The following is a 102490-nucleotide window of genomic DNA, read 5'->3' as shown; positions in this document are numbered from 1 at the left end:
GTTGAGGGTGGGGCTTCGGTGTGGTCCTCGCCGTCATGCGACGCGACGGGGCGTTTTGTGCGCCCCGCCTACCGAACGCCCTTCGGAGTCGGTGAACCCACCGTTCGGGGCCGGGCTACTGCGACCCGCACGGCGCGGGACTTGTGCCAGCACAGCACCAGTCGCCAATACAGCGGGATGTAGATTAACAGTTGCTCAGTATCATGTCAGTTTCCGCTCCGCCCTACTCGCTCGCTTCGGTCGCTCTCTCCTCACGGGTCGCAGGCCCGGGCGCCCGGTCGAGCGGTCGCCGCGACCACAGCCGCCGGTCGTCGGGGGCCGTCGCGATCAGTTTATACCCGCGAGCGAGTAGATCGCACCGTGGTGGCGATGACGAGTCGGTTACCCCCACTGAGCCCCTTGTGATGACGGGTTTCGACCGAGCCACCGTTTCCACACCCGCCAGCGGCGCGGCCGAGCCGCCCCGGAGTGAAAGTGGTCCTGAGCGACGGTGTCAAGGCGCTGTCTGGCGGTTTCGAGGCGAAGAGGCCGGGTCGATCGGCGTCGATCGAACGCGGGGTCGCCGCTCAGTACGACGCGGCGCGCTTGTCGAGGCCGGCGGCCTCGATGTCTTCGCCGTCGACGGAGGTGCGGAGGACGTCCATCCCGTCGTCGCGGTCGATGTCGAAGTTGCGGGCGTACAGATCGTCGAGCCGCTCGTACTCGGCGTCGGAGATCGGCGGCACGTCGGCGGCGGCGCTCCACTCGGCGATGTCGGCGCCGTCGCGAAACGTCGGGGTGACGGAGGCGACCTCGTCGTGCGCGAGCAGCCAGCGGATCGCGGCCTGCGCCATCGTGCGCGCCCCCTCAACACCGTCGGGGTCTTCGAGGAAGCGGATCGCGTCGACCTTCTCCCAGCCGGTCTCGTACCACTCCTTCGGGCGGTGCGAGCGGTGGTCGCCGTCCTCGAGGACGGTGTCGGGCGTCACCTGTTCGTTCAGCAGGCCGGAGGAGTGCGGGACGCGAGCGATGACGGAGGTGTCCGAACCGCTCTCGCGGATCGTGTCCACGAAGTGGCGACCGGGCTCCTGCTCGAACATGTTGAAGACGGTCTGGACCGCGTCGAACTCCTCGTACTCGACGGCGGCGTCGCCCTCGGCGAGCCAGCCGATCGAGGGGCCGAGCGCCCAGCCGAGCGCGCGGACGCGCCCGTCGGCCTTCCACTCGCGGAGGAGGTCGCGCACCTCGGGGGTCACCTCGTCGACGTTCGCGTTGTGGAGCTGGAGCACGTCGACGTAGTCCGTGTCGAGGCGGTCCAGCGAGGCCTCGAACGCCTCGGTGAGGTACTCACGGTTCAGCTCCTTCGGGAGCTCGCCGTGACCGGCCTGCGGGTTGTCGTAGAAGTCGTAGCCGATCTTCGTCGACAGCGTCACCTCGTCGCGGCGGCCGGCGATCGCCGTCCCGATTATCTCCTCGCTGTCGCCGTGGCCGTACACGTCGCCGGTGTCGACGTAGGTGACGCCCGCGTCGAGCGCCTCCTCGACCATCCCGACCGCCTGTTCGTCCGAGCGGTCGCCCCACCAGTCGGTGCCGACGACCCACGCGCCGAAGCCGACCTCCGAGACCTCGACGCCCGAGTTACCGAGTTCGCGGTGTTGCATGCCAACCGGTTGGTGGTCGGGACACTTATCGGGCGCGGTCGGTCTCGGGGCGGTGGAACGGCCGGCGATCGCTGTCGGTCTCGGGGCGGTGGAGCAGGCGGCGATCGCTGTCGGTCTCGGGGCGGTGGAACGGCCGGCGATCGCTGTCGGTCTCGGGGCGGTGGAGCGGGCGGCGATCACGCTCGCTCGTCTCGGCTCGTCCCGCCGCCTATTACTTGATCCCGGCTCGTCGACCGCCCATGGACGACTCCCTCCGTTGGCGGCTCGACGCCGTGATCGTCCTGCTCGGGATCATCGCCGTCGTCGCGGTCACCGCGCTGTTGCTCTCGTTCGGCAGGGCCGCGATCGCCCCGGCGTTCGTGATCGCCTTCACGGGCGTTCTCGTCGGCATATTTGCCGCCGAGGAACTGTACTGATCGGCTGAGGCGCCGCGGTCGCACAACCGAATCCATTTGAGTGATGGCGACGAAGGAGGGCCGATGACAAAGCGACACGTGTCCCTGCCCGACGGCGCCGAGGCCGGGGTCCGAGGGTTCATCGACGAGGTGGACGAGCGGCTCTCCTCGGACGAGGACACCTGCGAGGTCGTCCGTGACGTGCTGATCGACCTCCACGGCGACCGGGAGGCGTGGGAGGCGTGGCAGAGCGGCGAATCGGTGTCGCGCGCCGAGCGCGTGCGCCTCCAGGGGTACGACCCGTGTAACGCGACGCTGGAGTCGGAGTACTACGCCGAGAAGGACGAGGAGCGCTTCCAGCGCTCGAAGCACCTCCAGTGGCTCTGGCGCCAGTTCGACGCCACACCGATGGCCGACAACGTCGAGTTCGCGCTCCGGTTCCGGCAGATGCTCGGCAACCACCTCTTCGCCGAGTGCGGCGACGACTGTCGCTTCTTCAAGGGGATCTCCGTCACCTACGGCCACAACATCGAGGTGGGCGACAACGTCGTGATCCACGACGACGTCCACCTCGACGACCGCGGGAAGCTGACGATCGGCGACCGCGCCTCCATCTCCGACGGCGTCCACCTCTACAGCCACGATCACGACATCGTCGACCAGACCGAGGTCCGGAACTTCCACACGATCGTCGAGGATGACGCCCGCGTCACCTACGACGCGATGGTCCGGGCCGGCTGCCGCGTCGGCGAGAACAGCGTCGTGGGCGCGCGATCCGTGGTCCAAGGCGACGTGCCCGCCCATCACGTGGTCGTCGGATCGCCCGCCCGCAGTGTCCGCGTGAAGCCGGGGTGGGAGGAGGCCGCCGAGGAGATCGAGGACGGCCGGCTCCCCGACAACCAGGACGACCGCGAGATCGAGTACGACCTCCCGGACGACCTCGAGCAGTTCGACGAGTTTCAGCGGGACCTCCAGCCGCCGAGCCCGCCGCGCTGAGGGCGCCGTGCGGCCGACGCGTCGGTGATCGGAGGCGGCTTGTTCATGGTATGATATCTCACGCCAGTATCGTTATTGGCCAGCAGCGCGTACGCAGAGGTGGTGTCGCACACATGACAGGACAACGGATACTGATGATCGTCGGCGACTTCGGGGAGGACTACGAGATAATGGTGCCGTACCAGGCGCTCCAGGCGGTCGGCCACGAGGTCCACGCCGTCTGTCCGGGCAGGGAGGGCGGCGAGACGGTCAAGACCGCGATCCACGACTTCCGCGGCGACCAGACGTACCTGGAGGAGCGCGGGCACAACTTCGAGCTCACGCACGGCTTCGACGAGGTCGAGCCGGCCGACTACGACGCCTTAGTCGTTCCCGGCGGGCGCGCCCCCGAGTACCTCCGCGGCTACGACGAGGTGCTCGACGCGGTGCGGCACTTCTTCGAGGCGGACAAGCCCGTCGCGTCGATCTGTCACGGCCCGCAGATCCTCGCTGCGGCGGGCGTCCTCGACGGCTACGAGATCACGGCGTACCCCGCCGTCAGGCCGGAGGTCGAGGCCGCCGGCTGCTCGTGGGTCGACGGCGTGACGACCGACGGGAACCTCGTCACCGGCCAAGCGTGGCCCGATCACCCCGAGTGGATCGCACAGTTCCTCGACCTGCTCGGGACCGAGATCGACCACGAGGCGACCGCGGCGACGGCGGACTGAGCCCGCGCTTTTTCGATGCCGGACCCTCGCGCCCTCGCGGTCAACGTCGCCGCCAACACGAACGAACCCGGGTTCCGGGGGCCCGTCTACCCCGACGGCTCCTTCGCGTACGTCCCGATCCCCGAGTCGGCGGCGACGCTGCCGCGCGGGCGCGCCCCGGTCGACGAGCCGGTCCCGACCTACGGCGACCTCGACCTCCCGTTCGCCGTCCCGGAGGCCCTGCGCGAGGTGCCCGTCCACGCCGACCCCGAGTTCCCGGGCGTCCACGGCCGCGAGCGCGCGACGTACGGCGACCCGCACGGGGTGAAGGCCGGGCGGATCGCGACCCTCGAACCCGGCGACCGGCTCCTGTTCTACGCGACGCTGTCGCTGCGGCCGCGCGACTGGGCCGGACCGGGCGACGAGCGCCCCGGCGACGCGGGCGCGGACGACCGCGGCGGCGCGTGGCTCCGAGAGCACGGCGTCGCCGTCGACGACGACCTCGCCCCCGACTGGGGCGCGTACCTCTTCGCGGGGATCCGGATCGAGCGCGTACTCTCGCCGGCCGAGGGCGACGGCGTCGTCGACCGCGCCGCCGCCGCCGCGGCGGCGCCGACCAACGCGCACCTGAAGCGGGACCCGTTCGACGCCCGCGTCGTCGCGGTCGGCGACCCGGACGCGTCCGGCCGCTTCGACCGGGTCGTTCCGCTGAGTGCGCCCGACGCAGGGGTGGAGGCGAACCCGATCGTCACCGACCTGTCGAGCGACTCCGGGAAGGGGCCCTGGTGGCGCCGCCCGATGGGCTTCGACGAGGCGGCGACCGCGGAGCTGCTGGCGCAGATCGACCGGGCGTGAGGGGCGACCGACGCGGCGCGAGGGGGCGGCGCGACGGGACGCCGCGTCCGCCGCCACCGCGATTTATGAGGCGCGGCCGCGTTGTGTGCGGTATGAGCGACGACGAAACACCAGACGCGAGCGACGAGGCGACCGGCCGCGGCGCGCCGTCGCGGCTCGGGCGCGTCCTCCTAGGCGCCGGCCTCGCCGCGCAGGCCTCGGAGGACTTCCGCGACATGGACGACACGATCGAGTACGCCGAGTCGGCGGGCGTTCCGATGCCGGACGTGGCCGCGCCGTTCGCCTCCGGCATGATGATCGTCGCCGGCGTCGGCATCGCGCTCTGGCGGCTCCCGCGGGTCGCGACCGGCGCGGCGGTCGCGTTCCTGACCGTCGTCACCGCGACGATGCACGACTTCTGGAACGCCGACGAGGACGACAAGGGCGGCGAGCGGCTCGCCTTCTTCGGCAACCTCGCGATGCTCGGCGGGGCGTTGGTGTTCCTGCGCGAGGCGTACAAGGACTGACCGGAGTCGTGTCGCGCGCTACAGTTCGCCGGCGTCCAGCGGGTCCTCCAGCTGGCCCATCACCGCCTCCATGGCGTCGGTCGCGGTGAGCAGGCCGACGACCTCGCCGTCAGCGACGACCAGAGCGAGCTCCTGCGACTCCGCCTGGAACCGGTCGTAGGCGTCGCTGACGCTCGCGTCAGGGGAGACCGTCAGCGGGGGGGCCGCGACGTCCGCGAACGTCAGGTCGCCGTCGCGGAGCGCGTCGAAGCGGCTCACGATCGAGGGGGCGTACACGATCCCCTCGAAGTCGCCCCGGTCCTCGCCCACGAGCGGGAAGCGCGTGTGCGGGGTGTCCCGGATCCGGTCGAGGTTCTCGTCGACCGACGCCGTCGTGGTCAGCGAGACGATCTCGTCGGGCCGCGTCATCACGTCCGCGACGGTGACCCGATCCACGTCGAGCGCGTTGAGAATCTCCTCGCGCCGTTCCTTCGGTAGCTCGATGTCTTCCATCATCGAGCCGAGGCGGGTGCGGAGCTGCGCGCGCGTCTCCAGCACCTCCCCTTCGGCCTCGGTCCACGACCCGGTCATCTCGACGCCGAAGAGCCCCAGCGTCGCCTTCGCGACCCAGTCGCCGAACTTGATCAGCGGCGAGATGCTCCAGGCGAACCAGTACAGCGGCCGAGCGCCGTAGTTCGCGACCTGCTTCGAGCGCTCGACGCCGAGATACGTCGGCGTCTGCTCGCCGTGAGTCAGGTGGACCATGTTGATGAGGAAAAAACCCAACAGCGAGCCCGCGCCGGCCGACGCGAGCGCGGTGTTCTCGAATATCGGCGCGAAGATCGCCGCAAGCCCCGGCTCGGCGACAATACCGAGCGCGATGCTCGTGCCGGAGATCCACACCTGACAGGTGGTGAGGTAGAACTCCAGGTCGTCCGTCATCTCCCAGGCGCGCCGCAGTCCGGGGGTGTCCATCTCCGACTCCGGGTACTGCCGGAGGCGCGTCAGGCCGAACTCGACCGCCACGAAGTACGCGTTGATCAGGATGAGGAGGACGCCCGCGGCCACGCGGAGCGCGACCTCGGTCGGGGGCATCGTCGTCGCGAGCGGGATCATCGTCTCCCGTTCCCCGTGCGACCCTGAAAAGGGTTCAGGCCGCGACCGACGCGCCTACTCGTAGTCCCCGTACGTCGGGAGCCCCTCCTCGGGCGGGAACTCCTCGACAGGCACCGTCGTCTCGTCGCCGCTTTCCATGTCCTTCACCGTGTACTCGCCGTTCTCTAAGTCGCGCTCGCCGACAACGACCACGGTCTCGGCGTTGATCGAGTCGGCGTAGCCGAGCTGGGCGCCGAACGAGCGGTCGGAGACGTCCTGCTCGACGACCACGTCGTCGCCGAGCGCGCGGAGCTCACCCGCGAGCGCGGCCGCCTCGCTCCGCGTGTCGCCGACCGAGAGGACGTAGTAGTCGGTCGAGAGCTCCTCGTCCGGCCAGACCCCGGCGCGCTGGCAGAGCAGCTTGAGAGTGGCGTGGCCGGGGGCGACCCCGACCGCGGGGGTGGGCTGGCCGCCGAAGCTCTCGATGAGGTCGTCGTAGCGCCCGCCGCCGAAGACGGAGCGGGACACTTCGCCGGTGGAGTCGAAGCACTCGAAGACGACCCCGGTGTAGTAGTCGAGCCCGCGGGCGGTCGTCAGGGACACGTCGCAGAACTCGCCCGCACCGAAGTCGTCGGCGGCGGCGAGGACGTTCCGGAGGTTCTCGACCGCGGCCTCGACCGACTCGTCGCCCGCCTCGGCGACCGCGTCGAGGTCGTCGACGGTCTCCACCCCCGCGATGAGGTCGTCGAAGTCGCGCGCGGTGTCGCGGGCGAGGCCCGCGTCGGAGAGCAGTCCGACGTACTCGGCGTCGTCGACCTTCGCGCGCTTGTCGACCGCGCGGATCGCGGCGGCGGTGTCGACCGCGTCGGGGTCGGCGGCGAGCGACCGGACGAGACCGCCGAGGATGTCGCGGTGCGAGACGCGGAACTCGAAGTCGTCGCCGGTGAGTCCGAGGTCGGTCAGGGCGTCGGCGGCGGTCGCGAGCACCTCGGCGTCGGCCTCGGGCGCCGACGAGCCGAACACGTCGATGTTCGTCTGGTAGAACTCGCGGAACCGGCCCTGCTGGACCTGCTCGTAGCGCCAGAACGGGCGGGTGGAGACCCACTTGATCGGCTTCGACAGCTCCTGGCCCTTCTCGACGACCATCCGCGCGACCGTCGGCGTGAGCTCCGGCGTCATCGAGACGCCGCGGCCGCCCTTGTCGTCGAAGGCGTACAGCTCCTCGACGATCTCCTCGCCGGATTTGTCCACGTACATCTCCGTCCGCTCTAGCGCGGGCGTCGCGATCTCGCGGAAGCCGTGGCGGGCCGCCGCGTCCTCGATCGCGTCGGTCACCTCGCGGCGGGCGGACTGCTCGCCGGGGTAGAAGTCGCGGAAGCCTTTGAGGCCGTCGTACATGGACGCCGGTTCGGCGAGCGCCCGCTTGAAAGCATCCCTTCAGGGCGGGACAGCCGGGATCGGCGCGCGGTTGCGGCCGAGAGGCGGCGGCTCCGCGGGCCGTCTACCCGCGCTGGTACTCCTTCTGGAATCCGCGGAACTCGGTCCGGTGGGCCTCCTCGTCCGAGAGCAGCGTCACGGCGAGGTCCTCGGTCACCGGGTCGTCCGCCGCCTCCGCGGCGTCGATCAGGTCGCGGTACGTCGCGATCGCGTCCTCCTCGGCGTCGAGCACGCCGTTGATGACGGCCAACACGTCCGTCGAGTCCTCGGGCGGCTGGAGCGACTCCTGCCCGGCGGTGAACTCGGCGGAGCCGGGCGGCCGCGCGTCGAGCTGTTTGAGCCGCTGCCCGAGCTGTTCGGCGTGGCCGAGCTCCTCCTGGACGTCCTGTTTGAGGCTCTCTTTGATCTCCTCGGCCCGGACGCCGTCGAGGACGATCGCGTTCGTCTGGTAGTTCATCACGGTCTCGATCTCGTCGGCGTACGCCGTCTTGAGCAGGTCGACGACTCGGTCGGATGACATGCCCGACGCTACGACCGCGGGGTCGAAAGGAGTTCCGGCGCTTCCGGGTCTGCGGGAGTCAGTCGGTCCGGCCGTGGACGTACGTCTGGTCGTGGTCCGGGAACACCTCTCCCACCGTGCCCTCGCCGTACTCGTCGGCGATGAGCGTCCGGAGCTCGTCCTCGTAGTCGGCCTTGGGGACCTCCTCGCTGGGTCCCTGCTGGACGTCGAAGGTCGCCTCGACGAGCTGGTCAACGGCGTGGCGGCCGAACCCGGAGAGCGGGGAGATGTAGTCGATCCCGTTTCGGTCCTCGAGGCTCTGCGCCTGCGCCCGCGACACCGTGGGGACGCGGTCGTCGCGGCGGGTGCCGTCCGCGATGGCGTCGACGTCGAGCGCGGCGATGGTCTCGAGGGCGTGCTCGTGGACGCGCTGGATCCCGTTCCGGGGGTAGCCGTCCGCGACCATCGTCTCGGCGGCGCGCTCGGCCACTTCGCGGTCGAGGTCGGCCCGTTCGAACGGGAACCCGAGTTCGCCGGCCGCCCGCTCGGCGTGCTCCCAGTCGTCCGTGAGCCCGAAGCTCCCGGTGACACAGCGGACGTCGTAGAACCGGTCGAGCAGGTGGGCGGCCAGCGAGGAGTCTTTCCCCCCGCTGTACAGCAGCGCGAGCTCCATCTACCGGCGGCGGATGTCGAAGCTCTTCTGTTCGGGCTGGAGCTCTTTGAGCAGGTCGCGCATCTGGTCCTCGTCGATCTGTCCCTGAATGCGTCCGCTCTGCGCCAGCGCGGCGACCTGTTTCTTCACCTTCTCGCCGAACTGCGGCTTCGACATCTCGACCGCGTTGAGGCGCTGGCGGGCTCCGTCGGTGAGGTACTGTTTCAGCACCGCCTCCTGCTGGGCCTCGGCGCGCTCTTGGGCCTGCTGTTGGGCCTCCGCGGCGTCGCCCTCGCCGCCCTGTCGCTCGCGAAGCTCCTCCATCTTCTGTTCGCGCAGTTCTTCGAGCCGCTCGTCGTCTGGGTTACCGCTCATACGCACCCGTTCTCGGTCCGTGCGAAAAACCATTTCGGAGGTCGCGACCCGCGCGGAACGGCCGGAGCCGCCCGCAGAACCGTCGACGCCAGCGGGGGCGGTCCGCGTCGTTTAAACGGGGCCTCGGCGTAGCCGCGGGTAATGAGCGAGTCGCGGGAGTTCTGTCCGCGCTGCGGCGACCCGGTCCCCGAGCGGCGCGACCCCCTTCCGGGCGAGCCGCGCGGGCGAGACGCGCTGCTCTGCGACGACTGCTACTTCGAGGACTTCGACCTGGTCGACGCCCCCGACCGGATCGAGGTGTTGGTGTGTTCCGGCTGCGGCGCCGTCAGGCGCGGCGAGTCGTGGCGCGACGTCGGCGCGCGCGACTACACCGACGTCGCCGTCGACGAGGTCGCGGAGGCGCTCGGCGTCCACGTCGACGCCGAGGAGGTCGAGTGGGGCGTCGAGCCCGAGCAGGTCGACGAGAACACGGTCCGGATGCACTGCCGCTTCTCGGGCGTCGTCCGCGGGACCCTCCGCTCCGCGGAGGTGACGGTCCCCGTGAAGATATCACGGGGGACCTGCGACCGCTGCGGGCGCATCGCCGGCGGCTACTACGCCGGGATCGTTCAGGTCCGCGCGGACGAGCGCGACCTCACCCCGGCGGAGCGCGCCGAGGCGCTCGACATCGCGGAGTCGTACGTCGCCGACCAGGAGGCCGACGGCGACCGCGAGGCGTTCATCACCGAGGTGAATGAGACCGACGACGGGCCGGACATCAAGCTCTCCTCGAACCGGCTCGCGCAGAACGTGGCGACGCGGATCACCGAGTCGCTCGGCGGGAGCTTCGAGTCGTATCCGACGCTCGTCACCGAGGACGGCGACGGCAACGAGGTGTACCGCGTCACGTTCGCGGTGCGGCTCCCGAAGTACGCGGAGGGCGAGATCGTCGACCCCGAGGACGGCGACGGGCCGGTCCTCGTCACGGGCGTCTCGGGCCGTCTCCAGGGGATCCGGCTCGCGAGCGGCGCGGAGTACACGTCCGCGTTCGCGGACGCGGAGGCCCCCGACGCGACCCGGCTCGGGACCCGCGCGGACGCGACGGAGACCACCGTGGTGACCGTCGAAGACGAGAACGCGATCCAGGTGCTCGACCCCGTCACCTACGAGGCGAAGACCGTCCCGAACCCGGCGTTCGTCGACGGCGACGCCGACGCGGTCCTCGCGTTCGAACACGGCGGTGAGGTCCACCTCGTGCCCGACGACGAGGCGGAACGGACCGCGGAGTCGGCTCGGAGCGGCAACTGAGGGATCGCTGCGAGCCGGACCGAACGCGCTACGAGGACGGCTGGAGGGCCGTAGAACTGATCGTTCGTGAGACGGCGTCGCGAAAACCGTCGACGCGTCGGCATCCCCGACCGCGGGGGACACCGCTCAGTCGGCGCGGGCGGGCTGCTCGCGGCCGAGCGCGGCGGCGCGCTCGGACTCCGTTACCTCGATGCCGCGGCGTTCGAGTTGCTCGATGAATTCGGCCTCGCTGAGCCCTGCCTGTGCGGCCGCCTGCGACAGCGTCAGGGTTCGCGCACCGTACAGCGTCAGCGCACTCGACAGCCCGTTCGTGGCCATACATCCAGTAGTCGCGTGAGGGATTATGAAGGTTACTACTTCATTCAGGCCCCTGATACACCTTATACGATATATATTGACGAACGATCGGCTCGGAGGTGGTAATATGACGCGCGCGCCGTCGTCGCTCGCCCGCAGGAGTTATACGCCTCTGCGGTCGAACGCCGATATGGACAGACAACAGCTCATGGCGTTGTTCTTCGCGTTTCTCATGGTGAGCTCCATGGTCGCGTACGGCGTCTCGCTGCTGTGACGGCCGCGTCTGGATAGCGCCTCGTCAGCCGTCGCCCCACACGTCCGACAGCGGGTGGTTCTGCCGTCGCTCCGCGTCCCGCTCGGAGCGGGTCCGGACCGACTCGTCGTCGGTCGTTCCGCTGTCGGCGGTCGCGTCCCCGTCGCCGACCGAGGAATCGCCGTCGGCAGGCGACGAGCGATCCGAACCCCTCGACCCACCCGAGCGGCGGCGCCGCCGCCGTCCGCTCCGCGCACCGTTCGCCGCCGACGCGTCGATACCCGCCAGCGCCGCGTCGGGGTCGAACGCCGGGAGCGACGGGGTCGTCATCGCGTCGACCTGATCGCGGAACCACGAGGGCGTGTCGGCCGCGGCGCGGTCGAAGAGGTCGAGCAGCGAGTCGTCGGCGAGGTACGTCGCGCCGTAGTCGTCCGGGGCGCGGACGACTCGCCCGCACGCTTGGATGACCGTGCGCAGCGCCGTCCGGTGGTACCACGCCCACTGCCCGTCCGCCAGCCGGCGGGCGACCCGCGAGTCGTTCGTGTTCCGGTACGGCGCCTTACACACCACCTGCCAGCGACAGAGGTCGCCCTTCAGGTCCAGCGCCTCCTCCATCTTCACCGAGACGAACACCTCCGGGTCCGCGCTCGCCTTCCACGCCTCCAGTTCGGCGTCGCGGTTCTGCCTGTCGTGCCGCCTGACCCGCGCGGCGACGCCGAACTCGCCGAGCCGCTCGGTGATCCGCTCGGCGATGTCGTACGAGTGCGCGTGGATCAGCCCCTTCTCGTCGGGGTGTTCCGCCATCAGCCGGACGATGAGCCGGGCGATCTTCGGCACCGTCTCGTCGCGGTTCTCGTACGTCATCGACCCCTGCGTCACGTCGTACAGCGGGCGGTTCGCGAGCGGGAACGTGTGCTCGACGTCAACGAGGGCGACGTCGGCGGGGTCGAGCCCGACGCCGCGGCAGAACGCCTCCTTCGAGAGGATGGTCGCCGACAGCAGCGCGAACCGGTTCCCCCGGTCCCAGACGGTGTGCCGGAGGTACCGGGCGGGGTCGAGCGGTTTGATATCGAGGGGCGACCCCTCGCCGCCCGGCTGGTCGACGACCCACGAGGTCGGGGACTCGATGTCGCGATAGTCCTCGAGGAACCAGCCCAGTTCGCTTATGAGCTCCTGGAGCCGGTCGCGCCGGGCGACCTCCTCGCGGTCGAGCTCGGGGCGGCCGACCAGCTCGTCTTTCGCCCGGATCGCCACGTCGCGGAGCGTCTCGACGAACCGCGCGGTCCGGTCGACCGCGTCCTCCTCGGGGCCGGCGTCGGCCGCGACGTCCGGGACGCCGACGTCGTCCCACACCGGGACGCGGTCGGGCGATATCTCGATCGTCGCGTACATCTCGGCCCACTCGGCGAGCCCGTGCGCCTCGTCTATCACGACGGCGTCGCGCTTCCGGAACACCTCGGAGCCGGCGGTGCGCATGAAGTACGCTAACGTCTGTGCCGCGAAGCGGTTGCCGGACGCGATGGCCCGGTCGGAGAAGTACGGGCAGCGGTGCCGGATCGAGCAGTCGAACCCCTGCTGGCGCGCGCAGGGCGCGCGGTTCACGGGCGTGTCGTGCTCGCCGGGGAGCACGCAGTCGTAGTTCGACTTCCCGCGGATCACCGCGAGGTCGTCGAGGAGGTCGTCGGCCTCCACGTCGTCGATCTGCGACACCTGCGGGGTGGTGTAGTACGCGCCGGTCGCCTCGCTGGGGGCCGCCTCGCCCGCGGTCTCGGCCGCGCCCATGATCGCCCGGGCGAGCAGCGACTTGCCGCTGCCCGTCGGCGCGCGCACCAGCACGACGCGGTTACCGGCGGCGAACGCGTCGCGGATGTCGGCGAGGGCCTGCTCCTGCGCGCCGCGGAAGCTCGGGGCGGGGAACTCGGCGGGGATCCGGCTCGGGTCCACACGACGCCCTCGCGCACTGTCGGAATTAAACCCTCGCTTGGGCGGCGACCACGGCCGCGGGACGCCGACGAGCGACGCCGGCCGCCCCCCGACGACGGGGCGCCAGTCGCGCCCGACCCCACCACCTATTTCCCCGTCGCCCGCGGTGAGGGAAGCGATGAGCGACGACGGGATCCTCGGGTCGCTGTCCGCGGTCGGCCTGTTGAGCCTCTGTTGTATCGGGTTCGGCGGGGTGGCCGGCGGGGCGGCGCTGGTCGGCGGCTCCGCGTCGGTGAGCGCGTTCGCGACGGGCGCGAACAGCGCCCGCGGCGCGCTGATCTCCGGGGTCGTCACGTTCGGGACGGTCCTCGTCGCCGCCGCGGTGATCCGGTGGCGGCTGAACCGGTGAGCGCGGCCGAGCCGTCCGAGGCTACTCCCGGCCGTGCCGCTCGATGTTCTCCCAGACGACGGCCATCAGCTCGCCGGTCTTCGCCACGAGGTCCTCGACCGCGCCCTCGTCGGCCCCGGCCGCCGACGCGCAGCCGAGGTCGCGGATCGCCTTCGTGGCGGACACGTGGTGGACGTGGACGCGGTCGTCGCCGGCGCGTTCGTACACGACCGTGGTACAGGGGAGCATACCGGCGAGCGTCGGGTCGATCCGCAGCGCGTCGGACGCGATCTCGGGGTGACAGACGACGATCAGCGCGGTCCGCTCGGCGTCGTCGTGGCCGAGCATCCCCTCGATCATCTCGTCGAGCCGCGTGACGCGCACGGTCTCGAAGTCGGCGAGTTCGTGTTCGAGCTGGACGAACGGCACCGCGTCCTCGAAGGGGAGGTCGACGGTCGTGTGGAGCGCCTCGTCGGCGGTGGGGGCGGGGCGTGCGGCGTCGCTCATACGCCGTGGCTCGCGCGCCGCCAGCTAAAACCCGGACGCCGTCTCAACACCTGCCGCTACCTCGAACGGTGGCCGATCGGTCCGGCGGAGGCGGAGCGATGCGTCGACCGACGGCGGGCGGTCGAGTACGGCCGGTACTGATCGGGTTCGGTCGCATCGAGAGAGAAATGCTCCGGCTGGGATTTGAACCCAGGTCATCACCGTGAGAGGGTGATATGATTGGCCGGACTACACCACCAGAGCACGTCCTTCGTCGCAATTGACGGTAGGAAAGACGATTGTAAAACAGTTCCGTTTCGACGCCGCCGTGCCCCGGTTTGTCGTGCCGAGCGGACCGACGGCGGCCGGTTCAGACGTCGACGGCGAACGGATTCGTCGCCCCCTCGCGGTCGCCCGCGGCCGCGGCGAGCGCCGCGAGGAGGTCGGCGACGCCGTCGAGGTCGGCGGTGTCGATCACCTCTACCGGCGTGTGCATGTAGCGGTTCGGGATCGAGACGTTGAGCGCGGGGGTCCCGCCGCGCACCGTGTAGAACGCGTCAGCGTCGGTCCCGGTCCGGGTGCCGGCCGCCTGGATCTGGACGTCGACGCCGGCGTCGGCGGCCGCGTCGCGCGCGAGGTCGACGAGGACCGGGTGGTTCGCGCTCCCGCGGCCGATCACCGGGCCGGCGCCGAGTTCGACCGGCCCGCGTCGCTCGCGGTCGACGTCCGGGTTGTCGGTCGCGTGGGTGACGTCGACCGCGACGAACGCGTCGACGTCGTCGAGGTCGACGCCGACCATTCGCGCACCTTGGAGCCCGACCTCCTCCTGAACGGTGGAGACCGCGTACACCGTCGCGTCGACGTCCGCCTCGGCGGCGCGCCGGAGCCCCTCCGCGGCCGCCCACGCGCCGGCCCGGTTGTCGACCCCCCGGGCGGCGATCCGGTCGCCGACGAGGTCGCGGAGCCCGGTCGAGAACGTGACCGGGTCGCCCACCTCGACGTGGTCGCGTGCCGCGTCGGCGTCGGCGGCGCCGATGTCGACGAACTGCCCGGCGATATCCTCGTACTCCTCGTCGCCGTCACGGAGGTGGATCGCGGTCTGGCCGATCACGCCCTGAACGGGTTCGTCGGCGTGGACCGTGACGTGCTGGCCCTTCGAGACCGTGCGGTCGGCGCCGCCGATCCGCCCGATCCGGAGGAAGCCGTCGTCGAGCACGTCCCGGACGATGAACCCGATCTCGTCGGCGTGGCCGGTGACGGCGACCGTCGGCGCGTCCGGGTCGCCCTCGTGGACCGCGACGGCGTTGCCGTACGAGTCGGTGTCGACCCGGTCCGCAAACGCGCGGACGTAGTCGGTCCAGACGCGCTGGGCGGCCGTCTCGAAGCCCGAGGGGCTCGGCGTCGCGAGGAGGTCGTCGAGGAACGCGCGGCGCGTGTCGTCCATGCTCGGTGGCTGTGGGGCGGCCGGGAAGAAAACGTCGGTGTCGGCGTTCGGCGCCGGGACCGCCGGCGAGTCCGCCGGGGCGCGGATCGGTCGACACAAGCGCTTTGAGTCGCCCGCACGTCTGGTCCGTATGGACATCCTCCGAAGCGTCCGGGCCGTCGCCGAGGCCGAGGGACCGGGCGTCGTCGACTGGGATCGGGCCGCGTCGGCCGCGAAGGAGGCCACGGACCCCGGATCGATCGCGATCTCCGACGCGGAGCGCGCGGGGTACGCCGCCGACGTTCGCGACGCCCGCTCGCGGCTCACCGAGGTCGCCGGGATCGAGTTCGACGTGCCCGACACCGTCGAGGTACAGAACCGCCACCACTGGATCGACGCGAGCGTCGGCACGTTCCGGCGCGTGATGGACCCGATCGAGGCGGCCGCGGCGGACCCCGGCGGGCCCGACGGGACGTTCGACGCGACGCCCGCGAAGCGCGGCCCCGCGTTCGCGCAGGACGTCAGCCGAGTCGCCAACACGGGGTCGATGGCGTTCGCCTTGGGCTTCCTCTCGCGGAACGTCCTCGGCCAGTACGACCCCCTCCTCCTCGCCGACGAGCCGGACGCCGACCACGGCCTCTACTTCGTTCACCCGAACATCGTCGCGGTCGCGAGCGCGCTCGACGTGGACTACCCCCGCTTCCGGCGGTGGATCGCGTTCCACGAGGTGACCCACGCCGCCGAGTTCGGCGCGGCCCCGTGGCTCCCGGAGTACCTCGAGTCGCGCGTCGAGCGCGGCGTCGAGGGGATGGTCGGCGGCGAAGGGGGCGTGAGTCGCGGGCTCGACCCCGACGCGTTCGCGGAGCTCCAGGCCGCGATGACGGCGGTCGAGGGGTACGCCGAGGTCCTGATGGACCGCGCGTTCGACGGCGAGTACGCGGACCTCCGGGCGAAGCTGGACGAGCGTCGAGGCGGGGGCGGCCCGGTGCGGCGGCTCGCCCAGCGCCTGCTGGGACTGGGCCTCAAGCGGCGGCAGTACGAGCGCGGGGCCGCGTTCTTCCGGCACGTCGCCGACGAGCGCGGCATCGAGGCCGCGGGCGCGGTGTGGGAGCGCGCCGAGAACCTCCCGACCGGTGACGAGCTGGACGACCCGGACGCGTGGATCGCCCGCGTCGACCCCTGAGCGGGAGTTGCCGCGTCGGGCCGGCCGGCGTCACTCCAGTTCGTACTCGCGTGCTCTGTTCTCGCCGGACCGGTCGGATAACCCGGCGGACGTTCGCTCGAACCGCTCGTCGAGGTCTTCGGTCGCGAGCAGCCGGTCGAGCCGCCGCTCGAACTCCGCCTCGTCGATCTCGCCGTTCGCGTAGCGTTCCCGCAGCGCCGCCACGGGCCGTTCGGCGGAAGGAGACGCCGATCCTGCGTCGGCATCGTCCGCGGCGACGAGCGGGAAGTCCTCGCCGAGCACCACCACCAGCGGGATCAGGATGAAGAAGCCGGTGATGAAAATCGCCGGTCCGAGCGGCGCCACCGGGCTCGGGAGGAGGACGGCGGACAGCGACGTGAGCCCGAACGAGAGGATCGCGATGAGACCGATCAGCCGCTTCTTCTCGAACGTGGGGAGGGCCATGCGCGACTGCTGTCGCCGAGGCGACAAAAACGTACTGCCGGAGTCGGTCGATTCCCTGCGGGCGACCGACGGCTATTCCTCGCGGGCGCACCCACGTGGATCCGTGCTCAGGTACGTGACGACGAACCCGGGGAAGGTCCGCGAGGCGGAGCGGTACCTCCCGGACGGCTCGGTGGAGCGACTCGACTTCGACTACACGGAGGTCCAGGCCGACGACCTCGGCCCGATCGCGGCCCAGGGGGCCCGGGAGGCGTACCGCCACGCCGACGCCCCGGTCCTCGTCGACGACGCGGGGCTGTTCGTCGAGGGGCTCGACGGGTTCCCGGGCCCGTACTCCTCGTACGTTGAGGAGACGCTCGGGATCGAGCGCGTCCACGAGGTCGCGAGCGAACTCGACGACCGCCGCGCCGCCTTCCGGTGTACGCTCGGCTACTGCGACGGCGAGGGGTTCGCCGCGAGCCCCGACCCCGTCGACCAAGGCGACCGCGACGCGGCCGCGGCGGCGGGACCGGACGCGGCGGGCGAGGGCGGGAGCGACGGCGAGGGCGGCGCGGCCGGAGCCGGCGCGGAGCCGCTCCCGGTCAAGCTGTTCGAGGGGTACGTCCCGGGCCGGATCGTCGCGCCGCGGGGCGACGGCGGCTTCGGCTACGACCCGATCTTCGAACACGACGGCGAGACGTTCGCGGAGATGGACACCGACCGGAAGAACGCGGTGTCGCACCGCGGGCGAGCCTTAGAGAAGTTCGCGGAGTGGTACGCGGACCGCTGAGGCTCGGTTTCTCTCCCCGGCGGCTCAGGCCGCGTCCGCGATCGCGTCGGTGAGGAGGTCGCAGCCGAGGTCGATCTCGCGTTCGGTGACGTCGAGCGGCGGGAGGATCCGGAGGACCTTGTGGCCGCACGCGAGCGTGAGGAGCCCGCGCTCGAACGCGTTCTCCACGACCGCGTCTCGGCGCTCCTTCGTGTCGAACTCGACAGCGAGCAGCAGTCCCTTCCCGCGGACGTCCGCGACGGGGTCGAGGTCGGCGTCGCGCAGCGTCTCCTTGAACTGCCGACCGCGGACGACGGCGTTGTCCATGAGGTCCGCCTCCTCGATGGCGTCGAGCGTGAGCGCGCCCTGCGCGGAGGCGATCAGGTCGCCGGCGCCCCACGTCGAGGAGAGGCGGCCGCTCTCCTCGGGGAACACGTCGCTCCGGGAGACGGTCGCGCCCACGCGGAGCCCCTTGGCGCTCGTGATCACGTCGGGGTCGTACGCGTAGTGGTCCGAGCCCCACATCTCACCGGTGCGGCCGACCCCGGACTGGATCTCGTCGGCGATGACCGTGATGTCGTGCTCGTCGGCGAGCGCCGCGATCTCGTCGGTGAACGCGTCCGAGGGGAAGCGGTAGCCGCCCTCGCCCTGGATCGGTTCGAGGATGAGGTAGGCCACGTCGTCCGGGTGGACGTTCCCGCGCTCTGGGTCGAGCTTCCGGCGGAGCCGGGAGACGCCGTCGGCGAAGAAGCCGCACGAGCAGGTCTCGGGCGAGCAGGTCCGGTCGTCGCAGTACGGCACGTCCATCACGCCGCTGACCTCGGGGAAGTCGCGGCGGTACACGGACTTCGAGCGGTTGAGCGAGAGCGCGCCGAGCGTCCGCCCGTGGAACGCCCCGTCGAAGGTGATGGCGTACTTCGCGCCGTCCGAGGCGTCGTACGCGATCTTGATGGCGTTCTCGACCGCCTCGGCGCCGGAGTTCGAGAGGAAGACGGTGTCCATGTCGTAGTGGCTCGTCAGGTCCGTCAGGCGGTCCATGAGCCCGGAAGCCCCGGGGATCCCGTCGCCGGGTGAGGGGCCGCCCGCCGCGTAGAAGTCCTGCCCGGCGATCTTCAGCGGGTCGACAAGGTCGAACTCCGCGAGCCGGTCCATGATCAGCGGGTTGTTGTACCCGAGCGGCGCGGCGGCGACGTGGCTGGTGAAGTCCATGAGGACGTTGCCGTCGACGTCGGTACAGAACGGGCCTTCGGCGGGGGCGGTGCGGTCCCAGACGAACTCGTAGACGTAGGTGCTCGGCGCGGCCGACTCGTGGTGGTAATCGACCCACTCGCGAGCGCGCTCGCCCGGCAGGTCGGCGACGGCAGGCGTGGCGGTGTCGCGATCCATGCCTCCCGGTGGCACGCGGACGGAATAAATTCGTGGCGAACGCGCGAACGTTGGAGAAATCTCTAACTCTTGTTCGCCAGACGGCGCCTGAGACGGCGACCGGATCCGTCGGCGCAGTTGTACGGAGCGCCGCTCGGTGGGACGGGCCGTCGACCGTTGTGTGAGACTCAACACCAAGATGCGTTAGATTTTTATAGAATCGCAACCCTATAATTGGATGAGTTCGAGGTGGTCAGCGATGCCCATGCTCGAGCCAGCAAACACGTGGACACAGGGACTCGACTTCCCGAGCAGACTGTTCGAATCCGGTAGCAACGACTACGAACTGTACGAGGAGGACGGCGAGTTCGTCCTGTCGGTCGAGCTTCCGGGGTTCGACCCGTCGGAGATCACCGCCTCGTGGAACGACGGCGTGCTTAACGTCGCCGGCGAACACGAGGACGAACACCGCGGGACCCGGCGGACGTACCACCGTCGGTTCCGCTTCCCGAAGGCGATTGACGAGGACGGTATCGAGGCCGAATACCGGAACGGCATCCTGACGGTGCGGCTCCCCGTGACCGTCGAGAGCGCCGTCAGCGGCACGGAGATCGAGATCGAGAGCTGACGCCGCCGCGCTCGGCCCGCGACCCTCGGTCTCCGAGCCCCGTAGTCGCGACGGACCGGCATCGCGCCGGGCCCCCTCCCCGCGAGTTCCGTTCCCGCGTTGTTCCGAACGCGCTCCCGTTCGTGCCGGAGCGACCGGTCGTCAAGTCGGTCGCGCCGACCCCGCACGCCTTTTACTGCCGCGCGCGACGGTCGACGCATGAACCGCGACGAGTTCGCCGCCAGCATCGACCACACCGTCCTCGGTCCGGAGACGACCTGGGACGGCGTGCGGACCGTTCTCGACGAGGCCGCCGCGCACGGGATGAACGCGTGTATCCCGCCGTGCTACGTCGCCGAAGCGGCCGAGTATGAGGCAGAGCCCGCGGCGATCGCCACCGTGGTGGGGTTCCCGCACGGGCAACACGACCCGACGGTCAAGCGCGACGAGGCGGTCACGGCGTGGGAGGCGGGCGCGGACGAGGTCGACCTCGTGATCAACGTCGGCCGGCTGAAGGCCGGCGACGGCGGCGCGGTCGCCGACGAGCTCGCGGACGTCGTCGCGGCCGTGCCCGTCCCGGTGAAGATGATCATCGAGACCGCCCTCCTCGACGACGCCGAGAAGCGCCGCGCGTGCGAGGCCGCGGTCGCCGCCGACGCCGACATGGTGAAGACGTCGACCGGGTTCGCCGACGGCGGCGCGACCGTTCCCGACGTGGAGCTGATGAGCGAGTACCTTCCCGTGAAGGCCTCCGGCGGCGTGGGCTCCTACGAGGAGGCGACGGCCATGCTCGACGCCGGCGCGGTGCGGATCGGCGCGTCGTCCGGCGTGGCTATCGTCGAGGGACACCCGGAGAGCGGGGAGTAACGCTCGTTCGTCGGTACGCAGTCAAGATCGCCCTCGCGCTCGTTCGTCAATAGCGAGCCCGAAGCAGGGCTAACGTTCGTCCGACGACGGGGGGCGCCCGTCGCCGTCGGCGGCGAGCCCGTCACCGGACGGCGATCCGTCGGCGTCCCCGACGGTCCCGTTCCCGGCGTCGCGTCGCTCGTCGCCTCCGACCGCGTCGTCGCCCTCGGCCCCGTCGACGCCGTCGGACTCCGCGCCCTCGATTTCCTCGGCGTCGACGTCGACATCGAAGGCGGAGACCGACTCGGAGAGCGACTCGGCCTGTCCCCGGAGCCGGTCGGCGTTCTCCGCGATGGTGGCGACGGTCGCGGTCTGCTCCTCTGCGGCGGCGGACACCTGCTCGGAGCCGGCGGCGACCTCCCCGCTCACCTCGGCGACGTCCTCGACGCCCTCGACCGCGCGCTGCGTCGACCGCGCCTGGTCCTCGGCCGCCTCGCTGATCTCCTGAACGCCGTGGTTCGTCTCCTCGACGGCGTCGACGACCGCTTCGAGCGACGACGAGGCCTCGCGGACGGTGTCCGCCCCCTCGTCGATCCGCTCGTTTGTCTCGCGGATGTCATCGACCGTCGCGTCGGTCTCCTCGCGGACGGTCGCGATCTGCGACTCGATCTCGGCGGCGGCCTCCTGTGTCTCCTCCGCGAGCTCTTTCACCTCGTCGGCGACGACCGCGAAGCCCTCGCCGGCCTCGCCGGCGCGGGCGGCCTCGATCGAGGCGTTCAGCGCGAGGATGTTCGTCTGCTCGGCCACGTCGGTGATGAACTCCACCACCTCGTCGATCTCGTCCATGCGCTCGTCGAGCGCCTCCATCTGCTCGACCGCGGCCGCGGAGCGCGCCTCGATCGCGTCCATCTCGTCGAGCGCCTCCGAGGCGGCCTCGCGGCCGGACTCGCCGCGCTCCGCGGCGGCCTCGGCGGTCTCCGCGACGGACGCGGCGGACGAGGCGACCTCCTCGATGCTCGCGGAGAGGTCGCTCATCTCGTCGCTCACCTCGTCGAGGCGCTCGTCCTGACTGATCGCGCCGTCGGCGATCTCCTGAATCTGCTCGCTGACGGTCCCGCTCGCGGTCTCGACCTCGTCGGCGCCGGCCGCGAGCTCCGCGCTCGCGCCGTCGACCTCGCCGGCGAAGGCGGCGACCCGCGAGGTGGTCCGCTCCAGCTGGGCCACCATGTCGTTGAACTCCTCGGCGATCTCGCGCATCGCCTCGCGGTCCGCGTCCGGGTCCATCCGGCGCGTGAGGTCACCGTCCGCGACCGCGCCCATCACCTCGCTGTAGTCGGCCGCACGCGCCTCCATGTCGCGGGTGACGGCCTCCGCCTCCTCGCGGGCCGCCTCGGCCTCGTCGGCGGCGGTCTCGGCCTCGGCGATCCGGTCCCGGAGCGAGTCCCGCATCTCCCCGAAGCTCCTGAACAGGCGGCCGATCTCGTCGATCCGTCCGGTCGACAGGTCGACGTCGAGGTCCCCCGACTCGATCCGCTCGGCGCGGTTGCGGAGCCGCGAGAGCGGGAGCACCGTTCGAGTTCCGAGGACGGCGCCCACGACGCCCAGCGACGCGAGCGTGAGGAGGATGAGGAGCAGCACGGAGTTCCCCACGTCGTTGCGGACGGCGAACGCGGTCGACTGGTCGACGCTCGTGACGGCCACCCAGTCGGTGTCGGGAACGGAGGCGTACGCGTGGACCTGACCGTCGCCGATCCGCGTCGCGGTCGTGGCGTTGCCCTCCCGGATCGCCTCGACGCCGTCGGCGTGTTCCGCCTCGTCGACCGTGCCGTCGATGTCGAGGACGGTCTGCCCGGCGGCGTTGAGGATCATCGTCTCCTCCCCGGTGTCGCTGTTCTGGATGCGTTCGAGCTGCGGCTGGATGCGGGTGACCACGACGAGGTACCGGCCATCGGCCCGCGGCACCGAGCTGGCGAACGCCATCACCGGGCGATCGTTGAGTACGGGCGACCGGTACGAGCGGTCCGACCGCCAGACCCGGTCGTCCTCGCCGACCCCCTCGGGGACGTCCGCGTCGCTCCACGGCGCGTCGAGGTCGCTCGGCGCGCGCCCCTCTAAGGGGCGTTCGGTGCTGGCGACGACCCGGTCCTGCGCCGCGTCGACGAGGTGGATGCTAACGATGTCTTCGGAGAGCAGTTGGTCTTTCAACAGCACGTACGCCGGCGCGCGCCGGTCGGACCGGAGCGCGTCGGCCGCCGACATCGACCGCGTCTCGGTGCTCATCCGCTCGGTCCACGATCCGATCGCGTCGGCCTGGAGGCCGCCGGTCTCGGCGAGCTGCGTCGTCGCGTCCGACTCCACGGTCTGTTCGGTCTGGAGGTAGGTGAACGCGCCCCCGGCGACGACGACCGCCGCGACCACGAGGAACGCCAGCGCGAACTTCGCGGCGTACCGGCGGCGCACCGCGTTCGGGAGGAGCCGCCCGACCGCGCGTACGAGGCGCTCGAACGAGTCGGGTGCCATCAGTTCACCGCCTCCGGGTCCGTGGGGACCGACAGGTCGCCGGCGACGATCCGCTCGCCGGAGTCGACGATCGCGGCGCGCACGTCGTCGGGGATCACCGGCCCGAGCGTCGTACCGTAGATGAGCGCGACGCCGTCCTCGGCGAGCCCGAGCGCCGTCGTGGAGCCGGTGGCGAGGTCGTCGTCGATCGTCTCCTCGACGGCGTCGTACACCGCGGTGCCGACCCGCTTCACCATCGACGCGAGGATCACGTCGGCGTACCGCGGGTTGCTGCGCGACTGGTCGGAGTCGACGCCGATCGCGTACCGGCCGTACTCCTGGGCCGCCTGAAACACGCCGAGTCCGCTCCCGCCGGCCGCGTGGTACACCACGTCGGCCCCTTGTTCGAACATCTCCGCGGCGGCGGCGTACCCGCCCTCGGGGTCGTCGAACGCGCCGAGGTACGTTGACAGCACCGACACGTCCGCGGTCGCGTGGTCGACGCCGGCGCGGTAGCCGGCCTCGAACTTGCGGACGAGCGGCGAGTCGACGCCGCCGACGTAGCCGACGGTCCGCTCGTCGGGGACGGTCGACCCCGCGCCGACGGACACGTCGCGGTCCGTCACCAGCCCGGCGAGGTGGCCGGCCTGGAACGACCCCTCGTGTTCGCGGAACACGTAGCTCGCCACGTTGTCGCGGTCGACGACCGAGTCGACGATTGCGTACCGCTGGTCGGGGTGCTCGCCCGCGACCGTCGAGAGCGCGTCCGCCTGGAGGAAGCCGATACAGCAGATCAGGTCGTAGGCGGGATCGGTCGACGACGAGAGGGCGTCCTGCGCGGTCTCGAACTCCGGGATCGAGGTCGGCTCCTCGTTCGCGAACGCCACGTCGTGATCGAGGCGCGCGCGCTGGATGCCCCGGTTCGCGGCGTCGTTGAACGACCGGTCGTCTAGCCCGCCGAGCGCGTAGATCATCCCGACCGTCGCGCTGGCGTCCGCCGCGTTCCGGATCGCGTCTCCCCCGTCGGCCTCGTCGTCCGCCGGTTCGTCGTTGCCGGTGTCTATCGACGCCGCACCGGGGGCCTCGTCGCCGAGGCACCCGGCCAGCGCGCCCGCCATAGCCCCCCCGAGACCGGCGGCGAGCCGCCGTCGAGAGAGCGTCGTGGGTCCCGTCTGCGTCATGTCGCACCGGTTTCGACCGGGGGATAAAACGCCTCGGAGCAAATTATCAATGATAATAGTAAACCGCGCTCACAGCCCCGGCGGTCCGGTCACCACCGTTCCCCGAGGCTGAGAATCCAGTCGGACGGATTTATAACCTGAGCGCGTACGAAGGGGTATGAGCCACCAACCGGGATCGCGTGGATTCGACCTCGACGCGGCGTTTAAGGCGTTCGGCGCGGTCGGGATCGCCATCTCCGCCGCGCTCACCGTGGCCGTGCTGGCGCTGACCGACCCGTTCGGCGAGTACGTCACCGCGTCGCCCGCCCTGCTCGGAACGCTGTTGTACGGCGCGCTCGTCGTCGCGGTCGGCTACACGACGTACGCCCTCCGTCGGCGCTGACGGTCGCCGCGCGCTCCCCGCCGGGAGACATAAACCGCTCGCCGGCGGAGCGTGACCCATGACCGACGAGCCGACCGACGCGGCGGTAGAGCGATTTCTCGACCGGGCGACGGCCGCCTTCGACGACTACGACGAGGGGTACGCCGACGCGGACGCGACGCTCGCGATGCTCCGTACCCACGTGGACGAGCTGTCGGCGAGCGTCGAGGATCAGGCGGACGGCGAGGAGTAGGGTGTGAGACGCCGGGCGCGAAGGGGACGGGGCTACGGGTGGGCGCCGATCAGCTCTCGCACGCGGCCGACGTACTCCGCGAACGCGGCGTCGCCGCGGTCGCGCGGGCGCTCGACGTCGACATCGACGACCTCGCGGACGCGGCCGGGCTCGGCGGCCATCACGACGACCCGGTCGGCGAGCGTCACCGCCTCCGCGACGTCGTGCGTGACGAAGAGGACGGTCTTCCCCGTCGACTCCCACACGTCGAGTAGCTCCCGCTGGAGCATCTCGCGGGTCTGAGCGTCCACCGCGCCGAACGGCTCGTCCATCAGCAGCAGGTCCGGGTCGACCGCGAGCGACCGGGCGATGGCGACGCGCTGTTTCATCCCGCCCGACAGCGACTTCGGGTAGGCGCCGCGGAACTCGGTCAGCCCGACGAGGTCGAGCATCTCGTCGACGCGCGCCTCGCGCTCGGCGGCCGATCGGTCGCTCCGTTCGAGCCCGAACCCGACGTTCTCCTCGACCGTGAGCCACGGGAACAGGTGGTACTCCTGGAAGACGACGCCCATGTCCGTCGTCGGCCCCGTGACCTCGGTGCCGTCGAGGAGGACGCGGCCGTCGGTCGCCTCGGTCAGCCCGGCCACGACCCGGAACAGCGTCGTCTTCCCGCAGCCGGACGGGCCGACGAGACAGACGAACTCCCCGTCGGCGACCGAGAAGGACACGTCGTCGAGCGCGCGCACCGAGCCGCCCTCGCCGTCGCCGGGGTACGTCTTCCCGACCCCGTCGAGCGCGACGCTGGCCGCCGCGGTGGGGGGAGTCTCCCCGTCGCGTCCGGCCGCGCCGTCTCCGTTCACGCCCGCCACGCTAACGCCCTCCGTTCGACCGCGCGGAACGCGACGTCGACGAGCAGGTACATCAGGCTCAACACGAGGATGTACGCGATCGCCCGGTCGACGCGCAGGTTGTTGCTGGCGCGGATGATCTCGCGGCCGACCCCGGGGACGCCGAATATCTCCGAGGCGACGACGAGCATCCAACACCGTCCCAGTCCGGTCCGGATCCCGGTCATGATTCCCGGCAGCGACGCCGGCAGGACGATCGACCGGACCGCGTCGAGGTCGCCGCGGACGCCGAGGGTCCGCCCCACGTCGAGGAGGTCCTCGCTCACGCCCTCCACGGCGCCGTACGCCGCGTAGAAGTTGATCCAGAACGCGCCGACCGCGATGATGAACGCCGCGCCCCAGTCGTTGATCCCGAACCAGGCGATAGCGAAGCCGATCAGCGCGAGCGGCGGGACGGGGCGCAGGGTGCGGACGAGCGGCGCCGTCAGGTCGTCCAGCAGGCCGCTCCAAGCGAACGCGACGCCGGCGGCCACGCCGAGGCCCGTTCCGGCGACGGTACCGGGGATCCAGTGGCGGACGCTCTGATACAGCGCCGTCGTCATGTCTCCCGACGCGAGCTCGCCGGCGAACGCCCCGGCGACCGCGACCGGCGAGGGGAGCACGAACGGATCCTGGGTGAGCGAGACGGCGTGCCAGACGAGGAGGAACCCGACGACCCCCGCGGCGCCCCGGAGGAGCCGCCGCCCGTCTCCGAGCCCGACGCCGGCGAACGCGCCGTCCTCGTCGACGCGCGATGCGGTTTCGGTCGCCATCAGAGCGAGTCGTACACCCCGAGGTCGAATATCTGGTCGTTCGACAGCTGTTCGTCGGTCTGGCCGTTATCTGCCGCGAACTCGGCGAACACCTGCGTCGCGTCCGTGATCTCGGCGGGGTCGGTGATGAAGTTCGACAGCGGCGAGTCGAGCGCCTTCCGCGCGCGGTCGACTGGCATCCCGATTCCCTCCTCGACGTGGCCCGCGGTCGCGTCGGGGTTCTCCTCGATGAAGTCGGTCGCGCGGACGTGCTGTTCGAGGAACTGCGCCGCGATCGGGGAGTCCCGGACCTCGTCGCTCATCAGGGTGACCGCGGCGGGCTGGCCGGGGAGGACCTCGGCGGCGGTCCGCAGCATCTCCACCGACGACCCCTCCGCCTGCGCGATGGTCGGCACCGGCTCCATGATCGAGGTGCCGTCGATCTCGTCGTTGGCAATCGCCTGCCAGACGGAGCTCGCCCCGCTGATCTCGATGATCTCCACGCTGTCGTTCGCTGCGAGGTCGACGCCGACATCGCGGAGCCAGAAGCGCAACAGCACGTCGGGGACGCTCCCCTGCGGGAACGTGCCGAAGGTGAACGGTTCGCCCTGCTCCTCCTCCCACGCCGCGAACGCGTCGGCGCCCTGCTGTTCGAACGTCTCGTGGAACGAGGACTCGGCCATGATCCCCATCGGCTCCCGGATGTTCGCGGCGGTCACCCGCGCGGCGATACCGCGGTCGATCGCGATCATCGCGGGCACGATTCCGAACATCGCGATGTCGATGTCGCTGCCGCCGAGCGCCTGAACGATGTCGGGGCCGTTGCCGAACTCCTGGCCGGTGACCTCGGCGTCGACCTCGGAGAAGTATCCCTCGCCCTCCATCACGTACCACTGGAGGTCGGGGTAGATCGGCATGTGCGCGACCGTGATCTCGTCGAGCCCGCCGCTCCCGCCGCCGAGGCAGCCGGCGAGGCCGACCGTCGCAGTTCCGCCCGCGGCCGCGAGGAACGACCGCCGCGACGCTGTCCGCGTTGAGTCGTACATACCTACGGAAGCGGCCCCGCGGGCAACACTCTCGCGTCACCAGCAACGGAAGCGCGTTCCGGTGACGGCGGAAGACGACGGAAGTGGCGTTTCGAGGGTTCAAATCCCCGTATACCGGAGATATTGCGAAAACACTCGTCACCGAACGACGCAAATATTGCTGGCGCGTGCCGCCGAGCGCTCCGGTTCCCGGTGGTCGCTCGCGGCGGCGCTCACGCCCCCTCGGCCGGCTCCTCGTCGAACAGCCCCAAGTCCTCGGCGACGAGGTCGGCGAGCCGGTCTTTGATCGCCGGATCGACCTCCGCGACGGCCTCGCCGCCGTGTTTCTGGTCGTTGTGTTTATCGAGCGCGTCCGCGAGGTCGTCGAGGGGCACGCGGGTCTCCGTCTCGCACTCGTCGCACACGATCGGGACGGACGGCTCGTTGGTGGACATTACGCCGACAATCGCCCGTGGCGGATATATGCCTTCGGGCGGCGGGTCGAGACGGGCCCCCGGAGCCGGCGCCGCGAACCGCCACCGTCTACTGGGGGCGCCGCGCACTGCCCGTCATGGACGTTCTCGTGACGGGGGCCGCGGGCGGGATCGGCGGCGGCGTCGCGCGCTCGCTCGCCGCCGCCGGCCACGACGTGCTTGGCGTCGACCGCGACGCGGACGGGCTCGCCGACCTGCCCGAGGCGGTCGAGACTGCCGTCGTCGACCTCCGCGACGAGGCCGCCGTCCGCGACCTGCTCGCCGACCGTCCCCTGGACACCGTCGTCTCCTGCGTCGGCGGCTACGAGATCGCGGCAGTCGAGGACGCCTCGGCCGAGGCGTTCCGGCGACAGCTAGAGACGAACCTGACCGCGGTCCACGTGACCGTCTCCGCGGCGCTCCCGACGCTCCGCGAGCGCGGCGGACGGGTCGTGGTCGTCGGGTCGATGGTCGGGTCGGTCGCGCTGCCGTACCACGGCGCGTACAGCGCCGCGAAGGCGGGGCTCGACGGCTACGTCGACGCGCTCCGCCGGGAGGTCGCGCCCCGCGGGGTCGACGTGGCGCTCGTCGAGCCCGGTCCCGTCCGGACCGGCTTCAACGAGCGGGCGGCCGCCGCGGTCGAGGCCGCCGACGGCGACGGGCCGTACGCCGCCGCATACCGCGCGTTCGAGGGGTACTCCCCAGCGGCCACGGACGTCGAGACCGTCGTCGAGCGCGTGGTGACGGCGACGACCGCCGACCGACCGCGAACGCGGTATCGGGTGAGCCGCCGAGCGCGGTGGCTACCGCGGCTCAGTCGCGTCCTCCCCGACCGGCTGTACGACCGGCTCGTCCGCGCCGGGCTCCCCGGCGGACTCCTGTGGCGGCTGCTTCACCGGTGAGTCGCGGGGCGTCGCCGCTCACCGCCGACTAGGGAATCAGTCGTCGGCCGCGCCGGACGCCCCCTCCGACTCCTCCGCATCGTCCGCGGTCTCGGCCTCGCCGGGGGCACCCCCGGACTCCGACGGCGCGTCCGCATCGTCCGCCCGCGCGTAGAACTCGTCTGGGGAGGCGTCGATCCGCTCGAACTCGCCGAAGTCGCGCTCGTGGTGGCGGATCATCTGTTCGACGATCCACGCGCTGTACCGCTCCGAGAACGCCCAGTCGGCGTCCGCGTCGTCGACCTCGAACCGGCTGTCTGTGGCGAGCGCGGCGTACAGGTGGTAGAAGCCGAGGACCACGTCGCCGAAGTCCCGCGCCTCGCCGCCGATCTCGCGGCGCTTCTCGGCGAGTTCCTCGCGGCCCGCGTCGGTGAGCGCGAAGTACTTGCGGTCGGGCTCGTCCGCGCGCTCGACGCGCTCGGCGACGCCCTCCTCCTCGAACTTGTAGAGGATCGGGTAGACGGAGCCGTAGGAGGGCTCCCAGTGGCCGCCGCTGATCTCGGTTATCTCGCCGAGCAGCTCGTACCCGTATCGCGGGCGTTCGTCGAGCAGCTCCAAGACGAGGTACGAGATCAGTCCTTTCGGCGGGCCGCTTTTCCGCATCGTCCCGACTTTTCGGGGTCGCGTCGAAAGGGTTTCGGTCACGGCGACGGCGAGCGGCGCGAGTCGCGACGACCGGAGCGGTTCGCGGGCGTCGGTGACCCGAGCGGACGGGGGCGGGTGTGATGCGCTAATAATATGAATCGCGGTGGCGCGTGCCTGCGAGCGGCCCTTGGCCGCGAGGAGCACGCGCGAGGGGGTCGGGCGCGACGAGGGCGACCGGCGGGAGCCCGAAGACGCGCCCGACGAGGCTGGGGAGGTGTGAGGTGCGGTCGCGGGCGGGACTCGAAGGGGCAGTCGGGAGGCGGCCGCAGGCGACGCGAGCACCGCAGGAACGAACGGAGTGAGTGACGAGGAGCGCGGCGAGCGTGCGACCGCCTCCCGACTGGGGCTTCGGGATGTTCGTGCCGATCGACCGGTTATAAGAACTCACGTACTGCCGAGCGGCTGGGGCTTCGAAACCACTGGTGCCGGCTTCGACTCGGGCACGACCGGGGACGAGCCGACGGATTACAGCGCGTCGGGACGACCCGCAAACCCCTAAGTCGCGCGGCCCGAACCCGACGTATGGTCGAGGCTCCACAGACCGCCGAAGGGTGGTTCTCGCTGCACGACTTCCGATCGATCGACTGGGACGCCTGGCGCGAGGCGCCCGAGTCTGAGCGGCAGCGAGCGATCGAGGAGGGCGAGGCCTTCCTGAAACACCGCGAGCTGGTCGCCGACGCCGAGGACGGCGAGTCGGCGCTGTTCTCGGTGCTGGGACACAAGGCGGACCTCCTCTTCCTCCACTTCCGGCCGTCGCTCGACGACCTCTCCGCGATCGAGCGCCGCTTCGAGGACACCGCGCTCGCGAAGTTCACCGAGCGCGAGACCTCCTACGTCTCCGTCACAGAGGTGTCTGGCTACGTCTCGGACGACTACTTCGAGGAGGGCGCCGACGCCGTCGACGAGGGGCTCAAGCGGTACATCGAGGGCAAGCTGAAGCCCGACATCCCCGACGAGGAGTACGTCAGCTTCTATCCGATGAGCAAGCGCCGCGGCGAGGAACACAACTGGTACGACCTCGACTTCGAGGAGCGCGCCGAGCTGATGGCGGGCCACGGCGAGGTCGGCAAGGAGTACGCGGGCAAGATCAAGCAGGTGATCGCCTCCTCGGTCGGCTTCGACGACCACGAGTGGGGCGTCACGCTGTTCGGCGCGGACCCGACCGACATCAAGGACATCGTCTACGAGATGCGGTTCGACCCGGCCTCCTCCCGCTACGGCGAGTTCGGCGACTTCTACGTCGGCCGGCGGTTCCCGCCGCGCGACCTCGACGCCTTCCTCGGCGGCGAGTCGGTCCCGACCGGGCGCGTCCCCGAGCAGGACAGCGCCGGCCACCCGCACGGCGAGGGCGGTCACGGCGAGGGCGGTCACGGCGACGACGCGCACGGCCACGGTCAGGGCCACGACCATTCGGGTGCGGGCGGCGGCTCCGCGCACGGCGACCATCCCCACGGCGAGGGGGAGGCCGGCGGCGAGGGCGACCATCCCCACGGCGAGGACGAGGGCGACGGCGGGGCCTCGGACGAGGATATCCGCGGCGAGCTCGCCGACCTCGACATCTACGCCGGGAAGCCGCACGGCGAGGACGTGTACGCCACCGTGCTGTACAGCGAGGCCGACGTGGACGAGCTGTTCGACGAGGTCGAGGGGCTCCGCGGCAACTTCGACCACTACGGCACCCACGTCAAGACCGCGGTGTACGAGGGGCGCCACACCGACCGCGCCGCCGTCGTCTCGATCTGGGACACCGCGTCGGCGGCGGAGACCGCGGCGGGGTTCCTCTCGGAGCTGCCCGACATCGTCGCCCGCGCCGGCGAGGAGTCCGGCTTCGGCACGATGGGGATGTTCTACACCGTCAAGCCCGACTACCAGACGGAGTTCGTCGACACCTTCGACGACGTGGGCGACCTGCTCGCCGAGATGGACGGCCACGTCGAGACCGACCTGATGGTGAACACCGAAGACGAGAACGACATGTTCATCGCCAGCCAGTGGAACGCGAAGGAGGACGCGATGGGCTTCTTCCGCTCCGACGAGTTCTCCGAGACCGTCCAGTGGGGCCGCGACGTGCTCGCCGATCGCCCGCGCCACGTCTTCCTGGCGTAGCGGCGCCCGACTGGCGAGGATTTTAGACATAGTCGGCGGCGAACCGTCGGCGTGTCCGCCGACCGCGTGCGCTTCCGCCGACCGCCGGGTTTTAGGTGTCGTTGCGGCGAACGGGTGGCCATGTTCGACACCATCGTGGTCGCGACCGACGGCTCCGACAGCGTTCAACGGGCCGTCTCGGTCGCGGTCGACGTGGCGGCGCGGTTCGACGCCGAGGTCCACGCGGTGTACGTCGTCGACGCCGGCGAGGTGGAGTCGTCGCCCGACACGGTCCGGGAGGACCTCCGCGACGCGCTCGACGATCAGGGGAGCGACGCGCTCGACCGCGTCGCGGACGCGGCCCACGACCGCGACGGCGACCTCGACGTGACCATCGAGGTCCGCGAGGGCCGTCCGGCCTCGGAGATCGACGCGTACGCCCGGTCTGCCGACGCGGACCTCGTCGCGATGGGCACCCGCGGCCGCCACGGCGAGAACCGCTTTCTCATCGGCTCCGTCGCCGAGCGCGTCGTCCGGACCTGCCCGGTCCCGGTGCTGACGGTCCGACAGCTGACCGACGAGGACCCTCGGCGGACGACGATCTGAGCGTCGCGAAGGCGACGCGACCGCCGCTCGCCGCGAGAGCGGCGGAGTTTTCCGGCTGCCGCCCGCCTCGACGGTATGGACGACGACCTCATCGAGACGGGGGATGCCCCCCGGTCGCGGTACACGAAGCTGCCGGGGAAGGGCTTCTTTTACCCGGACTCGCTGGACGACGAACGCGCGGAGCGGCGGGCGAGGGAGGCGATCGAGGGCAGCGAGGCGGTCGTGATCGCCGACGGCGACGCCGACGGTCTCGCCTGCGCCGCGATGATCCGCGAGGCGTACGACGCCGCCCTCGACGTCGGACCCTTCGAGGACGCCGTCGCGGCCCGGCTCGAAGGCGAGAGCGGGAGCGACGAGCCGGACGAGCCCGCGGCGGACGACGAGGGGGAGGGCGACGACGACCCCCTCGGCGACGCCCACGCCGAGTCCCCGGTCGGGCTGGTCTCGGCGGGGCCGTACTCGATCGACACCGCGCTCGAACGCGTCGAAAAGTACGCCGACGACGGGATCGACCTGTTCGTCTGTGACCTCTGCCCCGACGACTACGAGTGGATCGCGGAGCCGTTAACGGAGCTGGCTGACTCGACCGACACGATCCGGTGGTTCGACCACCACCAGTGGGACGACGAGACCGCCGACGCGGTCCGCGAGGCCGGCGTCGACCTCGTCGTCGGCGAGTCGGACGAGGAGTGTACCGCCGACGTGACGCTCCGGTCGCTCGACTACGCCTTCGACGACCGCTGGGCCGAGCTCGCCGAGGTCACGCGCGACCACGACCTCTGGCTCAAGGAGGACCCTCGCTCCGACGACCTCGCCGACTACTCCTACTGGGCCGGCGCCGAGGAGTACGCGGCCGTCGTCGGCGCGTACGGCGTCGACCTCCCGGAAGCGGTGCGGTCGTTCGTCGCGGAGCGCCGGGTCGAGAAGGAGGCGCGCATCGACCTCGCGGTCGACCGCGCGGTCACGCATGAGGTCGGCGACTGGCGCGTCGCGGTCACCTACGGCCGCTGCTCGCAGAACGAGGTCGCGGAGCGCCTCCGCAAGGCGGGGGCCGACGCCGCCGTGATCGTCAAGCCCGCCGGCTCCGCCTCGATCCGGGGGTCGGACGACTTCCGGCACGCCCACGAGGTCGCCGGCCGAGTGAACGGCGGCGGGCACCCGCAGGCGGCGGGCTGTAAGCCCGACATCTACGACGACATGCTGGACTACGCCCACCACTGGAGCACCGAGGGACAGGCGTGTAAGCGCGTCATCCTCGCGGCGTTCGAGGCCGTCGCCGAGGAAGTCGAGGCCGAGGCGAGCGGCGCCGACGAGGCCGCGGCGGCCGAGTAGGACAATGGCCGGCATCTTCGTCGCCGGAGAGACGCTCGTCGACTTCGTGCCCGACTCCGGGGAGACGCTGCGGGAGGTCGACAGCTACGCCCACCGGCCCGGCGGCGCGCCCGCCAACGTCGCGGTCGGGCTCGCGCGGCTCGGCTCGCCGCCGGCGTTCTGGACGCGCCTCGGCGACGACGCGTTCGGCGACTTCCTCGCCGAGACGCTCGCCGCGGCGGAGATTCCGGAGACGCACGTCGAGCGCGTCGAGGGGAAGACGACGGTCGCCGTGGTGTCGCCGCCCGGCGAAGGCGGGCCGCGGTTCTCCTTCTACGGCGACCGCGACGCGACGTTCGGGTTCGACCCGGACGCAGTCCCGACCGAGGCGCTGACGGGCGACGACGGCGCGGCGTCGCCGGGGGGCGCGAGCGCACCGCCGTGGGTCCACCTCGGCGGCGTGGCGCTGACGCACTTACGGGGGCGGGCGGCCACCCGCGAGCTCCGCTCGGCGGCAACCGCCGCCGGGTGTCCCGTCTCGTTCGACGTGAACTACCGCTCCGATCTGGTGCCGCCGGAGACGGCGGAGGCGGCGTCGACCGCGGTCCGCGAGACGGTCGCCGAGAGCGGCGTCGTGCTGTGTAGCGACGAGGACGCCGCCGCGGCCGGGCTGTCGACGAGCGAGGGCGGGGAACTGGCCCGCGACCTGCTCGCGCTCGGCCCCCACACCGTCGTCGTCACGCTCGGCCGCGACGGCGCGCTCGCGGTCAGTACCGACGACGCGCCATGGGGGGCCACGACGGTCCGGCACGACGGGTTCCCGGCGGAGGCGGTCGACGCGACCGGCGCCGGCGACGCGTTCACCGCGGGCCTGCTCTCGCGGCTCGCGGGGAGTGCCGAGTCTGAGTCCGGAGCCGACGCGGAGGCGCTCCGCGAGGCGGTCGCGTTCGGCAACGCGACCGCCGCGCTCTCGGTCCGGTCGGTCGGCGGGATGGGGTCGATCCCGTCGCGCGAGGAGGTGGAAGCGCTCCTCGCGGAACGGGAGTGAGAGGGAGAACGGCGGCGTCGAAGGGAAACGGAGGGGGAGCGCCGGAGAGCGCGGCGCTGCCTACGAGGCGGACGGCGACATCTCGATGTTGAGGCTCTTCTGGACGAGCTGGGTGAACGCCATCGAGCAGAGGAAGTACCAGAGGATCCACATTTGGATCGGGCCGACGATCCCCGTGTCCCAGGTGACGGTGCCCGCGAGCGGGACGACGAGCTCCTGGGCGGCGACGGCCGGGTACGCGGCCTCAGACCCGCGGTAGCCGATCACCCAGAACATCCAGAGGAACGCCGGAATGGTGAGGAACATGATCCACACCATCGGGCGGAACTGCTCTTTGAACATGCCGAGCTGGTCGCCCATCGCCTCCATCTGCTCTTCTTGGATCTCGTCGAGCGCCTCGTCGTCGTCGCGCTTCTCGGCCTCCTTCCGGCGCTCCTGGATGTCCTTCATCCGCTCCTGATACGCGCCCATCTTCTCCATGTCCATGAGCCCGGCGCGCAGCAGCGTCGAGTACATCCCCGTGCCGAGCGCGATGACCATGATGACGACGTAGAAGGGGACGACGTTCAGAAGGGGGCCGAGGACGACGTCGATGCCGCCGGCGATCGCGTTCCGGACCGGCGAGACCGCGTAGCCGACGAACGCGCCGAGCGTCGCCAGCCCGGCCAGCTTATCCCACTTCGACCAGGAGGTCGTCTCCGGCGTCTCAACGTCGCCGCCGCCCGAGTCGTCCTCCATCCCGGCCTCGATGTCGTCGCGGTCGGCAAGCGCGAAGCCCTCCTCGCCGTCGACGAGGATCTCCTTCTCGATGAGCCGGCCCCACTGTCCGCTGGTGATCTGGTCGCGGACGTCGACCCAACGCACCTCGCCGCCGCTAGCGTTGTCGAGGACGGTTTCGATGGCGTCCCGCATCTCGCCGTCCTCGCGGACCAGCGAGCGGACTCGCCGTTCGACTTTGCTCATTAGCGGCCGGTTAGCGGTCGACGGTTAAGAACCTTGTAGGATCGTCGCTCGGTCGGCCCCCGGCGCCGGTCGGACTGACACCCGGCCACGCGGCGGATTGGCTCCCGGCCACGCGGCGGATTAGCTCCCGGCCACGCGGCGGATTGGCTCCCGGCCACGCGGCGGATTAGCTCCCGGCCACGCGGCGGATTAGCTCTCGACGACATCGCGGATCCGAGCGAAGACCTCGTCCGGGGTCGCCTCGCCGTCGACCTCGACGAGGACGCCCTCGTCGCGGAAGTGGTCGATCACGGGCTCGGTGTTGTCGTAGAACACGTCGAGCCGCTCGCGGGCGGTCTCCTCGGTGTCGTCCTCGCGCTGGATCAGCTCGCCGCCGCACTCGTCGCAGACGCCCGGCTCCTCGGGCGGCTGGAAGTCGACGTGGTAGTTCGCGCCGCAGTCGTCGCAGACGCGGCGCCCGGTGAGCCGGTCGACGAGCACTTCCTCGTCGACGTCGAGGAGGATGACGGCGTCGAGGTCGGTGATCTCCGAGAGGTACTCCGCCTGATCGAGGTTGCGCGGGTAGCCGTCGAGGACGAACCCGTCGGCGTCGCCGATCGCGGCCTCGACGATCTCGTTGACGACCGGGTCCGGCACCAGCTCGCCCGCCTCCATGAACGAGCGCGGCGTGCCGTACTCCGTCTCCATGTCCTTGTTCGCGCGGAGCGCGTCACCGGTCGTGACGTGCTCGACGCCGTACGCGTCGGCCAGCTTCGCGCTCTGCGTCCCTTTCCCGGCACCCGGCGCCCCCAGCAGCAGAATTCGGTGACTCATATCGGAGCGGTCGCGGGCCGCCCCTAAAGGCTTGAAGATTCCGGCCAACCCTACTCGTCGGCGTCGGACTCGTCGGGGGTCGCGGACGCGTCTCCCTCCGCGGCCGTCTCCCCGTCGGCGCGCAGCCGCAGCCCCATCTCCAGCTCGAAGCTCTCGGCGTCGGAGGTCTCGAAGCCGATCTTCTTGTACAAGGAGACGGCGGCGCGGTTCCACCGCTCCACCGTGAGCCACACCTTCTCGACGCCGTTCGCCTGCCCGTGGCCGAGCAGTCCGCGGATGAGGTGGGTGCCGATCCCGGCACGCTGGTACTCCTGATGGACGAAGATCGCCAGCTCGTAGGCGTCGCCGTCGGGGACGAGCGTCGCGTGGCCGGCGGCCGCGTCGTCGCACCAGGCGATCACGTTGTAGCAGTCGTCGGCGAGGATGGCGTCGAGCCACTCGCGGATGCGCTCCTCGCCGCCGGGCGGGATCCCCTGCGCGCGGTCCGCCGGGTCGAAGGCGTCGTACATCTCGACCAACGACTCCCTGGCCGCCGGGTCGCCCTCGTACGGCCGGACCTCGATCCGGCGGTCCTCGCGGTCGGTGAACGCGGTCGGCGGCGGCGGGAACTCGTCCGCCACCGCGTCCGGGTAGCCTCGGTCGCTCATCTGACCAGCGTGACCGATGTCTTGGCGTTCAACAGGACGAACTCCGCGATCGACCCGATCGTGATCTTCCCCATCGGACTCGTGTGTCCGCCGCCCAAGACGATCTCCTCGAACCCCTCCGTCTCGGCGATGTCCACCAGCCGACTCCCGGGGTCGCCCTCGACGCGTCGCACCTCCGCGTCGATCGCCGCCTCCTCGACCGCCGCCTCGGCGCGCTCGACGACCTCGTCGGGGGACACTGAGGAGTCCTCGTTGTCCACCACCGCGATCGTCAGGTCGTCGCTCGCGACCGCCGCGCGCTCGACCGTCCGGTCGAGCGCGCGGAACGAGTCGTCGCTGCCGCCGATCCCGCAGAGCACCTTCATGCCCAACCCCTCCACGCGACGGTACAAAAGTGGATCTCCGAGCGGACCGCCACCGACAAGGCTTTTGTTCGCCCGCGGAGTGTCGCACGTATGAGCGATCCCTCCGGCTCGACGGCCGACTCGGCCGACGGGACCGGCGACGCCGCCACGGACCGGTCACCCTCCGACGACGACGGCGACCCCGATCCGCACGCCGGCGACGAACCGGACGCGGAGACGACCGCCGGGGCGTCGGGGGCGTCCGGAGACGAGGCGGACGCGACCGACGACGTGCCGCGGGATGTCCGCAAGTACGAGCGGTTCAAGAAGATGGACGGCGCGCGCTACGAGCGCGTCAACGAGTTCCTCCGCGACCGGACGTACATCACCGCCCGCGAGTGGGCGATCGCCCGGCTCTGCGCCGACTTCCGGACGGAGACCGGCGTCGAGATGACGAAGATCGGCGAGAACCTCCCGGAGCTCATCCCCTTCATGACCGACACGTACACGCCGCAGGCGGTGAACCAGGCGCGCTACTCTTTCGAGGAGAAGGTGACGAAGGCGGGGGCGACGTTTCTCTACGGCGCGATGTCCGGGTTCTTCACCGCCGAGGACTTAGACGAGATGATGTACGAGGTGACCGAGGTCGCGAAGTTCCTCCTGGAGGTCGAGGGCGTCGACCTCGCCGTCGCCGACGAGTTGGAGGCCGAAGACAGGATCAGCGAGGTGATGCGCGAGGTGCGAGCCTCCTCGGCCGACCTCCGGGGCGAGGAGGTGCGCTGCCCCGAGTGCGGCCACGTCCACGAGCCGGCAGAAGAGTGACCATGGACCACTTTCCGGAAGCGATCAACGCGACGCCCGACCCGACCCTCATCGTCGACGGCGATGGGGTCGTCCACGCCGGGACGCCGAGCGTTGAGACAGTGTTCGGGATCGATCCGGACGACCTCTCCGGCCGAGCGATCGGCGACGTCTTCGAGGATCCGACCGAACTGGACTGGGGACGCGTCGCGTCGCCGCCCTCCGTCGTCGACCGAGACGACGGCGAAGCGGGCGCAGCCGGAGACGCGGAGGGGGTTGCGCCGGGGGGTGCCGAGGGGAGCGCACCCGGAGACGGCGAGGAGAGTGCCCCCCTTGGCGGCGAGGAGGCGAGAGCCGAACGAGACGGGTCTCGACACGACGTGACGGCGCTGATCGAGACGACGCGCGCCGGCGAGGCGCGGTCGATGGCGGACGGGTTCGAACTGGCCGTGCGCCGCGGGGACGGCGTCCTCGTCCCGGTTCGGGTCAGCGTCGGCCCGTTCGAGATCGGTGGCGACCCGTACGCGGTCGTCACGGCGATCGACGTCACGAACGAGCGAACGCGGCGGCTGGCGCTCCAGCGCCGCACGAAGACGCTCGAATCCCTCCACGAGGCGACCAGAGAGCTGCTGAAGACGACCGACAGGGAGACGGCCGCCGAGGCGGCGGTGTCGTACGTCGACGACGTGCTGGGCCACCCGATCGCCGCGATATGGCTGTACGACGAGCGGGAAAACGCGCTCGAACCGATCGTCTGGACGGACACCGCGGACGACGTCGTCGGCGAGCATCCGACGTTCGCGGCCGACGAGCCGAGCATCACCTGGGAGGTCTTCGAGAGCGGCGAGCCGACGTACGTCGCGGACGTCCACGACGACCCCGACCGCCACAGCGACGACGCCACGATCCGGAGCGAGCTCGTCGTCCCGCTCGGGCGGTACGGCGTGTTGAACGTCGGCGCGACGGCCCCGGAGGCCTTCGACGACTCCGACCTCGCGGTGGCGCGCATCTGGGCGGCGACGGTGACGATGGTGCTGGTCCGCATCGAGCGGGAGCGGCAGCTCCGGCGGCGCGAGGCGGAGATCGCGCGCGAGCGCGACCGGTTAGAGGAGTTCGCCAGCCTCGTGTCGCACGACCTCCGAAGTCCGCTCAACGTCGCCACTGGAAACCTCGAGATCGTCACGGAGCGGCTCGCGGAGGAGTCGGTCGACGTGGAGGAGCTGGGCGCGGTCGAGCGCTCGCTCGACCGGATGGACGTGCTCATCGAGGACCTGCTCGCGCTGGCGCGGCAGGGCGCCAGCATCGACGAGACCGAGCCCGTCGCGCTGCCCGACCTCGTCGCGGAGTGCTGGGAGACCGTCGACACCGAGTCGGCGACGATCGCGGTCGAGACGGACGCCGTCGTCGCCGCGGACCGCAGCCGCCTGCGACAGGCCCTCGAGAACCTCATCGCCAACGCGGTCGCCCACGCCGGACCCGACGTGGCGGTCACGGTCGGGGCGCTCGACGACGGCTTCTACCTCGAAGACGACGGCCCCGGCGTCGACCCCGGAGACCGCGGAGAGGTGTTCGAGGCGGGCGTGACGACGGACCACGACGGGACCGGGTTCGGACTGAAGATCGTCGCCGAGGTCGCGGAGGCGCACGGCTGGGCGGTCGAGCTCGCCGAGAGCGAGGCCGGCGGGGCCCGGTTCGAGTTCCGCGGCGTCGACCTCGACCCGGGCGACGGGTAGGCGGGCGGAGGCGCGGGCCGAGCGCGCCCGTCAGTCGTCGGCGGGCGCCGCGCCGGCCGGGTCGAGCCCGTCGCCGTGACCCGGGACGGTGCCGTCGTCGTTCCAGCCGCGGAGCGCGTAGTACTCGGAGAGCGCCGCGTCGAACCCGTCGATGGCGTCGGCGTACGGGAGCGTGTCGTCGCTCCGGTCGAAGCCGCGGGCGTTGTTGAACGCGCGCTCTAACTCGACGACCCGGGCGCCGAGCGACTGGAGGTCGTCGTAGTCGGCGTCGAGCAGCGCCGCGAGCCGGTCGTCGGTCACGGTTCCCCGCGAGAACTTGCAGACCACCGCCGAGTCGAGGACCGCGTTGCGGTTCTCCTTCGCGACGAGCTTCGGCGGCTTCCCGTCGAGGCCCTGCGGGTCGAACGCCTCGTCGGGGTCGACGAGCGGGTACTCGTAGGGGTAAAACTCCCCGTACATGTGGTCCGCGCCGCGGTTCGCGGTCGCGAACGCGAGTCCCTGCCCGTTGAGCGCGCGGCCGTCGTGGCCGGAGAAGGCCATCCCCTTGACCGTCCAGTCGTCCGCGCCGAACTCCTCGTGTGCGCGGTGGACGCCCTCCGCGAGCTTGTCGCCGACGCCCTCGCGATAGGCGATCTGCTCGACGAGCGAGCGGACGAGGTCCGCGTTGCCGAACTCGTCTTCGCTCTCTAAGAACATGGAGACGACGTCGCCACAGGAGATGGTGTCCATCCCGAGCTCGTCGCACAGCTCGTTGGCGCGCATCACGTCGACCACGTCGTCGACGCCCGCGTTCGAGCCGAACGCCATCACCGTCTCGAACTCCGGCCCCTCCGTCTCGACGCCGGTCGCCTCGTCGCGGGTGGGGAGCTTACAGGCGAACGCGCACTGCGAACAGGTCCCCTTCTCGTACTTCTTCTCCTCGACGCGGTCGCCGGAGATGCCCTCGACGCCCTCGAAGGAGGTCTCCGCGAAGTAGTACGACGGGAGGGCGTCGACCTCGTTCGCCAGCTCCGTCACGCTCGTCGTTCCCTGCCGTTTCATGATCGAGTCGGAGGTGGCCGCCTCGCGGTGGACCTCGGCCGCCTCGTCGGGCCAGTCGACCTCGATTTCGGCGTCCGCGTCGCCGGCGAACGTGAGCGCCTTCACGCCCTTCGCACCGAGGACGGCGCCCAGCCCGCCGCGGCCGAACGCCCGGGTGTCGGAGGTCATGACCGACGCGAAGCGGACCTCGTTCTCGCCCGCGGGCCCGACGCAGGCGACGTGTTCGGGACCGAGGTCGTGCGTCTCGGCGAACCGATCGGAGACCGCCGACACCTCGGCCTGCTCCAGGTCGTCGACCGCCTCGAAGGTCACGTCCGGCTCGCCGTCCGGCCCGACCTCGCGGACGTGGACCGCGAGCAGGTCGTCGCTCACGCCCGTGATCTCGACGGCCGCGTACCCCGCGCCGGTGAAGTTCCGCGAGAGGAATCCCCCAGCGTTCGACGAGCAGAGGCCGTTCGTGAGCGGCGAGACGGCCGTGGCGGCCATCCGGCCGGTGTAGGAGGTCGTCGAGTACTGCATCGGACCCGTCGAGAGGAAGAGGCGGTTCTCCGGGCCGAGCGGGTCGGCGTCGAACGGGATCCGGTCGTACGCGAGCGACGTGTTGAGCCCGCGGCCGCCGACGAACGACGCCAGCCGGTCGTCGATCCGGGTCGTCGACGCGGTCCGCTCCGTCAGGTCGATCGTGAGGAGCGGGCCCTGTGCGTGTCTCATGGACGTACGGAGCGAGCGAGCGGCGATAAAACTCGGGGTGCGAGCGGCGCGTCCGTTACCACGGGGCGTCAGCGGTCGAGGACGTGGTGGGTCACGGCGTCGACGCCGGAGGCCGCCGTGTCGAGCGTCGCCACGCGGAACGCGTCGTCCGCGCCGTCGACCGGGATCGGGAGCCCGCCGGGGTTCACCCGGACGGTCCCGCCGCGCGCCTCGGCGCCGTGCGCGTGGGTGTGCCCGTGGAGCACGTAGTCGTAGTCGCCGCAGTCGACGAGCGCGTCGACGACGAGGTCGCTCGTGCCGTGGGTGACCGCGACGTCGACGGCGTCACCCGCTCCGTCTCCGCCGCCGAACGAGAGCGCGGCAGCCTCGCCGTGGTAGGTGCCGAACTCCTCGACGGTCGACTCGACCGCCCACTCGCCGTCGTTGTTCCCGCGGACCGCGTGGAACGCGAAGTCGGCGTCGAACGGGGTCACTGAGAAGGGCGCGACGAAGTCGCCGCAGTGGACGACCGCGTCGACCCCCTCGCGCTCGAACAGCGAGACGGCCGCCTCGACCGCGGCCGAGTCGTCGTGCGTGTCTGAGACGATGCCGATCAGCATACCGGCTGGTCGGCGGCGCGCCACTTCAACCCCCGCCTACTCGCCAGTCAGCGCCTCGCTCGCGGGCGCGAAGTCGATGGTCTGCCCCCGACCCTTCTCGCTCGCGCGCTCGTACAGCATGTGCGCGGCCGCGACCGTCTCGACGCCGGTGCCGCCGGAGTCGAAGACTGTCACCGCGTCGTCGCTCGCCCGGCCGGGGTGGTCGCCCGCGACGACCGCGCCGAGGTCGGCGGCGATCCCCTCGCCCGCCTCGATCAGGCCGGCCTCGACCGCGGCGAGGTACGAGCCGGCGTCCTGCGTCGCGCGCGCCCTCAGGTCGGGGACGTACGTCGCCCGAGCGACGAGCTCGGGCGGGAGCTCGTTCTTCTCCGGGTGGTACTGGCCCATCGCCGTGACGTGAGTCCCCGGCTCCACGTCGGCGTCGGCGATCACGGGGTCGCTGGCGGTCGTCGCGGTGATGACCACGTCGGCCCCCGCCAGCGCGGCGCTCGCGCTCTCGACCGCGGTCACGTCGGCGGCGAGCCGGTCGCCGAAGTCGGCGGCGAACGCCTGGCGGTTCTCGCGGGTCGGCGAGAAGACGCGGACCGCCTCGAACTCGCGGACCGTGGCGGTCGTCGCGACCTGTCCGCGCGCCTGCGCGCCGCTGCCGATCACGGCGAGCTCGGTCGCGTCGTCGCGGGCGAGCGCGTCGACCGCGACCGCGCCCGCGGCGCCGGTCTTGAACGGGTTCATCGACGCGCCGTCGAGCAGCGCGAGCGGTTCGCCCGACTCGGCGTCGAACAGCGGCGTCATGAACCACGCGTCGCCCGCGCCGAACCCCGCCGAGTAGGTGTACCCGCCCATCGCGCCCGTCTCCGGGAGGAGGGCGGCGTAGGTGGTGAGCATGCCCGGCGGCTCGCGGTTGAGGAGCTTCGTCCGCGGCTCGGCGGGCGCTCCCTCGCCCACCTGTCGGTACGCGTCGCGCACGGCGGCGACGTAGTCGGCCGGGTCCGCGAGGTCGTCGACCTCGGAGCTAGTGAGGAACAGGGTCTCCGTCATAGTCGGCCACTCGTGGCGCGGGGACTAAACGGTACAGGACGCGGCGGCCGGAAACGCGACGCCGCGGCGACCGGGAATCACTCCGCGCCTCAGTCGGCGGTGCCCGCCGAGGAACCGCCGCCCGCGGAGCGCTCGCCGGCGTCGCCGTCGAACGGCCGCCGTTCGGGGGCGCCGTCCGCGACTGGATTTCGGACGAACATCGCGTGAGCCATCACCGTGGCCGCGGCGACGGCACCGACCGGGAGCGCCGACGTCAACGACAGTCCGACCAGCGTGAGCGAGGCGGTCACACCGATCAACGCCACCGGGATGAGCCCAAGCACGTAGTCGTAGTATCCAGTCATGCTTCCATTAGCTAGTAGTCGAAAATCCATATTAAATTTTTCCCGCGGTTCGGGAGCAGTTCGTTCGTGAACACGCGGATGTTACTCATAACTTATGGCTTGGCCCGAGGCTCCGTCGACTCGGGAGGGGTAGTCGGCGAGAGGAGGGACCAGTGGGAAGAGAGTCGGGGAGGAGAACGGCCAGCAAGGAGAGCAACACCACAGTCGGCCGGTCGACCGCGTCAGCGAGAAGCGAGGCACCGCGGTCGGGCGCTCGGCGCGCAGAGAGCGCGGGTGACTATCGGAACCGGAAGTAGAGGGCCCGCCAGCCGCCGAGGGCGACGGATCCCAACACGAGCATGACGGCGGCGAACGTGACTTCGGCCCCGCCGCGGAAGACGAACGCGCGCAGCGCGAGTCCGACGACCGCGGCCGGGATCCACGACCGGATCACGAGCGGGACCGAGGACTTCGCGGTCTCGACCGCGCCGGCGGAGTAGGCGCCCACGAGCGGCGCGACCACGACCCAGCCGATCAGGAAGGGAGCGAACACGCCCGCTAAGTACAGCGGGTTCGCGGTGAGGAACTCGACGGTCTGGTGGTTGAGCGTCCCGACGGTCAGTAACAGGATCAACGCGATCACGTCCCCGACGGCGAACGGCGCGGCGCCGCGGTCGAGGCGGGCGGCGAGAAACGGCGGAGCGTCCATACCGACCCCTGCGAGCCGGCCCCACTTTTACGCACGGATTCGTCCGCGCCGGTGCGGTCTCGCGACAGGGCGATCCCGCATCGGAGCGGTCGGTTACTCGTACAGCGGGTGCGCCTCGCAGAGCTCGACGACGCGCTCACCGACCTCGTAGATGACGTCGTCGCTGTCGACGTCGTCGACGACGCGGTAGATCAGGTCGCCGACCTCCTCGATCGCGTCGGCGTCGAAGCCGCGGGTGGTGAGCCCGGCGGTGCCCGCGCGGATCCCCGAGGGGTCGAACGCCGACCGCGTCTCGCCGGGGACCGTGTTCCCGTTGAGGACGATGTTCGCGGCCGCGAGCGCGTCCTCCGCGTCCCCGCCGGAGAGGTCGGGGTGGGAGTCGCGCAGGTCGGCCAACACGAGGTGGTTGTCGGTCCCGCCGGAGACTAAAGAGAGCCCGTGCTCCTGAAGCGTCTCGGCGAGCACCTCCGCGTTGTCGACGACCTGCTGGGCGTACTCCTCGAACTCGGGCTCTAAGGCCTCCTTGAACCCGACCGCCTTGCCGGCGACGTTGTGCATCAGCGGGCCGCCCTGCCCGCCGGGGAAGACGGCCGAGTCGATGTCGTCCGCGAACTCCGCGTCGCACATCACGATCCCGCCGCGGCCGGCGCGGATCGTCTTGTGGGTCGAGCCCGTGACGAAGTCGGCGACGCCGACCGGCGAGGGGTGGACGCCCGCCGCGACGAGCCCGGTGATGTGGGCGATGTCCGCGAGGTGGTAGGCGTCGACCGCGTTGGCCGCCGCCTGGATTTTCTCCCACTCGACGGCGCGCGGGTACGCGGAGTAGCCCGAGACGACGATGTCGGGGTCGAACTCCTCGGCGACCTCCCGGAGCCCCTCGTAGTCGATGTACCCCGTCTCGGGGTCGACCTCGTACTGCTCGACCTCGTACAGCTGCCCCGTGAAGTTCGCGGGGTGGCCGTGCGAGAGGTGGCCGCCGTCGTTGAGCTTCAGCGACAGGATCTTGTCTCCCGGTTCGAGGACGGAGTAGTACACCGCCTGGTTCGCCTGCGTGCCGGAGTGCGGCTGGACGTTGACGTGGTCGGCGCCCCAAAGCTCCTTCGCGCGCTCGATGGCCAGCTCCTCGACCTCGTCGGCGTACTCGCAGCCGGCGTAGTAGCGCGACCCGGGGTAGCCCTCGGCGTACTTGTTGGTGAGGACACTCCCCTGCGCCTCCAGCACCGCCTCGCTCACGTGGTTCTCGCTCGCGATCATCGCGAGCGTCTGCTCCTGTCTGTCGCGCTCGCCCGCCAGCGCGTCGGCGACCGCCGGATCGACCTCCCGGACGTGCTCGTGGTCCATGTGCGAACCCGGGCGCGACCGCGCATTAATCCTTCCGTCGCCGGCGCGCGTGCGACCCGCGGCGACCGGACGCGAGGCCGCCTCGCGTCGACTGCGCTTGGGTAACCCCGATCTGCCGAATTTACCCGCCTCAAGCACGCTTATCGGGTTATTCGTTCCATGAACCCCGTTAATATTAAATACGCAACCGGCTTTCATACCGAGAGACAAATGGTATCGAATTTACTGGCGGCCGACGTCGAGGCCGCGCTCGAAGCGGCCTTCGACGGGGACGACGACGAGCTGCTCGTCGTGGACCCCGCCGCAGAGACGATCGTATCGCTGGTCGAGACGGCCGTCGGGTGGGACGACCTCCCGAAGCTGTCGATGCTCGCCGACGAACGCACCCTGAAGGACGTGCTCGACGACTTCGTCGTCGCGTCCCGGGCCGCGGACCTCGTCGCCGACGGCGACCTGGACATCCGAGTGCTGGACGGGGAGGTCGACAACGCCCTGTTCGTCTCGCCCTCTCGGGTCGTCGCCCTAGTCACCGCGGGGGAGGGCGTCGCCGCGCTCTCGACCGACGACGCGGAGTTCGTCGAAGAGGTGTACGAGACCCAGCGCGCCGCCTTCGACGACGCAGAGGCGTACGCGCTCCGAACGCCGGCGATCGCCCGGGTCCGCGAGACGCTGGAGTCCGAGATCGGTGAGGAGGCCCGGTCGGACTTCGACGCCGTCCTCGACGCGACCGAGCGCGACGACGGGGTGGACCTCGACGAGGTGACCGTCTCGCTGCTCGTCGCGGCGAAGAACGACGTGCTCCTCTACGACATCTCGAAGTGGGGCGAGGACGTCGGTATCGCCTCGAAGGCGACGTTCTCCCGGACGAAGACGCGCCTCGAAGATCAGGGGATCATCGACACGGAGAAGGTCCCGATCGACGTCGGCCGACCGCGGCTCCGCCTGAAGCTCGGCGACGACCGGCTCCGGGACATCGACGCCGCAGAGCTGGCCGCCGAGGCCGCCGAGATGCTGGCGGCGACGCCCGCCTGAGCGCGCCCGCGAGCGCTCTCGGACTCCCTCCGCGGACGCGCCGAACGAGCCGCCGCGCGCCGCGGACCCGCGGCTTTTTTTCGCCGCCTCGCGTCGACCGGGTATGGACATCGGACTTGTCGGCGACGGCCCCGCGGTCGAGGCCGCTGAAGCCGCGCTCGGCGACGTCGACGTGAACGCGATGCCGGTCGAGGCCGACCTCCTCGACGGATTCGACGCCGCGGTCGTCGTCGACACCGCCGGGTCGGCGACGTTCGGGGCCGCGGACGACATGCTCGATCGGTGGGTCGCGGTCGAGGTGGGTGGGCTCGGCGGCGTCCCCCTCGCCGACCTCGACGCCGCCGTGACCGTCTTCGACGACGCCTGCTACGACTGCCTGCGCGCCCGGGTCGAGAGCGGCGGGGCGGAGCCCGCCGACGCGCCGACCGGCCGCCGGTCCGCCGTGCGCTACGCCGGCGCGGTGGCCGGACGCCGGACGATCCGGCTCCTGGCGGGCGACCCGGTGGCGGACACCGTCGTCGAGGTGCCGGGCGGCGAGCGGACCCTCCTCCCGGTACCGGGGTGCGGCTGCGGCGACGGCCCCGGGGACGCGCTCCCGCGCGACCACGCCGACCGCGGCCTCGACGAGGCGATCGACCGGGCGGAGCGCGCCGTCGACCGCCGGATCGGCGCGCTGGCGGAGGTCGGCGAGCAGGAGTCGTTCCCCGTGCCGTACTACGTCGCGCGGGTCGCGGACACCACCCCGTTCTCCGACGCCGACGCGGCGGACTTCGGCGGTGGCGCGGCCGCCGACTGGGACGCCGCGTTCATGAAGGCGCTCGGCGAGGGGCTAGAGCGGTACGCGGCGGGCGTCTACCGCGAGGCGTCGTTCACGCGCGCGCCGGCCGCGAACGTTCCGAACCCGGTCACCCCGGACGCGTTCGTCCGCCCCGACGGCGCCGAGGCGTACGACCGCGACGACCGGCTCCCGTGGGTCCGCGGCGAACGACTCGGGACGGGCGAACCGGCGAGCCTCCCGGCGGAGTTCGTTCACTTCCCGCCGCCGGAGCGGCGGTACCGGCCGCCGATCACGACCGGGCTCGGCCTCGGTAGCTCGGGTCCGGACGCCGCGCTCTCCGGGCTGTACGAGGCGATCGAGCGCGACGCGACGATGACGAGCTGGTACTCCACGACGGAGCCGCTCGGGCTCGACGTCGACGACCCGGGCTTCGCCGAACTGGAGAAGCGAGCGCGGGCGGAGTCGCTGTCGGTGACGCCGCTGCTCGTCACGACCGACGTGGACGTGCCCGTCGTCGCGGTCGGGGTCAGCCGCGAGGGCGACTGGCCGCGGTTCGCCGCGGGGTCGGGCGCCGACCTCGACCCGGCCGCGGCGGCGCGGAGCGCGCTCGCCGAGGCGCTCCAGAACTGGACCGAGCTCCGCTCGATGGGGCGGGAGGCGGCCGACGAGCAGGGGGCGGCGATCGGCCACCACGCCGACCTGCCCGGGGAGACGGCCGCGTTCTTCGACCCGGACGCGTCCGTCTCGGCCGAGGGGCTCGGGGAGCCGGAGCTGACGGGCGAGGCCGAGCTGTCGGCCGTCGTCGACCGCGTCGAGGCCGTCGGGCTCGACCCGTACGTCGCCCGGGTGACGACCCGCGACCTCGCTGCGGTGGGCTTCGAGGCCGCGCGGGTGCTCGTGCCGGGCGCACAGCCGCTGTTCACCGGCGACCCGTTCTTCGGCGACCGCGCCCGCGAGGTGCCGCGGTCGATGGGGTTCGAGCCCGCGCTCGACCGGCCGTACCACCCGTTCCCGTGACGGCGGCTGGGTCGGAGACGCCGACGGTGCGGTCCGACCCTCCCGGCGCCGACTGCCCGTGCCCGCGGATTTAGGTGGCTCGGGGTCGCGGGGGACCGTATGGACGTCGCACCCGACGCGGACGCGGAGGCGGTCGAGGCGGTCGACGGCGTGTTCCTCACGCAGGGGGCCGTCGGCGACGACGTGAGCATCCAGCGGTTCGAGATCGAACCGGGCGAGACGGTGCCCGAACACGACCACCCGCACGAGCAGGTCGGCGTGATCACGGCCGGGCGGCTGACGTTCGTCGCGGACGGCGAGGAGCGCGTCGTCGGCCCCGACGACACCTACGTGATCCCCGGCGGCGAGCCGCACGCGGCCGAGAACCGGACGGACGAGCCGGTCGTCGGCTTCGACATCTTCTCGCCGCCGCGGGCGAATCCGGACTGGGGGGAGTAGACGGCCGCGGGAGTCGTCGGAGCGGGGGCGGGTCCGAGGAGGTGCCGGGCGGTCCGAGGCGCAAGTCGCCGCGGGGCGGATCCGGGGGGTACCCCGCCGCGGACCGGCCGATATCGCGCGTCTGCGATACCCGCAAGACGTACCGGACCGAAGGTGTGTTAGTGCTCGGGGCCTGATAACAGATAATGGGAGTCCACGAACAGTACCCGTTCGATGTGGAGGCGCTCCGCGCCGATTTCCCGATCCTCGATCGGCAGGTCGGCGGCGACCCGGAGACGGCCGGCGAGGGCGCGGGCGACGACACCCCGCTGGTCTACCTCGACAACGCAGCGACCTCGCACACGCCCGACCCGGTCGTCGACGCCATCTCCGACTACTACCGGAGCTACAACGCGAACGTCCACCGGGGGATCCACCAGCTGAGCCAGGAGGCCTCCGTCGCGTATGAGGAGGCCCACGACGCGGTCGCCGACTTCATCGGCGCGGCGGGCCGCGAGGAGATCGTCTTCACCAAGAACACGACCGAGGCGATGAACCTCGTCGCGTACGCCTGGGGGCTGGAGGAGCTCGGCCCCGGCGACAACGTCGTCCTCTCCGAGATGGAACACCACGCCTCGCTCGTCACCTGGCAGCAGATCGGCAAGCGGACGGGCGCCGACGTGCGCTTCATCGACGTCACCGACGAGGGGCGGCTCGACATGGACCACGCGGCGGAGCTCGTCGACGACGACACCGAGATGGTGTCGGTCGTCCACGTCTCGAACACGCTCGGCACCGTGAACCCGATCGGGGAGCTGGCCGACCTGGCCCACGATCACGGCGCGTACGTCTTCGCCGACGCCGCGCAGTCGGTGCCGACGCGCCCGGTCGACGTCGACGAGCTCGACGTCGACTTCCTCGCCTTCTCCGGCCACAAGATGTGCGGCCCGACCGGGATCGGCGTCCTCTACGGTCGCGAGGAGATCCTCGACGAGATGAGCCCGTACCTCTACGGCGGGGACATGATCCGGCGGGTCTCCTTCGAGGACTCCACGTGGGAGGACCTGCCGTGGAAGTTCGAGGCCGGAACCCCATCCATCGCTCAGGGGATCGGCCTCGCGGCCGCGATCGAGTACGTCGAAGCGATCGGTATGGACCGGATCGAGGCCCACGAGGACCTGCTGGCCGAGTACGCGTACGACGAACTCGACGAACTCGGCGGCGTCGAGATATACGGCCCGCCCGGGGACGACCGCGGCGGCCTCGTCGCGTTCAACGTCGACGGCGTCCACGCCCACGACCTCTCCAGCATCCTCAACGACTACGGCGTCGCGATCCGAGCCGGGGACCACTGTACGCAGCCGCTCCACGACGAGATGGGCGTCGCCGCCTCCGCGCGCGCCTCCTTCTACTTCTACAACACCGTCGAGGAGGTCGACGCCCTGGTCGACGCGGTCCGGGAGGCGCGCGACCTGTTCGCCTGAGGCCTCTCGGCCGGCGGCGTTCGACGCGTAACGGGCCCTTCGGCGACGCTCGATCCCGTCAGCGGGCACTCCGGTGTGAGCCGCGCGCCCACGGCGTCGCGCCGCGTGCGGCCCAGAGAGAGAAATCCTCCGTACGTCCGGGAATTTTCACCTAATACTACCGGATAATCGCGTTTGAGGGGCGTGACAACGGTGATCGCGGAATTATTATACCGTTCCCGCGGCTACTGTTGGTAGAAGGATTACAACCGTCGTAGTAAGTTATTCTTCGACGAGTCGTCGCCAGCGCCACAACCCATGACCGACCAGACACCGCCGTCCGAAACACACGCGGACACGACCGCAGCCACCGACCGAGTCGAAACGACCGTCAGCGAGGAGAACCGCGAAGCGCCGATCGCCGTCCTCCAGATCGAGCCCGACGCCCGCTCCGCGGAGCTCTTCGAGACGTTCGCCGAGCGGATCACGGACCGCGTCCACGTCCGGTCCGTGAAGCGCCTCGCCGACGGGGTCGACGCCATCGAGACCGGCATCGAGGTCGGCGGCGAGCGGGTCGCGGTCGACTGCGTCGTGACCGAACAGCGGCTCCCGGACGGGCACGGCGTCGACCTCACCGAACGGTTGCGCGAGGTCGACCCGGCGCTCCCGGTCGTGTTCCACAGCACGTGTCCGAGCGAGGAGTGCGAGGCGGCGGCGTTCGGCGCCGGCGCGGACGCCTACTTCGAGAAGGGATCCGACCGCGGGCGATACGACGCGATCCTCGACCGGATCCGCGCGCTCGCCGACGCGCAGCGCAGGGAAGAAGGGGGCACGGGAACGGCTGCGACGCCGCGGACCGCCGGTTCGACCGGAGAGACGCTCCGCTCGGAAGAGTGAACACGACGGGCTGGGCGGGAGGAGACGCCGCGCCGGTCGAGCGCCGTTGAGGACGCGTTACCGTTCGAGATCGACGGTGAGGTCGGTCGCGATCCACGCGTCGGTGTTGCCCTGTTCGGCGAAGACGGTCCGCTCCTCCGAGCAGCGGGTCGCGGCGACCGTCGGTCGCTCCTCGGTCGCCGGCTCGGCGTCCGGCTCGATCCGGTCTCCCGTTGTCATTACACCCCGCTCAGGGAGCGGCGGGCATATAGATTTCGGTCGGCCTAAACCAGCGGCGGCGATCCGGGCGGGGGATCGGAGGGCCTTACGTCGCGGCGGTCGTGCGCCGATCCGTGACCGACACGCTGTTCACGCCGCTTTCGCTTCGCGACACCGAGTTCCGGAACCGCATCATGCTGTCGCCGATGTGTCAGTACTCCGCCGACGACGGCCTGGCCACCGACTGGCACCGGGTCCACCTCGGCGCCCGCGCCGCCGGGGGCGCCGGAGTCGTGATGACGGAGGCGACCGCGGTCGAGGCCCGCGGACGGATCACGCCGGACTGCCTCGGGATCTGGTCCGACGAGCACGCCGAGGCGATCGAACCGATCGTCGAGTTCGTCCGGTCGCAGGGTGCGGCGCCGGGGATCCAACTGGCACACGCCGGTCGGAAGGCCTCACACCGGCCGCCGGCCGAGGGGGGCGACCCCATTCCGGGGGACGAGGCGGACGGGTGGGAGACCGTCTCCGCGACCGGCGAGCCCTACCCCCACGCGGAGGTCGGCGAGGACGGACTCGCCGACACCCGCCGGCTGGACGAGGCGGGGATCGACGAGGTGATCGACGCGTTCGCGGCCGCCGCGGAACGCTCGCGCGACGCCGGGTTCGAGGTCGCGGAGGTCCACGCGGCCCACGGCTACCTCCTCCACCAGTTCCTCTCGCCCGTCACCAACGACCGCGACGACGAGTACGGTGGAAGCTTCGAGGACCGCACGCGACTCCTGCGCGAGGTCGTCGCGGCCGTCCGCGACATCTGGCCGGACGGGAAACCCGTCTTCGTCCGCATCTCCGCGACCGACTGGCTCCCCGACCGCGAGTCGTGGGACGTGGACGACTCGGTGCGGCTGGCCCCCCTCCTCGCCGACGCCGGCGCCGACCTGATAGATGTCTCCGGCGGCGGCATCCACCCGGACCAGGAGCTCCCGAGCGCGGGGCCGGGATACCAGGTGCCGTACGCCGAGGCGATCCGCGAGGGGACCGACGTGCCCGTCGCCGCGGTCGGCGGGATCACGGAGCCGACCCACGCCGACGCCCTCGTGCGGAACGAGCGGGCCGACCTCGTGGCGTTGGGCCGCGAGCTGCTCCGCCATCCGCACTGGCCGCTAGAGGCCGCCCACGAACTCGGCGCGGACGTCGAGTGGCCGGTCCAGTACCGCCGCGGCCGGTTCGACTAAGCCGGCCGCGCGACCGGCCGCGGGCGGCGGTGGCGTGAGAACCACACGCAGGCGCCGGGAACACTTATCAGGCTCCCGGGTGCCGACGGCGTATGGGCGACCTCGACTACCGGCCCTTCCCGGAGAAGCGCGACGACGAGTTCAGCGCGTTCATGCGGTACGCCTTCTCTCCCGAGCAGGGGCCGTACGACCCCGAGGCCGACGACGACGACCGCGAGCACCTCGCCGAGTACCGGGGGCTGTTCGACGGCGAGGAGGCGGTCGCGGTGTGCGGCCACCACGACTTCACGCTCCGGATCCGCGGGCGCGATCGCGACGCCGCCGGCCTCTCCGCGGTCGCCTCCCCGCCGGAACACCGGCGCCAGGGCCACATCGAGCGGCTCCTCCGCGAGTCGCTGACGGAGTACCGGGAAGACGAGATTCGGTACTCCGTGCTGTGGCCGTTCGAACACCCCTTCTACCGTCGGTACGGGTGGGGGACGGTGAGTCGATATCGGTGGGTGAAGACGCCGCCGGAACAGTTGGCGTTCGCGGCCGACGCGACTGACGGAGGTGACGAAACGGGGAAATTCCGGCGGCTCGACGAGGGCGACTACGAGGCGGCGGCAGACCTCCTCGCCGCGACCGCGGACCGGTACGACTTCACGATGGCGCGGACGGCGGCGTGGTGGCGCGAGAACACCCTCCGCGGGTGGCAGACCGATCCCTTCGTCTACGGCCTCGGACGGGACGACGACCTCCGCGCGCTGCTGTCGTACACGTTCACCGAGCGCGACGACGGCGACGGGAAGGCGATGGTCGTCTCCGACGCCGCCGTCGCCGACCCGTCCGCGTGGGACGAGGTGTTCCGCTTCTGTCGGGACCACGACTCGCAGGTCGAGCGCGTCCGGCTCCGCCTCCCCGCGGACGTGAGCCTCCTCGACCGCGTCGACGACCCGCGGGCGGTGACCGAGGAGGTTCGCGCCGGACCGATGTTCCGGCTCGTCGATGTCCCTGCGGCGCTGCGAGAGCTGGCCCCCGACCCGGATCTCGACGCCGAGTTCACGCTCGCGGTCGACGACCCGCTCGTCGGCTGGCACGACCGACCGATCCGGGTGACAGTCGCCGGCGGCGAGGTCGACGCCGAGCGGGTCGACGGCGGCGGAGACCCCGGAAGCCCGGACGACGCCGACGTAGCGGCGGGAATCGGCCCGCTCTCGCAGCTGTACGCCGGGTACCGCGGCGTCGACGACCTCCGGGCGCACGCCGCGCTGGACATCGGCGACGACGCTTTCGGCGAGGGGCTCGCCGCCGACCTCGGCGCACTCTTCCCGCCGCGGCCGACGTTCCTGCGCGAGGCCTTCTGACCGGCGGCGGTGCGGCCGGTCTGGGCCGGGCGCGACCGCTGCCGGGCTTTTTATCCGCGCGCGCCGTAGCAGGTGGTATGAGTTCCCGCGACCGACGCGACGACGACCTCGAGGAGCGGCTCGACGAGCTCGAGGACGTGCTGGGCGAGCTCCGGGCCGACCTCCGGGAGAGCGAGCGCGACCGCCGGGGTCCCCCGCGGCCGCCGCGGCTCTCGGAGCTAGTGCGGTTCACCGAGCAGTACACCATCCCGACGGTCATCGCGCTGCTGGAGACGACGATCAAGTCGCTCGAACTGCTCCGGGGGACGCTCCGGCTCGCGGACCCGGGGCGGAGCGTCGCCGAGGGCGCAGAGGGGGCGGGCGACCGCCTCGCGGACGTGCGCGACGGCGCGACTGCCGGGCTCTCGCGCTCCCTCTCGGAGCTCCGGACCGCGCTCTCGGAGGCCGACCTCCCCGAGGACGCCGCCTCGCGCTCGATCATCGCCGACGCGCGCGACCTCACCGCGGAGATCGAGTCCCGCATCGACGAGGGGCGCCGCGAGGCGGACGCGGCGCGCGACCGGCGGCTGGGCGGCGACCCCGACGGCGACCGCAACGCGCGGAGCCGAGGGGACGCCGAGGAGCGGTCCGACCGAGGCGACGGCGCGAACCCCGTCCGGATCGACGTGACCGAACCCGGCGAGAGCGACGACGCGGGCGACGAGGCGCCCGGTGAGGGCGATGCGAGCGGTGACGCCGCCGACGAGCCGCCGGAGGTCGACGTGGAGTCCGAGCTGGAGTCGATCAAACAGCAGGTCGACGGCGACGCGGCCGAGACGAGCGGCGATGCGGCCGACGCGAGCGACGACGCGCCCGGAGCGGACGACGAGGACGCGGCCGGCGGAGCGAACTGAGCCGCGGAGTCAAAAGGACGCGCCGAGGCGGTCGGCGACGCGCTCGGCCGAGTCGAGGAGCAGCGCCGCATCGTCGGTGAACACCTCCAGCGCGACCGTCCCGCCGAAGTCGTCGAGCTCGGACGCGACGAGGTCGTAGTCGACCTCGCCGGCCCCGACCGGGAGGTGGGTGTCGCCGCGGCGGCGCACGTCGTGACAGTGGAGGTGCGAGATCCGGTCGCCGTGGCTGCGGAGGAACCGCCTGATCGCCTTGTTGCCGCCCTCCATGTACGCGTGGCCCACGTCGAAGCAGATCGGCGTGTCGGTCTCGCGGGCGAGGTCGCCGAGGACCGAGAGCTGGAGCCCCGCGTGCTGGTGGCCGACGTTCTCGACGACGACCTCGACGCCCGCCTCGCGGCCGACGTCGGCGACGCGCCGGAGCTGGTCGGCCGCGGTCTCGCGGAACGCCACGTCGTCGCGGTCGGCGGAGGTGGCGTGGAGGACCGCCTTCTCCGCGCCGAGGTCGCCGGCCGCGGTCAGGAGCCGGCGCTGGTAGTCGACGATGGCGTCGTTCACCTCGGGGACGTAGCTGGCCAGTCGCTGGCTGTACGGCAGGTGGACGAGCAGGTCGCGGCCGCCGAGCGCGTCCGTCAGGCGGCCGGGGTCGACCTCGTCCGGCACGAGCGTCGGCTCGCCGACGCCGAGTTCGCAGAAGTCGAACCGCGCCGGCGACGCCGCGAGGCGGTCGAGGTCGTCGCCGACCGTCACCCCGATGTCCATGCCGGACGGTGGGTGCGGCGACTTCTTATAAATAGCGTCGGCGGATCAGTCGTCCGCGAGCGGGTTGTCGAGGTCGATGTCGCCGGCGTCGATCTCCGCTTCGACCTCGCGGACCGCGGTCACCATGTTCTCCGTCTTGCCGTACGCGATGTCGCGCGGGAGGAGCTTCAGCCCGCAGTCGGGCGAGATCGTGAGCTTCTCCGGCGGGACGACGCGGAGGCCCTGCCGGATGTTCGCTTTGATCTCCTCGACCGGCTCGACCTCGGCGGTGTGGGCGTCGACGACGCCGAGCGCGAGGTCGGGCTCGAACTCGGGGTCGGTGAACGTCGGGATCTGCTCGAAGTCGCCGTTACACAGCTCCACGTCGAACTCGTCGATCGGGTAGTCGTTGATCTCGGGGTAGATCCGCGAGTAGTCGCCGTAGCAGACGTGGAGGCCGATCCGGACGTCCTCGTCGATGCCCGAGACGATGCGTTCGAGCGCCTCGCCGACGATGGCGTGGTCCTCCGGCGTCGTCGCCAGCGCGGGCTCGTCGATCTGGATGTAGCGCGCGCCCGCCTCGACCAGCTTCTCAACCTCCTCGTTGACGAGGTCCGCGAGGTCGTACACGAGTTCCTCGGTGGAGGGGTACGCCTCGTTGAACGCCCAGAAGCCGAGCGTGTACGGCCCCGTGATCGGGACCTTCACCGGGCGCTCTGCGACGTTCGAGGTGAACTCGAACTCGTCGACGAGCCACGGCTCGTCGTACGCAACCTCCTCGACCACGCTCGGCTTGTCAAAGTAGTTGTGGCCCCACACCTTCACCGGCCCGTTGAACTCGTAGCCGTCGATGCGGTCGGCGAAGAACTCCACCATCTCGTTGCGGCGCATCTCGCCGTCGACGACCGTGTCGAGCCCGGCGCGCTCGTGTTCGTGCGTGATGAGCCGACAGGCGTCGTCGTGCGCCTCTTCGAGGTCGGACTCGTCGAACTTCGAGTCGGGGTCGTCGACGAGCTCGTCGGCGCGGTTGAGCCACTTCGGCTTCGGGTACGAGCCGACGACGGTCGTGAGCAGGAACGCGTCGTTCGGGTGGTCGTCCGGACGGAACTGGTCGCGGTTGGCGGACGGGTTTCGGACCATTAATCGAGCACCTCCGCGGCGTCGGCGAGGGCGTTCAGCTTCGCGCGGTACTTGTTCGTCGGCAGGTAGAACAGCTCGGTGTTCGGCGTGAGGTACGTCCGGTCGAACCCCTCCAGCGGGATCTGCGACTCGAACCACTCGACGCGCTCCGCGATCGTCTCCGGCTCCTCGACCAGCGTGTTCTGCCCGTCGACGAGCCCGAGCGACAGCGAGTCGGTCGAGCCGAACTCCTGGACGTTGTAGACGGTGTCGTCCCGGTCGCCGGCGACGAGGTCAAGCCCGAGCGCGTCCGCGCCCGCCTCGTCGACGAGGTGCGCGTACAGCTTCTCGCCGAGCGCGCCGTAGAACGTCTGGACGACCACGTCGGCGTCGGTCGCGTCGGCGACCGTCGAGATGGCGTCCGTCGCGCCCGCCTCCTCGCCCTCGGCGGGCGGGTTCGTGACGAGCGACGGTTCGAGGAGGAACAGCGTCTCGTGGTCGGGGAACGCCTCGACCTCGCCCGCGAGGAACTCGGCGATGGCGGCCTGGAAATCGGCCTCGTCGCCGCGGTGTTCGTCGGTCGCGAGGTCGGCGAGCGAGTACGGCCCGGGAAGCGTCGCCGCGAGCGACGCGTCGTCGACCCCGTCGGCGTCGGCGAGCAGGTCGGTCGCCTTCTCCAGTTCGCCCGCCACGTCGCCCGAGAAGTCGAGGTCGTCGACGACCCGCGGGTCCCGGTAGAAGTTGTTGTTGTCGTAGTACCGGACGATGCCGCCGGTCTCGACGGCGTCGCTGACGGTCAGCGGGTGCGCGATCATGTCGTCCCAGCGGCCCTGCCCCTCGGAGATCAGGTCGAGGCCGGCGTCCAGCTGGTCGTCGACGTACTCGGCGCGCACCTCGTCGTACGCCGCCACGATCGCCTCGCTCTCGTCGCCGCTCAGGAGGTCCCCCTTCTGGTGGCCCTTCAGGTCCGAGAGCGTCTCTTTCGCCCGGTCCGGGAGCGGATACAGCCCCGGCGTCGCCGCGACACGTTCGGTCATCACCGATCGTTGGATATACCGTCGTATAATATTTGCTAATGCGCGTTATGTTTTGTAGTAATCAGTTGCCGAGCGACCCCGCTACGCCCGACGCAACGCCAGTACCGTGAGCGTCTCGAAGGGGAACGACTCCTCGACGACGACCTCGTGGTCGAACCCGGCCTCCTCGATGAGTGCGAGCACCTCCTCGTACCCGGTGAGCGAGGAGACGAGCAGGAGGACGACCCCGCCCGGCGCGAGGACGCGCCCCACGTCGGCGAGGAACGGTTCGATGAGTTCCCGGCCGGACTCGCCGCCCGAGAGCGCGTGTTCCATCCAGTCGCTCCACTCGTTTTCGGGGTCGGTCGGGAGGTACGGCGGGTTGAAACACACCGTGTCGAACGCGTCCGCGCGGAACGGCGAGAGCAGGTCGGCGACGACGGCCCCGACGCCGCGGTCGCGCGCCTGTCGCGCGGCGTGCGGATTGAGGTCGCTGCCGACCACGTCGAGGTCGCGCTCGCTCGCCACCCGCGCGGCGACCCAGCCCGACCCCGTTCCGACCTCCAGCACGCGGCCGCGCGCCTCCGCGACCGCCGCCTCCGCGAGCAGGCCGGAGTCCTCGGCCGGCTGGTAGACGACGGCGTCGTCGAGACCCCGGCGCGCCGCGAGGTCGCCCTCGCTCGCGTCGTCGGTCATCGGTCGGCCTCCCCGGCGTCGCCGTCGGTCGCTTCGCCGGCGTCGTCGGCGTCGACATCGGCGCCGTTCGGGTCGGCGGAGCCGGGCCGCGTCGCCGCCCGGCCCTCGACCGCCGCGTCCAACTGCGGCCCGGAGGCGCCCTCGGCGCGAGCGGAGAGCGTCTGCTGCGGGAACGGGATGACGATCCCCTCGTCCTCGAGCGCGCCCTTCATCGCGTTCATCGCGGCGGTCCGGGTCCGCCAGCGCTTCCGCATGCTCGGGTTGCGGATCCAGTAGCGCAGGCCGAGGACGACCGCGGAGTCGTCGAAGCGCTTCGTCACGGCGTTCGGCTCGGGCATCTCGGCGACGTCCTCGACGCCCGCGACCGCCTCCTCGACGACCGCGACCGCGCGCTCGACGTCGGTGTCGTAGTCGACGCCGACCTCGACCTCCACCCGGAGCCGGTTCCGCCGCGATCGGTCGACGATCGACCCCGACCGGACCTCGTCGTTCGGCATCGTGATCACCTCGCCGTCGAACGACCGGAGCCGTGTGCTCATGATCGATATCTCGGTGACGGTCCCCTCGTGGTCGCCGATCTCGACCCAGTCGCCGACCTCGAACGGCCGGGAGAACATCAGCACGAACCCGGCCAGTATCGCCCCGAGCGTCTGGCGGGCCGCCATGCCGACCACGATGCCGAGGAACCCCGCGCCGACGAGGAGGCTGCCGACGTTGTCGGTGAACAGCCCCACCACCGCGAGGACCGCCGACGTGTAGACGGTCAGCTGCGTGATTCGCAGGATCACCTCCTGCTGGTGTTGCGAGATCGACGCGCTCTCCGCACCGATCTCGCGGATGACGCCCCCGAGGAAGTCGGTGAGCGCGTACGCGATAGCCAAGAGGATCACGCTGAGGACGACGTTCGACACCTGATCGGCGCTGAGCGCCGACTGCGCCGTCTCGAAGAGCGCGCCGCTCCGGTCCCACACCGCGATCAGCGTGATCGCCCCCGCGGCGGTGGCGACGCCGACCCCCGCCGACAGCAGGAGCCGCTGGGTGGAGGAGAGGTCTCGGTCGCCGTGGCGCAGCCGTCGCGTGAGGTACCGGACGATCAGCACGGCGGCGACGATACCCGCGGAGGCGGCGAACCGCTCCGCGTTGCCCGTGAGCGCGCGCTGAACCGCCGCCACGAGGCCGATCCACCCGGTCATGTCACGCCCCCGTGGGCGAGCCGCGCTCGCGGGCCAGCTCCGCCAGCGCGGCGAACGCCGCCGGGTCCAGCTTCCCCGGGCGACTGCGCAACAGCTCCTCGTCGGCCGCGTCGACGACGGCCTCCGGCTCGTCGAGCCCGGAGATGTGCGCCGTGTTCCGCACCGCGTTCCGCACCGTCTTGCGCCGCTGGGTGAACAGCGCCTTCACGAACCGGAGGAAGAACGCCTCGTCGCCGACGACGTAGTCGGGGTCCCGCGGCGCACAGCGCACGACGGCGCTCTCGACGGCCGGCTGCGGGTCGAACGCCTCCTTCGGGACGCGCTCGACGATCTCTACGTCGGCGTAGTGCTGCGCCGACACCGAGAGGCGGCCGTACTCGGACTCGCCCGCCGACGCCACCATCCGGTCGGCGAACTCCGCCTGGAACATCAACACGAGCGGCTTCTTCTCGGGGAGCAGGCGGAAGGCGATCTCCGAGGAGACGCCGTACGGGAGGTTGGCGACGCAGGCCGAGAACGGCGGGAGGTCGACGTCGAGCGCGTCGCCCTCGACCACGTCGAGGAGGCCGTCGGCGACGGCGGCGGCGAACTCCTCGCGGAGGAAGTCGGCGAACGCCCCGTCGCGCTCGATCACGGTGACGCGGCCGGAGTCCGCGGTCCCGTCGGCCGTCGCCGCCGCCAGCAGGCGGTCCGTGAGCGCGCCCGCGCCGCCGCCGATCTCGAGGAGGTGACTCCCGTCGGCATCGGCCGGGAGGTAGCCGGGGATCCGGTCGAGGACCCGGTCGTCGACGAGGAAGTGCTGGTCGCGGTCGGGGTCCGCCCGCGCGCCGGCCCGCCGCGCGAGCGCGTCGGGATCGCGGCTCCCGTAGCCGGCGGCTTCACCCGTCGGTGAGTCGGTCATGGCCGGGATACACGCGGTGTTCGGGTAAAAGTCTCGTTTCGGGGGCGTCGCGGCGGCGGATCGCGGCGACTCCCGGTCGTGCCCACGGTCGCGGGGGCACGGGCCGCCCGTCGCTCACTCCTCGCGGCCGACGAACGTCCGGTACTTCAGGTCGTCCTCGCGGATCTCCTCGACGATCCGTTCGAGGATCACCTCTCGGGGACGGTGGAGCCCGGAGATGCGCTCCTCGACGTCGGCGAAGCTCTCGAACGGCCCGCGCTTCCGCTCGTCGAGCAGGTCGTTCCGCAGCTTCTTGCCGATCCCCGGCAGCAGATTCAGCTGGTGGAGCCGGAGGGTGATCGGGCCCGCCTCGTTGTAGAAGTCGACGAACCGCTCCTCGTCGGCCTCGACGATCGCCTCGGCCGCGTACTCGATCTCCGCGGCCGCGTTCCGGGTGAGGCCGTCGAAGGAGACCTCTCGGTAGCGGCCGACGTTGGGCCCGTCCAGCCCGAGCCGGTCGCCGACGGAGACGTCCGCGTCAGCGGCGAGCATCAGCTCGTACAGCGCGAACGAGTCGTCGCCGAGCCCGTACGCCACCGGCGACTTGCGGGACTGCGGGCGGTCGTCGTCGGGACGCCCGTTCGGCAGCACGTCGAGGAGGACGGCGGTCGGTCCGTCCCGGCCGTCGCCGGCGGCGTCTTCGTCCGGCGTCTCCCCGGCGTCCGCAGCGGCGTCGCCGCCCGTTCGGTCGTCCTCCGGCGTCCCGTCGCCGTCGGCGTTGTCCATGTATCGTTTAACGCTCCGAGCGGTGAAAAAACCGCTGCCGGGGCCGCGGCGACGGCGGCCGCCGCCGGGCGGATTCAATAGCGTCGAGTAACACGTGATACCATGGCAGAACCGGAGCCGGCGGCGGTGATGCGACTCGTCGAGGCGTTCCCGGGGGGGACCGCCGGGGCGGGCGGAACGGATCGCGGCGGAGCGAGCGGAGCGGAGGACGCGGCACGGGTCGACGAGCTCCTCGACGGCGCGTACGGCGCGCTGACGCGGGACTGGTACCCCGAGCTCCGCCGCCGAGCCGCGGCGCACGCGGACGGCGACTGCCTCCGCGAGCGCGTGCTCGAACACGTCGAGGCGGTGCCGTCGTTCCGCCTCTCCGACGGGCCGACGCCCCTGACGGAGCGGCGAGAGGCGCTCGCGGAGGCGGCGGCGCTGCGCGACGAGGTCCGCGAGATAGCGGAGTGGTACGGCACGCTCCGGACGCGGCTGGAAGGGGACCGAGCGTCGCTGACGCGCGGCGAGCGGCTGCTCCACGACTTCGGATACGCGCTCGCGCACGTCCTGTTCCTCGGCGCGTCGTCGCCGAGCGCGGTCGTCCGGCGACTCCGGCTGGCGTACCGCTCCGTCGGCGTGCGGATCGACGAGACCGCGTCCGAGGCGGGCATCGAGGAGACGACGTTCACCTGCCCGTACCGGAGCGTCGCCGCCGGGACGTGCGGCGACCGGTGGGTCTGTCACGAGAAGCTGGACCGCGTCGACGACGGGTACGTGTCGTACCTGGCCGAGCGGGGGATCGCCTACCAGCGGCCGCGGGGCTGTACGGACTCGGAGCGGTGTCGCTCGACGGTCGCGCGCGACGGGCCGGCGCGGTGGTGGCCGAAGACCCCGCCGGCGGCCGTCGGCGTCGACTCGTGACCCGGGACCGTGACGGCGACTCCGTGGTGGCCGGCGATCCGGAAACGGATCCGCGTCGACTGCGTCGGATCCGCCGCGGCTACGACGCGTGGGCGCGGGTCTACGACTGGTTCGCGCGAGCTACGGCGTCCGTCGGCGGCGTCCGGGCCGCCTGCGTCCGCGCGCTCGACCTCGCCCCCGGCGACACGGTCGTCGAGTTCGGCTGCGGGCCGGGAGTGAACCTCCCCGCGCTCCGCGACGCGGTGGGGCCGAGCGGGCGCGTCGTCGGCGTCGACGTCTCGCCGCGGATGCTCGACCGCGCGGCCGGGCTCGTCGAGCGGCACGACTGGGGGAACGTCTCGCTCGTCGAGGGCGACGCCGAGCGCCCGCCCGTCGCGGCCGCCGACGGCGTCCTCGCGACGTTCGTCACGTCGCTGTTCGCCGACCCGTACCGGGTCGTGAGCCGCTGGTGCGACCTCGCGGACGCTGTCGTCGTCGCGGCGTTTGTCCCGGAGGGGAACGGAGCGGCGAACGCCGCGCTCCGGGCGTTCGTGGCGGTGAACGGTCGCCTCTTCGACGCGCGGGGCGACGACCCGCTCGGCAGGCTCGCGGAGCGCACCGCCGCCGCGCGTCGCGCGCTCGACGACGGCGCCGCGGTCCGGGAGCGCGATCAGCGGCTCTTCGGGACGATCGCCGTTGAGACCGGCCGGAACCGGTGACGCACGGGGGCCGACGACGCGGGGCGGGGGCGGCCGCGCGTGCTCACTCGGAGACCGGGACGGAGACGACCGTCGCGTCGGCGTTCCGGATGACGCGCTCGGTCGTGCTCCCGAGCAGGTCGCCGGCCGCCGCGTCGAGGCCGCGTTTGCCCATCACGACGGCGTCCGCGTCGACGGCGTCGGCGTACGCCGCGATCTCGTGGGCCGGGACGCCGGACTCGACCGCGGTCTCGCTGTCGATGCCGGCGTCCGCGACGGCCGTCGCGACCCGGTCGACCGCCGCTTCCAGCTCGTCGCGGCGCTCGGGGTCGTCGTCGTCGAACTTCTCCGGCTTGCCGGACCGGTCGTACATCGGGATCTCCTCGACGACGCCGAGGACGTGTACCGTCCCGTCGGCCGCCGTGACGTCGATCGCGTCGTCGACCGCGTCGAGGGCGGCGACGCCCTCGCCGGTCGGAACGAGGGTGGTCTGGTACATGCGCCTCGACATACGGGCGGAAATCTGAAAAAACGTGGCGACGGACCTCCACCGGGCCGGAAGAATCTCGCGGTCAGGCGTACTTCGCGACGACGTCGAGGATCTCGTCGAGCTCCTCGCCGTCGAGCGAGTAGCGCTCTTGGGCGAACACCGAGCGGAGCTCCGTGCGGTCCTCCGGGAGTAGGTCGGTGATTTTCACGGCGGTCGGCACGTCGACCTGGTCGAGGTCGGTCAGCTCCTCGACGAGCTCGCGGGACTCGTCGGCGTCGAGGTCCGCGAAGCGGTTGACGTGTTCGATCGCGCGGGCAAGCTCGTAGCGGAGATCGCGGTCCTCGTCGGCCGCGCGCTCGTCTTCGATCTCCACGAGGATCTCCTTCGCCTCGGAGGTGGTGACGTACTCCTCGTCGAGCTTCTCTTTGAAGATCGTCATCTCAGTTCTGCTGCGCCCGCATGTGAGCGGCGGTGACGATGAGCGTCTTCGTCTTGCCGCCGTCCGGAATCTCGACTTTGAACGCCGACCCCTGCTTGCCGATGACGGTGCCCGTCCGGCCGTCGAAGCGCGGGTGGAAGCGCCCCTTGGGGACGCTCGGGTCGATCTTGAGGTGGACCTGCGACCCCTCCTCGAACTCCTGGATCGCTCGCTGCGGCGGGGAGGTGCCGCGGTTGCGGGGCTTGTTCGAGAGCTTGTCGCGAGTCGCCTTCTGCGGCCCATTGGAACTCGGCATGGTCTTGGAACACCTTCCGCTGCCGCCGTTATAAATCGTGCGTTACGGCCCGCGGGGCGTGGAGGTCTCACACGCGCGGATCGGCGGTGCCCCTCACGTTTCGCGTCGTGCGCGGCCGGGACGCACGCGCGCGACTACCCGACGTACCTCCCCCTTCCGAAAGGGCTAATCCCGAGAGTCACTATCATGTTCGTAATGAGTCATCAGCTGCCGGACGTACAGGCCTCGGCCCCCGACGTCACCGTCGGGCTGTCGCAGGTCGGGGTCACCGGCGTGGAGAAGCTCGTGAAGCTGGCGCGCGGCGACAAGCGACCCATCGTCCTCATGGCGGAGTTCGAGGTGTTCGTCGACCTCCCGAGCGGTCGCAAGGGGATCGACATGTCGCGGAACCTCGCGACGGTCGACGAGATCCTCGAAGACATCACCCGCGAGGAGGCGTACCGCGTCGAGGACGTCTGCGGCGACGCCGCCGAGCGACTCCTCGAGAAACACGACTACACCACCACCGCCGAGGTGTCGATGACGGCGGAGCTCGTCACCCGCGAGAACACGCCCGCCTCCGACATCGAGACGCAGAGTACGGCGACGATCGTCGCCAGCGCCGAGGCGACCGAGGACGGCACGCGCGAGGAGATCGGCGCCGAAGTGACGGGGATGACCGTCTGCCCCTGCTCGCAGGGGATGAGCGAGTCGCGGGCCCGCGACAAGCTCGCCGAACTCGGCATCGACGAGGAGACGACCGAGGAGTTCTTGGACGCCGTCCCGCAGCCGGGCCACTCCCAGCGCGGCCACGCGACCCTGACGATCACGACCGACGGCCACCCCGACGTCGACCTCCGCGACGTGATCGACGTCGCCCGGGACTCGATGAGCGCGCGCATCTACAACATGGCGAAGCGGCCCGACGAGGACCACATGACCTACGAGGCCCACGCCGACGCGAAGTTCGTCGAGGACTGCGTCCGCGCGCTCGCCGAGGGCACCGTCGAGGAGTTCCCGCACCTCTCGGACGACGCCGTGATCCGCATGAAACAGTCGAACGACGAGTCGATCCACCAGCACAACGCCCACGCCGAACGCGAGGTCAGACTAGGCGACCTGCGCGGCGAACTCGGCCGGTAAGCGTCTCGCACCGCGCGCCGCGTCCCGTCTCGGTGTCAGCTCACCCGAACGTCAGCGGCTCCGCCTCCGCCCACCGCGGCTCGAACTGCTCTTTCACGCTCGTCGCGAAGTCGATGTCCTTGACGTCGATCATCGCGAACGGCTCGTCCGCCGACAGGGGGTGTGGCACCTCGATGCACACCTCGATCTCGTCGAACACGTTGAACGTCCCGTCCACGTTCGGCGACGTACGGACCTCGAACCCGTCCATGTCGGCGAGTTCGGAGGTGTACCGGCTGCCAACGCTCCGCGGGAGCTCGTCGACCGTCGCCGGCGACAGCAGCACCCGGATCTCCACGCCGCGTTCGAGCGCGGACTCCAGCTCGGCGGTGACGCGCTCGCCGATCGTACCGAGGTCGAAGCCAGTCGCCGGCGCGCCCGCGACCACGACCACCCTGCGCTCCGCGGCGGCGATCCGCTCCAAGAGGAGGTCCGTCGCCTCCTCGGCGCCGACCGCCGCGGTCCAGAACTGGCCGTCGACCGGCTCGCCGGCGTCGAGCTCGGCGGAGAGGTCGTCGACCACCGACTCGTACTGCTCGGCCTGCGTCCGCAGCTCCTGTTTCTTCTCGTCAAGCAGGCGGTCCAGCGCGGCGTCGGGCTCGACCGCGACGTACTTCTTCGGTCGGCTGGCGGCCTGACTGCGGACGAGGCTGTGCTGCTCTAAGCTGTTGAGCACGTCGTATATCCGCCCCATCGGGACCTCGCTGGCCCGAGAGAGGTCCTTCGCCGTCGTCGGACCGGTCCGGAGGAGCGCGCGGTACGCCCGGGCCTCGTACTCTGAGAGCCCCAGGTCGCGGAGAGATGCCATACCCGGGGATGCCGCGGCACCCGTATAAACGCGTCGCCCGTTTACGATCCGGACCGACCGATCGGGCGTCCTCGCCGCCACCGGCGCGACGCGGCGATTTTTGCCCGGCGTATCGGCGCGACTTACGCTAGGACGTCGCCGACGCGACGCATCAACTCGTCGGGCGTTTCCGCCGGCTCGGAGGTCTCGTCGCCCGCGAGGACGACCGCGGTTCCTTCCGGCACCGTCCGCGGCGCGGGCGCGTCGGCCTCGTGTGCGTTCGGTGCGATCACCTTCTCGTGGTCGGCGACCCGCCACGCGGCGCGGTGGAGGTCGCTCCCGGGCTCGGTCCCGACCGCGATGACGGTCGTGCCGCGCCGGAGCCGGGCGGCGAGGCTCCCGTACGCGGCGACCTGAACGCTCAGGCGCTCGGTCGCGCCGGCGAACGCCTCGGCCGTCTCGCGGGCGACCTCGCGGTAGCGGTCCTCGCCGGTGAGCGCCGCGAGGTCGAGGAGCGCCGTCGCCATCTCGACGTTGGCGTCGAGCGGGCGGAACGACCGGTCGAGCAGTCCCGCCCCCGAGCGCGGCCCGTCGACGAACGACCCCTCGACGTGGAGCCGGTCGATCGCTCGGTCCGCGACCGCGCAGGCCACGTCGGCCCCCTCGCCGCGGACGCCGGCAGCGCGGACGTACGCCCCGACCACGGGGGCGGCGTCCTCCAACAGGTCGGACTCGCCGGCCTCGTCGCTGCCGCGGTAGTGGGTGACCGCGCCGCTGTCGGCGTCGATCAGGTCGCGTTCGAGGCCGTCGAGGATCCGGTCAGCGTACTCGCGGGCCCCCTCGTCGTCGGTGTAGGCGGCCACCGCGAGCAGCGCGTCCGCGGCGAGCGCGTTGCCGCCGGCGAACACGGTCAGGTCGCGGCGGGGGTCGTCGAGGTCCGCGCGGTCCTCGGCGGGGGCGGCGTAGTAGGCGCGGCCGAGCCCGGGACCGAGGCTGCCGCCGACGCCGTAGCCGGTCCAGAGGTCGTCGGTGAGGAAGTCCACGGCGTCGAGCGCTGGGTCGAGGTACGCCTCGTCGCCGGTGTAGAGGAAGGCGTTCGCGAACGCGCGGGTCACGGCGGCGTTCGTGTCGAGCGGCTTCTCGTAGGCGACGTCCCCCCAGTCGGACGTCCCCGCGTAGCGGAAGAATCCGCCGTCGACGTCGTCGGTGAGGTGGTCGCGGACCGCGTCGAGCGTCCGGAGCGCGCGGTTCCGGTCCCGCTTCAGCGCGAACTCGACGGTCCGCGGGAGCGGGAACTTCGCGTCTGTCCCCCAGCCGGCGTTCTCGGCGTCGTACTTCGCCTCTAGCTGCCCGGCGAGGTGGCTCTCTATCCCGTCGGTCACGTCGCCGCGGGGCGGCAGGTCGGCGTCGAGCGCCCGGGGGACGCGCCCCGCGTCGCGGCCCTTGTCGGTCCACATCTGTCGGACCGATTCGAGGACCTGCCGCATCCCGTCGACGTCGAGGTAGCCCGCGCCGGTCAGCAGTCTCCCCTCGGGCGTGAGGAAGGCGGTCGTCGGGAACCCGCCCATGTTGTAGCGCTCGCGCACCCGCGGGTGGCGATCGACGTCGACGCGGAGGGGGACGAACCCCTCGTTGACGTTGGCAGCGATCCGCGGCTCCGCGTAGGTGATCGCGTCCATCTCGTGACAGCCCTCGCACCAGGTGGCCGACAGCGAGAGCAGCACCGGGCGGCCGCGCTCGTCGGCCTCGGCGAACGCCTCGGGGCCCCAGTCGCGCCACTCGACGCGGGTCTCGTCGCTCATACCCGCAGTCGGCCCGGGACGGGGGTAAGCGCTTCGAGAGCGGAACGGCGCGGCCTGAAAGCGCGCGGGGGCGGCCGGGAGGAGGGCCCGGAGATAGGAGAACGGCCCGGAGGAGGGCGGGAGGGCGCAGCGTCGGTGTCCACGCGACGCCTCGGCGGTCGGCGAGCGGTCGAGTCGGCGGCGGCGGTCTCAGCGCTTGTGGTCGTGACCGAGCGCGAGCGCGAGGGCGTTCGCGAACAGCAGGGCGACGAACAGCTGCCCGGTGCCGCCGTCGAGGCCCGCGTACAGGAGGGCGGGGTACGCGGCCGGGATGGCGATGGCCGCCCAGAAGGCGGCGGCTTTCACGGTGCCGGTCATCAGCCCGGCGAGCCGTTCGCCGGAGGCGATCTGCGTGGGAGCGGGGGTTGACATGGACACCTCTCCGTAGGAAGGGGGACCACATATAGCCCGACGAGGGTTCGACGAATTTCACCACGTTTCTCGGTCGGTTTGGACGTTTTAAAACCCGCTCAGAGATATTTTAACTGTTTATCGGCTCCGCTAATCCTTTGTTTCGAGATCTGTGCCGAACCGAGGGTTTCGGAGCGTCTGGGCCCGCGGAGCAGTCCGACCGCCGCGAGCCGCCGGTAGTCGACCCCGGTCGCGGTCCGGCGCGCGCCGAGCCGAGCGCCTGCCGCGGTACCAATCGCTTTGTCCGTCGGGGAGCGAGGACCGGTATGACCGAGACCGATCACCGCGACCGGCGCGGCGACTCGAACGGCCGGCGCGGCGGCACCGGAAGCGACCGAGAGCGACCCGCGGCGCGAACCGACGGCGGTCGCCCGGGCGTGGCGGTGGTGGCCTGCGGCGGCACTATCGCCTCGGAACCGGGCGAGGACGGTGCGGCGCCGGAGAAGACCGGCGACGACCTCGTGGCGGCGGTGCCGGCCGTGAGCGACCACGCGCGGGTGACGGCCAGAGAGGTCTGCTCGCGGCCGGGGTTCGACGTCCGGTGGCGCGACGTGCTCGCGACCGCGGCGGCGGCGCGCGAGGCGGTGGGCGAAGGCCCGGACCGGACGGGCGTGAGCGCGGACGAGGCTGCCGACGGCGTCGTCGTCACCCACGGGACGGACACCCTGGCGGACACCGCGTTCGCGCTGGACCTCCTCACGGACCTCGACGCGCCGGTCGTCGTCACCGGCGCGCAGCGCCGGCTCGACGAGCCCTCCAGCGACGTACCGGCGAACCTCGCGCTCGCGGTTCGGGCGGCCGCGGACAGCCGGTTCTCGCGCGGCGTCCACGTCGCGTTCGACGACGAACTCCACGCCGCCCGCGACGTCGTGAAGGGCCACAGCAACGCGCTGTCGACGATGACCTCGCCGGGCGCGGGTCCGGTCGCGACGTTCACCCGCGCCGCCTCGCGCGTCGTCCGCACCCCCGAGCGCGGCGTCTCGGTCGATCCCCTCGCAGACGCCGTCGAGGGTGCTGAGGGCGTGCCTGAGGTCCCGGTGATCCACTCGGGCACCGGCGTCGGTGCGGGCGCGCTCGAACACGCGCTCGACGCGGGGGTCGGCGGGATCGTCGTCGAGGGGACCGGTCTCGGGAACGTCACCGGGGCGCTCGGAGAGGCGATCGGCGAAGCGGTCGAGTCCGTGCCGGTCGTCGTGGCCGGGCGCCCGCCCGCCGGGCCGACGGAGCCGGTGTACGGGACCGCCGGCGGCGCCGTCACGCTCGCCGACCACGGCGTCACGTTCGCCGGCGACCTCCCGGCCCCGAAGGCGCGCGTCGCGCTCGCGCTCGGCCTCGCCGCCGACCTCGACGCCGGGGGGGTCGAGGCGCTGTTCGCGCCGCCGGCGTAGGCCGGCCGGAACGCGTCCCGCGCTCCCGGACCGGCCGCGGACCGGTTGGTTAGACGCGCGTTTGCGTCTACAGGAGGGACTTACGTATCGACAGCGTACCGCGAGGTATGACTGGTCTCACGCGGCGAGCGGCCCTCCACGGCGTCGCCGTCGGAGGCGCCGCCGCGCTCGCGGGGTGTACCGAGGCGGGCGACCCGATCCCGGGCGGAAACGGAACGGACGGCGGCGACGGACGCGACGGCGACGGTAACGCGAGCGACGGCGGGGGCGGCGGCGACGGGGTGACGACGGCGGTTCAGCAGGTCGGCGCGGCCCTCTCCGGGCCGGCGTGGAACCGGAACGAGCGACGCGGGTTCTGCGCGCTGATCACCGAGGAGCACGGCGAGGGCGCGGGGCTGTTCGACGACGCGCCCGAACGGGTCCGCGCGTTCGTCGAGGAGACCGACTTCGCGGCGTCGAGGCTCTGCTACGTCGAGTCCGTCGGGCCGGACACCTGTCACGACGAGATCGCGTTCGGCGGGGTCGCGGTCGAGGACGGGACCCTCGTCGCGAACGCGACGGTTCAGGGGCCGGGGGGCGACGATGTCACCTGCGGCGAGGCGATCACCTACTCGGCCGCGCTGCTCCGGGTCACGAGCGATCCCCTCCCCCGGGCGGCGCGGCTCTCGGTCACCGACGGCTGGGGCGAGACCGGGACGGTGCGCGACGCCGACGGAATCCGCGACCCGGAGGGGCTCGCCGGGGAGATCCGACCCGACCACGGGCCGTCGAACGTCCCCGCCTCGTTCGACTGCGACGCGGAGGGGGCCGAGCGTCACCCACAGATCTACGAGGGCGGCGTCAACTGGGGCGGCGCGGGCGGGGTCGGCACCGGCGCCGGCGGCGACGGCCCGCTCGCGCTCCGCGTTGTGATCCCCGGCGACGACGCCCCCGGGTCCGATCCGCTCGCGATCGGCCGCGGGACTGCGTTCCGGATCGAACTGACGAACGTCTCCGGTCGCACGGCGTACGTCGGTAGTCGCGGGCAGTACAACCTGGAGATCCTGACCGAGGCGGGCTGGACCGAGCTCCGCGCGACGGAGGGCGACCCCGCCGTCGGCTACGACGACGTGGCGATCGGCGTCCCGCCCGGGGGGACGCTGACGTGGGAGTTCGAGATGAGCGAGTCCGGGCTCGTCGGGGACGGGCCGCAGGCGGACGCGTTCCGGGTCTGTCCGGACCTCGTTCCCGGCCGCTATCGGTTCGTCTTCTTCGGCGCCGACGACCTCGCCGTCGCGTTCGACTACGAGGACTGACGCGGCGGCCCGGCGTCAAACCGCGGCGTCTCAGCCGCGGACCTCGATGAGGAGGTCCGTCTCGGGCGACTCGCCCATCCGGTCCCGCACGCGGTCCCACGAGAGGTCCGTGCGCGCGGTCACCGACTCGGTGGCGACCGCGCCGCAGGCGTTGCCGACCAGGATCGGGACCTGGTAGTCGCGCGGGTCGTGCGAGAACCCGTCGCCGGTGATCTCCGGCTCCCGCAGCGCGGCCGCGAGGAACCCGGCCGCGAAGGCGTCGCCGGCGCCGGTCGTGTCGACCGGGTCGACGTCGAACCCGGGGTGCGAGACGCTGCCGTGCGGCGTCCGCACCGTCGCGCCTTCGTCGCCGAGCTTGATCGCGACGACGCGGTCCTCCGGCTCCCACGGATCGACGTCCGTGGCCGCCGCGAGCGCGTCGGCCTCCCGGTCGTTCACGAAGAGCACGTCGCTCGCGTGGAGCGCGGCGTCGAACTCCCGGTCCGCGACGCGGCGCCCGGGGTCGAAGCTCCGGGTCGCACCCGCCTCGGCGGCCGCGGTCGCGAGCGCCGCGGCGGTCTCGGGCTGCTGGCCGGTGAGGTGGAGGTGGTCGGCGGCTGCGAGCGTGTCGCGGTCGAGCCCGGCCGCGGAGAACGACTCGTTCGCGCCGTCGTTCGCGAGCATGAGCAGCTCGCCGCCGCCGTCGACGATGACGTACTTCACCGAGGTCGGCTCGGCGGCGTCGACGAGTACCTGGCCGGGATCGACGCCGGCGCTGGCGAGCTCGCGCAGCGCCAGCGCGCCCGACTCGTCACCGCCGACGCTGCCGTAGACGACCGACTGGCCGCCGAGGTCGACGAGCCCGACCGCGACGTTCGCGGCGCTGCCGCCGCCGGACTGTTCGAGCCGGTCGATCCGCGTCTCGCCGTCGGGCTCGGGGAGGCGGTCGACGTGGATCGTCACGTCCCAGTTGATGTGGCCCGCCGAGACGACCTTCGGGACGCGGTCGGCGTCGTCGGGGTTCAGGTCGGGGTCGCGGTCGACCGACGGGTCGACCCCGTTGCCGGCGGGGGGCGCACCGCCGGCGGCGGCCTCGTTCCCCGCAGCGTCGTTCCCCGCGCCGTCGTCGGCCGCCCCGTCGGTCGCGGTGCCGCCGTCGCCGTCCCCTCGATCCTCGGAACCTTCGCCCTCCCACTCGTCGACCTCGCGGCCCCACGCCGCGACCGTCTCGTCCCAGTCGTCGACGCCCTCGCCGTCGCCAGGTTCGGACACGATGTCGTCGTCGCCCGCGCCGTCGCGTCCGCTCATGGTTCCGCCCACGGCTCGGCTGCGCCCTCGCCGAACAGCTCCCGCATCAGCGTCACGATGCTCTCGGGCGGGAACTGCCCCTGCTCGGTGACGATCGCGTCCATGTACCGCGGCGGCGTCACGTCGAACGCTGGGTTCTCGACCGCGATCTCACCGATCTCCCCGCGGGTCTCGGCGTCGATGACCTCGCTCTCGTCCCGCATCTCGATCTCGACGGTGTGGCCCGTCAGCGTCTCCGGGTGGAGCTTGATCGTCTGTGCCGCGGTCATGATCGGGACGCCGCGTTCGCGGGCGTTGACCGCGAGCCCCGAGGTGCCGATCTTGTTGATGACGCCGCCATCGGCGGCGATCGAGTCCGCGCCGACGACGACGTGGTCGACCTCGTCGAGGTACCGCCGCGCCGCGGAGTCGACGATGAGCGTGACGGGGACACCCGCGTCGCGGAGCTGTTCGGCGGTGATGTGGCCCTGCTGGCGCGGGCGCGTCTCCTTGACGACCGCCGAGATCGACTTCCCCTGCTCGACGGCCGCCTCGATACACGCGAGCGCGTCGGTGGAGTGGCAGTGGGTCATCACCGTGTCGCCGTCGGCGAGGCGGTTCGCGCCGACCCGCCCGAGGTCCTCCTGCGCGCGGTCGAGCTGGCGGACGAACGCCTCGCTCGCGTCGGCGACGCTCAGGCGGAGTCGGTCGACCGAGTCGCCCTCCATCCGCTGGAGGACGTATCGGAGCGCGTTGGGCAGCGACACCGCGGTCGGGCGCGTCTCGCGGAGCGTGCGGGCCGCGGCGCGCATCGACGCGCGGAACGCCGCGGGGTCGCTCGCGGTCGCGTCCGCCGCGGCCGCCGCCTCCGCCTGCTCGGCGAGGGCCTCGGCGGCCGCGGAGGCGATGGTCGCCGCGCCGCGGATCTCCATCGTCGCGATCGACTCGGCGGTCTCGCGGACCGCCGGCGCCGGCTCCGTGTCTGTCATACCGATCCGGTAGCCGCCCGTGTATTTATAAAACCGGCCGACTGCCGGCGCCGCCGCCCCTACTCCGCGTCCGGCTGCTGGCCGTAGCTCTCGAACCGCTCCTCGACGGTCGCCATCTGCTCGTCGGTGAGGACGTGCGGCTCGCCGACCGCAGACGCGCGCAGGTAGAGCCGGCAGATGTCCTCGACGTGGCGGGTGTTCTCGACCGCCGTCTCCACGTCCGGGCCGGTGACGACGAGCCCGTGGTTGGCTAAGATTGCGGCGTCGGAGTCCGCCTCGGCCATCGCGGCGACGACGTTCGCGGCCAGCTCCTCGGTCCCGTACGGCGCGTAGTCGGCCAGCGGCACCTCACGGCCGACCGCGGCGATCATGTAGTGGACCGGCGGGAGCTTCCGGCCGAGCGTCGCCATCGTCGTCGCCCACGGCGAGTGGGTGTGGACGATCGCGCCCGGCCGGTCGTGCCCGTAGATGCCCGTGTGCATCGGCACTTCGCTCGACGGCGCCATGCGCCCGGCGAGCCGCTCACCGTCCAGCGACACCACGGGCACGTCCCCCGCGTCGAAGGAGTCGTAGGGGACGCCGGTGGGCGTGACCGCCACCGCGTCGCCGTCGCGGACGCTCAGGTTTCCGGTCCGGCCGGGCGTCAGATCGGCGAGCGCCGGCGCGTACTCGACGACCGCGTCGCGCGCCTCGCGCAGGAGGTCGGGGTTCGCTCCCGGCTCGGGGTCTCCCACGGCGTCATCGCGGGTCACGCCGCCACCTCCGTCAAGTCGGTGAGCGCGTCGAGCCGACGGTCGGGGCGCTGCCGCGCCGAGAGGTTTGCCTCGGCGGGCGCGTCGCCGTCGGCGACGAAGAGGGCGGTGTCGAGACCGACCGCGTTCGCGCCGGCGACGTCCGTCTCGGGGTTGTCGCCGACCGCCAGCGCCTCGCTCGGCCGGCGGTCCAGCTCGGCGAGCGCGGTCGTGAACGGGAGCGCGCTCGGCTTCTCGCGGCCGACCTCCTCGGAGGTGACGAGCAAGTCGATCCGGTCGTCGACCCCGAGTGCCGTGAGCTTGCGCAGCTGGATCCGCGTCGTGAGGTTGGTCACGACCGCGACGTCGATCCCGGCCGCGTCGAGCGCGTCGAAGGCCGGTTCGACGCCGTCGCAGGGCGACATCTCCGCGAGGAATCCGTCCCAGTAGGCGTCGCCGGCCGCCAGCGCGGCCGCGGCGTCCGGCTCGCCGGAGCGACGGTACAGCCCGCGCTTGAAGTAGACGTGCCGGTCGTGGCAGGCGGCGGTGGTTCGCGTCTCGCGTTTCGCCTCCCGTCGACCGGTCGCGTAGAGGTCGTCGAACGCCGCGCGGTCGAGCTCGTACCCGCGCTCGCGGAGGGCGTCGAGCGCGGCCTGCTTGCCCGCCTCGTTACAGGGGGCGTACGGGTACAGCGTGTTGTCGAGGTCGAAGAGGACCGCCTCGTAGCTCATGGGCGGACTCGACGCGGCACCGACTTAACTGTGATTCGACGCGGCGACACCGCGCGGTCGAGAAGCGGAGACCGCGCCTCACTGCTCGTTCATCGCCTCGCTGGCGATGTTGCGGCCGCGGGAGTTGAGCGCCACCTCGCGGCGGATCCGGACCTCCTCGACCACTTCGAGCTCGACCAGCCGCTCAAACGTCTCCTCGACGTCGTCGACGTCCATCCCGAGGAACGAGGGGATCTCGAACGGCGAGACGCCGGAGTACAGCGCCATCAGCACCTCGCGGTCGCGGCTAGAGAGGTCGACGTTCGTCGACGACCGCTCCTCGCCCTTCCGGAGCCACGACTCGACGAACCGCATCCGGCTCGGGTCGCCAGCGACGTGCGTCTCGATGCTCGTCCCCTCGTCGTCCGTGTGCGACACCTCGATGACGGGCTTTTTCTCGCCGTTCACCGTGCGCTTCGCGGCGTCGAGCCCGCTGATGTCGTCGAGGTCGAACTTCACGAACGCGCCGCGCTCCAAGGCGGCGTTGAGCCCGTTCTCGTCGATCTTCACGCGGGCCTGCTCCCACTCGGTGTCCTGGACGACGCCCCCCTCGATCGCGGGGTGTTTCGCCATCACGGTCTTCTGGTCGAGCAGGGCGCGGTAGACGTCGCGCTCGAACGACTCGTGGTCGGAGGCGGCGACGAGCATGACCTGATCGCCTAAGTCGAAGCTCACGTAGTTGGAGACGCGCGCGACGGACTGGTTCGCGTCGTGGCGGCCGCCGAGCCGCTCCAGCTTCGACAGCGGAATCGTCCGCTTCCCGTCGTTGCCGGCCAGGATTAGCCGCCGGTTCGAGAGCAGGACGCGCCCGGGCGTCCACGAGACGTCGCTCACCTTCCGCCCCTCGCGGACCGCGACCGCGAACTTCGCCTGCGTGTCGGTGATCTTGTACTCGCCCTGGTCCTGCGCCATTTACGGACCCCCCGCGCGGAGCTTCGAGACGGCCGAGAACACGCGCTTCCTGACGGCCTGACTGTCGTCGTCCGCGTACTCTTCCAAGCGGTTGAGCGTCTCCTGTCCGCCGATCTGTCCGAGGACGAACACCGCCTTCGCGCGGGCGTCCTCCGGGTGTTCGGGGCTCAGCTTGTCGAGCAGACGGTCCTCGACGACCGGCCCGCCGAGGCTCTTGAGGCTCGTGGCCGCGAACTGCGCGGTCTGCGGGTCGTCGTCCGCGAGCGCGTCGGCGAGCGCCTCCACCGCCGTCGACGCGTCCGGGTCCGCCACCCGGCCGAGGATCCACGCCGCGTTCCGCCGCTGGCGGCTCTGCTGGCCGTCGGTGAGGATCTCGACGAGCGGCTCGACGACGGTCGCGTCGTCGGCCGCCTTCAGCTCCGAGACCACCTGGTCGCGGACCGCGTGGCTCTGTTGGGTGGGCACGTTCGAGAGCAGCTCGATCACCGAGTACACCGCCGCGTTGCGCACGACCGCGCTCTCGTCGCCGAGCGCCCGCGCGAGCGGCTCGACCGGTTCGGGCGTGCTCGCCTTCCCGAGGGCCCCGGCCGCGATCCGGCGGATCGACTCGTCGCCGTCGTCGAGCAGGTCCAACAGCGGCGACAGCGCCTCGTCGGTGCCGATCGTCCCCAGCGCGTTGGCCGCGGCGCGGCGCACGCGCGGGTCGTCGTCGTCCAGCCGCTCGCGGAGGCCGGGGACCGCTCGGGCGTCCGCGAAGGTCCCGCAGGCCTGCGCCGCGCGGAGCCGGACGCGGGCGTCCTCGTCGTCGAGCGCGCCGACGAGCGGCTGGACCCCGCTCGCGTCGTCGAGCCGCCCGAGCGCGTTCGCTGCCGCCATCCGGAGCTCCGGGCGGTCAGCCTTCAGCGCGCGGGCGAACTTCCGCGCGGTGACCCACTCGGCCTCGGCGTCGCCGCCGCCGCCCGTGAGCTCCTCAAGGAGCTGTTGGAGCGCTTCCTCGCCGATCGCGTCGAGCGCGTCGACCGCCGACCCGCGGACCTCTGGGTCGTCGTCCGTCGTCGCCGCGCGGAGCAGCCCGTCGACCGTCGCCTGATCGCTCTCCTCGCCGACTTCGCCGAGGAACTCCGCCGCCCGCCGCCTGACGGCCGCGCTGTCGCTGCCGAGCGCGTCCCGGAGGCGCTCCGCGTTCCCGTCCCGGGCGTGCTGGTACAGCGACATCAGCGCCTCCCGAACACCCGTCGTCGCTTGTCGATCGGTTCGTAGCGGTCGGTGCGGTCCGGGGGGACGCTCTCCGTCATCCCCAACACTAAGACGCCGTCGTCCGCCAGCGACGCCTCCAGCGTGTCGAACAGGGCGGCCTTGTGGTCCACGTCGATGTAGATCAGCAGGTTCCGGCACAGCACCACGTCGAACGGGTCGCGGGCGCCGTCGCGGATCAGGTCGTGCGTCTCGAAGTCGACGAGGCGCTTGACCGCCGGGCGCACCTGAAACGTGTCCTCGTCGCGCTCGACGTACTTGTCGGGGTCGGAGAGCGGCTCCAGCTCCTCGGCGATGTCCGTTGTGCGCGTCGTGTGGTAGACGCCCTCGCGGGCGTTTTCGAGGGCTTCCTCGCTGATGTCGGAGCCGAGCACCTCGATCCGCGACTCGTCGATCTCCGGGTCGTCCCGGGCCAGCATCGCGACGGAGTACGGCTCCCGGCCGTCCGCCGAGGGCGCGGACCAGACGCGGACGCGCCGCTGGTCTGCGGTCCGCTCGCGGAGCACGTCCCGGAGCACGTCCCACATCTCCGGGTTTCGGAAGAACTCCGTCACGTTGATCGTGAGCGCGTCCATCAGCGCCTGCCGCTCGTCGGCGTCCTCGCGGAGGATCCGCTCGTACTCGGCGTGCGACTCCGTGTCGCGCCGCCGCATCCGCGCCGTGATCCGGCGGTCGAGGTACGACTCGTTGTAGTACCCCGGCTCGAACGGCACCGTGTCGTCGATCTGCCGGAGGACGCCTTCGAACGCCGTCTCGCCGTCGTCCGCCGACCCGCTCATAGGCTCACCACGTCGAGGACGGCCACGACGTCCCCGTCCCCGAGGACGGCCGTGCCGCTGAGGCCCGGCGTCCCCGAGAGCGGGCCGTCGAGGGGTTTGACGACCACTTCCTCCTGGTCTAGCACCGCGTCGCAGTGGAGCGCGACCTTGCGCGTCTCCTCGCGGATCCGGACGAGCATGCCGTCGTCGCTCGGGCCCTCGCCGGACCCGTCGGGCGCCGCGGGGTCGGCCGGGACGAACCCGTCGTCTCCCGGCTCGTCGGCCGCGACGCCGCCGTCGGCGGCTGGCGTCTCCGTCGGCCGTTCCGCCGCGGTCGGATCGATCTCGCCGAGACGTTCGTTCAGCCGGACGACGGGGTAGAGGTCGTCCTCGTGTCTGACGACCTCGTCGCCGTGGACCTCCTCGACGTCGTCGGCGCGGGCGACCTCCGCGATCGACTTGATCGGGATGCCGTACTCCGTGCCGCCCACGTCGACGAACATCACCTTCACGATGGCGACGGTGACCGGGAGCCGGAACCGGACCGTGCTCCCCTCGCCGGGCTCGCTCTCGATCGAGACGGAGCCGTCGAGGTCGCGCGCGGTCGTCCGGACCACGTCCATCCCGACCCCGCGGCCGGAGACGTCGGTGACCTCCTCCGCGGTCGAGAAGCCGGGGTGGAAGACGAGGTCGTACACCTCGTCGTCCTCCATCGCCTCGACCGCCTCGCGGCTCTTGACGTCCTCGTCGACCGCCTTCTCGCGGAGCTGGTCGGGGTCAAGCCCGCCGCCGTCGTCCGACACCTCGATGATCACGTGGTCGCGCTCGCGCTCCGCCGTGAGCGACACGTGGCCGGTCGGGTCTTTCCCGGCCGCTTCGCGCTCCTCGGGCGACTCGATCCCGTGGTCGACCGCGTTCCGCAGGACGTGGACGAGCGGGTCGCGCATCTCCGTGAGGATCGTGCGGTCCAGCTCGACGTCGTCGCCCTCGATCTCGAAGTCGATCCGCTTGTCGAGGTCCCGCGAGATGTCGCGGACGAGCCGCGGGAACGAGTCGGACACCTGCGAGAACGGGATGAGCCGCATGTCCATCGCCGTGTCTTGGAGGCTGGAGGCGAGCTTGTCGAGCTCGTCTAAGGCGTCCGACTCCGCGTCCGTCCCCTCGATCTCGCGGCGGAGCTTGATCCGGCTCGTCACCAGCTGCTCGACGAGCCCGTACAGCTCGTCGACCTGATCGACGTCGACGCGGATCGACTTGATCTCGTCGCCGGACTTGGAGTCGGTCCCGCCGGCGGACCCGGAGTCGTCCGACGGCGAACTGGAGTCGTCCGACGGCGAACTGGAGTCGTCAGCGGACGGCTCGGCTTCGCCGTCGTCGTCGGACTGGTCGGGCTCGTCGTCCGCGTCGGCCGCGGCCGGCTCCGCCGCGCCTTCGGCGTCGATCTCGCCCGAGTCAGCGTCGCCGGGGTCGGCGGGTTCGGGCCCGGCGTCGCCCGACTCGGCGGCTGACTGCTCGGGGGCCGCCGATTCGGCGTCCGGGTCGCTCAATTCGACCTCGGCGGCGTCGCCGCCGCCGACCGCGGCCGCCGTCACCGCCTCGACCTGCGTGAGCGCCCGGAGCCCCTCGGCGACGACCTCGGGGTCGGCGCCGCCGACGAAGGCGTCGAACCCCTCGTCGTACTCGCCGTCCTCCAGCGCCTCAGGCGCGGGATCGGTGACGTGCCCGTCGAACTGCTCGTCGAGGGCTTGGAGGACGAGCGCCGCGTCGACGCCCGGCATCTGGGCCTCGCCGATCGTCACGTCCGCGTACGCGACCGGGTCCGGGAGGTCGTCCGCGGCCGCCGGCGGCTCCGGCACCGAGATGTCGGATGCGTCCCCGTCCGCGTCGGCTTCGGTTCCGCCATCATCGTCACCGCCGGCGTCGCCTTCGTCGGCCGCGGCATCGCCGGCGCCGCCGGCCGAATCGCCGTCTCCGCCGGCGTCGCTCCCGCCGACGGTGCCGTGCTCCTCCATCTCGCGCAGGCGCGATTCGAGGTCGGAGGGGTCCGTCGACACCTCGCCGGTGTCGGCGATCTCGTCGACCATCGCCTCGACGGTGTCGACCCCCTCGAAGAGGAGGTCCATCAGCTCGGGCGTCACCTCGCGCTCGCCCTGCCGGACCGCGTCGAGCAGGTCTTCGAGGGCGTGCCCGAAGTCGGAGACGCCCTCGTACCCCATCGCCGCGGCGTTGCCCTTCAGGGTGTGAGCGACGCGGAACACGTCGTCCATCGCCTCGGCGTCCTCGGGGTCCGCTTCGAGCGCGAGCAGGGCGTTGTTGAGGTCGGTGATCCCGTCTTCGGCCTCGGCGACGAACGCCGCGCGGTGAGAGTCCATCAGGCCTCACCCCCCACTATCGCGCCGGCGACGTCGTCGAGGTCGCACACCGCGTCGACGCCGCCCGTCTCGACGGCGCGCTTCGGCATGCCGTAGATGACGCAGGTGTCCTCGCTCTGCGCTAGCGTGTACGCCCCGGCGTCGGCCATCGCGCGGATCCCCTCGGCCGCGTCCGAGCCCATGCCGGTCAGCACGACGCCGACGAGCGGGTCGTCGATCACCTCGGCCGCGGAGCGCATCGTCACGTCCGCCGCGGGGGTGACAGTGTGGGAGTCGTCGTCTTCGTCGAGCTTCACCCGGAGCCGCCCCGACCGGTAGCTGTCGATGCGTGTGTGGCTTCCGCCGCGGGCGACGAGCGCCTCGCCGGCGCCGATCCGGGCGCCGTCGCTCGCCTCCCGCACGTCGTACGCTGAGGCCTCGTCGAGCCGGTTCGCGAACCGCGAGGTGAACGCCTCGGGCATGTGCTGGACGATCACCACGCGGCAGTCCGCCATCGGCAGCGCCGACAGCACGCGCTCGACCGCGTTCGGACCGCCGGTCGAGGCCGCGATCACGACCGTCAGCGGGCCGTCGACGTCCGCGGCGTCCGCCTCCGACGCGGCGCCCGGCGGGCGCGACGCCGCGGCGCTCGGGTCGTCACGCTCGCGGGTCGCGGCGTCGAGGTCGGCGTCCGCAACCGAGCGCACCGCCTCGACGAGCCGGTCCGACTCCCGCGAGACGCCGGTGGACACCTCGCCGCCCGGCTTCGCGAAGAAGTCGACCGCGCCCCGGTCGAGCGCCTCGAAGGTGACTTCTGCCCCCTCGTCCGTGTGCGCGGACAGCATCAACACCGGCGTCGGCGTCTCCTCCATCAGGCGCTCGACGGCTTCGAGCCCGCCCATTCCGGGCATCTCGACGTCCATCGTCACGACGTCGGGGCGCGTCTCGGCCACCACCGAGAGCGCCTCCTCTCCGTCCCCCGCCTCGCCGACGACCGCGACCCCGGCGTCGCTCAAGAGGTCGCTTATCAATCCCCGCATGAACGGAGAATCGTCGACGACCACCACCCGCGGCGACCCGTCCTGACCGCCGCGCCGATCCGTCGTCCTGCTCATACTCCACAGCGCGCCCAGAATCAGCATAAATCCACGGACCCAGTAATCACCCCTGATAATTCAGGGAACACGGTTATTTGTCGGTTCACCGCAGGTACGGGCATGGCAGCCACAGAGGCGGACGCCGAACCGACCAAGGTGCTGGAGTTCGGCCTGGGCGACGGGACGTACTGTCTGGACATCGGCGTCATCGACGAGATCGTCGACGCCGGCGAGCTCACGCGGATCCCCAACTCGCCGGACCACGTCGAGGGCGTCATGGACCTCCGCGGCCGGACGACGACGATCGTCGACCCGAAGACGCTGTTCGACATCGACGAGGCCGGTCCGCGGGAGCGGATCGTCGTCTTCGACGACGACGAGATCGACGAGGGCGGCACGGTCGGCTGGATGGTCGATGAGGTGTTCCAGGTTCGCGACGTCTCGCCCGAGGACGTCGATCAGAGCACTACCGTCGAGGACGAGGGCGTCCGCGGTATCGTCAAGTCGGACGACCGGTTTGTCGTGTGGGTCTCGCCGGACGTCGACGAGGCCATCGCAGGCGACCTCGACGACGTCGAGGCCGCGGAAGCGTAGCCGAGAGGGCGGAGCGAGCGCCGGGCGACCGCGTCGGCGACCCCGTCGGCGTCCGCCGGCGATCGGTTCTCACGGGTGAGAACCGGGTGCCAACGCTTATCAGCCGTCCAACGGGTCCCTACGTATGCGCGTCTCAAGCGGCGTCCCGGGGTTCGACGACCTCGTCGACGGCGGGTTCCCCGAGGACCGCCTCTACGTTGTCAGCGGCCCGCCCGGGAGCGGGAAAACGACGTTTTGCTCACAGTTCGCGGCCCAAGGCGCTCGGAACGGCGAGGACGTCCTCTACATCAGCATGCACGAGACGAAGGACGGGATCCGCGAGGACATGAGCGGCTACGACTTCGGGTTCGACCGCGCGCTCGACTCCGACCGCGTCACCTTCCTCGACTCCTTCTCGTCGGACGGCCGGCGCTTCTTCGGGCTCCCCGGCGACCGCCGCGACCGCTCGGGGGTCACCAACCGGCTCACCGGGTTCATCAACTCCCGCGACATCGACCGCGTCGTCTTCGACTCGACGATGCTGCTGCGGTTCCTCTTAGACGACGACGAGGACACGATGATCCAGCTGCTCTCCTCGCTGAAGCGAACGGACGCGACGACGCTTCTGATCTCCGAGATGACCGACCCGAGCGCGTACTCCGAGGAGCACTACCTCGCGCACGGCGTCGTCTTCATGCACAACTACCTCGAAGACGAGGGGATGCGCCGCGGGGTCCAGGTGCTGAAGATGCGGGGAACGGACGTCGACACCGACATCCAAGACGTGGAGTTCACCGACGGCGGGCTCCGCGTCGGCCCGGCGGCGACGGTGACGCACTGATGTACGACCGCACGTTCGGCACGGAGTGGGACGACCTCTCCCGCGAGGAGGCGGTCGAGCGCGCCTTCGCGCTGGGCGTCGCGGCCGGCGTCGACAACCCCCGCCCGGAGGAGCTCGACCGCGTGCTGGAGACGTTCTCGGGGAGCTACGACCGGAGCATCGTCGAACTGGCGTACGACGAGGGGCGAACGAAGGCGCTGGAGGCGAAAGCGGAGCGGGACGACCCGGAGGACGAGGCTGTCTGGTCGTCGCTCGTCGACGGCGCCGGCGCACCGCGCGAGTCTCCGGTGCCGGCCGCGCTCCCGGGGGCGATACGTGAACTGACACTCACCGACGGGCCGCGGGAGGGCCCGCCCTCGTCGCTCGACCTCCCCTCCATGCTTCGAAAGTGATCCCTCGGAAGGGTTTTACCCGACACACTCTCACGTCCACAAAATGACTGTGCTTCCCGACGCTGTCCGCGGTGCCGACAGCGTCCTCATCAGCGGTCCGCCGATGAGCGGGAAGTACGACCTGTTCAACCGGCTGCTCGCGGGGTGGTCCACGGGCCCGGTCGTGATCTCGACGGGACGGACCGCGGAGAAGGTCCGCGAGGACTACGAGGAGCTGACGGGGGCGGACGGCGACGACGTGGTCGTCATCGACTGCGTCACCCACGAGCAGGGCGACAAGCGCGAGGACACGCCGGCGACGAAGTACGTCGCCAGCGCCGGCAACCTCACCGACATCGGGATCAAGTTCACCGACATCGTCGAGTCCTCCGTGGGCCGCGACCGCGCAGTCGGCGTCTACTCGCTGTCCCAGCTGTTGATGTACTGGGAGCCAGAGCGTATCTACCGGTTCACCCGGGTAATGACCTCGCAGACCTCCGGCGAGGGGTGGCCGTTCGTCGGGGTCGTCGGCTCGACCGCCCACGACGAACAGGTCGTTCACACCCTCCACGAGCCGTTCGAGGTCGTCGTCGAGACCCGCGTCGACGACGACGCGCGGGAGTTCCGCGTCCGTGGCCGGGTCGGCCAGCCGTCGGACTGGGAGCCCTTCTGAGCCGGGAGCCGCACCGTGGCCCGAGATCTCCGCGGCTCGCGTCGAACCGGCCTCACCCCACCAGTTCGAACTCCGCGCCGATCGGGGGCGCGTCGACGAGCCCCCAGTAGACGAACCGGTAGGTGCCGTCGCCCAGCGGCGGGCAGACCTCCAAGTCGACGCCGTCGACCGCGTCGGCGATCGCCGACTCGGTCAACGTGATGTCCCAGGAGTACGCCGAACTCGTGTCGAGCGACGCCTCGGTCCGGGGGAGTTCGACCGCCTCGCCCGAGGTGGAGCCGCGGATGTCGAGCCACCCCTCCCCCGTCTCGCGCTGGAGCGAGTAGGCGGATTCGCCGAGCGTGGCGGCGGGAGCGTCGCCGGTGTTCCGGAGGACGAGCCGGAGCGACTGGCCGTACGTCTCGGTCGCTCCCTCCGTGGAGAGCTCAACGGTCGTCTCGTCCGTCTCGACGAGGGTCTCGGTGACCGACGCCTCGAACGGCTGACCGAGGCGGACGAACCCGTCGTCGTCGCAGGTCAGCGTCGCCGGCGTTCCCTCCGGGCCCTGCGGTCCGTCGCCCGCCGCGAAGTCGAGACAGCCCGCCGTCGCGACGGACAGGGCGAGCGCGCTCCCGGCGAGCGCGTCGCGTCGCGTGTGGTCCATACGGGTCGAACGAACGCCACCGGCATGAACCGCACGCGTCGTCGCGGGAACGACCGCGGATGTCGGTCGAGCGACACGCGACCGGCCGAGCGGTTCGGAACCGCTTTCCCCTCGGCCGGCGGATGGCCCCGCATGGAGCTGTTCGGATCGAGTGGCATCCGCGGGGTCGCGCTGCGGTACCTCACGCCCGCGCTCGTCCTCGACATCGCGAAGGCGGCCGGAACGGTGTGGGACGCCGACCGCGTCGCCGTCGCGCGCGACACGCGGACCACCGGCGAGCTGTTCGCGAACGCGGCCGCGAGCGGCCTCGCCGCGGTCGGCTGCGACGTCGACCGCCTCGGCGTCGTGCCCACGCCCGCGGTCGGGAACTACTGCGAGGCCGACGGGGTCCCCGCGGTCCTCGTCACCGCCTCGCACAACCCGCCGGAGTTCAACGGCATCAAGCTGGTGGGCGCCGACGGCGTCGAGCTCTCCGTCGACGTGTTAGAGCGCATCGAGCGGCGCGTCCTCGACGACGAGTACGACCACGCCGACTGGCGGTCGGCCGGCGCGACGACGCCGATCGATGGCGCCGTCGACGACTACGCCGACCAACTGACCGCCGCGGTCGACCGCGAGGCGGTCGCGGACGCCGACCTCACGGTCGCGGTCGACCCCGGTCACGGCGCGGCCTCGGTCGCGTCCCCCCGGATCTACCGCGAACTCGGCTGCGAGGTGTTGACGGTGAACGCGACGCCGGACGGCCACTTCCCCGGCCGCGACTCCGAGCCGGTCCCCGAGAACCTCGCGGACCTCTCGCGGCTGGTCGCGACCTCCGACGCCGACGTGGGGATCGCGCACGACGGCGACGCAGACCGTGCCGTCTTCGTCGACGAGCGGGGGCGGTTCGTCGACGGCGACACCTCCTTCGCGGCGCTGGCGGACGCCTGTCTCGAACCGGGCGACGCAGTCGTTAGCGCGGTCAACGTCTCCCAGCGGCTCGTCGACGTCTGCGCCGCCAACGACGCCGACCTCGAACTGACGCCCATCGGCGCGACGAACATCATCACCCGGACGCGCGACCTCCACGACGAGGGGGTCAACGTCCCCATCGCGGGCGAGGGGAACGGCGGGCTGTTCTTCCCGCCGTACCGGCTCTCGCGGGACGGGGCGTACATCGGCGCGCGCTTCCTCGAACTGCTCGCGGCCGCGGACGGCGCGCCCGTCAGCGAGGTCGTCGCGCCGTACACCGACTACCACTTCGTGCGGGAGAACGTCGAGTACGCGGACGACGACGAGCGCGACGAGATGCTCTCGGCCGCCCGCGCCTACGTCGAGACCGCCGACGCGGAGCCGAACACGACGGACGGCTATCGGCTCGACTACGGCGACGCGTGGGTGCTGGTCCGCCCCTCGGGCACCGAGCCGAAGATCCGGATCTACGCCGAGTCCGCCGACGCCGACCGCGCCGAGCGGCTGGCGGCGGACATGCGCGTCGCCGTCGAGAGCGGGCGGTAGCGCAGGCTATTTGATAATCGAAACTGCGGTGGCGCGTGCCTGCGAGCGGCCGCCACCGGCGGCCGCGAGACAGCACGCGCGAGGGACGCGGCGACCGGAGCGAAGCGGAGGGAGCCGCGAGGTTGGGGAGGCGTGAGGCGCGGTCGCGGGGCTTTGGCGGTGATTGCCGGCGATCCGCAGTCGATTACTCATAAACGGTCGGCCGAGACTCTGGTGGGGCTCGCCGCCGATCTACCGGGATCAGGTTGTTAACCGACAGCCGAGACCTCGACCGCGGCCGCGACACGGAGACGTGTCTATAAGTAGCGTCAGTCCAGCGCCGCCAGCGCCTCGGCCGCCTCGCGGGCCGCTTCGAGGTGGTCGCGGGCGCGCCGCGGGTCGTCCGTCTCCTCGGCGGCACGGGCGAACCGCGTCAGCGTCCGGGTCAGCGACGCGCGGGCGGCGCCGACGCCCTCGGCGTCGTCCGTCAACTGAGGCGGGGTGGGTCGCCCGGACTCGGGCGGTCGGGAGTCGGGCCGCCGCGGCTCGGGCCGCTGGGAGTCGGACTGCTGCGGCGGCGCTGACCCCTGCGGCGGCGCCGATCCCTGTGACTGCACGGCAGCCGAGCGGGAGGGCCGCGGCCCCGCGCTCTCGGTCGCACCGGACTCGGTCGTGGCGGAATCGGTCACACCGGAGTCGGCACCCACCGAGCCGTTCTCGGCGACGCCGTCCGCCGCGCCGGCGTCCACGTCCGGCGGGGCTCCCGTCGCCTCGGTGCCTCCCGCCGCGTCCGGCTCCGCCGCGGTCCCGGTCGCCTCGTTCGCCCCCGCCGCGCCGCCGGCCTCGTTCCCGCAGGTGGGACAGAACTCGCGACCGTCGTGACGGAAGATGGGGTCGCCGCACTCCTCGCAGTGGCGGTTCGTCATCGTCGCGCCCTTCAGGAGGAGCTCGGACATCCGCTGGGTGTGCTCGCGCTTCTGCTCGTCGTCCGCGAACTTCTCGCGGAGCTTCTCGCGTTCCGCCTCCTTGTCGAAGTCGTCGCTCATGGGCTGACGAACGTGGTTCGCGGGCAAAAGTCCGGTGGGCTCGGGACGAGCCGTGGCGGGAGCCGACGGGCGCCGTCGGCCCGCGGGCTCACTCCTCGGTGACCGTCCGGTCGTCGGGGTCGAGCTCGCCGCGGTGGATCTTCGCGCCGTCCTGCGCGACCTGTCGCCCCAGCACCGCGCACTTCACGCGCATCGGCGAGATGTCGACGCCGAGCATCTCGGTGACGTCGTCGGTGTCGAGCCCGTCGAGTTCGTCGACGTTCATCCCGTGGAGCCGCTCCGAGAGCATGCTCGCGGAGGCCATCGAGATGGCGCACCCGTCGCCCGTGAACCGCACCGCCTCGATCGTCTGCTCCTCGTCGTCGAGGTCCACGTCCATCCGGATCGTGTCGCCACAGGAGGGGTTCTCGCCGACGTGCGTGAAGTCCGGATCCTCGAGTTCCCCGTAGTTTCGCGGGTTCTTGTAGTGGTCGAGGATCTGCTGTCGGTACATGTCCGAGCCCAGTCCCATACTGGCGCACAGTACGCCGCTCCGGCTCAAAAGGGTTCCGTCGAGCGCGATCGTTTATAAATGGGTGAGAGCCAAACGACGAGTGAGTACGGAAAGTGCGGTGGCGCGCACCTGCGAGCGGCCGTCAGCGGCGGCCGCGAAGCCAGCACGCGCGAGGGAGGCGGCGGGCCGGCGCGGCGGCGCCCGCGCCGGTGCGTCCGCCGAGGCTGGGGAGGTGTGAGGTGCGGGGCCGAGCGGTACGGGGTGGCACTCTAAGGGGCAGTCGTGAGGCGGGCAAAGGCGGTGTACGTACCACAGCGACAGAGTGGAGCGACTGAGCGAGGAACGCAACGAGCGTGCGCCCGGCTCGCGACTGGGGCTTCAGTGGTGTCCGTCGGCGACCCCCGGAACGAGTCCGGACCGACACATCAGCCTCGGTCAGGCCGCGTGCTCGTCGACCCACGCCGTCAGGTCGTCGCCCGAAATGAACCCGTCGGCGCGCCGCGCGACCGGCTCGCCGTCGACGAAGAGGACGAACAGCGGGACGCTCCGCACGTCGAACCGCTCGACCAGCGGCGGGTCATCGCGGGGATTCACCAGGCCGACCGCCAAGTCGGCCTCGGCGCCGCGGGCCACGTTCCCGATCACCGGCTCCATGCTGGCACAGATGCCGCAGCCGTCGGTGTAAAACTCCACGAGCGCGGCGTCCGCGTCGGCGACGAAGGCGTCGAGAGCGTCCTCGTCCGCGAGCGAAACGGGCCGGTCGGTGCCGGACGATCCGGAGGAGGGCGCCTCGGAGGCGTTCGAGGCAGTATTGGATTCCATACGCATTATTGGGCGTCGACGGTGATAACTGCTTCCGTCGACGCGGTCGACGTCGGAGAGAAGAGCGCGAGGGCGCGTCGGCGGGAATGACCGGCGTCGCTACGCCGGTTCGTCGGGCTCGGCCTCGGTCCGCCACCCGCCCTTCAGCGTGACGTACCAGACGGAGGCCCCGGCGAGGACGAAGACGGCCCCCATGTACGGGATGATCGGCAGCTCGACACCGACGAAGTCGAGCACGGTCCGGAGCTCGTAGACGATCACGCCGAAGATCGCGAGCGTCACGAGCAGCCCGCCGCGAGAGATGTCGACGCTCATCGGACCACCTCAATGAGCGAGGCCGAGAGGTCGGCGACGGCGCCGAACAGCGGGGCGGCCGCGTCCGCCAGCGCGTCGAACAGCGGCGCGAGCCACACCGGATAGGTGCCGACGCCCGGTCCGAGCAGTCCGCCGCGGTTGATGATCGCCGCGATCGGCAGCGCGTACGCGAGGACGACGAGCGTGAGCGCGATGCCGACCCACAGGCGGAGGTTATCGAGCACCTGCGGCGCGTCCTCCGCGCCGGAGACCGGACTGGGGAGCGGCTCCGCGAGCCCGGACACCTTCGGGTTCCCCATCGTCAACACGAGGTTCCCGAGGAAGAGGATCGTCGAGACGAAGAGCAGGGTCCCGCCGATCGCGATCTGGATGTTGAGCTCCTCGAAGCCGCCGAACATCGTCGGGTAGTCGAAGCCGGAGTACTCCGGCTCGGCGGTGCGTCGCGGGACGCCGAGGAGCCCCTGCGCGTGCATCGCGTTCGACATCAGCGCCATGCCGATGAACCAGAGGACGACCTGGAACAGCCCGATCTGGCTGCTGTAGATCGGCTTGTTGCTGATCTGCGGCCAGATCCAGTAGGTCCCGGCCATCATCGTCAGCGCGACCGCGGTCCCGACGGTGAGGTGGAAGTGACCCGGCACCCACAGCGTGTTGTGGATGAGGTAGTTGATGTTCATCCCGGCGTTGACCATGCCCGAGAAGCCGCCGGCCGCGAACATCAGGCCGGCAAGCATCATGCCGGTGAACTCCGGCTTGCGCCACGGGAGGTTCGTGAGCCAGCCTAACAGCCCGGTGCCGCCGCGCTGACGGGCGCCGTACTCGACGCTCGCGACGACCGTGAACGCGGTGAGCAGGCTGGGCAACAGCAGGAACATCGTGTTCGTCATCGAGATGAACTTGAACCCCTCGGCGATCCCCGGGTCGAGGTACTGGTGGTGGATCCCGACCGGCGTCGAGAGGAGGACGAACAGCACGAACACGACCCGGGCCAGCGGGTCGCTGAAGAGGCGGCCGCCGGCGATCTTCGGCAGGACGGTGTACCAGAGCATGTACGCCGGCATGAGCCAGAAGTAGACGACCGGGTGGCCGAAGAACCAGAACAGCGTCCGGGTGAGCGTCGGGTTCACCTGGTCGATGAAGCCGAGCGACCACGGGAGCAGGAACAGCAGGACGGAGGCGGCGACGGCGGACGAGGCGATGTACCACATCGTCATCGTCGTCAGCACCATGAACGTCTGGAGCGGGATCCGCTCGTCGGGGTGCTCGCGCCGCCACGCGAGGAACGTCCGGAACCAGTCGGCGCCCGCGATCCACGTCCCGACGATGAACACGGTGAGCCCGGCGTAGAACAGCGGGTGCGCCTGAAGCGGCGCGTAGAACGTGTACAGCACGTCCGCGCTCATGTCGATGGAATCGACGAACCCGGCGAGGATCGAGATCCCCGTGAGCGTCATGCCGGTCGCCATCAGCCCGTACCACGTCCACGTGATCTTGATGTTCAGGAGCGGCCGGTCCAGACTGCGCGTCAGCGCCCAGGTGAACAGCCCGACGAGGAAGAATATCGTGAAGCTGATCACCATGAACACGCCGTGCGCGGTGAGGACGGTGTAGTAGTCGGTCGAGGGGATGATCCGCGCGACGTCGGTCCGGTGGAGCGTCTGGATGATCCCGAAGATCGCGCCGAGCAACAGGGCGAAGAAGGAGCTCAGGAAGGCCGCGCGGACGACCCTCGCCTCGTCCGGGAACTTGTCGACGAACGTCTGTTCGGACTCGATGGCGGTGCTCATTCTGAGTCACCTCCGCGGCTCTCGAACTCCGACTGGCTCACGACGTTGATCTTTCCTTCCATGACGTGGTGACCGGCGCCGCAGTACTCGTTACAGACGAGCCCGTACTCCGTCGGCTCCTCGGTCTCGACCGTGATCTCCGAGACCTCGCCGGGGACGGCCATCGTGTTCGCACTCGTGCCGACGACCTCGAAGCCGTGTATCACGTCGCGAGAGGTGACGTGTAACGTCACGGTGCTGTTCGCCGGCACGACGATCGGAGACGGTTCGAAGCCGAACTGGTAGGCGACGATGTACGCCTCGTACTCGTTTTCGCCCACCTGCTCGACGCGGGGCTCGGAGAACCGCTCGTCCTCGTCGAGCGCCGCGGCGTCGACCGTCGACTGCGAGTCGGCGACCATCGCCACGCCGGGACCGACCGCGCCGTAGGTCACGGTGCCGATGAGCGCGAGAATCAGGACGATCGACAGCGCGAGCCAGAGCTTCTCGTAGGCGTGAATGTGCACGTGTGATCACCCCACCACGACGAGGTCCCGGCCGAGGAACTCTACGAAGTAGATGTACACCCACGCGAGTACCAAGATTGCGAAGTAAATTCCGATGAGCGTGAGCGTGCCGATCGGGTCGAAATCCTCTCCCTCGCCGCCGACATCGTCAGTCGGAGCGTTTGCTGCCTCACTTTGGCCCATAGGCGACTTTGACAGTAGAGAGCCATATAAGATCTACCCGTTCTCGCACCCTGAAAACACGGGTGTTATATATTTCCGGCGAGCGCATGGTTACGGCATGGACTTCTCGATCCAACAGGCCGTACTCCTCGTCCTCGGCGGACTCGTCCCCGCGATGGTGTTCATCGCCGATCGGGCGGAGTTCGTCGTGGCGGTGACGCTGGTGAACGTCCTGCTCATCTGGGGGAGCCTCCGGATCGCGACCGGCGGGGCCCTCCCGGGGTTCGCCGGCGACTCGGCCGACTCCGAGCACGCGTAATCGATCACGAACCGCGGGACCCGCCGCCCCCGGTCCGCGGACCGCCCCACCGACCGCGAACGGACCACCAATGACAGGCTGTACGCTCTGTGACCTCCCGACTGGGGACGACCCGCACACCGCGCCCGACGTCGACGGCGAGTTCTGCTGCCGGGGCTGTCTGACGGTCGCGCGGTCGCTGGACGACGTTGAGGACCTCGACGACCTCGACGAGCAGCGGCCGGACGCGACGCCGGGCGACGAGTTCGACGGCGAGACGACGTTCCTCCACGTCGACGGGATGCACTGCGCCACCTGCGAGTCGTTCCTCGAGATGACGGCCGGCGAGCAGGAGGGGGTCGCGGCCGCCGAGGCGAGCTACGCCACGGACACGATCCGGGTCGACTACGACCCCGACGCCGTGAGCGCCGAGGAGCTTCCCGGGCGGCTCTCGGTCGCGGGCTACTCGGCGAGCGACCGCGCGGACCCGGACGCGGAGGACGACGACGCGGTCGTGCGATTCCTGATCGGCGGCGGGTTCTTCGGCATGATGGCGATGCTGTGGTACGTCCTCTTCCTGTATCCGACCTACTTCGGGTACGAGCCGATACTCGACTTAGGCGGCGTCTCCGGGACGTACCTGTTCGCGCAGATCTGGGTGTTCGCCTCCATCGTCCTGTTTTACACCGGCTACCCGATCCTGCGGGGCGCGTACGTGAGCCTCCGGGCCCGGCAGCCGAACATGGACCTGTTGGTGTCGCTCGCGGCCGCGAGCTCGTACGTCTACAGCACGCTCGCGCTGTTCGTCGGCCGGACCGACCTCTACTTCGACGTGACCATCGCCGTCATCCTGGTCGTCACCGCCGGCAACCACTACGAGTCGATCATCAAGCGGCGGGCGACCGGCATGCTCGCCGACCTGACGACGACCGAGGACCGGACGGTGCGGACCGAGGCGGGCGAGACCGTCGCCGCCGACGCGGTCGACCCCGGCGACCGGCTGCTCGTGCGCCCCGGCGAGCGCGTGCCCTTCGACGGGACCGTCGCCGAGGGAACGGCCGCTGTCGACGAGGCGCTCGTCACCGGCGAGTCCCTCCCCGCCACGAAACGCGAGGGCGACGCGGTCCGGGGCGGGACCGTCGTCACCGACTCGCCGGTCGTCGTCAAGGTCGGCGAGGACGCGGCGAACACCCTCGACACCCTCGTGCGGCTGCTGTGGGAGATCCAGAGCTCGCGGTCCGGCGTCCAGCGGCTCGTCGACCGCTTGGCGACGGTGTTCGTCCCCCTCGTCGTCGCGGTCGCGACCGTCGGCGCCGCCGCGACGCTGGCGCTCGGGTCGGCGCCGATCGAGGCCGCGCTCGTCGGGCTGACGGTGCTCATCGTCTCGTGTCCGTGTGCGCTCGGCCTGGCGACGCCGCTCGCGGTCGCCGCCGGGATCCGCGACGCCGCGAACGGCGGCATCGTCGTCGTCTCCGACGCCGTCTTCGAGTCGGCGAGCGACGTCGACACCGTCGTCCTCGACAAGACCGGGACGCTCACCGACGGCGAGATGCGGCTGCTCGACGCGACGGCCGCGGCGGGGACGCCGGTCGACCGCCTGCGAGACCGCGCCGCCGCCGTCGAGCGCGCCTCGGTCCACCCGGTCGCCGAGGCGATCGTCTCCGGAGTGCTGGGGGACTCGGAGGGGCGAACGGTTGAGCGGCCGGCGACCGACGGCGGCGCGGCGACCGCGGCGGACTCGACCGCCGACGGCGTCGGCGAGACCGACGACGCGCCCGCCCCGAGCGGCCCGTCAGCGACGGACGTGGACGTCTTCGACCGCGGGGTCGCGGGGCGCGTCGACGGCGACGAGGTCGTCGTCGGCCACCCCGGCCTGTTCGACGAGCGCGGCTGGCCGATACCGGACGCGCTCCGCGAGGCGGGAGCGACCGCCCGCGACCGCGGGAACGTGCCCGTCTACGTCGGCTGGGAGGGTCGCGGCCGCGGCGTCCTGACGGTCGGCGACGAGGTGCGCGACGGGTGGGAGTCGGTGGTCGCCGACCTCGACGCGGACGGCCGTCGGGTGGTGGTGCTCACCGGCGACGCGCCCGCGGCCGCGAGGCGGTTCGCGGAGCACCCCGCGATCGACGAGGTGTTCGCCGAGGTGCCGCCGGAGGCGAAGGCCGAGACGGTCCGGCGGCTCGGCACCGACGGCTCGGTCGCGATGGTCGGCGACGGGAGCAACGACGCGCCGGCGCTCGCCGCGGCCGACCTCGGGGTCTCGATCGCCTCCGGCACCGACCTCGCCGCGGACGCGGCCGACGCCGTCCTCCTGGAGGACCGGCTCTCGGCGGTCCCCGAACTGTTCGCCGTCACGCGCGGGACGAACCGACGGCTGAAACAGAACCTCGGCTGGGCGTTCGTCTACAACGCGGTCGCGATCCCGTTGGCGTTATCCGGCGTCCTCAACCCGCTGCTGGCCGCGCTCGCGATGGCGTCGAGCAGCATCCTCGTCGTGACCAACTCCGCGCGTGCGGTGTTCGACCCCGACTGAGTCCGGCGTGGCTGGGGTCAGCTCTCCCCGTCTCCCGAGCCCGCGCTCCGATCGGCGCTTGCGGGGAGGAGGCGGCGCGCCAACGCCCCCAGGCGCTTGTACGCGAGGTTCACGTACAGTCCCGAGAGGAAGACGACGCCGGCGACGAGGGGCGCGTCGCCGGTCGTCCCGCCGAGAAGGATGTCGGAGAGCAGGTACACCCCGACGCCGAGCGGCAGGGCGGCCGGCAGCCGGAGGTTGTACCGGACGAGCGTGCCGACGGAGGCGTCGAACCGCTCGACGAGGGCGGTGAACACGAACCCCAGGGCGCCGAGCAGGCTGAACAGGGGGACGAACGGCGGAACGACTCCGGAACCGAGGCCGGCGAACCCGGGGAACGGGCCGTCGGTCACCAGCAGCGCCCCGGCGGCGAGGCCGACGGTGAGGAGCACGTCGGCGGCGATGACGCCGACGCCGAACCGCGACCGGTACCACGTCCGCGCGAGCCGCGACCGGTTCTCGGCGGCGGCGTCGACCGCCGGATCGCCGGGGGCGACCGCCTCGGTCCGGGTCCGCTCCGATGAGTCCGACATCGTCACCGAGATTTGTCGGCGAGTCGTAATTAGCTTGCGGCGTGAGAACAGTGATCAATGTAACCCGTCGAAGAGTCCTCCTCGGGCGTCTCCAGGCTGAGAACAGCCGAGTGACTACGCCGTCGCGCCGACGTGCGGCTTGACCGCGCGGACGATGGCGTCGACGTCGTACTCGTCTTCGGTCTTGTCGAAGACGACCTCGCCGTCGGCGCGGACGACGAACACGCCGTCGTCGCCGGTCACCAGAGCGACCTCGTCGACGCTCTCGCCGAACTGCTTGAGGATCGCCTCGGAGACGTCTCGGGCGCGGTTCAACATGCCACAGGGGACGCAGTACTCGACTTCAACGCGTGTCATGGCACAGCGTAGGACACGAACGGGATTAAAGGGACAGGTCCCGGTCGGTCGCGGCGCGCTCGCGACGATATCGACCGTGTCAGACCACCAGCGCGTCGAAGACGACGGCGAACAGCAACAGGCCGAGGTAGGCGTTCGAGGCGTGGAACGCGCGGAAGGCGGCCCCCTCGGTCTGCTCGTAGTGGAGCCGGACGACCATCCAGAGGAAGACCCCGCCGACGCCGACGCCGACGACCGCGTACAGCGCGCCGAGCGGGTCGGCGGCCGCGGCGAGCGCGACCGCGGCGACCAGCGTCGCGCCGAGGTACCAGAGGATGTGCCGACGCGTCGCGGTCTCCCCGCGGACGACGGGCATCATCGGGAAGCCGCCGCGCTCGTAGTCGTCCTTGTACGCCAGCGCGAGGTTGTAGAAGTGTGCGGGCGTCCACAGGAAGATGACCGCGGCGAGCAGCACCCCGCCGCCGCCGACCTCGCCCGTGACTGCGGCCCACCCGATGAGCGCCGGCAGCGCGCCGGCCGCGCCGCCGATGACGGTGTTTTGGACCGTGTTCGGTTTGAGGACGAGCGTGTAGACGACGCTGTAGAACAGTATCGCGACGAGCCCGAGCGCGGCCGTCAAGGAGTTCACCGTCCAGAACAGGCCGAGCGAGACGAGCGTCAGCAGACCGCCGAACGCGAGGGCGTGCGGAACGGGCACGAGGTCCGTCGCGAGCGGGCGGTCGCTGGTGCGTTGCATCCGCTTGTCCACGTCGCGTTCGAGGACGTGGTTGAACGTCCCGGAGGCGCCGATCGAGAGCGCACCGCCGGCGAGCGTCGCCGCCACGACGGGCGGCGTGAAACCGGAGCCGCCCGCCAGCGCCATCGCGGCCGCGGCGACGAGGCAGAGCAGCCACATCAGCCGCGGCTTCATCAGCCGGAAGTACGCGGTCGCGGTCGCCTTCAGCCGCGGGAGCGCCGCCGACGGGATGTCCGGTTCCGGGGCCTCCTCGACCGGCGGCAGGTCGTCGGTCCCGGGTTCGAACTCGTCGGGCGCGTCGTCCGGGTCGCCCGTCTCGGCCTCCAGCCACCAGGCGAGCGCGGCGAGGACGGCCCCGAAGATTCCGATACCGATCAGGAGGTGCGCGGAGCCGAGCGCGGCCGGGAGGTCGCCGAGCGCGACGAGCGCGCCGACGCCGGCCTGCGCGGGATAGACGACGAGCGCGACGGCGAGCGCGACCCTGACCCGGCGGTCGGCGCCGTCCCGCCACGCGAGCGCGGCGGAGAGCGCGACGAGGAGACCGACGACGGCGGCGAGGGCGCGGTGGCCGAGGGCGATCCACCCCTCGGTCGCCGTCGGGAGGGCGGCGCCGTTCCCGCAGGCCGGCCAGGCGCCGCAGGCGGTCGCCGCCTCGGTGAGCGAGGTGGTGGCGCCGACGACGACGAGCAGGTACACGCCCATCGCGGCCGCGGCCAACACCGCGGGGAATCTGTCTGGGAGCGTCACGTGGCGTGAATTACGAATCGGACCCATATATGTTCCGCGCTTCGACAAAACGGCGGCGAGCGGCGGGCGAAAACGCGGACCCGAGCGGACGGCGTCCGTCAGCGCTCAGTCCCGGTCCGCGTCCGCCTCGCCGCCGCGCTCTCGGAGGATCCGGTCGACGATGTCGCCGCTGGAGAGCAGTTCGTCCTCGTACTTCGGCTCGCGGCCGGACGCGCGCTCGACCCGGCAGTCGATACCCCGGTCCGCGAGCGCGTCGGCGATGTCGGCCTCGTCGTGGTGCTGGTCGAACCCCAACACGATCACGTCGGGATCGAGCCGCTCGATGGGGACGAACACGTCCCCCGGATCGCCGAGGTGCGCCTCGTCGACCGCGTCGAGCGCCGCGACCATGTCGCGCCGTTGGCGGGCGCACAGCACCGGTGCGGGCTTGTGCGTGACGTTGGTCCGGCGGGCGACGATGGCGTGGAGCTCGTCGCCGCGGGCCGCGGCGTCCTCCAGGTAGTGGACGTGGCCGGGGTGGAGCAGGTCGAACGTCCCCTGCGCGACGACCCGCGTCATCGGAACCACGAGAGGAAGCCGCCGCGGTCGCGCTCGTCGAGCTCCCGGTCGATGTCCTCCTGGGTGAAATCGAAGAAGTGCTCGTCGGGCACCTCCACGTCGAGGACGTCGAGGGTGGTCTGTCGCCCCTCGTTGTCGAACGCCTTCCAGTCGCCCCAGCCGTAGGGGGCGCCGACGATGATGTGTACTTTCCCCTGCCCGAAGGTCGCGAGGTCGGCGTCGCTCGGCCGCAGCGCGCCGTTGGGGTGGGAGTGGACCGACCCGACCGCGCGCATGTCGTTCGGCTTCATGTGTGTCCGGACGCTGGCGCTCGTCGGGCTCGACTCCGTGCCCGGGATGACGAGCACGTCGGTGATCACCTGTCCGTCCCGGTCGAGATCGAGCTTCCGGGCGTCGTCCGCGCGGAGGAACCCCATGTACTCGTTGGGGTGCGTCTCCTCGCTCGCCTCGAGGACGAAATCCAGGGTCTCTCGGGCGATGCCGAGGAGCTCGTCCGAGCGGAACAGTCGCATAAGCGGGATAAGTCGCCGTCGCCTCATAGGGGTTCCGGACCGCGGAACGCGACGCGGACTCCCGGCCCGAGCCCCGAGAGAACAGGCTTAACACCGGCCGTTCCCGAAGGCTGCCCATGAGCGAAAACTTCGCCGGGGATTCCGGCACGCGGGGCGATTCGAGCCCCGAACCCGACGCCGACGCGGCGGAGGGGGCGGCCGACGACCGGCCGACCGTCTACGATCTGGCGCCGGACTGTACCCTCGAAGACGCCGCAGTCGACGAGCTGTACCACGCCGAAGTCAACGGCGTCGTCGACTACGGCGTGTTCGTCGACCTCTCCGACGCCGTGAGCGGGCTGGTCCACGAGTCGAACCTCGACGGCGACTACGCGGTCGGCGACCGGCTGATCGTCCGGCTCACCGAGGTCAAGGAGAACGGCGACGTGGCGTTCGACGACGTCGACCCCGACGACTACCGCACCGAGACGGTCGCCCACGAGCCGACGGTCTCTCGGGTCCGGGGCCTCACGCCGGGCGACGAGGTGACCGTCGAGGGCGAGGTCGTTCAGGCGAAACAGACGGGGGGTCCCACCGTCTTCGCCGTCGCGGACGCCTCCGGCGTCCTCTCCTGTGCCGCCTTCGAGTCCGCCGGGGTCCGGGCGTACCCCGAGGTCGAGGTCGGCGACATGGTCCACGTCTCGGGGGCGATCGAGAGCCGCGAGAACGCGCTCCAGTTGGAGGTCGACTCGCTGACGCGGCTCCCCGACGAGCGCGCCGCCGAAGCCCGCGAGCGCTTCGAGGCGGCCCTCGACGAGCGCGCCGAGCCGGCCGACGTCGAGCCGCTCGTCGACTGGGAGGCGTTCGAGCCGATCCACGAGGACCTCCGCGAGCTCGCGCGGTTGCTCCGCCGGACGGTCCTCGCCGGCCGCCCGATCCGTGTCCGACACCACGCCGACGGCGACGGGATGTGCGCCGCGATCCCGGTACAGCTCGCCGTTGAGAACCTGATCGAGGAGGTCCACGGCGACCCCGACGCCGCCCGACACCTGTTCAAGCGGCTCCCGAGCAAGGCGCCCTACTACGAGATGGAGGACGTCACCCGCGACCTCAATTTCGCCTTGGAGGGCCGCGCGCGCCACGGGCAGAAGCTCCCCTTCCTCCTCATGCTCGACAACGGGTCGACAGAGGAGGACGTGCCGGCCTACGAGAACCTCGCGCACTACGACATCCCCATCGCGGCCGTCGATCACCACCACCCCGACCCCGAGGCGGTCGGGCCGCTGCTCGACGCCCACGTGAACCCCTACCTCCACGGCGAGGACTACCGGGTCACCACTGGGATGATGTGCGTCGAGCTCGCCCGGCTCGTCGACCCGTCGCTCACCGAGGAGCTCGAACACGTGCCAGCGGTTGCCGGCCTCTCCGACCGCTCGAAGGCGGAGGCGATGGACGACTACGTCGCGCTCGCCGAGGGCGCGGGGTACGACGAGTCCGACCTCCTCGACATCGGCGAGGCGCTCGACTACGCCGCCCACTGGCTCCGCTACTCCGAGGGGAAGACCCTGGTCAACGACGCGCTCAACGTCGGTTGCGACGACGAGGCGCGCCATGAGGAGCTCGTCGAGTTCCTCTCGGAGCGCGCCGAGCGCGACGTGGAGCGCCAGCTCGACGCCGTCGAGGACCACGTCGACCACGAGCGGCTCGCCTCCGGCGCGCACCTCTACCGGATCGACTTAGACGAGTACGCGCACCGATTCACCTACCCCGCGCCGGGCAAGACGACCGGCGAGCTCCACGACACGAGAGTGAAAGAGACCGGCGACCCCGTCATCACCATCGGCTACGGCCCCGACTTCTGCGTCCTCCGGTCCGACGGCGTCCGGCTCGACATCCCGAACATGGTGACCGAGCTGAACGAGGAACTCCCCGAGGCCGGCGTCTCCGGGGGCGGCCACCTCGTCGTCGGCTCGATCAAGTTCGTGAAGCGCCGCCGCAGCGAAGTGATCGAGACGCTGGTCGAGAAGATGGCGGGGGCGGAGATCGACGAGGCGCTCTCGTCGACGATCGCGCTCGACGACTGAGCCGACCGCCGCGGCCGTTCGCACCGACCTCGTTTCTCAGCCGAACGCGAGCTCCCGTCGAGCGACGGCGCCGGCTCCCGCGAGCGCGACGCCGAACCCGGCGACGAAGGCGATCGGAAGCTGGATTCCGCCGCCCCGCCAGTCGGCCGCGTACGCGCGAGCGTAGAAGTCGGCGACCGACTCGTTCTCGACCGCGAGCACCACCTCGCGGTTGTTCGTCTCCGCGCTCGGATTCCAGTTGAGGCTGCCGACGAGCGCCGTGTCGTCGACGACCAGCCCCTTCGCGTGGACCTTCTCGAACCGGCCGCGCGGCTCGGCGAGGTCGACGGCGATCGGCTCGTCCCTGAGCGACTCGGAGAGGTTCCGGTTCGCCTCCCGGTCGTACCACGCGTCCGAGAGCAGCAGGTGGACGTCGACCCCGCGGTCGGCCGCGCGTCGGAGCGCGCGGACGATCCGATCGTCGGGACCGCCGACCCGCGGCACGACCGCGAGCACCCGCTCGTCCGCGGCGTCGATCCGCGCGACGATCCGGTCGGCGGCGTTCCCCGGCGCGGTCAGGACGGTCACGTTCGCCGTGGCGGGCTTCGCGGGCGCGTCGAACCGCGTCGGGTACGAGCCGTTCACGCGCCCGCCGCCGTGGAACTCGGTGTCGGCGCGGAAGGCGCGCCACGAGCGCGCGTCCCGCGCCCGGAAGTCCGCGGCGAACAGCGCGGCGAGGTCCTCCGCGACGAGCGCGTCGCGCTCGGTCCCGGGACCGCCCGCGTCCACGGTGTCGTCGCTTCCGACGACGACGCCCCAGCCGCGGTTGCTCCGCCCGCCCGTGCCGGACCGCTTCCAGTTCTCCGTGAGGACGACCGCGCGGTCGTCGGCGACCGCGTACTTCGGGTGGTGGAACCGGAACCGCTCGACCTCGCCGTCGAGGATCCGGACCTCGACGCCGGCGGCCGTCAACCGGTCGATCAGCTCCGCGCTCCGCGCCGGGAAACCGCCGACCGGCGACCCCTCCAGCAGCACGCGGACGCGGACGCCGCGGTCCGCGGCGGCGACGAGCGCGTCGGCGACCCGCTCCGAGGTCAGCGTGTAGCCGGCGACGAACAGGCGGTCCTCGGCGTCGCGGAGCGGCTCGACCGGCAGGCCGGGGCTGTCGGGGAGAACGAACGGCGTCACGGCGGCGTTCGCGGTCCGACGCGGCGACCGGCGTTCGTACCCGCGGGGTCGCCACTCCCCCCAGTCGGCGCGCCACCGGTGTCCCTCGGGCGCGCGGTCGTAGTCGACCGCGGCGACCGTCGTCCCGTTCCGGCGGAGCGCGATCCGGTCGCCCGACGCGGCGAGCGGGAAGTGGTCGTCGAGCGCGCGGAGCGTCGGGTCCCCGGTGCCGCCGTTGCCGGCGACCGCGGTCTCGTCGGCGAGCAGGGGCGTCGCGTTCGCGGGGTCCATCGAGAGGGCGACGACGCCACTGGCGTTCGCCGGGACCTCCGCCTCGTGGTGTCCGTCGGCGAGCGACCAGTTCCCGCGCTCGGGGAGCCGGACGACGAGGTACTCGCCGCGGTTCTCCGCGGTCGTCGGGTTCGGGAACAGCTCGACGATCCGCGGCGTCGTGGACACGAGCGTCAGGTTCTCGGGGCTCTCGTTCGACGGTGCGGTGGCAGCGCCGCCGGGGTCGAGTCTGCCGACTCCCGGGCCGGTTCCGGCATCGCCAGCGACGGCGACCGGGACGACGGCCGCGGAGACGAGCAGTCCGAGCGCGACGACGGCGGCGACGCTCGCGGTCGAGTGGATCGGGACACGGAACGGAGCGGGTGACACGAGGGGAGTGCCCTCGGTATCGGTGAAAAGGGTCGGTCGAACGGCGGGCGGAGCGGGTCGGGTCAGGCGGTCCGCATCACGCGGGCCGCGTCAGGCGGTCGGCGCCGGTTCCGCCTCGTCGTCGAGCGCGTCCCGGGCCTTCTCGCCCTCGGTCGAGACGACGAAGGAGTGTTCGTCGGCGTACTCGGCGACCGCTTCGAGCGCCTCGCGGGTGCCGATCTGGCGGAGCGCCCAGCCGGCGGCCGCGCGGACGTCGTCGGACGGGTGCGCCTCGAGCGCGTCGGCGAGGGGGTCGACGGCGCGGGTGTCGCCGATCAGCCCGAGCGCGCGGGCGGCGTGGGGGCGGACGAGCTCGTCGGTGTCGCCGTCGGGGTCGAGCTGGTTCGCGAGCGGCTGGACCGCCTCGGACGCGCCGATTTCGCCGAGCGCCTTGAACACGACCTTCTGGAGCTGCGGGTTCGAGTCCTCGGGGACGTACTCGACGAGGGTGTCGGTCGCCTCTTCGGCCGCCATCGTCCCGAGGATCCGGATCGCGGGCTGGTCGCGCTTCTCGGCGCGGCCGAGGATCTCCTCGACCGACGCCTCGGTCTTGCCGCGCTTGCCCATCCGCTCGAACGCCTCCAGGCAGTGGCGCTCCATGAACTCGGACTGGAGCGAGTCGAGCGCGAGCAGGATCATGTCGACGTTGCCCCGCGCCTCGTGTTCCTTCAGCGCCGCCCACTCGACGGGGAAGTCCTTGTAGTGGCCGAGCACGTCGTAGTATCCCTGCGCACGGAGCTGCTCGTGGGTTTCGAGGTCGTCCCACTCCTCGGCGTCGTCGAGGCCGGCCTCCAGCTCGTCGGTCGCGTCCAGCAGCGCGGCGATGTCGTCGGCGTCGTCGTCCGCGTCGAGGTCGGCGTCAGTGACCGCGCCGGCGACCGCGTCGAGCGCCGCGACGAGCTGATCGACGGGGGCCGGCGCCGCGGCGTCGGCCGCCTCGCCTTCCGCGAGAAGCGCCTCGGGATCCTCGTCGGCGTCGCCGAGCGCGTCGTCGATCGCGTCGGCGGCCGCGTCGACGAACGACTCGACGGCGGCCGCGACGTCCTCGCGCCCGTCGTCGGTCCACTCCGTGTCTTCGACCGTCCCGGCGGCGGATTCGATCGCGTCGACGACGTCCTCCCCGTAGGGGCCGCGGGCGTCGTCCACGCCGTCGCGAAGCTCCGCGACGCGGTCTTCGAGGTCGCCGCGCGGGTCGTCCGCGTCCTCATCGTCCTCGTCCGGCTCGGGGAGGTCGGCCTCATCGATACCGGTCTCCGCGTCGGCTAAGAGCGCCTCGACGTCGTCGAGGTCGGCCTCCGTCTCGGCGGCCTCGAGGCGGTCGGCGATCTCGTCGAGGTACTCGGTGAGGGACTCCTCGGTCGCGTCGTCGGGGAGCGTCGGAGCGGCCGTCTCCGCCGGCTCGCCGTCGTCCGCGGCGTCGGCCGGGTCGTCATCGCCGTTGCTCATATACCACGAACTCCGCGCGTAGTCCATTAAGAGGTTTCCCTTCGCGGGCGCCGGGCGGCCGCGTGCGGGGCACGGAGCGGCCGCGACCGGCGCGGTGTCCCTCCGTTCTCTGCTGTGCG

The 102490-nt window shown here is 71.4% G+C and carries 110 protein-coding genes and 1 tRNA gene; 43 read left to right on the top strand and 68 right to left on the bottom strand.

Annotation, left to right across the window (positions count from 1 at the left end; genetic code table 11):
• Positions 1–566: 566 nt before the first annotated feature.
• Positions 567–1640 (bottom strand): aldo/keto reductase, encoded by a 1074-nt coding sequence (locus tag EXE51_RS04460; RefSeq protein ID WP_049930519.1) that lies wholly within the window; start codon positions 1638–1640, stop codon positions 567–569.
• Between the two features lie 239 nt (positions 1641–1879).
• Between EXE51_RS04460 and EXE51_RS17485 the strand changes: the two genes are divergently transcribed.
• The 5 genes from EXE51_RS17485 (at position 1880) to EXE51_RS04440 (ending at position 5078) form a co-directional block, all read left to right on the top strand.
• A complete protein-coding gene (locus EXE51_RS17485; protein ID WP_158413875.1) occupies positions 1880–2056 on the top strand; it encodes a hypothetical protein in 177 nt (58 codons plus the stop codon).
• Between the two features lie 63 nt (positions 2057–2119).
• Entirely contained in the window at positions 2120–3031 is a 912-nt protein-coding gene (locus tag EXE51_RS04455) for an acyltransferase (protein WP_049930517.1), read from the top strand.
• A gap of 113 nt (positions 3032–3144) precedes the next feature.
• Positions 3145–3738, top strand: a complete 594-nt coding sequence (locus EXE51_RS04450; protein WP_137692080.1) for a DJ-1/PfpI family protein — start codon at positions 3145–3147, stop codon at positions 3736–3738.
• A 15-nt stretch (positions 3739–3753) separates the two neighbouring features.
• On the top strand, positions 3754–4572 hold the full coding sequence (locus tag EXE51_RS04445; protein WP_089308277.1) for a hypothetical protein: 819 nt from the start codon (positions 3754–3756) through the stop codon (positions 4570–4572).
• A 92-nt stretch (positions 4573–4664) separates the two neighbouring features.
• Positions 4665–5078 (top strand): DoxX family protein, encoded by a 414-nt coding sequence (locus tag EXE51_RS04440; protein ID WP_049930511.1) that lies wholly within the window; start codon positions 4665–4667, stop codon positions 5076–5078.
• A gap of 18 nt (positions 5079–5096) precedes the next feature.
• On the opposite strand, the gene EXE51_RS04435 is transcribed toward EXE51_RS04440, so the two are convergent.
• The 5 genes from EXE51_RS04435 to EXE51_RS04415 all read right to left on the bottom strand — a co-directional run bounded on the left by EXE51_RS04435 (position 5097) and on the right by EXE51_RS04415 (position 9115).
• On the bottom strand, positions 5097–6173 hold the full coding sequence (locus EXE51_RS04435) for a CNNM domain-containing protein (protein ID WP_049930509.1): 1077 nt from the start codon (positions 6171–6173) through the stop codon (positions 5097–5099).
• Positions 6174–6227: 54 nt separating this feature from the next.
• Positions 6228–7550, bottom strand: a complete 1323-nt coding sequence (gene hisS / locus EXE51_RS04430) for a histidine--tRNA ligase (RefSeq protein WP_094494505.1) — start codon at positions 7548–7550, stop codon at positions 6228–6230.
• Between the two features lie 103 nt (positions 7551–7653).
• A complete protein-coding gene (locus tag EXE51_RS04425; RefSeq protein ID WP_094521000.1) occupies positions 7654–8109 on the bottom strand; it encodes a DUF892 family protein in 456 nt (151 codons plus the stop codon).
• Positions 8110–8167: 58 nt separating this feature from the next.
• Positions 8168–8761, bottom strand: a complete 594-nt coding sequence (locus EXE51_RS04420; RefSeq protein ID WP_089308278.1) for an alpha hydrolase — start codon at positions 8759–8761, stop codon at positions 8168–8170.
• Positions 8762–9115, bottom strand: a complete 354-nt coding sequence (locus EXE51_RS04415) for a DNA-binding protein (RefSeq protein WP_049930504.1) — start codon at positions 9113–9115, stop codon at positions 8762–8764.
• 141 nt (positions 9116–9256) lie between these two features.
• Here EXE51_RS04415 and EXE51_RS04410 point away from each other — a divergent pair, with 141 nt between their 5' ends.
• Positions 9257–10402, top strand: coding sequence for a 60S ribosomal export protein NMD3 (locus EXE51_RS04410; protein ID WP_086215675.1), 1146 nt, complete (start codon positions 9257–9259; stop codon positions 10400–10402).
• 126 nt (positions 10403–10528) lie between these two features.
• Here the strand turns inward: EXE51_RS04410 and EXE51_RS04405 are convergent, their stop codons facing one another.
• Entirely contained in the window at positions 10529–10720 is a 192-nt protein-coding gene (locus EXE51_RS04405) for a UPF0175 family protein (protein ID WP_017344020.1), read from the bottom strand.
• A gap of 106 nt (positions 10721–10826) precedes the next feature.
• On the opposite strand from EXE51_RS04405, the gene EXE51_RS17480 reads away from it, so the two are divergent.
• Positions 10827–10973 (top strand): hypothetical protein, encoded by a 147-nt coding sequence (locus tag EXE51_RS17480; RefSeq protein WP_158294385.1) that lies wholly within the window; start codon positions 10827–10829, stop codon positions 10971–10973.
• Positions 10974–10997: 24 nt separating this feature from the next.
• Here the strand turns inward: EXE51_RS17480 and EXE51_RS04400 are convergent, their stop codons facing one another.
• Complete coding sequence (locus tag EXE51_RS04400) at positions 10998–12896, bottom strand: helicase C-terminal domain-containing protein (protein ID WP_137692079.1); 1899 nt, start codon at positions 12894–12896, stop codon at positions 10998–11000.
• A gap of 157 nt (positions 12897–13053) precedes the next feature.
• Here EXE51_RS04400 and EXE51_RS04395 point away from each other — a divergent pair, with 157 nt between their 5' ends.
• Positions 13054–13284, top strand: coding sequence for a hypothetical protein (locus EXE51_RS04395; protein ID WP_049930499.1), 231 nt, complete (start codon positions 13054–13056; stop codon positions 13282–13284).
• 21 nt (positions 13285–13305) lie between these two features.
• Here the strand turns inward: EXE51_RS04395 and EXE51_RS04390 are convergent, their stop codons facing one another.
• The 3 genes from EXE51_RS04390 to EXE51_RS04380 form a co-directional block, all read right to left on the bottom strand.
• Positions 13306–13770 carry a DUF302 domain-containing protein gene (locus tag EXE51_RS04390; RefSeq protein ID WP_086215672.1) on the bottom strand — a complete coding sequence of 155 codons (465 nt, stop codon included), beginning with the start codon at positions 13768–13770 and terminating at the stop codon, positions 13306–13308.
• 168 nt (positions 13771–13938) lie between these two features.
• Positions 13939–14013, bottom strand: a tRNA-Glu gene (locus EXE51_RS04385).
• 106 nt (positions 14014–14119) lie between these two features.
• The gene (locus EXE51_RS04380) at positions 14120–15193 is read right to left on the bottom strand and encodes a M28 family peptidase (RefSeq protein ID WP_086215671.1); all 1074 of its coding nucleotides are present in this window, start codon (positions 15191–15193) and stop codon (positions 14120–14122) included.
• Positions 15194–15323: 130 nt separating this feature from the next.
• On the opposite strand from EXE51_RS04380, the gene EXE51_RS04375 reads away from it, so the two are divergent.
• Positions 15324–16355: a zinc-dependent metalloprotease gene (locus tag EXE51_RS04375; RefSeq protein WP_086215679.1), complete on the top strand. Its 1032-nt coding sequence runs from the start codon at positions 15324–15326 to the stop codon at positions 16353–16355.
• A gap of 30 nt (positions 16356–16385) precedes the next feature.
• Here EXE51_RS04375 and EXE51_RS04370 read toward each other — a convergent pair whose 3' ends face one another.
• Positions 16386–16799, bottom strand: coding sequence for an SHOCT domain-containing protein (locus EXE51_RS04370; RefSeq protein ID WP_049930493.1), 414 nt, complete (start codon positions 16797–16799; stop codon positions 16386–16388).
• Between the two features lie 103 nt (positions 16800–16902).
• Here EXE51_RS04370 and EXE51_RS04365 point away from each other — a divergent pair, with 103 nt between their 5' ends.
• A complete protein-coding gene (locus EXE51_RS04365) occupies positions 16903–17568 on the top strand; it encodes a non-canonical purine NTP pyrophosphatase (protein WP_049930492.1) in 666 nt (221 codons plus the stop codon).
• Positions 17569–17592: 24 nt separating this feature from the next.
• Here the strand turns inward: EXE51_RS04365 and EXE51_RS04360 are convergent, their stop codons facing one another.
• A complete protein-coding gene (locus tag EXE51_RS04360; RefSeq protein ID WP_049930491.1) occupies positions 17593–18933 on the bottom strand; it encodes an aminotransferase class III-fold pyridoxal phosphate-dependent enzyme in 1341 nt (446 codons plus the stop codon).
• Between the two features lie 244 nt (positions 18934–19177).
• Between EXE51_RS04360 and EXE51_RS04355 the strand changes: the two genes are divergently transcribed.
• Together EXE51_RS04355 and deoC are read left to right on the top strand one after the other, a co-directional pair.
• Positions 19178–19540, top strand: coding sequence for an Hsp20/alpha crystallin family protein (locus EXE51_RS04355; protein WP_049930686.1), 363 nt, complete (start codon positions 19178–19180; stop codon positions 19538–19540).
• A gap of 198 nt (positions 19541–19738) precedes the next feature.
• The gene (gene deoC / locus EXE51_RS04350; RefSeq protein ID WP_137692078.1) at positions 19739–20386 is read left to right on the top strand and encodes a deoxyribose-phosphate aldolase; all 648 of its coding nucleotides are present in this window, start codon (positions 19739–19741) and stop codon (positions 20384–20386) included.
• 69 nt (positions 20387–20455) lie between these two features.
• On the opposite strand, the gene EXE51_RS04345 is transcribed toward deoC, so the two are convergent.
• Positions 20456–22885 (bottom strand): methyl-accepting chemotaxis protein, encoded by a 2430-nt coding sequence (locus EXE51_RS04345; protein ID WP_137692077.1) that lies wholly within the window; start codon positions 22883–22885, stop codon positions 20456–20458.
• Positions 22885–24045 carry a BMP family protein gene (locus EXE51_RS04340; protein WP_137692076.1) on the bottom strand — a complete coding sequence of 387 codons (1161 nt, stop codon included), beginning with the start codon at positions 24043–24045 and terminating at the stop codon, positions 22885–22887. Before EXE51_RS04340 ends, EXE51_RS04345 begins: the two co-directional genes overlap by 1 nt.
• 157 nt (positions 24046–24202) lie before the next feature.
• Between EXE51_RS04340 and EXE51_RS04335 the strand changes: the two genes are divergently transcribed.
• Entirely contained in the window at positions 24203–24427 is a 225-nt protein-coding gene (locus EXE51_RS04335; RefSeq protein ID WP_049930485.1) for a hypothetical protein, read from the top strand.
• Positions 24428–24485: 58 nt separating this feature from the next.
• Complete coding sequence (locus EXE51_RS17690) at positions 24486–24659, top strand: hypothetical protein (RefSeq protein ID WP_167373077.1); 174 nt, start codon at positions 24486–24488, stop codon at positions 24657–24659.
• Positions 24660–24691: 32 nt separating this feature from the next.
• On the opposite strand, the gene EXE51_RS04330 is transcribed toward EXE51_RS17690, so the two are convergent.
• From EXE51_RS04330 to EXE51_RS04315, 4 genes are all read right to left on the bottom strand, one after another.
• On the bottom strand, positions 24692–25507 hold the full coding sequence (locus EXE51_RS04330; RefSeq protein WP_089308287.1) for an ABC transporter ATP-binding protein: 816 nt from the start codon (positions 25505–25507) through the stop codon (positions 24692–24694).
• On the bottom strand, positions 25495–26298 hold the full coding sequence (locus EXE51_RS04325; protein ID WP_049930481.1) for an ABC transporter permease: 804 nt from the start codon (positions 26296–26298) through the stop codon (positions 25495–25497). Before EXE51_RS04325 ends, EXE51_RS04330 begins: the two co-directional genes overlap by 13 nt.
• Entirely contained in the window at positions 26298–27323 is a 1026-nt protein-coding gene (locus EXE51_RS04320; protein ID WP_089308288.1) for an ABC transporter substrate-binding protein, read from the bottom strand. The genes EXE51_RS04325 and EXE51_RS04320 overlap by 1 nt, the downstream gene beginning before the upstream one ends.
• A 212-nt stretch (positions 27324–27535) precedes the next feature.
• Positions 27536–27757, bottom strand: coding sequence for a hypothetical protein (locus EXE51_RS04315; protein ID WP_089308289.1), 222 nt, complete (start codon positions 27755–27757; stop codon positions 27536–27538).
• Positions 27758–27873: 116 nt separating this feature from the next.
• Between EXE51_RS04315 and EXE51_RS04310 the strand changes: the two genes are divergently transcribed.
• Positions 27874–28677 carry an SDR family oxidoreductase gene (locus EXE51_RS04310; protein WP_199234023.1) on the top strand — a complete coding sequence of 268 codons (804 nt, stop codon included), beginning with the start codon at positions 27874–27876 and terminating at the stop codon, positions 28675–28677.
• A 36-nt stretch (positions 28678–28713) separates the two neighbouring features.
• On the opposite strand, the gene EXE51_RS04305 is transcribed toward EXE51_RS04310, so the two are convergent.
• Positions 28714–29319: a PadR family transcriptional regulator gene (locus EXE51_RS04305; protein ID WP_137692075.1), complete on the bottom strand. Its 606-nt coding sequence runs from the start codon at positions 29317–29319 to the stop codon at positions 28714–28716.
• 564 nt (positions 29320–29883) lie between these two features.
• On the opposite strand from EXE51_RS04305, the gene EXE51_RS04300 reads away from it, so the two are divergent.
• The 4 genes from EXE51_RS04300 (at position 29884) to EXE51_RS04285 (ending at position 34411) form a co-directional block, all read left to right on the top strand.
• Entirely contained in the window at positions 29884–31467 is a 1584-nt protein-coding gene (locus EXE51_RS04300) for a heme-binding protein (RefSeq protein ID WP_094521007.1), read from the top strand.
• Positions 31468–31587: 120 nt separating this feature from the next.
• Positions 31588–32052, top strand: coding sequence for a universal stress protein (locus EXE51_RS04295; protein ID WP_049930471.1), 465 nt, complete (start codon positions 31588–31590; stop codon positions 32050–32052).
• 75 nt (positions 32053–32127) lie between these two features.
• On the top strand, positions 32128–33384 hold the full coding sequence (locus EXE51_RS04290) for a DHH family phosphoesterase (RefSeq protein WP_137692074.1): 1257 nt from the start codon (positions 32128–32130) through the stop codon (positions 33382–33384).
• Positions 33385–33388: 4 nt separating this feature from the next.
• Entirely contained in the window at positions 33389–34411 is a 1023-nt protein-coding gene (locus EXE51_RS04285; protein WP_094583356.1) for a carbohydrate kinase family protein, read from the top strand.
• A gap of 60 nt (positions 34412–34471) precedes the next feature.
• Here the strand turns inward: EXE51_RS04285 and EXE51_RS04280 are convergent, their stop codons facing one another.
• The 4 genes from EXE51_RS04280 to EXE51_RS04265 all read right to left on the bottom strand — a co-directional run bounded on the left by EXE51_RS04280 (position 34472) and on the right by EXE51_RS04265 (position 37199).
• Positions 34472–35374, bottom strand: coding sequence for a DUF106 domain-containing protein (locus EXE51_RS04280; protein ID WP_049930467.1), 903 nt, complete (start codon positions 35372–35374; stop codon positions 34472–34474).
• A gap of 189 nt (positions 35375–35563) precedes the next feature.
• Positions 35564–36187, bottom strand: a complete 624-nt coding sequence (locus EXE51_RS04275) for an adenylate kinase (RefSeq protein WP_049930465.1) — start codon at positions 36185–36187, stop codon at positions 35564–35566.
• Positions 36188–36237: 50 nt separating this feature from the next.
• Positions 36238–36834 carry a GNAT family N-acetyltransferase gene (locus tag EXE51_RS04270; RefSeq protein ID WP_049930463.1) on the bottom strand — a complete coding sequence of 199 codons (597 nt, stop codon included), beginning with the start codon at positions 36832–36834 and terminating at the stop codon, positions 36238–36240.
• Complete coding sequence (locus EXE51_RS04265) at positions 36831–37199, bottom strand: universal stress protein (RefSeq protein ID WP_049930461.1); 369 nt, start codon at positions 37197–37199, stop codon at positions 36831–36833. The genes EXE51_RS04270 and EXE51_RS04265 overlap by 4 nt, the downstream gene beginning before the upstream one ends.
• Positions 37200–37289: 90 nt before the next feature.
• Here EXE51_RS04265 and EXE51_RS04260 point away from each other — a divergent pair, with 90 nt between their 5' ends.
• Both EXE51_RS04260 and EXE51_RS04255 read left to right on the top strand, forming a co-directional pair.
• Positions 37290–38000, top strand: a complete 711-nt coding sequence (locus EXE51_RS04260; protein ID WP_049930460.1) for a DUF5806 family protein — start codon at positions 37290–37292, stop codon at positions 37998–38000.
• Entirely contained in the window at positions 37997–39712 is a 1716-nt protein-coding gene (locus tag EXE51_RS04255) for a GAF domain-containing protein (protein WP_137692073.1), read from the top strand. The genes EXE51_RS04260 and EXE51_RS04255 overlap by 4 nt, the downstream gene beginning before the upstream one ends.
• A gap of 30 nt (positions 39713–39742) precedes the next feature.
• Here the strand turns inward: EXE51_RS04255 and EXE51_RS04250 are convergent, their stop codons facing one another.
• From EXE51_RS04250 to glyA, 6 genes are all read right to left on the bottom strand, one after another.
• The gene (locus EXE51_RS04250) at positions 39743–41464 is read right to left on the bottom strand and encodes an aldehyde ferredoxin oxidoreductase family protein (RefSeq protein WP_094521011.1); all 1722 of its coding nucleotides are present in this window, start codon (positions 41462–41464) and stop codon (positions 39743–39745) included.
• A 68-nt stretch (positions 41465–41532) separates the two neighbouring features.
• Entirely contained in the window at positions 41533–42063 is a 531-nt protein-coding gene (locus EXE51_RS04245) for a YfcE family phosphodiesterase (protein WP_049930454.1), read from the bottom strand.
• A gap of 36 nt (positions 42064–42099) precedes the next feature.
• Positions 42100–43101: an ornithine cyclodeaminase family protein gene (locus EXE51_RS04240; protein ID WP_049930452.1), complete on the bottom strand. Its 1002-nt coding sequence runs from the start codon at positions 43099–43101 to the stop codon at positions 42100–42102.
• A gap of 89 nt (positions 43102–43190) precedes the next feature.
• Positions 43191–43445, bottom strand: coding sequence for a hypothetical protein (locus EXE51_RS04235; protein WP_049930451.1), 255 nt, complete (start codon positions 43443–43445; stop codon positions 43191–43193).
• A 277-nt stretch (positions 43446–43722) separates the two neighbouring features.
• Positions 43723–44133, bottom strand: coding sequence for a DUF3054 domain-containing protein (locus tag EXE51_RS04230; RefSeq protein WP_049930450.1), 411 nt, complete (start codon positions 44131–44133; stop codon positions 43723–43725).
• A gap of 93 nt (positions 44134–44226) precedes the next feature.
• A complete protein-coding gene (glyA, locus tag EXE51_RS04225; protein ID WP_137692072.1) occupies positions 44227–45474 on the bottom strand; it encodes a serine hydroxymethyltransferase in 1248 nt (415 codons plus the stop codon).
• A 210-nt stretch (positions 45475–45684) separates the two neighbouring features.
• On the opposite strand from glyA, the gene tbsP reads away from it, so the two are divergent.
• The 5 genes from tbsP (at position 45685) to EXE51_RS04200 (ending at position 51078) form a co-directional block, all read left to right on the top strand.
• Positions 45685–46506, top strand: a complete 822-nt coding sequence (tbsP, locus tag EXE51_RS04220; RefSeq protein WP_049930447.1) for a transcriptional regulator TbsP — start codon at positions 45685–45687, stop codon at positions 46504–46506.
• A 103-nt stretch (positions 46507–46609) separates the two neighbouring features.
• Entirely contained in the window at positions 46610–48301 is a 1692-nt protein-coding gene (locus EXE51_RS04215) for a YcaO-like family protein (RefSeq protein WP_094553253.1), read from the top strand.
• A gap of 99 nt (positions 48302–48400) precedes the next feature.
• Positions 48401–48739 carry a cupin domain-containing protein gene (locus EXE51_RS04210; RefSeq protein WP_086219552.1) on the top strand — a complete coding sequence of 113 codons (339 nt, stop codon included), beginning with the start codon at positions 48401–48403 and terminating at the stop codon, positions 48737–48739.
• 185 nt (positions 48740–48924) lie between these two features.
• Positions 48925–50202, top strand: a complete 1278-nt coding sequence (locus EXE51_RS04205) for an aminotransferase class V-fold PLP-dependent enzyme (protein ID WP_049930443.1) — start codon at positions 48925–48927, stop codon at positions 50200–50202.
• Between the two features lie 297 nt (positions 50203–50499).
• Positions 50500–51078, top strand: coding sequence for a response regulator (locus EXE51_RS04200; RefSeq protein ID WP_086219550.1), 579 nt, complete (start codon positions 50500–50502; stop codon positions 51076–51078).
• Positions 51079–51135: 57 nt separating this feature from the next.
• Here the strand turns inward: EXE51_RS04200 and EXE51_RS17685 are convergent, their stop codons facing one another.
• A complete protein-coding gene (locus EXE51_RS17685; RefSeq protein ID WP_167373079.1) occupies positions 51136–51297 on the bottom strand; it encodes a hypothetical protein in 162 nt (53 codons plus the stop codon).
• A 113-nt stretch (positions 51298–51410) separates the two neighbouring features.
• Here EXE51_RS17685 and EXE51_RS04195 point away from each other — a divergent pair, with 113 nt between their 5' ends.
• From EXE51_RS04195 to EXE51_RS04185, 3 genes are all read left to right on the top strand, one after another.
• Positions 51411–52511, top strand: coding sequence for an NADH:flavin oxidoreductase/NADH oxidase (locus EXE51_RS04195; RefSeq protein WP_137692071.1), 1101 nt, complete (start codon positions 51411–51413; stop codon positions 52509–52511).
• A 92-nt stretch (positions 52512–52603) separates the two neighbouring features.
• Entirely contained in the window at positions 52604–53857 is a 1254-nt protein-coding gene (gene eis / locus EXE51_RS04190; protein WP_137692070.1) for an enhanced intracellular survival protein Eis, read from the top strand.
• A 77-nt stretch (positions 53858–53934) separates the two neighbouring features.
• Positions 53935–54750, top strand: a complete 816-nt coding sequence (locus EXE51_RS04185; RefSeq protein ID WP_089308299.1) for a hypothetical protein — start codon at positions 53935–53937, stop codon at positions 54748–54750.
• A gap of 9 nt (positions 54751–54759) precedes the next feature.
• Here EXE51_RS04185 and EXE51_RS04180 read toward each other — a convergent pair whose 3' ends face one another.
• The 7 genes from EXE51_RS04180 to EXE51_RS04150 form a co-directional block, all read right to left on the bottom strand.
• Positions 54760–55509: a sugar phosphate isomerase/epimerase gene (locus EXE51_RS04180; protein WP_089308300.1), complete on the bottom strand. Its 750-nt coding sequence runs from the start codon at positions 55507–55509 to the stop codon at positions 54760–54762.
• A 45-nt stretch (positions 55510–55554) separates the two neighbouring features.
• Positions 55555–56628: a methionine synthase gene (locus EXE51_RS04175; RefSeq protein WP_086215646.1), complete on the bottom strand. Its 1074-nt coding sequence runs from the start codon at positions 56626–56628 to the stop codon at positions 55555–55557.
• Entirely contained in the window at positions 56628–57644 is a 1017-nt protein-coding gene (locus tag EXE51_RS04170; RefSeq protein ID WP_089308301.1) for a 5-methyltetrahydropteroyltriglutamate--homocysteine methyltransferase, read from the bottom strand. The genes EXE51_RS04175 and EXE51_RS04170 overlap by 1 nt, the downstream gene beginning before the upstream one ends.
• An 81-nt stretch (positions 57645–57725) precedes the next feature.
• Positions 57726–58319: a HemK2/MTQ2 family protein methyltransferase gene (locus EXE51_RS04165; protein WP_049930429.1), complete on the bottom strand. Its 594-nt coding sequence runs from the start codon at positions 58317–58319 to the stop codon at positions 57726–57728.
• A complete protein-coding gene (locus EXE51_RS04160) occupies positions 58316–59512 on the bottom strand; it encodes a mechanosensitive ion channel family protein (RefSeq protein WP_049930427.1) in 1197 nt (398 codons plus the stop codon). Before EXE51_RS04160 ends, EXE51_RS04165 begins: the two co-directional genes overlap by 4 nt.
• A 1-nt stretch (position 59513) precedes the next feature.
• Entirely contained in the window at positions 59514–60413 is a 900-nt protein-coding gene (locus EXE51_RS04155; RefSeq protein WP_086220330.1) for a 16S ribosomal RNA methyltransferase A, read from the bottom strand.
• 114 nt (positions 60414–60527) lie between these two features.
• The gene (locus EXE51_RS04150; RefSeq protein WP_049930425.1) at positions 60528–61178 is read right to left on the bottom strand and encodes a DUF655 domain-containing protein; all 651 of its coding nucleotides are present in this window, start codon (positions 61176–61178) and stop codon (positions 60528–60530) included.
• Positions 61179–61280: 102 nt separating this feature from the next.
• On the opposite strand from EXE51_RS04150, the gene EXE51_RS04145 reads away from it, so the two are divergent.
• A complete protein-coding gene (locus EXE51_RS04145; protein WP_049930423.1) occupies positions 61281–62084 on the top strand; it encodes a hypothetical protein in 804 nt (267 codons plus the stop codon).
• Positions 62042–62782: a class I SAM-dependent methyltransferase gene (locus tag EXE51_RS04140; RefSeq protein WP_049930684.1), complete on the top strand. Its 741-nt coding sequence runs from the start codon at positions 62042–62044 to the stop codon at positions 62780–62782. The genes EXE51_RS04145 and EXE51_RS04140 overlap by 43 nt, the downstream gene beginning before the upstream one ends.
• Before the next feature lie 43 nt (positions 62783–62825).
• Here the strand turns inward: EXE51_RS04140 and EXE51_RS04135 are convergent, their stop codons facing one another.
• From EXE51_RS04135 to EXE51_RS04125, 3 genes are all read right to left on the bottom strand, one after another.
• Entirely contained in the window at positions 62826–63260 is a 435-nt protein-coding gene (locus tag EXE51_RS04135) for a universal stress protein (RefSeq protein WP_049930422.1), read from the bottom strand.
• A gap of 73 nt (positions 63261–63333) precedes the next feature.
• A complete protein-coding gene (locus EXE51_RS04130; protein WP_049930421.1) occupies positions 63334–63690 on the bottom strand; it encodes an RNA polymerase Rpb4 family protein in 357 nt (118 codons plus the stop codon).
• 1 nt (position 63691) lies between these two features.
• Positions 63692–63985, bottom strand: coding sequence for a 50S ribosomal protein L21e (locus EXE51_RS04125; RefSeq protein ID WP_049930420.1), 294 nt, complete (start codon positions 63983–63985; stop codon positions 63692–63694).
• Between the two features lie 195 nt (positions 63986–64180).
• Between EXE51_RS04125 and mptA the strand changes: the two genes are divergently transcribed.
• Complete coding sequence (mptA, locus tag EXE51_RS04120; protein ID WP_049930419.1) at positions 64181–65107, top strand: GTP cyclohydrolase MptA; 927 nt, start codon at positions 64181–64183, stop codon at positions 65105–65107.
• Between the two features lie 40 nt (positions 65108–65147).
• On the opposite strand, the gene EXE51_RS04115 is transcribed toward mptA, so the two are convergent.
• The 3 genes from EXE51_RS04115 to EXE51_RS04105 all read right to left on the bottom strand — a co-directional run bounded on the left by EXE51_RS04115 (position 65148) and on the right by EXE51_RS04105 (position 68146).
• Positions 65148–65954, bottom strand: coding sequence for a TrmB family transcriptional regulator (locus EXE51_RS04115; RefSeq protein WP_049930418.1), 807 nt, complete (start codon positions 65952–65954; stop codon positions 65148–65150).
• Between the two features lie 122 nt (positions 65955–66076).
• Positions 66077–67735: a DUF255 domain-containing protein gene (locus EXE51_RS04110; protein WP_137692069.1), complete on the bottom strand. Its 1659-nt coding sequence runs from the start codon at positions 67733–67735 to the stop codon at positions 66077–66079.
• A 189-nt stretch (positions 67736–67924) separates the two neighbouring features.
• On the bottom strand, positions 67925–68146 hold the full coding sequence (locus tag EXE51_RS04105) for a hypothetical protein (protein WP_049930415.1): 222 nt from the start codon (positions 68144–68146) through the stop codon (positions 67925–67927).
• A gap of 305 nt (positions 68147–68451) precedes the next feature.
• On the opposite strand from EXE51_RS04105, the gene EXE51_RS04100 reads away from it, so the two are divergent.
• Positions 68452–69573, top strand: coding sequence for an asparaginase (locus EXE51_RS04100; RefSeq protein WP_137692068.1), 1122 nt, complete (start codon positions 68452–68454; stop codon positions 69571–69573).
• A gap of 107 nt (positions 69574–69680) precedes the next feature.
• Complete coding sequence (locus tag EXE51_RS04095; RefSeq protein ID WP_137692067.1) at positions 69681–70868, top strand: hypothetical protein; 1188 nt, start codon at positions 69681–69683, stop codon at positions 70866–70868.
• A 30-nt stretch (positions 70869–70898) separates the two neighbouring features.
• Here the strand turns inward: EXE51_RS04095 and EXE51_RS04090 are convergent, their stop codons facing one another.
• The 9 genes from EXE51_RS04090 to cheB all read right to left on the bottom strand — a co-directional run bounded on the left by EXE51_RS04090 (position 70899) and on the right by cheB (position 81014).
• Positions 70899–72155, bottom strand: coding sequence for a carbohydrate kinase family protein (locus EXE51_RS04090; protein WP_137692066.1), 1257 nt, complete (start codon positions 72153–72155; stop codon positions 70899–70901).
• Complete coding sequence (locus EXE51_RS04085; RefSeq protein WP_086215819.1) at positions 72152–73123, bottom strand: ribose 1,5-bisphosphate isomerase; 972 nt, start codon at positions 73121–73123, stop codon at positions 72152–72154. Before EXE51_RS04085 ends, EXE51_RS04090 begins: the two co-directional genes overlap by 4 nt.
• Positions 73124–73182: 59 nt before the next feature.
• Positions 73183–73875 carry a class II aldolase/adducin family protein gene (locus EXE51_RS04080; protein WP_049930405.1) on the bottom strand — a complete coding sequence of 231 codons (693 nt, stop codon included), beginning with the start codon at positions 73873–73875 and terminating at the stop codon, positions 73183–73185.
• Positions 73872–74585: an HAD family hydrolase gene (locus EXE51_RS04075; RefSeq protein ID WP_137692065.1), complete on the bottom strand. Its 714-nt coding sequence runs from the start codon at positions 74583–74585 to the stop codon at positions 73872–73874. Before EXE51_RS04075 ends, EXE51_RS04080 begins: the two co-directional genes overlap by 4 nt.
• Before the next feature lie 78 nt (positions 74586–74663).
• A complete protein-coding gene (locus tag EXE51_RS04070) occupies positions 74664–75536 on the bottom strand; it encodes a CheF family chemotaxis protein (RefSeq protein WP_049930402.1) in 873 nt (290 codons plus the stop codon).
• Positions 75537–76751 (bottom strand): HEAT repeat domain-containing protein, encoded by a 1215-nt coding sequence (locus EXE51_RS04065; protein WP_049930400.1) that lies wholly within the window; start codon positions 76749–76751, stop codon positions 75537–75539.
• A complete protein-coding gene (locus EXE51_RS04060) occupies positions 76751–77569 on the bottom strand; it encodes a protein-glutamate O-methyltransferase CheR (protein ID WP_049930399.1) in 819 nt (272 codons plus the stop codon). The genes EXE51_RS04065 and EXE51_RS04060 overlap by 1 nt, the downstream gene beginning before the upstream one ends.
• Entirely contained in the window at positions 77566–79920 is a 2355-nt protein-coding gene (locus tag EXE51_RS04055) for a chemotaxis protein CheA (protein ID WP_137692064.1), read from the bottom strand. Before EXE51_RS04055 ends, EXE51_RS04060 begins: the two co-directional genes overlap by 4 nt.
• Positions 79920–81014, bottom strand: coding sequence for a chemotaxis-specific protein-glutamate methyltransferase CheB (gene cheB / locus EXE51_RS04050; protein WP_199234022.1), 1095 nt, complete (start codon positions 81012–81014; stop codon positions 79920–79922). The genes EXE51_RS04055 and cheB overlap by 1 nt, the downstream gene beginning before the upstream one ends.
• A 102-nt stretch (positions 81015–81116) precedes the next feature.
• On the opposite strand from cheB, the gene EXE51_RS04045 reads away from it, so the two are divergent.
• The 4 genes from EXE51_RS04045 (at position 81117) to EXE51_RS04030 (ending at position 83454) form a co-directional block, all read left to right on the top strand.
• Positions 81117–81590 (top strand): chemotaxis protein CheW, encoded by a 474-nt coding sequence (locus EXE51_RS04045; RefSeq protein WP_049930396.1) that lies wholly within the window; start codon positions 81117–81119, stop codon positions 81588–81590.
• 124 nt (positions 81591–81714) lie between these two features.
• Complete coding sequence (locus EXE51_RS04040) at positions 81715–82410, top strand: ATPase domain-containing protein (protein WP_049930394.1); 696 nt, start codon at positions 81715–81717, stop codon at positions 82408–82410.
• A complete protein-coding gene (locus tag EXE51_RS04035; protein WP_049930392.1) occupies positions 82410–82802 on the top strand; it encodes a hypothetical protein in 393 nt (130 codons plus the stop codon). Before EXE51_RS04040 ends, EXE51_RS04035 begins: the two co-directional genes overlap by 1 nt.
• A 43-nt stretch (positions 82803–82845) precedes the next feature.
• Entirely contained in the window at positions 82846–83454 is a 609-nt protein-coding gene (locus tag EXE51_RS04030) for a hypothetical protein (protein WP_086215825.1), read from the top strand.
• A 52-nt stretch (positions 83455–83506) separates the two neighbouring features.
• Here the strand turns inward: EXE51_RS04030 and EXE51_RS04025 are convergent, their stop codons facing one another.
• Complete coding sequence (locus EXE51_RS04025; RefSeq protein ID WP_094580668.1) at positions 83507–84097, bottom strand: hypothetical protein; 591 nt, start codon at positions 84095–84097, stop codon at positions 83507–83509.
• A gap of 132 nt (positions 84098–84229) precedes the next feature.
• Here EXE51_RS04025 and glmM point away from each other — a divergent pair, with 132 nt between their 5' ends.
• A complete protein-coding gene (glmM, locus tag EXE51_RS04020; RefSeq protein ID WP_049930388.1) occupies positions 84230–85594 on the top strand; it encodes a phosphoglucosamine mutase in 1365 nt (454 codons plus the stop codon).
• A gap of 308 nt (positions 85595–85902) precedes the next feature.
• Here glmM and EXE51_RS04015 read toward each other — a convergent pair whose 3' ends face one another.
• Both EXE51_RS04015 and sufU read right to left on the bottom strand, forming a co-directional pair.
• Positions 85903–86619: an Sjogren's syndrome/scleroderma autoantigen 1 family protein gene (locus tag EXE51_RS04015; RefSeq protein ID WP_086215827.1), complete on the bottom strand. Its 717-nt coding sequence runs from the start codon at positions 86617–86619 to the stop codon at positions 85903–85905.
• Between the two features lie 88 nt (positions 86620–86707).
• Positions 86708–87130: a Fe-S cluster assembly sulfur transfer protein SufU gene (sufU, locus tag EXE51_RS04010; RefSeq protein ID WP_049930385.1), complete on the bottom strand. Its 423-nt coding sequence runs from the start codon at positions 87128–87130 to the stop codon at positions 86708–86710.
• Between the two features lie 82 nt (positions 87131–87212).
• On the opposite strand from sufU, the gene EXE51_RS17475 reads away from it, so the two are divergent.
• The gene (locus EXE51_RS17475; protein WP_158093601.1) at positions 87213–87350 is read left to right on the top strand and encodes a hypothetical protein; all 138 of its coding nucleotides are present in this window, start codon (positions 87213–87215) and stop codon (positions 87348–87350) included.
• Positions 87351–87547: 197 nt separating this feature from the next.
• Here EXE51_RS17475 and EXE51_RS04005 read toward each other — a convergent pair whose 3' ends face one another.
• From EXE51_RS04005 to EXE51_RS17680, 5 genes are all read right to left on the bottom strand, one after another.
• Positions 87548–87934, bottom strand: a complete 387-nt coding sequence (locus EXE51_RS04005) for a co-chaperone YbbN (RefSeq protein WP_049930383.1) — start codon at positions 87932–87934, stop codon at positions 87548–87550.
• A gap of 99 nt (positions 87935–88033) precedes the next feature.
• Complete coding sequence (locus tag EXE51_RS04000; protein WP_137692062.1) at positions 88034–88249, bottom strand: CbaC protein; 216 nt, start codon at positions 88247–88249, stop codon at positions 88034–88036.
• Positions 88246–90036, bottom strand: coding sequence for a b(o/a)3-type cytochrome-c oxidase subunit 1 (locus EXE51_RS03995; RefSeq protein ID WP_086215828.1), 1791 nt, complete (start codon positions 90034–90036; stop codon positions 88246–88248). Before EXE51_RS03995 ends, EXE51_RS04000 begins: the two co-directional genes overlap by 4 nt.
• Complete coding sequence (locus EXE51_RS03990) at positions 90033–90542, bottom strand: cytochrome c oxidase subunit II (RefSeq protein WP_007345352.1); 510 nt, start codon at positions 90540–90542, stop codon at positions 90033–90035. Before EXE51_RS03990 ends, EXE51_RS03995 begins: the two co-directional genes overlap by 4 nt.
• A 6-nt stretch (positions 90543–90548) precedes the next feature.
• Positions 90549–90725, bottom strand: coding sequence for a hypothetical protein (locus EXE51_RS17680; RefSeq protein WP_007345353.1), 177 nt, complete (start codon positions 90723–90725; stop codon positions 90549–90551).
• Between the two features lie 97 nt (positions 90726–90822).
• On the opposite strand from EXE51_RS17680, the gene EXE51_RS03985 reads away from it, so the two are divergent.
• Positions 90823–91023 (top strand): hypothetical protein, encoded by a 201-nt coding sequence (locus EXE51_RS03985; protein WP_049930378.1) that lies wholly within the window; start codon positions 90823–90825, stop codon positions 91021–91023.
• 70 nt (positions 91024–91093) lie between these two features.
• A complete protein-coding gene (locus EXE51_RS03980; RefSeq protein ID WP_137692061.1) occupies positions 91094–93535 on the top strand; it encodes a cation-translocating P-type ATPase in 2442 nt (813 codons plus the stop codon).
• 17 nt (positions 93536–93552) lie between these two features.
• Here EXE51_RS03980 and EXE51_RS03975 read toward each other — a convergent pair whose 3' ends face one another.
• The 5 genes from EXE51_RS03975 to EXE51_RS03955 form a co-directional block, all read right to left on the bottom strand.
• Positions 93553–94107, bottom strand: a complete 555-nt coding sequence (locus EXE51_RS03975; RefSeq protein WP_049930375.1) for a hypothetical protein — start codon at positions 94105–94107, stop codon at positions 93553–93555.
• A 114-nt stretch (positions 94108–94221) separates the two neighbouring features.
• Positions 94222–94464: a SelT/SelW/SelH family protein gene (locus EXE51_RS03970; protein WP_049930374.1), complete on the bottom strand. Its 243-nt coding sequence runs from the start codon at positions 94462–94464 to the stop codon at positions 94222–94224.
• Positions 94465–94543: 79 nt separating this feature from the next.
• On the bottom strand, positions 94544–95947 hold the full coding sequence (locus EXE51_RS03965; protein WP_049930373.1) for a heme o synthase: 1404 nt from the start codon (positions 95945–95947) through the stop codon (positions 94544–94546).
• Between the two features lie 105 nt (positions 95948–96052).
• Positions 96053–96505, bottom strand: coding sequence for an adenylyltransferase/cytidyltransferase family protein (locus tag EXE51_RS03960; protein WP_049930683.1), 453 nt, complete (start codon positions 96503–96505; stop codon positions 96053–96055).
• A complete protein-coding gene (locus EXE51_RS03955) occupies positions 96502–97017 on the bottom strand; it encodes a Mov34/MPN/PAD-1 family protein (RefSeq protein WP_049930371.1) in 516 nt (171 codons plus the stop codon). The genes EXE51_RS03960 and EXE51_RS03955 overlap by 4 nt, the downstream gene beginning before the upstream one ends.
• Before the next feature lie 116 nt (positions 97018–97133).
• Between EXE51_RS03955 and EXE51_RS03950 the strand changes: the two genes are divergently transcribed.
• Positions 97134–99080: a DHH family phosphoesterase gene (locus EXE51_RS03950; RefSeq protein ID WP_094494533.1), complete on the top strand. Its 1947-nt coding sequence runs from the start codon at positions 97134–97136 to the stop codon at positions 99078–99080.
• A gap of 36 nt (positions 99081–99116) precedes the next feature.
• Here EXE51_RS03950 and EXE51_RS03945 read toward each other — a convergent pair whose 3' ends face one another.
• Together EXE51_RS03945 and EXE51_RS03940 are read right to left on the bottom strand one after the other, a co-directional pair.
• Complete coding sequence (locus EXE51_RS03945) at positions 99117–100886, bottom strand: phospholipase D-like domain-containing protein (RefSeq protein ID WP_094583073.1); 1770 nt, start codon at positions 100884–100886, stop codon at positions 99117–99119.
• A gap of 90 nt (positions 100887–100976) precedes the next feature.
• Complete coding sequence (locus EXE51_RS03940; RefSeq protein ID WP_089308315.1) at positions 100977–102371, bottom strand: HEAT repeat domain-containing protein; 1395 nt, start codon at positions 102369–102371, stop codon at positions 100977–100979.
• Positions 102372–102490: the final 119 nt, after the last annotated feature.

Origin of the sequence: Halorubrum sp. CGM5_25_10-8B, from assembly GCF_005435095.1 — an archaeon.
In the GTDB taxonomy this organism is placed as follows: domain Archaea; phylum Halobacteriota; class Halobacteria; order Halobacteriales; family Haloferacaceae; genus Halorubrum; species Halorubrum ezzemoulense.
The sequence above is the reverse complement of the archived record's forward strand: the minus strand, read 5'-3'. Positions and strand labels throughout refer to the sequence as shown.

Coding starts and splice junctions, on each gene's coding strand:
- EXE51_RS04460 (WP_049930519.1), bottom strand. CDS start 1,640: ATGCAACACCGCGAACTCGGTAACTCGGGCGTCGAGGTCTCGGAGGTC.
- EXE51_RS17485 (WP_158413875.1), top strand. CDS start 1,880: ATGGACGACTCCCTCCGTTGGCGGCTCGACGCCGTGATCGTCCTGCTC.
- EXE51_RS04455 (WP_049930517.1), top strand. CDS start 2,120: ATGACAAAGCGACACGTGTCCCTGCCCGACGGCGCCGAGGCCGGGGTC.
- EXE51_RS04450 (WP_137692080.1), top strand. CDS start 3,145: ATGACAGGACAACGGATACTGATGATCGTCGGCGACTTCGGGGAGGAC.
- EXE51_RS04445 (WP_089308277.1), top strand. CDS start 3,754: ATGCCGGACCCTCGCGCCCTCGCGGTCAACGTCGCCGCCAACACGAAC.
- EXE51_RS04440 (WP_049930511.1), top strand. CDS start 4,665: ATGAGCGACGACGAAACACCAGACGCGAGCGACGAGGCGACCGGCCGC.
- EXE51_RS04435 (WP_049930509.1), bottom strand. CDS start 6,173: ATGATCCCGCTCGCGACGACGATGCCCCCGACCGAGGTCGCGCTCCGC.
- hisS (WP_094494505.1), bottom strand. CDS start 7,550: ATGTACGACGGCCTCAAAGGCTTCCGCGACTTCTACCCCGGCGAGCAG.
- EXE51_RS04425 (WP_094521000.1), bottom strand. CDS start 8,109: ATGTCATCCGACCGAGTCGTCGACCTGCTCAAGACGGCGTACGCCGAC.
- EXE51_RS04420 (WP_089308278.1), bottom strand. CDS start 8,761: ATGGAGCTCGCGCTGCTGTACAGCGGGGGGAAAGACTCCTCGCTGGCC.
- EXE51_RS04415 (WP_049930504.1), bottom strand. CDS start 9,115: ATGAGCGGTAACCCAGACGACGAGCGGCTCGAAGAACTGCGCGAACAG.
- EXE51_RS04410 (WP_086215675.1), top strand. CDS start 9,257: ATGAGCGAGTCGCGGGAGTTCTGTCCGCGCTGCGGCGACCCGGTCCCC.
- EXE51_RS04405 (WP_017344020.1), bottom strand. CDS start 10,720: ATGGCCACGAACGGGCTGTCGAGTGCGCTGACGCTGTACGGTGCGCGA.
- EXE51_RS17480 (WP_158294385.1), top strand. CDS start 10,827: ATGACGCGCGCGCCGTCGTCGCTCGCCCGCAGGAGTTATACGCCTCTG.
- EXE51_RS04395 (WP_049930499.1), top strand. CDS start 13,054: ATGAGCGACGACGGGATCCTCGGGTCGCTGTCCGCGGTCGGCCTGTTG.
- EXE51_RS04390 (WP_086215672.1), bottom strand. CDS start 13,770: ATGAGCGACGCCGCACGCCCCGCCCCCACCGCCGACGAGGCGCTCCAC.
- EXE51_RS04380 (WP_086215671.1), bottom strand. CDS start 15,193: ATGGACGACACGCGCCGCGCGTTCCTCGACGACCTCCTCGCGACGCCG.
- EXE51_RS04375 (WP_086215679.1), top strand. CDS start 15,324: ATGGACATCCTCCGAAGCGTCCGGGCCGTCGCCGAGGCCGAGGGACCG.
- EXE51_RS04370 (WP_049930493.1), bottom strand. CDS start 16,799: ATGGCCCTCCCCACGTTCGAGAAGAAGCGGCTGATCGGTCTCATCGCG.
- EXE51_RS04360 (WP_049930491.1), bottom strand. CDS start 18,933: ATGGATCGCGACACCGCCACGCCTGCCGTCGCCGACCTGCCGGGCGAG.
- EXE51_RS04355 (WP_049930686.1), top strand. CDS start 19,178: ATGCTCGAGCCAGCAAACACGTGGACACAGGGACTCGACTTCCCGAGC.
- deoC (WP_137692078.1), top strand. CDS start 19,739: ATGAACCGCGACGAGTTCGCCGCCAGCATCGACCACACCGTCCTCGGT.
- EXE51_RS04345 (WP_137692077.1), bottom strand. CDS start 22,885: ATGGCACCCGACTCGTTCGAGCGCCTCGTACGCGCGGTCGGGCGGCTC.
- EXE51_RS04340 (WP_137692076.1), bottom strand. CDS start 24,045: ATGACGCAGACGGGACCCACGACGCTCTCTCGACGGCGGCTCGCCGCC.
- EXE51_RS04335 (WP_049930485.1), top strand. CDS start 24,203: ATGAGCCACCAACCGGGATCGCGTGGATTCGACCTCGACGCGGCGTTT.
- EXE51_RS17690 (WP_167373077.1), top strand. CDS start 24,486: ATGACCGACGAGCCGACCGACGCGGCGGTAGAGCGATTTCTCGACCGG.
- EXE51_RS04325 (WP_049930481.1), bottom strand. CDS start 26,298: ATGGCGACCGAAACCGCATCGCGCGTCGACGAGGACGGCGCGTTCGCC.
- EXE51_RS04320 (WP_089308288.1), bottom strand. CDS start 27,323: ATGTACGACTCAACGCGGACAGCGTCGCGGCGGTCGTTCCTCGCGGCC.
- EXE51_RS04315 (WP_089308289.1), bottom strand. CDS start 27,757: ATGTCCACCAACGAGCCGTCCGTCCCGATCGTGTGCGACGAGTGCGAG.
- EXE51_RS04310 (WP_199234023.1), top strand. CDS start 27,874: ATGGACGTTCTCGTGACGGGGGCCGCGGGCGGGATCGGCGGCGGCGTC.
- EXE51_RS04305 (WP_137692075.1), bottom strand. CDS start 29,319: ATGCGGAAAAGCGGCCCGCCGAAAGGACTGATCTCGTACCTCGTCTTG.
- EXE51_RS04300 (WP_094521007.1), top strand. CDS start 29,884: ATGGTCGAGGCTCCACAGACCGCCGAAGGGTGGTTCTCGCTGCACGAC.
- EXE51_RS04295 (WP_049930471.1), top strand. CDS start 31,588: ATGTTCGACACCATCGTGGTCGCGACCGACGGCTCCGACAGCGTTCAA.
- EXE51_RS04290 (WP_137692074.1), top strand. CDS start 32,128: ATGGACGACGACCTCATCGAGACGGGGGATGCCCCCCGGTCGCGGTAC.
- EXE51_RS04285 (WP_094583356.1), top strand. CDS start 33,389: ATGGCCGGCATCTTCGTCGCCGGAGAGACGCTCGTCGACTTCGTGCCC.
- EXE51_RS04280 (WP_049930467.1), bottom strand. CDS start 35,374: ATGAGCAAAGTCGAACGGCGAGTCCGCTCGCTGGTCCGCGAGGACGGC.
- EXE51_RS04275 (WP_049930465.1), bottom strand. CDS start 36,187: ATGAGTCACCGAATTCTGCTGCTGGGGGCGCCGGGTGCCGGGAAAGGG.
- EXE51_RS04270 (WP_049930463.1), bottom strand. CDS start 36,834: ATGAGCGACCGAGGCTACCCGGACGCGGTGGCGGACGAGTTCCCGCCG.
- EXE51_RS04265 (WP_049930461.1), bottom strand. CDS start 37,199: ATGAAGGTGCTCTGCGGGATCGGCGGCAGCGACGACTCGTTCCGCGCG.
- EXE51_RS04260 (WP_049930460.1), top strand. CDS start 37,290: ATGAGCGATCCCTCCGGCTCGACGGCCGACTCGGCCGACGGGACCGGC.
- EXE51_RS04250 (WP_094521011.1), bottom strand. CDS start 41,464: ATGAGACACGCACAGGGCCCGCTCCTCACGATCGACCTGACGGAGCGG.
- EXE51_RS04245 (WP_049930454.1), bottom strand. CDS start 42,063: ATGCTGATCGGCATCGTCTCAGACACGCACGACGACTCGGCCGCGGTC.
- EXE51_RS04240 (WP_049930452.1), bottom strand. CDS start 43,101: ATGACGGAGACCCTGTTCCTCACTAGCTCCGAGGTCGACGACCTCGCG.
- EXE51_RS04235 (WP_049930451.1), bottom strand. CDS start 43,445: ATGACTGGATACTACGACTACGTGCTTGGGCTCATCCCGGTGGCGTTG.
- EXE51_RS04230 (WP_049930450.1), bottom strand. CDS start 44,133: ATGGACGCTCCGCCGTTTCTCGCCGCCCGCCTCGACCGCGGCGCCGCG.
- glyA (WP_137692072.1), bottom strand. CDS start 45,474: ATGGACCACGAGCACGTCCGGGAGGTCGATCCGGCGGTCGCCGACGCG.
- tbsP (WP_049930447.1), top strand. CDS start 45,685: ATGGTATCGAATTTACTGGCGGCCGACGTCGAGGCCGCGCTCGAAGCG.
- EXE51_RS04215 (WP_094553253.1), top strand. CDS start 46,610: ATGGACATCGGACTTGTCGGCGACGGCCCCGCGGTCGAGGCCGCTGAA.
- EXE51_RS04210 (WP_086219552.1), top strand. CDS start 48,401: ATGGACGTCGCACCCGACGCGGACGCGGAGGCGGTCGAGGCGGTCGAC.
- EXE51_RS04205 (WP_049930443.1), top strand. CDS start 48,925: ATGGGAGTCCACGAACAGTACCCGTTCGATGTGGAGGCGCTCCGCGCC.
- EXE51_RS04200 (WP_086219550.1), top strand. CDS start 50,500: ATGACCGACCAGACACCGCCGTCCGAAACACACGCGGACACGACCGCA.
- EXE51_RS17685 (WP_167373079.1), bottom strand. CDS start 51,297: ATGACAACGGGAGACCGGATCGAGCCGGACGCCGAGCCGGCGACCGAG.
- eis (WP_137692070.1), top strand. CDS start 52,604: ATGGGCGACCTCGACTACCGGCCCTTCCCGGAGAAGCGCGACGACGAG.
- EXE51_RS04185 (WP_089308299.1), top strand. CDS start 53,935: ATGAGTTCCCGCGACCGACGCGACGACGACCTCGAGGAGCGGCTCGAC.
- EXE51_RS04180 (WP_089308300.1), bottom strand. CDS start 55,509: ATGGACATCGGGGTGACGGTCGGCGACGACCTCGACCGCCTCGCGGCG.
- EXE51_RS04175 (WP_086215646.1), bottom strand. CDS start 56,628: ATGGTCCGAAACCCGTCCGCCAACCGCGACCAGTTCCGTCCGGACGAC.
- EXE51_RS04170 (WP_089308301.1), bottom strand. CDS start 57,644: ATGACCGAACGTGTCGCGGCGACGCCGGGGCTGTATCCGCTCCCGGAC.
- EXE51_RS04165 (WP_049930429.1), bottom strand. CDS start 58,319: ATGACCGACGACGCGAGCGAGGGCGACCTCGCGGCGCGCCGGGGTCTC.
- EXE51_RS04160 (WP_049930427.1), bottom strand. CDS start 59,512: ATGACCGGGTGGATCGGCCTCGTGGCGGCGGTTCAGCGCGCGCTCACG.
- EXE51_RS04155 (WP_086220330.1), bottom strand. CDS start 60,413: ATGACCGACTCACCGACGGGTGAAGCCGCCGGCTACGGGAGCCGCGAT.
- EXE51_RS04150 (WP_049930425.1), bottom strand. CDS start 61,178: ATGGACAACGCCGACGGCGACGGGACGCCGGAGGACGACCGAACGGGC.
- EXE51_RS04145 (WP_049930423.1), top strand. CDS start 61,281: ATGGCAGAACCGGAGCCGGCGGCGGTGATGCGACTCGTCGAGGCGTTC.
- EXE51_RS04135 (WP_049930422.1), bottom strand. CDS start 63,260: ATGTACCAGACCACCCTCGTTCCGACCGGCGAGGGCGTCGCCGCCCTC.
- EXE51_RS04130 (WP_049930421.1), bottom strand. CDS start 63,690: ATGACGATCTTCAAAGAGAAGCTCGACGAGGAGTACGTCACCACCTCC.
- EXE51_RS04125 (WP_049930420.1), bottom strand. CDS start 63,985: ATGCCGAGTTCCAATGGGCCGCAGAAGGCGACTCGCGACAAGCTCTCG.
- mptA (WP_049930419.1), top strand. CDS start 64,181: ATGAGTCATCAGCTGCCGGACGTACAGGCCTCGGCCCCCGACGTCACC.
- EXE51_RS04115 (WP_049930418.1), bottom strand. CDS start 65,954: ATGGCATCTCTCCGCGACCTGGGGCTCTCAGAGTACGAGGCCCGGGCG.
- EXE51_RS04110 (WP_137692069.1), bottom strand. CDS start 67,735: ATGAGCGACGAGACCCGCGTCGAGTGGCGCGACTGGGGCCCCGAGGCG.
- EXE51_RS04105 (WP_049930415.1), bottom strand. CDS start 68,146: ATGTCAACCCCCGCTCCCACGCAGATCGCCTCCGGCGAACGGCTCGCC.
- EXE51_RS04100 (WP_137692068.1), top strand. CDS start 68,452: ATGACCGAGACCGATCACCGCGACCGGCGCGGCGACTCGAACGGCCGG.
- EXE51_RS04095 (WP_137692067.1), top strand. CDS start 69,681: ATGACTGGTCTCACGCGGCGAGCGGCCCTCCACGGCGTCGCCGTCGGA.
- EXE51_RS04090 (WP_137692066.1), bottom strand. CDS start 72,155: ATGAGCGGACGCGACGGCGCGGGCGACGACGACATCGTGTCCGAACCT.
- EXE51_RS04085 (WP_086215819.1), bottom strand. CDS start 73,123: ATGACAGACACGGAGCCGGCGCCGGCGGTCCGCGAGACCGCCGAGTCG.
- EXE51_RS04075 (WP_137692065.1), bottom strand. CDS start 74,585: ATGAGCTACGAGGCGGTCCTCTTCGACCTCGACAACACGCTGTACCCG.
- EXE51_RS04070 (WP_049930402.1), bottom strand. CDS start 75,536: ATGGCGCAGGACCAGGGCGAGTACAAGATCACCGACACGCAGGCGAAG.
- EXE51_RS04065 (WP_049930400.1), bottom strand. CDS start 76,751: ATGTCGCTGTACCAGCACGCCCGGGACGGGAACGCGGAGCGCCTCCGG.
- EXE51_RS04060 (WP_049930399.1), bottom strand. CDS start 77,569: ATGAGCGGGTCGGCGGACGACGGCGAGACGGCGTTCGAAGGCGTCCTC.
- EXE51_RS04055 (WP_137692064.1), bottom strand. CDS start 79,920: ATGGACTCTCACCGCGCGGCGTTCGTCGCCGAGGCCGAAGACGGGATC.
- cheB (WP_199234022.1), bottom strand. CDS start 81,014: ATGAGCAGGACGACGGATCGGCGCGGCGGTCAGGACGGGTCGCCGCGG.
- EXE51_RS04045 (WP_049930396.1), top strand. CDS start 81,117: ATGGCAGCCACAGAGGCGGACGCCGAACCGACCAAGGTGCTGGAGTTC.
- EXE51_RS04040 (WP_049930394.1), top strand. CDS start 81,715: ATGCGCGTCTCAAGCGGCGTCCCGGGGTTCGACGACCTCGTCGACGGC.
- EXE51_RS04035 (WP_049930392.1), top strand. CDS start 82,410: ATGTACGACCGCACGTTCGGCACGGAGTGGGACGACCTCTCCCGCGAG.
- EXE51_RS04030 (WP_086215825.1), top strand. CDS start 82,846: ATGACTGTGCTTCCCGACGCTGTCCGCGGTGCCGACAGCGTCCTCATC.
- EXE51_RS04025 (WP_094580668.1), bottom strand. CDS start 84,097: ATGGACCACACGCGACGCGACGCGCTCGCCGGGAGCGCGCTCGCCCTG.
- glmM (WP_049930388.1), top strand. CDS start 84,230: ATGGAGCTGTTCGGATCGAGTGGCATCCGCGGGGTCGCGCTGCGGTAC.
- EXE51_RS04015 (WP_086215827.1), bottom strand. CDS start 86,619: ATGAGCGACGACTTCGACAAGGAGGCGGAACGCGAGAAGCTCCGCGAG.
- sufU (WP_049930385.1), bottom strand. CDS start 87,130: ATGGGACTGGGCTCGGACATGTACCGACAGCAGATCCTCGACCACTAC.
- EXE51_RS04005 (WP_049930383.1), bottom strand. CDS start 87,934: ATGGAATCCAATACTGCCTCGAACGCCTCCGAGGCGCCCTCCTCCGGA.
- EXE51_RS04000 (WP_137692062.1), bottom strand. CDS start 88,249: ATGAGCGTCGACATCTCTCGCGGCGGGCTGCTCGTGACGCTCGCGATC.
- EXE51_RS03995 (WP_086215828.1), bottom strand. CDS start 90,036: ATGAGCACCGCCATCGAGTCCGAACAGACGTTCGTCGACAAGTTCCCG.
- EXE51_RS17680 (WP_007345353.1), bottom strand. CDS start 90,725: ATGGGCCAAAGTGAGGCAGCAAACGCTCCGACTGACGATGTCGGCGGC.
- EXE51_RS03985 (WP_049930378.1), top strand. CDS start 90,823: ATGGACTTCTCGATCCAACAGGCCGTACTCCTCGTCCTCGGCGGACTC.
- EXE51_RS03980 (WP_137692061.1), top strand. CDS start 91,094: ATGACAGGCTGTACGCTCTGTGACCTCCCGACTGGGGACGACCCGCAC.
- EXE51_RS03975 (WP_049930375.1), bottom strand. CDS start 94,107: ATGTCGGACTCATCGGAGCGGACCCGGACCGAGGCGGTCGCCCCCGGC.
- EXE51_RS03970 (WP_049930374.1), bottom strand. CDS start 94,464: ATGACACGCGTTGAAGTCGAGTACTGCGTCCCCTGTGGCATGTTGAAC.
- EXE51_RS03960 (WP_049930683.1), bottom strand. CDS start 96,505: ATGACGCGGGTCGTCGCGCAGGGGACGTTCGACCTGCTCCACCCCGGC.
- EXE51_RS03955 (WP_049930371.1), bottom strand. CDS start 97,017: ATGCGACTGTTCCGCTCGGACGAGCTCCTCGGCATCGCCCGAGAGACC.
- EXE51_RS03950 (WP_094494533.1), top strand. CDS start 97,134: ATGAGCGAAAACTTCGCCGGGGATTCCGGCACGCGGGGCGATTCGAGC.
- EXE51_RS03940 (WP_089308315.1), bottom strand. CDS start 102,371: ATGAGCAACGGCGATGACGACCCGGCCGACGCCGCGGACGACGGCGAG.